The 115,343-nt window shown below is 43.8% G+C and carries 116 protein-coding genes and 10 pseudogenes (1 of these 126 cut by a window edge); 24 read left to right on the forward strand and 102 right to left on the reverse strand.

What is annotated here, in order from left to right:
• Positions 1-74, reverse strand: partial view of a segregation/condensation protein A gene (locus FOF60_RS16360; protein ID WP_192470761.1) — the start only. It extends 670 nt beyond the left edge of the window; 74 of the gene's 744 nt are visible here — the first part of the coding sequence; the start codon lies at positions 72-74; its stop codon lies beyond the left edge, outside the window.
• Between the two features lie 199 nt (positions 75-273).
• Between FOF60_RS16360 and FOF60_RS16365 the strand changes: the two genes are divergently transcribed.
• Complete coding sequence (locus FOF60_RS16365; protein WP_192470651.1) at positions 274-381, forward strand: YjcZ family sporulation protein; 108 nt, start codon at positions 274-276, stop codon at positions 379-381.
• A gap of 139 nt (positions 382-520) precedes the next feature.
• Positions 521-1,048: a DUF309 domain-containing protein gene (locus FOF60_RS16370; protein ID WP_192470652.1), complete on the forward strand. Its 528-nt coding sequence runs from the start codon at positions 521-523 to the stop codon at positions 1,046-1,048.
• 15 nt (positions 1,049-1,063) lie between these two features.
• Here FOF60_RS16370 and FOF60_RS16375 read toward each other — a convergent pair whose 3' ends face one another.
• The 19 genes and pseudogenes from FOF60_RS16375 to FOF60_RS16465 form a co-directional block, all read right to left on the reverse strand.
• Positions 1,064-1,441 (reverse strand): GNAT family N-acetyltransferase, encoded by a 378-nt coding sequence (locus tag FOF60_RS16375; RefSeq protein WP_192470653.1) that lies wholly within the window; start codon positions 1,439-1,441, stop codon positions 1,064-1,066.
• Positions 1,442-1,867: 426 nt separating this feature from the next.
• Positions 1,868-3,187 (reverse strand): diaminopimelate decarboxylase, encoded by a 1,320-nt coding sequence (gene lysA, locus FOF60_RS16380; protein ID WP_192470654.1) that lies wholly within the window; start codon positions 3,185-3,187, stop codon positions 1,868-1,870.
• Positions 3,188-3,412: 225 nt separating this feature from the next.
• On the reverse strand, positions 3,413-4,891 hold the full coding sequence (locus FOF60_RS16385; RefSeq protein ID WP_192470655.1) for a spore germination protein: 1,479 nt from the start codon (positions 4,889-4,891) through the stop codon (positions 3,413-3,415).
• A complete protein-coding gene (locus tag FOF60_RS16390) occupies positions 4,875-5,453 on the reverse strand; it encodes a stage V sporulation protein SpoVABEA (protein WP_192470656.1) in 579 nt (192 codons plus the stop codon). Before FOF60_RS16390 ends, FOF60_RS16385 begins: the two co-directional genes overlap by 17 nt.
• A 103-nt stretch (positions 5,454-5,556) precedes the next feature.
• Positions 5,557-5,979: a stage V sporulation protein AB gene (locus tag FOF60_RS16395; RefSeq protein ID WP_192470657.1), complete on the reverse strand. Its 423-nt coding sequence runs from the start codon at positions 5,977-5,979 to the stop codon at positions 5,557-5,559.
• Entirely contained in the window at positions 5,969-6,586 is a 618-nt protein-coding gene (locus FOF60_RS16400) for a stage V sporulation protein AA (protein ID WP_192470658.1), read from the reverse strand. The genes FOF60_RS16395 and FOF60_RS16400 overlap by 11 nt, the downstream gene beginning before the upstream one ends.
• A 323-nt stretch (positions 6,587-6,909) precedes the next feature.
• On the reverse strand, positions 6,910-7,668 hold the full coding sequence (gene sigF, locus FOF60_RS16405) for an RNA polymerase sporulation sigma factor SigF (protein ID WP_192470659.1): 759 nt from the start codon (positions 7,666-7,668) through the stop codon (positions 6,910-6,912).
• Between the two features lie 13 nt (positions 7,669-7,681).
• Positions 7,682-8,122, reverse strand: coding sequence for an anti-sigma F factor (gene spoIIAB, locus FOF60_RS16410; RefSeq protein WP_041965295.1), 441 nt, complete (start codon positions 8,120-8,122; stop codon positions 7,682-7,684).
• Between the two features lie 3 nt (positions 8,123-8,125).
• Positions 8,126-8,476 (reverse strand): anti-sigma F factor antagonist, encoded by a 351-nt coding sequence (gene spoIIAA, locus FOF60_RS16415; protein WP_041965294.1) that lies wholly within the window; start codon positions 8,474-8,476, stop codon positions 8,126-8,128.
• Between the two features lie 142 nt (positions 8,477-8,618).
• Positions 8,619-9,743 carry a D-alanyl-D-alanine carboxypeptidase family protein gene (locus FOF60_RS16420; RefSeq protein WP_319801588.1) on the reverse strand — a complete coding sequence of 375 codons (1,125 nt, stop codon included), beginning with the start codon at positions 9,741-9,743 and terminating at the stop codon, positions 8,619-8,621.
• Between the two features lie 193 nt (positions 9,744-9,936).
• Positions 9,937-11,241, reverse strand: coding sequence for a pyrimidine-nucleoside phosphorylase (locus FOF60_RS16425; protein WP_192470762.1), 1,305 nt, complete (start codon positions 11,239-11,241; stop codon positions 9,937-9,939).
• Positions 11,242-11,282: 41 nt separating this feature from the next.
• Positions 11,283-12,107, reverse strand: coding sequence for a purine-nucleoside phosphorylase (locus FOF60_RS16430; RefSeq protein ID WP_192470661.1), 825 nt, complete (start codon positions 12,105-12,107; stop codon positions 11,283-11,285).
• A gap of 12 nt (positions 12,108-12,119) precedes the next feature.
• The gene (gene deoB, locus FOF60_RS16435; protein ID WP_192470662.1) at positions 12,120-13,301 is read right to left on the reverse strand and encodes a phosphopentomutase; all 1,182 of its coding nucleotides are present in this window, start codon (positions 13,299-13,301) and stop codon (positions 12,120-12,122) included.
• Positions 13,302-13,561: 260 nt separating this feature from the next.
• Positions 13,562-14,455, reverse strand: a complete 894-nt coding sequence (gene xerD / locus FOF60_RS16440; RefSeq protein WP_192470663.1) for a site-specific tyrosine recombinase XerD — start codon at positions 14,453-14,455, stop codon at positions 13,562-13,564.
• A gap of 5 nt (positions 14,456-14,460) precedes the next feature.
• Complete coding sequence (locus FOF60_RS16445; RefSeq protein WP_192470664.1) at positions 14,461-14,688, reverse strand: YqzK family protein; 228 nt, start codon at positions 14,686-14,688, stop codon at positions 14,461-14,463.
• A gap of 182 nt (positions 14,689-14,870) precedes the next feature.
• A complete protein-coding gene (locus FOF60_RS16450) occupies positions 14,871-15,329 on the reverse strand; it encodes a ferric iron uptake transcriptional regulator (RefSeq protein WP_192470665.1) in 459 nt (152 codons plus the stop codon).
• Between the two features lie 114 nt (positions 15,330-15,443).
• A pseudogene (spoIIM, locus tag FOF60_RS16455) lies at positions 15,444-16,087 on the reverse strand (stage II sporulation protein M).
• A gap of 173 nt (positions 16,088-16,260) precedes the next feature.
• Positions 16,261-17,424, reverse strand: a complete 1,164-nt coding sequence (locus tag FOF60_RS16460; protein ID WP_192470667.1) for an endonuclease Q family protein — start codon at positions 17,422-17,424, stop codon at positions 16,261-16,263.
• Positions 17,425-17,976: an NUDIX hydrolase gene (locus tag FOF60_RS16465; protein ID WP_192470668.1), complete on the reverse strand. Its 552-nt coding sequence runs from the start codon at positions 17,974-17,976 to the stop codon at positions 17,425-17,427.
• A 75-nt stretch (positions 17,977-18,051) separates the two neighbouring features.
• On the opposite strand from FOF60_RS16465, the gene mciZ reads away from it, so the two are divergent.
• The gene (mciZ, locus tag FOF60_RS16470) at positions 18,052-18,198 is read left to right on the forward strand and encodes a Z-ring formation inhibitor MciZ (protein WP_192470669.1); all 147 of its coding nucleotides are present in this window, start codon (positions 18,052-18,054) and stop codon (positions 18,196-18,198) included.
• Positions 18,199-18,260: 62 nt separating this feature from the next.
• Positions 18,261-19,172: an aldo/keto reductase gene (locus FOF60_RS16475; protein WP_192470670.1), complete on the forward strand. Its 912-nt coding sequence runs from the start codon at positions 18,261-18,263 to the stop codon at positions 19,170-19,172.
• A gap of 75 nt (positions 19,173-19,247) precedes the next feature.
• Here the strand turns inward: FOF60_RS16475 and FOF60_RS16480 are convergent, their stop codons facing one another.
• The 6 genes and pseudogenes from FOF60_RS16480 to FOF60_RS16505 all read right to left on the reverse strand — a co-directional run bounded on the left by FOF60_RS16480 (position 19,248) and on the right by FOF60_RS16505 (position 23,630).
• Entirely contained in the window at positions 19,248-19,982 is a 735-nt protein-coding gene (locus FOF60_RS16480; RefSeq protein WP_192470671.1) for a hypothetical protein, read from the reverse strand.
• A gap of 57 nt (positions 19,983-20,039) precedes the next feature.
• Positions 20,040-20,567: a GrpB family protein gene (locus FOF60_RS16485; protein WP_192470672.1), complete on the reverse strand. Its 528-nt coding sequence runs from the start codon at positions 20,565-20,567 to the stop codon at positions 20,040-20,042.
• A complete protein-coding gene (locus FOF60_RS16490; RefSeq protein WP_192470673.1) occupies positions 20,564-20,812 on the reverse strand; it encodes a YqkE family protein in 249 nt (82 codons plus the stop codon). Before FOF60_RS16490 ends, FOF60_RS16485 begins: the two co-directional genes overlap by 4 nt.
• A gap of 153 nt (positions 20,813-20,965) precedes the next feature.
• A pseudogene (locus FOF60_RS16495) lies at positions 20,966-21,633 on the reverse strand (3-oxoacid CoA-transferase subunit B).
• Positions 21,634-21,662: 29 nt separating this feature from the next.
• On the reverse strand, positions 21,663-22,352 hold the full coding sequence (locus tag FOF60_RS16500; RefSeq protein WP_192470675.1) for a CoA transferase subunit A: 690 nt from the start codon (positions 22,350-22,352) through the stop codon (positions 21,663-21,665).
• 90 nt (positions 22,353-22,442) lie between these two features.
• Positions 22,443-23,630 carry an acetyl-CoA C-acetyltransferase gene (locus FOF60_RS16505; RefSeq protein ID WP_192470676.1) on the reverse strand — a complete coding sequence of 396 codons (1,188 nt, stop codon included), beginning with the start codon at positions 23,628-23,630 and terminating at the stop codon, positions 22,443-22,445.
• Between the two features lie 150 nt (positions 23,631-23,780).
• Here FOF60_RS16505 and FOF60_RS16510 point away from each other — a divergent pair, with 150 nt between their 5' ends.
• The 3 genes and pseudogenes from FOF60_RS16510 (at position 23,781) to FOF60_RS16520 (ending at position 26,196) form a co-directional block, all read left to right on the forward strand.
• Positions 23,781-24,683, forward strand: a complete 903-nt coding sequence (locus tag FOF60_RS16510; protein WP_192470677.1) for a hydroxymethylglutaryl-CoA lyase — start codon at positions 23,781-23,783, stop codon at positions 24,681-24,683.
• Between the two features lie 72 nt (positions 24,684-24,755).
• A complete protein-coding gene (locus tag FOF60_RS16515) occupies positions 24,756-24,887 on the forward strand; it encodes a hypothetical protein (RefSeq protein WP_264647580.1) in 132 nt (43 codons plus the stop codon).
• A 449-nt stretch (positions 24,888-25,336) separates the two neighbouring features.
• Positions 25,337-26,196: pseudogene (locus tag FOF60_RS16520) on the forward strand (alpha/beta hydrolase).
• Positions 26,197-26,647: 451 nt separating this feature from the next.
• Here FOF60_RS16520 and FOF60_RS16525 read toward each other — a convergent pair.
• Together FOF60_RS16525 and FOF60_RS16530 are read right to left on the reverse strand one after the other, a co-directional pair.
• The gene (locus FOF60_RS16525; RefSeq protein WP_192470679.1) at positions 26,648-27,193 is read right to left on the reverse strand and encodes a hypothetical protein; all 546 of its coding nucleotides are present in this window, start codon (positions 27,191-27,193) and stop codon (positions 26,648-26,650) included.
• Between the two features lie 87 nt (positions 27,194-27,280).
• Positions 27,281-27,610, reverse strand: a complete 330-nt coding sequence (locus FOF60_RS16530; protein ID WP_192470680.1) for an iron-sulfur cluster biosynthesis family protein — start codon at positions 27,608-27,610, stop codon at positions 27,281-27,283.
• A 112-nt stretch (positions 27,611-27,722) separates the two neighbouring features.
• Here FOF60_RS16530 and FOF60_RS16535 point away from each other — a divergent pair, with 112 nt between their 5' ends.
• Entirely contained in the window at positions 27,723-27,971 is a 249-nt protein-coding gene (locus tag FOF60_RS16535) for a CDGSH iron-sulfur domain-containing protein (RefSeq protein WP_319801589.1), read from the forward strand.
• Positions 27,972-28,070: 99 nt separating this feature from the next.
• Here the strand turns inward: FOF60_RS16535 and FOF60_RS16540 are convergent, their stop codons facing one another.
• Both FOF60_RS16540 and FOF60_RS16545 read right to left on the reverse strand, forming a co-directional pair.
• A complete protein-coding gene (locus FOF60_RS16540; protein WP_192470682.1) occupies positions 28,071-28,409 on the reverse strand; it encodes a YolD-like family protein in 339 nt (112 codons plus the stop codon).
• Between the two features lie 21 nt (positions 28,410-28,430).
• Positions 28,431-29,690 carry a Y-family DNA polymerase gene (locus FOF60_RS16545; protein ID WP_192470683.1) on the reverse strand — a complete coding sequence of 420 codons (1,260 nt, stop codon included), beginning with the start codon at positions 29,688-29,690 and terminating at the stop codon, positions 28,431-28,433.
• Between the two features lie 227 nt (positions 29,691-29,917).
• On the opposite strand from FOF60_RS16545, the gene FOF60_RS16550 reads away from it, so the two are divergent.
• On the forward strand, positions 29,918-30,109 hold the full coding sequence (locus FOF60_RS16550; protein WP_192470684.1) for a YqzH family protein: 192 nt from the start codon (positions 29,918-29,920) through the stop codon (positions 30,107-30,109).
• A gap of 38 nt (positions 30,110-30,147) precedes the next feature.
• On the opposite strand, the gene FOF60_RS16555 is transcribed toward FOF60_RS16550, so the two are convergent.
• The 4 genes and pseudogenes from FOF60_RS16555 to FOF60_RS16570 form a co-directional block, all read right to left on the reverse strand.
• Positions 30,148-31,494 carry a DUF4179 domain-containing protein gene (locus FOF60_RS16555; protein WP_192470685.1) on the reverse strand — a complete coding sequence of 449 codons (1,347 nt, stop codon included), beginning with the start codon at positions 31,492-31,494 and terminating at the stop codon, positions 30,148-30,150.
• A complete protein-coding gene (locus FOF60_RS16560; RefSeq protein ID WP_192470686.1) occupies positions 31,487-32,008 on the reverse strand; it encodes a sigma-70 family RNA polymerase sigma factor in 522 nt (173 codons plus the stop codon). Before FOF60_RS16560 ends, FOF60_RS16555 begins: the two co-directional genes overlap by 8 nt.
• A 133-nt stretch (positions 32,009-32,141) precedes the next feature.
• Positions 32,142-32,934, reverse strand: a pseudogene (locus FOF60_RS16565) (SDR family NAD(P)-dependent oxidoreductase).
• Between the two features lie 11 nt (positions 32,935-32,945).
• Entirely contained in the window at positions 32,946-33,911 is a 966-nt protein-coding gene (locus tag FOF60_RS16570; protein ID WP_192470688.1) for an MBL fold metallo-hydrolase, read from the reverse strand.
• Positions 33,912-34,462: 551 nt separating this feature from the next.
• On the opposite strand from FOF60_RS16570, the gene proC reads away from it, so the two are divergent.
• From proC to namA, 3 genes are all read left to right on the forward strand, one after another.
• Positions 34,463-35,308, forward strand: coding sequence for a pyrroline-5-carboxylate reductase (gene proC / locus FOF60_RS16575; protein ID WP_192470689.1), 846 nt, complete (start codon positions 34,463-34,465; stop codon positions 35,306-35,308).
• Between the two features lie 58 nt (positions 35,309-35,366).
• Positions 35,367-36,515, forward strand: coding sequence for a glycosyltransferase family 2 protein (locus FOF60_RS16580; RefSeq protein ID WP_225649925.1), 1,149 nt, complete (start codon positions 35,367-35,369; stop codon positions 36,513-36,515).
• Between the two features lie 79 nt (positions 36,516-36,594).
• Positions 36,595-37,617, forward strand: coding sequence for an NADPH dehydrogenase NamA (namA, locus tag FOF60_RS16585; protein WP_192470690.1), 1,023 nt, complete (start codon positions 36,595-36,597; stop codon positions 37,615-37,617).
• A gap of 502 nt (positions 37,618-38,119) precedes the next feature.
• On the opposite strand, the gene FOF60_RS16590 is transcribed toward namA, so the two are convergent.
• From FOF60_RS16590 to rnz, 7 genes are all read right to left on the reverse strand, one after another.
• Entirely contained in the window at positions 38,120-38,563 is a 444-nt protein-coding gene (locus FOF60_RS16590) for a class I SAM-dependent methyltransferase (RefSeq protein ID WP_319801536.1), read from the reverse strand.
• Positions 38,564-38,567: 4 nt separating this feature from the next.
• Positions 38,568-38,738, reverse strand: coding sequence for a hypothetical protein (locus FOF60_RS24450; RefSeq protein ID WP_319801537.1), 171 nt, complete (start codon positions 38,736-38,738; stop codon positions 38,568-38,570).
• Positions 38,739-38,774: 36 nt separating this feature from the next.
• Positions 38,775-40,910: a heavy metal translocating P-type ATPase gene (locus FOF60_RS16595; RefSeq protein WP_192470691.1), complete on the reverse strand. Its 2,136-nt coding sequence runs from the start codon at positions 40,908-40,910 to the stop codon at positions 38,775-38,777.
• Positions 40,903-41,271 (reverse strand): ArsR/SmtB family transcription factor, encoded by a 369-nt coding sequence (locus FOF60_RS16600; protein WP_225649926.1) that lies wholly within the window; start codon positions 41,269-41,271, stop codon positions 40,903-40,905. The genes FOF60_RS16595 and FOF60_RS16600 overlap by 8 nt, the downstream gene beginning before the upstream one ends.
• Before the next feature lie 107 nt (positions 41,272-41,378).
• Positions 41,379-41,663, reverse strand: coding sequence for a hypothetical protein (locus FOF60_RS16605; RefSeq protein ID WP_192470693.1), 285 nt, complete (start codon positions 41,661-41,663; stop codon positions 41,379-41,381).
• 92 nt (positions 41,664-41,755) lie between these two features.
• Positions 41,756-42,304 (reverse strand): histidine phosphatase family protein, encoded by a 549-nt coding sequence (locus FOF60_RS16610; RefSeq protein ID WP_192470694.1) that lies wholly within the window; start codon positions 42,302-42,304, stop codon positions 41,756-41,758.
• A 17-nt stretch (positions 42,305-42,321) separates the two neighbouring features.
• A complete protein-coding gene (gene rnz / locus FOF60_RS16615; protein WP_192470695.1) occupies positions 42,322-43,251 on the reverse strand; it encodes a ribonuclease Z in 930 nt (309 codons plus the stop codon).
• A gap of 258 nt (positions 43,252-43,509) precedes the next feature.
• On the opposite strand from rnz, the gene zwf reads away from it, so the two are divergent.
• A complete protein-coding gene (gene zwf, locus FOF60_RS16620) occupies positions 43,510-45,009 on the forward strand; it encodes a glucose-6-phosphate dehydrogenase (protein ID WP_192470696.1) in 1,500 nt (499 codons plus the stop codon).
• 93 nt (positions 45,010-45,102) lie between these two features.
• On the opposite strand, the gene FOF60_RS16625 is transcribed toward zwf, so the two are convergent.
• On the reverse strand, positions 45,103-45,309 hold the full coding sequence (locus FOF60_RS16625) for a zinc ribbon domain-containing protein (protein WP_192470697.1): 207 nt from the start codon (positions 45,307-45,309) through the stop codon (positions 45,103-45,105).
• Positions 45,310-45,510: 201 nt separating this feature from the next.
• Between FOF60_RS16625 and FOF60_RS16630 the strand changes: the two genes are divergently transcribed.
• The gene (locus FOF60_RS16630) at positions 45,511-46,245 is read left to right on the forward strand and encodes a YwaF family protein (protein ID WP_192470698.1); all 735 of its coding nucleotides are present in this window, start codon (positions 45,511-45,513) and stop codon (positions 46,243-46,245) included.
• Positions 46,246-46,328: 83 nt separating this feature from the next.
• Here the strand turns inward: FOF60_RS16630 and FOF60_RS16635 are convergent, their stop codons facing one another.
• The 3 genes from FOF60_RS16635 to FOF60_RS16645 all read right to left on the reverse strand — a co-directional run bounded on the left by FOF60_RS16635 (position 46,329) and on the right by FOF60_RS16645 (position 50,025).
• On the reverse strand, positions 46,329-47,072 hold the full coding sequence (locus FOF60_RS16635) for an alpha/beta hydrolase (protein ID WP_192470699.1): 744 nt from the start codon (positions 47,070-47,072) through the stop codon (positions 46,329-46,331).
• A 132-nt stretch (positions 47,073-47,204) separates the two neighbouring features.
• Positions 47,205-48,614: an NADP-dependent phosphogluconate dehydrogenase gene (gndA, locus tag FOF60_RS16640; RefSeq protein ID WP_192470700.1), complete on the reverse strand. Its 1,410-nt coding sequence runs from the start codon at positions 48,612-48,614 to the stop codon at positions 47,205-47,207.
• Positions 48,615-48,744: 130 nt separating this feature from the next.
• The gene (locus FOF60_RS16645; RefSeq protein WP_192470701.1) at positions 48,745-50,025 is read right to left on the reverse strand and encodes a DNA polymerase IV; all 1,281 of its coding nucleotides are present in this window, start codon (positions 50,023-50,025) and stop codon (positions 48,745-48,747) included.
• 189 nt (positions 50,026-50,214) lie between these two features.
• Here FOF60_RS16645 and FOF60_RS16650 point away from each other — a divergent pair, with 189 nt between their 5' ends.
• Positions 50,215-51,927 carry a methyl-accepting chemotaxis protein gene (locus FOF60_RS16650; protein ID WP_192470702.1) on the forward strand — a complete coding sequence of 571 codons (1,713 nt, stop codon included), beginning with the start codon at positions 50,215-50,217 and terminating at the stop codon, positions 51,925-51,927.
• Between the two features lie 71 nt (positions 51,928-51,998).
• On the opposite strand, the gene FOF60_RS16655 is transcribed toward FOF60_RS16650, so the two are convergent.
• The 4 genes from FOF60_RS16655 to mce all read right to left on the reverse strand — a co-directional run bounded on the left by FOF60_RS16655 (position 51,999) and on the right by mce (position 56,019).
• A complete protein-coding gene (locus FOF60_RS16655; protein ID WP_192470703.1) occupies positions 51,999-52,481 on the reverse strand; it encodes a chemotaxis protein CheW in 483 nt (160 codons plus the stop codon).
• 375 nt (positions 52,482-52,856) lie between these two features.
• Entirely contained in the window at positions 52,857-53,978 is a 1,122-nt protein-coding gene (locus tag FOF60_RS16660; RefSeq protein WP_192470704.1) for a tripeptidase T, read from the reverse strand.
• Between the two features lie 74 nt (positions 53,979-54,052).
• Positions 54,053-55,603: an acyl-CoA carboxylase subunit beta gene (locus tag FOF60_RS16665; RefSeq protein ID WP_192470705.1), complete on the reverse strand. Its 1,551-nt coding sequence runs from the start codon at positions 55,601-55,603 to the stop codon at positions 54,053-54,055.
• A gap of 2 nt (positions 55,604-55,605) precedes the next feature.
• Positions 55,606-56,019, reverse strand: a complete 414-nt coding sequence (gene mce / locus FOF60_RS16670; protein WP_192470706.1) for a methylmalonyl-CoA epimerase — start codon at positions 56,017-56,019, stop codon at positions 55,606-55,608.
• Positions 56,020-56,274: 255 nt separating this feature from the next.
• On the opposite strand from mce, the gene prli42 reads away from it, so the two are divergent.
• The gene (gene prli42 / locus FOF60_RS16675; RefSeq protein ID WP_023627413.1) at positions 56,275-56,370 is read left to right on the forward strand and encodes a stressosome-associated protein Prli42; all 96 of its coding nucleotides are present in this window, start codon (positions 56,275-56,277) and stop codon (positions 56,368-56,370) included.
• Between the two features lie 42 nt (positions 56,371-56,412).
• Here prli42 and FOF60_RS16680 read toward each other — a convergent pair whose 3' ends face one another.
• The 18 genes and pseudogenes from FOF60_RS16680 to FOF60_RS16760 form a co-directional block, all read right to left on the reverse strand.
• Positions 56,413-56,928: a L,D-transpeptidase gene (locus FOF60_RS16680; protein ID WP_192470707.1), complete on the reverse strand. Its 516-nt coding sequence runs from the start codon at positions 56,926-56,928 to the stop codon at positions 56,413-56,415.
• A gap of 26 nt (positions 56,929-56,954) precedes the next feature.
• Positions 56,955-57,530 (reverse strand): hypothetical protein, encoded by a 576-nt coding sequence (locus tag FOF60_RS24585; protein ID WP_413632901.1) that lies wholly within the window; start codon positions 57,528-57,530, stop codon positions 56,955-56,957.
• 45 nt (positions 57,531-57,575) lie between these two features.
• Positions 57,576-57,943 (reverse strand): annotated as a pseudogene (locus FOF60_RS24590) (aromatic acid exporter family protein); the annotation flags it as partial.
• Between the two features lie 513 nt (positions 57,944-58,456).
• Positions 58,457-59,179 (reverse strand): amino acid ABC transporter ATP-binding protein, encoded by a 723-nt coding sequence (locus FOF60_RS16690; protein WP_192470709.1) that lies wholly within the window; start codon positions 59,177-59,179, stop codon positions 58,457-58,459.
• Complete coding sequence (locus tag FOF60_RS16695; RefSeq protein WP_192470710.1) at positions 59,172-59,831, reverse strand: amino acid ABC transporter permease; 660 nt, start codon at positions 59,829-59,831, stop codon at positions 59,172-59,174. Before FOF60_RS16695 ends, FOF60_RS16690 begins: the two co-directional genes overlap by 8 nt.
• A gap of 83 nt (positions 59,832-59,914) precedes the next feature.
• Positions 59,915-60,706, reverse strand: a complete 792-nt coding sequence (locus FOF60_RS16700; protein ID WP_192470711.1) for a transporter substrate-binding domain-containing protein — start codon at positions 60,704-60,706, stop codon at positions 59,915-59,917.
• A 532-nt stretch (positions 60,707-61,238) separates the two neighbouring features.
• On the reverse strand, positions 61,239-61,676 hold the full coding sequence (locus tag FOF60_RS16705) for a BrxA/BrxB family bacilliredoxin (protein ID WP_192470712.1): 438 nt from the start codon (positions 61,674-61,676) through the stop codon (positions 61,239-61,241).
• 179 nt (positions 61,677-61,855) lie between these two features.
• Entirely contained in the window at positions 61,856-63,016 is a 1,161-nt protein-coding gene (gene meaB, locus FOF60_RS16710) for a methylmalonyl Co-A mutase-associated GTPase MeaB (RefSeq protein WP_192470713.1), read from the reverse strand.
• A complete protein-coding gene (scpA, locus tag FOF60_RS16715) occupies positions 63,016-65,196 on the reverse strand; it encodes a methylmalonyl-CoA mutase (protein WP_192470714.1) in 2,181 nt (726 codons plus the stop codon). Before scpA ends, meaB begins: the two co-directional genes overlap by 1 nt.
• Positions 65,183-67,138 (reverse strand): methylmalonyl-CoA mutase family protein, encoded by a 1,956-nt coding sequence (locus FOF60_RS16720; protein WP_192470715.1) that lies wholly within the window; start codon positions 67,136-67,138, stop codon positions 65,183-65,185. Before FOF60_RS16720 ends, scpA begins: the two co-directional genes overlap by 14 nt.
• Before the next feature lie 181 nt (positions 67,139-67,319).
• The gene (locus FOF60_RS16725; protein WP_192470716.1) at positions 67,320-68,654 is read right to left on the reverse strand and encodes a dihydrolipoamide acetyltransferase family protein; all 1,335 of its coding nucleotides are present in this window, start codon (positions 68,652-68,654) and stop codon (positions 67,320-67,322) included.
• A gap of 45 nt (positions 68,655-68,699) precedes the next feature.
• Positions 68,700-69,683: an alpha-ketoacid dehydrogenase subunit beta gene (locus FOF60_RS16730; RefSeq protein WP_144476445.1), complete on the reverse strand. Its 984-nt coding sequence runs from the start codon at positions 69,681-69,683 to the stop codon at positions 68,700-68,702.
• A 12-nt stretch (positions 69,684-69,695) separates the two neighbouring features.
• A complete protein-coding gene (locus FOF60_RS16735; protein WP_192470717.1) occupies positions 69,696-70,691 on the reverse strand; it encodes a thiamine pyrophosphate-dependent dehydrogenase E1 component subunit alpha in 996 nt (331 codons plus the stop codon).
• A 71-nt stretch (positions 70,692-70,762) separates the two neighbouring features.
• Positions 70,763-72,184, reverse strand: a complete 1,422-nt coding sequence (lpdA, locus tag FOF60_RS16740; RefSeq protein WP_192470718.1) for a dihydrolipoyl dehydrogenase — start codon at positions 72,182-72,184, stop codon at positions 70,763-70,765.
• A 77-nt stretch (positions 72,185-72,261) separates the two neighbouring features.
• Positions 72,262-73,347, reverse strand: coding sequence for a butyrate kinase (buk, locus tag FOF60_RS16745; protein ID WP_192470719.1), 1,086 nt, complete (start codon positions 73,345-73,347; stop codon positions 72,262-72,264).
• Positions 73,348-73,543: 196 nt separating this feature from the next.
• Positions 73,544-74,637 (reverse strand): annotated as a pseudogene (gene bcd, locus FOF60_RS16750) (branched-chain amino acid dehydrogenase).
• Positions 74,638-74,665: 28 nt separating this feature from the next.
• On the reverse strand, positions 74,666-75,571 hold the full coding sequence (yqiS, locus tag FOF60_RS16755; RefSeq protein WP_192470721.1) for a phosphate butyryltransferase: 906 nt from the start codon (positions 75,569-75,571) through the stop codon (positions 74,666-74,668).
• 133 nt (positions 75,572-75,704) lie between these two features.
• A pseudogene (locus FOF60_RS16760) lies at positions 75,705-77,764 on the reverse strand (sigma 54-interacting transcriptional regulator).
• Positions 77,765-77,977: 213 nt separating this feature from the next.
• Between FOF60_RS16760 and FOF60_RS16765 the strand changes: the two are divergent.
• Positions 77,978-78,241, forward strand: a complete 264-nt coding sequence (locus FOF60_RS16765; RefSeq protein ID WP_192470722.1) for a DUF2627 domain-containing protein — start codon at positions 77,978-77,980, stop codon at positions 78,239-78,241.
• A gap of 5 nt (positions 78,242-78,246) precedes the next feature.
• Here the strand turns inward: FOF60_RS16765 and FOF60_RS16770 are convergent, their stop codons facing one another.
• The gene (locus tag FOF60_RS16770) at positions 78,247-78,981 is read right to left on the reverse strand and encodes a glycerophosphodiester phosphodiesterase (protein WP_192470723.1); all 735 of its coding nucleotides are present in this window, start codon (positions 78,979-78,981) and stop codon (positions 78,247-78,249) included.
• 41 nt (positions 78,982-79,022) lie between these two features.
• On the opposite strand from FOF60_RS16770, the gene FOF60_RS16775 reads away from it, so the two are divergent.
• Positions 79,023-79,163, forward strand: coding sequence for a YycC family protein (locus FOF60_RS16775; protein WP_023627393.1), 141 nt, complete (start codon positions 79,023-79,025; stop codon positions 79,161-79,163).
• Positions 79,164-79,376: 213 nt separating this feature from the next.
• Here the strand turns inward: FOF60_RS16775 and spo0A are convergent, their stop codons facing one another.
• From spo0A to accB, 14 genes are all read right to left on the reverse strand, one after another.
• Positions 79,377-80,171, reverse strand: coding sequence for a sporulation transcription factor Spo0A (gene spo0A / locus FOF60_RS16780; RefSeq protein ID WP_192470724.1), 795 nt, complete (start codon positions 80,169-80,171; stop codon positions 79,377-79,379).
• Between the two features lie 560 nt (positions 80,172-80,731).
• Entirely contained in the window at positions 80,732-82,018 is a 1,287-nt protein-coding gene (spoIVB, locus tag FOF60_RS16785) for a SpoIVB peptidase (RefSeq protein WP_192470725.1), read from the reverse strand.
• A gap of 124 nt (positions 82,019-82,142) precedes the next feature.
• Positions 82,143-83,834 carry a DNA repair protein RecN gene (gene recN / locus FOF60_RS16790; protein WP_192470726.1) on the reverse strand — a complete coding sequence of 564 codons (1,692 nt, stop codon included), beginning with the start codon at positions 83,832-83,834 and terminating at the stop codon, positions 82,143-82,145.
• A 16-nt stretch (positions 83,835-83,850) separates the two neighbouring features.
• On the reverse strand, positions 83,851-84,300 hold the full coding sequence (gene ahrC / locus FOF60_RS16795) for a transcriptional regulator AhrC/ArgR (protein WP_041967930.1): 450 nt from the start codon (positions 84,298-84,300) through the stop codon (positions 83,851-83,853).
• A 220-nt stretch (positions 84,301-84,520) separates the two neighbouring features.
• Complete coding sequence (locus tag FOF60_RS16800) at positions 84,521-85,369, reverse strand: TlyA family RNA methyltransferase (RefSeq protein ID WP_192470727.1); 849 nt, start codon at positions 85,367-85,369, stop codon at positions 84,521-84,523.
• 3 nt (positions 85,370-85,372) lie between these two features.
• Positions 85,373-87,265 carry a 1-deoxy-D-xylulose-5-phosphate synthase gene (gene dxs, locus FOF60_RS16805; protein WP_192470728.1) on the reverse strand — a complete coding sequence of 631 codons (1,893 nt, stop codon included), beginning with the start codon at positions 87,263-87,265 and terminating at the stop codon, positions 85,373-85,375.
• A gap of 426 nt (positions 87,266-87,691) precedes the next feature.
• On the reverse strand, positions 87,692-88,516 hold the full coding sequence (locus FOF60_RS16810) for a polyprenyl synthetase family protein (RefSeq protein ID WP_319801538.1): 825 nt from the start codon (positions 88,514-88,516) through the stop codon (positions 87,692-87,694).
• 2 nt (positions 88,517-88,518) lie between these two features.
• Complete coding sequence (locus FOF60_RS16815; RefSeq protein ID WP_192470729.1) at positions 88,519-88,752, reverse strand: exodeoxyribonuclease VII small subunit; 234 nt, start codon at positions 88,750-88,752, stop codon at positions 88,519-88,521.
• Positions 88,742-90,100 carry an exodeoxyribonuclease VII large subunit gene (gene xseA / locus FOF60_RS16820; RefSeq protein WP_192470730.1) on the reverse strand — a complete coding sequence of 453 codons (1,359 nt, stop codon included), beginning with the start codon at positions 90,098-90,100 and terminating at the stop codon, positions 88,742-88,744. Before xseA ends, FOF60_RS16815 begins: the two co-directional genes overlap by 11 nt.
• Positions 90,101-90,238: 138 nt before the next feature.
• The gene (folD, locus tag FOF60_RS16825; protein WP_192470731.1) at positions 90,239-91,111 is read right to left on the reverse strand and encodes a bifunctional methylenetetrahydrofolate dehydrogenase/methenyltetrahydrofolate cyclohydrolase FolD; all 873 of its coding nucleotides are present in this window, start codon (positions 91,109-91,111) and stop codon (positions 90,239-90,241) included.
• 54 nt (positions 91,112-91,165) lie between these two features.
• Positions 91,166-91,558, reverse strand: a complete 393-nt coding sequence (gene nusB / locus FOF60_RS16830; protein WP_192470732.1) for a transcription antitermination factor NusB — start codon at positions 91,556-91,558, stop codon at positions 91,166-91,168.
• A 518-nt stretch (positions 91,559-92,076) separates the two neighbouring features.
• Positions 92,077-92,487 carry an Asp23/Gls24 family envelope stress response protein gene (locus tag FOF60_RS16835; RefSeq protein ID WP_192470733.1) on the reverse strand — a complete coding sequence of 137 codons (411 nt, stop codon included), beginning with the start codon at positions 92,485-92,487 and terminating at the stop codon, positions 92,077-92,079.
• Between the two features lie 15 nt (positions 92,488-92,502).
• Positions 92,503-93,858, reverse strand: a complete 1,356-nt coding sequence (gene accC / locus FOF60_RS16840; RefSeq protein WP_192470734.1) for an acetyl-CoA carboxylase biotin carboxylase subunit — start codon at positions 93,856-93,858, stop codon at positions 92,503-92,505.
• A gap of 12 nt (positions 93,859-93,870) precedes the next feature.
• Positions 93,871-94,377, reverse strand: a complete 507-nt coding sequence (accB, locus tag FOF60_RS16845; protein WP_192470735.1) for an acetyl-CoA carboxylase biotin carboxyl carrier protein — start codon at positions 94,375-94,377, stop codon at positions 93,871-93,873.
• Positions 94,378-94,583: 206 nt separating this feature from the next.
• On the opposite strand from accB, the gene FOF60_RS16850 reads away from it, so the two are divergent.
• Positions 94,584-96,065 carry a methyl-accepting chemotaxis protein gene (locus tag FOF60_RS16850; RefSeq protein WP_192470736.1) on the forward strand — a complete coding sequence of 494 codons (1,482 nt, stop codon included), beginning with the start codon at positions 94,584-94,586 and terminating at the stop codon, positions 96,063-96,065.
• A gap of 35 nt (positions 96,066-96,100) precedes the next feature.
• On the opposite strand, the gene FOF60_RS16855 is transcribed toward FOF60_RS16850, so the two are convergent.
• Genes FOF60_RS16855 through spoIIIAA form a run of 8 tightly spaced genes read right to left on the reverse strand, consistent with a single transcriptional unit; the run spans position 96,101 to position 101,242 of the window.
• Complete coding sequence (locus FOF60_RS16855) at positions 96,101-96,646, reverse strand: SpoIIIAH-like family protein (protein ID WP_192470737.1); 546 nt, start codon at positions 96,644-96,646, stop codon at positions 96,101-96,103.
• Positions 96,647-96,649: 3 nt separating this feature from the next.
• Positions 96,650-97,309, reverse strand: a complete 660-nt coding sequence (gene spoIIIAG / locus FOF60_RS16860; RefSeq protein WP_192470738.1) for a stage III sporulation protein AG — start codon at positions 97,307-97,309, stop codon at positions 96,650-96,652.
• Complete coding sequence (gene spoIIIAF / locus FOF60_RS16865) at positions 97,299-97,928, reverse strand: stage III sporulation protein AF (RefSeq protein WP_192470739.1); 630 nt, start codon at positions 97,926-97,928, stop codon at positions 97,299-97,301. Before spoIIIAF ends, spoIIIAG begins: the two co-directional genes overlap by 11 nt.
• Positions 97,929-97,940: 12 nt before the next feature.
• The gene (spoIIIAE, locus tag FOF60_RS16870; RefSeq protein WP_192470740.1) at positions 97,941-99,140 is read right to left on the reverse strand and encodes a stage III sporulation protein AE; all 1,200 of its coding nucleotides are present in this window, start codon (positions 99,138-99,140) and stop codon (positions 97,941-97,943) included.
• Positions 99,141-99,172: 32 nt separating this feature from the next.
• A complete protein-coding gene (gene spoIIIAD / locus FOF60_RS16875) occupies positions 99,173-99,562 on the reverse strand; it encodes a stage III sporulation protein AD (RefSeq protein ID WP_173401223.1) in 390 nt (129 codons plus the stop codon).
• 14 nt (positions 99,563-99,576) lie between these two features.
• Positions 99,577-99,783 carry a stage III sporulation protein AC gene (gene spoIIIAC / locus FOF60_RS16880; protein ID WP_009794945.1) on the reverse strand — a complete coding sequence of 69 codons (207 nt, stop codon included), beginning with the start codon at positions 99,781-99,783 and terminating at the stop codon, positions 99,577-99,579.
• 19 nt (positions 99,784-99,802) lie between these two features.
• A complete protein-coding gene (gene spoIIIAB, locus FOF60_RS16885; protein WP_192470741.1) occupies positions 99,803-100,318 on the reverse strand; it encodes a stage III sporulation protein SpoIIIAB in 516 nt (171 codons plus the stop codon).
• On the reverse strand, positions 100,319-101,242 hold the full coding sequence (spoIIIAA, locus tag FOF60_RS16890; RefSeq protein ID WP_192470764.1) for a stage III sporulation protein AA: 924 nt from the start codon (positions 101,240-101,242) through the stop codon (positions 100,319-100,321).
• 209 nt (positions 101,243-101,451) lie between these two features.
• On the opposite strand from spoIIIAA, the gene FOF60_RS16895 reads away from it, so the two are divergent.
• From FOF60_RS16895 to FOF60_RS16905, 3 genes are all read left to right on the forward strand, one after another.
• A complete protein-coding gene (locus FOF60_RS16895; RefSeq protein WP_192470742.1) occupies positions 101,452-101,604 on the forward strand; it encodes a hypothetical protein in 153 nt (50 codons plus the stop codon).
• Between the two features lie 109 nt (positions 101,605-101,713).
• Positions 101,714-102,382, forward strand: coding sequence for an SIMPL domain-containing protein (locus FOF60_RS16900; RefSeq protein WP_192470743.1), 669 nt, complete (start codon positions 101,714-101,716; stop codon positions 102,380-102,382).
• Positions 102,383-102,544: 162 nt separating this feature from the next.
• The gene (locus FOF60_RS16905; RefSeq protein WP_192470744.1) at positions 102,545-102,910 is read left to right on the forward strand and encodes a rhodanese-like domain-containing protein; all 366 of its coding nucleotides are present in this window, start codon (positions 102,545-102,547) and stop codon (positions 102,908-102,910) included.
• A gap of 85 nt (positions 102,911-102,995) precedes the next feature.
• Here the strand turns inward: FOF60_RS16905 and efp are convergent, their stop codons facing one another.
• The 4 genes from efp to FOF60_RS16925 form a co-directional block, all read right to left on the reverse strand.
• On the reverse strand, positions 102,996-103,553 hold the full coding sequence (gene efp / locus FOF60_RS16910; protein WP_192470745.1) for an elongation factor P: 558 nt from the start codon (positions 103,551-103,553) through the stop codon (positions 102,996-102,998).
• A gap of 21 nt (positions 103,554-103,574) precedes the next feature.
• Entirely contained in the window at positions 103,575-104,636 is a 1,062-nt protein-coding gene (locus FOF60_RS16915; protein ID WP_192470746.1) for a M24 family metallopeptidase, read from the reverse strand.
• A gap of 4 nt (positions 104,637-104,640) precedes the next feature.
• Positions 104,641-105,087 (reverse strand): type II 3-dehydroquinate dehydratase, encoded by a 447-nt coding sequence (aroQ, locus tag FOF60_RS16920; RefSeq protein WP_192470747.1) that lies wholly within the window; start codon positions 105,085-105,087, stop codon positions 104,641-104,643.
• Positions 105,088-105,165: 78 nt separating this feature from the next.
• Positions 105,166-105,681 carry a YqhR family membrane protein gene (locus FOF60_RS16925; protein ID WP_192470748.1) on the reverse strand — a complete coding sequence of 172 codons (516 nt, stop codon included), beginning with the start codon at positions 105,679-105,681 and terminating at the stop codon, positions 105,166-105,168.
• Positions 105,682-105,976: 295 nt separating this feature from the next.
• On the opposite strand from FOF60_RS16925, the gene FOF60_RS16930 reads away from it, so the two are divergent.
• Positions 105,977-106,345, forward strand: a complete 369-nt coding sequence (locus FOF60_RS16930; RefSeq protein ID WP_192470749.1) for an SA1362 family protein — start codon at positions 105,977-105,979, stop codon at positions 106,343-106,345.
• A 24-nt stretch (positions 106,346-106,369) separates the two neighbouring features.
• Here the strand turns inward: FOF60_RS16930 and FOF60_RS16935 are convergent, their stop codons facing one another.
• The 8 genes and pseudogenes from FOF60_RS16935 to FOF60_RS16970 form a co-directional block, all read right to left on the reverse strand.
• On the reverse strand, positions 106,370-107,254 hold the full coding sequence (locus FOF60_RS16935; protein ID WP_192470750.1) for a patatin-like phospholipase family protein: 885 nt from the start codon (positions 107,252-107,254) through the stop codon (positions 106,370-106,372).
• 91 nt (positions 107,255-107,345) lie between these two features.
• Positions 107,346-108,371 carry a spore photoproduct lyase gene (splB, locus tag FOF60_RS16940; protein ID WP_192470751.1) on the reverse strand — a complete coding sequence of 342 codons (1,026 nt, stop codon included), beginning with the start codon at positions 108,369-108,371 and terminating at the stop codon, positions 107,346-107,348.
• Between the two features lie 99 nt (positions 108,372-108,470).
• Positions 108,471-109,073 (reverse strand): annotated as a pseudogene (locus tag FOF60_RS16945) (ribonucleotide-diphosphate reductase subunit alpha); the annotation flags it as partial.
• A 171-nt stretch (positions 109,074-109,244) separates the two neighbouring features.
• On the reverse strand, positions 109,245-109,979 hold the full coding sequence (locus FOF60_RS16950) for an HNH endonuclease (protein ID WP_192470752.1): 735 nt from the start codon (positions 109,977-109,979) through the stop codon (positions 109,245-109,247).
• Positions 109,980-110,186: 207 nt separating this feature from the next.
• Positions 110,187-111,362: pseudogene (locus tag FOF60_RS16955) on the reverse strand (ribonucleotide-diphosphate reductase subunit alpha); the annotation flags it as partial.
• A 275-nt stretch (positions 111,363-111,637) separates the two neighbouring features.
• Complete coding sequence (locus tag FOF60_RS16960) at positions 111,638-112,420, reverse strand: HNH endonuclease (protein WP_192470753.1); 783 nt, start codon at positions 112,418-112,420, stop codon at positions 111,638-111,640.
• A 75-nt stretch (positions 112,421-112,495) separates the two neighbouring features.
• Positions 112,496-113,314, reverse strand: a pseudogene (locus FOF60_RS16965) (ribonucleotide reductase N-terminal alpha domain-containing protein); the annotation flags it as partial.
• A 356-nt stretch (positions 113,315-113,670) separates the two neighbouring features.
• On the reverse strand, positions 113,671-114,507 hold the full coding sequence (locus tag FOF60_RS16970) for a lipoate--protein ligase family protein (RefSeq protein ID WP_192470754.1): 837 nt from the start codon (positions 114,505-114,507) through the stop codon (positions 113,671-113,673).
• A gap of 237 nt (positions 114,508-114,744) precedes the next feature.
• Here FOF60_RS16970 and FOF60_RS16975 point away from each other — a divergent pair, with 237 nt between their 5' ends.
• Positions 114,745-115,065 carry a rhodanese-like domain-containing protein gene (locus FOF60_RS16975; RefSeq protein ID WP_192470765.1) on the forward strand — a complete coding sequence of 107 codons (321 nt, stop codon included), beginning with the start codon at positions 114,745-114,747 and terminating at the stop codon, positions 115,063-115,065.
• The last annotated feature ends 278 nt before the right edge of the window (positions 115,066-115,343 follow it).

The raw sequence follows: 115,343 nt of genomic DNA on the forward strand, positions 1-115,343 counted from the left end.
TCCAGACGATTGATCAAGTGCAGAAGTAAATCCAACGGACCTTCAAAGGCCTCGATTTTCACATTATATTGCATCATTTCCCACCAAAATTCCTTTAATGAACTACATCATTATATAAGTATAGTAGATTAACTTCATGTTATCCATTACTAATTTACATGGTGAAACTGAAGTCTTTATGCAAAATAGGCGCTGCGCCCAAACCTTTTTGTTTGTTCCTGCATAAGCTGAGATTGAATACTAGGCTATTTCATTATTAGGAGGTAATGCTAAATGTCAGATAAAAAAGGGCATGGACATGGTTACGGATACGGTGCAGGATTTGCTTTAATTGTCGTGCTTTTCATCTTGCTCATCATCGTTGGTGCAGCCTGGTTATAAGCTAAAGCTAAAGCCAAATCAAAGACGAAGATGCCCGGCACTAGCCGGGCGTTTTTATATTTAGCTGATTGGACCGGCTTCTTTTTATCATTTAATTAAATATATGCTAAGCTAGTAGTACTTGATAGGGGGTTATTTCATGACAAAATATCCAATATCCTATATACAATATCTCGCTCATTTCCACGGAGACAGGGATTACTTTGAATGTCACGAAATTCTGGAAGAATATTGGAAAGCGACAGATGCCGGCAATAAAAAATCCATCTGGGTTGCACTGATACTGTTGGCGGTATCAAATTACCATTATCGCCGCAAAAATTTCCCCGGAGCAATAAGGACTTTAATTAAAGCGATGGAGATCTTTGCTGATGACAAGGAAGCGACTAGCCGTTTGGGGATCGATCCTGAAATTTTATCAGGCACACTGAGTAAAAGAAAAGAAGACTTGTTAAACAGACTTCCATACACAAGCTTTAACCTGCCTGTATGTGATAGCGAGCTTAAAAAGCTTTGCCTTGAAGAGTGCAGGAAAAATGGTTTTACATGGGGAGCAGGCAGCGACCTGCAAAATCCCGATTTAATCCATCGACACTCAACACGTGACCGAACAGATGTCATTTCAGACCGGCGGATGGCTCTAGAAGAAAGGAAAAACAGAGAATAATAAAAGGCAGCTGGATTAACATCCACTGCCTTCTACACTATTGTCTTCCTCGATGCATTTTTCAAAAAAGGATGCTGTTTCAGCATTTGCAGCTGCTGTCCATTCAGGAAACATCTCCTGCAGAGAATTAACCATACGCCTTCCAATTCCCTGGTGGCGATGTGATGGATTCACTGAGATGTGAAGAAGCTGCATCATTTTCTCTTCAGTGAAGTTAACACCCAAGAGTCCGATGATATCTTCCCCTTCTTTCCATAAAAACAGTTGCCACGAATCATCCGCTTCATAATTCCTCATCGTCTGCTGAAGTTTTTTCAGATCCTTTTCATTTGGCATGAAAGATAATAACCCCATTGCAATCTTTTCAAATGCCTTTTTATATCGAATTAACATAAATATCCCTCATTGTGGTTTGACAATAATAATGGAATGAAAACAGCACTATTTTTCCCATATCCCATTTAATTTAAACCTTATCTTCCCTTAAAATGGAATCGACTTAAAATGCAAAAACACCATTTTGATACTATATGTTTTTCCTCAATTTATGGTTCTTCTTTTAATTGAATTGATAATATCATACATAATCTCTAACGATACTTCAAATTTTTTCAGAAATCTATTGACCTGGTACGATAAAAAACCAGTAATAAGCTCCCCAGCCAATAGACATTAAAAGTAATAATGCGAATAACAGCCAGTTGTTCTTTTTCAAACGGAATCCCTCCCAATCTGTAATTTTACAACAAGACCGGGTTTTTAGCCAACGAAGTAAATTTTCGTTTTTTATCCTGTAAAAAAAGCTGCGGGAGAGCAGCTTTAATTTTTCACCTTTTCTTTAAAAGGAAGATCTAATTTTAACATATCTTCAAATGTTTCACGGCGAACGACGAGGGTATCCTCTGAATCCTCCAGGAAAACCACCGCTGGCCTTGGAAGGCGATTATAATTATTCGCCATAGAATACCCATAGGCACCTGTGCAAAAAACAGCCAGAAGGTCATGGTCTCCAGCCTTTGGCAGCGGGAGGTCCCAAATCAGCATATCTCCAGATTCACAGCATTTCCCGGCAATCGATACAGTCTCTTCAGGTTTGTCCATGACTCTGTTTGCAAGCACTGCTTCATATTTAGCCTGGTACAAGGCTGGGCGAATATTATCGCTCATCCCTCCATCGACAGCTACGTACTGACGAATATTCGGTACATCCTTTCTCGAACCAACGCGGTAAAGGGTCGTACCAGCATCCCCAACAAGAGAACGACCTGGCTCTATCCAGATTTCCGGCATATTCATTGAATAGTGAGAAGCTTGCTTTTTCACTTCCGCAATGATTTCTTCAACATATTGAGCTGCCGGTATTGGGTCATCTTCGTCTGTATAGCGAATTCCAAATCCACCGCCAAGGTTGAGGACTGTGGATTCGAAAGACAGATCCGTTTTCCACTGATTAAGCTTTTCGAAAATTTTCTGTGCCGCCAGGATGAATCCTGTCGTTTCGAAAATTTGTGAACCAATATGGCAGTGCAGTCCGAGAACTTCAAGATTCTGGTTATCAAGACAAAGTTTCAAAGCCGCTTCAGCCTGTCCATTCTGTAAATCAAATCCAAACTTCGAATCTTCCTGTCCTGTTAAAATATAGTCATGTGTATGGGCTTCAATGCCAGGTGTCACTCGTAATAAAACTTTGATCACTGCGTTCTTTTCTTTGCAAATATCCTTAAGCATGTCCAATTCATAAAAGTTATCGACAACGATACAGCCAATATTGTGTTCTATGGCCATGATCAGTTCATCCCGGCTTTTGTTGTTGCCATGGAAATGAATTTTTTCTGTCGGGAAGCCAGCCGCAAGTGCCGTATAAAGCTCTCCGCCAGAAACGACGTCTAGTGAGAGATTTTCCTCAGCGGCCAATTGCACCATTGCCACTGTTGAGAAAGCTTTACTCGCATACGCTACTTGAGCAGTTATACCAGCATTCTCGAATGTTTTTTTAAACGCTCTTGCCCGTTCCCTGATCAAGGCAACGTCATAAACATATAGCGGGGTTCCATACTTTCCAGCCAATTGGATTGTATCAACACCGCCAATTTCCAAGTGCCCCAGTCGATTAACTTTTGCAGTTCCATGAAATTCCATGTTGTCCCCTCATCCCTTGCCATTTAAAATCATTGTTCAAATATAATTTTTCATTGTTCAGTTAATTTAGCCATAATTTGTCCTATGGCTGCGTGAAACCTGTCCCGAAAAGATAAATAAATAGACAGTTCATCTGATGAACTGTCTATTTATTTTTCGCTTTAAGTCTTTAGTAAATTAAAAACACTTTACCATAATTTGAGGGAACGTGCAATTGCAACCTTGTCACGATTTTGATGGCTGCTTGTAGCGGTTCCGTGCATGGACAATGCTTGGCCTGATTTTCGAACCTGGCACAGCCCTCCTGATCAATATCTGCATAAACGCAACAGGGTGAAAAGGAATGAATGGCCACAGATAAGGAGTGTTCAAGGACTTAATACTGGCAAGGAGCAGCAGCCAGGCCGTGGTTCCTGCCACAAATCCCGGAACATGGAATATAGCAGTCGAAATTAACAGAAATACCCTTCCTATTTTGTTCGCTATACTAAGTTCATAACTTGGTGTCGCATAAGTTCCGATTGCCGCCACAGCGACATAAAGAATGACTTCTGGCACGAACATTCCTACATCGATGGCGATTTGCCCGATCAGGACTGCAGCGATTAAACCCATTGCAGTGGAAAGCGGTGTCGGCGTATGGATGGCCGCCATCCTCAGGAACTCAATCCCTCCATCTGCAAGCATGATTTGCAAGAAAATCGGGATGTTGGAGTCTTCATTAGGCCCGATAAATGAAATTTTATCAGGCAGAAGATCCGGATTCTGAACAAATAAATACCATAACGGCAAAAGCAATAGTGACGCGAGCACCCCAAGGAATCGTATCCAGCGTACCATTGTCCCGACACCTGGTGATTGCCTGTACTCTTCAGCATGCTGAAGATGGTGGAAATAGGTCGTCGGTGTAATGATAACGCTTGGAGATGTATCAACATAAATAAGGACATGTCCTTCAAGCAGATGGGTCGCCGCTACATCGGCACGTTCCGTATACCTTACCAGTGGGTATGGGTTATAGCCTTGTTTCACCAGAAATTCTTCAATTGTTTTATCTGCCATCGTGATTCCATCGATTTTAATTGACTGCAGCTCTTTTTTAATGACTTTGATCAGATCAGGGTTAGCGATATCTTTTATATAGCCAATCGCAACGTCTGATTTCGACCTTTCGCCTACCTTCATCATTTCAAAGCGGAGATTCTCATCCCTGATCCGCCTTCTTGTCAACGCGGTATTGACGATGATATTTTCAACAAAGCCGTCGCGGGATCCTCGCACCACCTTTTCTGTATCAGGCTCCTGTGGCTGTCTCCCCGGGTAGCTTCTGACATCAACCACTAATCCTATTTGTTCACCCTCGACCAATATAACAATGAGTCCTGAAAGAACCTGATCGACAAGCTCATCCATCGTTTTGATTTTTTCTACAGACTGGTGGGTAATCCGGTTCTCCACAATCTCTTGTAGATGTGTAGAAAGTTTCTCGTTATCATTGATGTCCACCAGTTCTTCAACAATATGTACGATGAAGCTTGTATCGCACAGACCATTCACATAATAAAAATGGACATTCTTTTTAAGGATTTTCAGCTTCCTGACTCCAAGGTCAAAACTGGCTTCCAGGCCAACATGGTCTTTCATATATTTTTCAGCTTCGTCCAATGATTTCGGGATGGGCAGCTTGTCATTGTTCTTTGGCATAGAATCCGCTCCTTTCAAGGATGATTTCCACTGCTTTCTTCGTTATTGGCGAACCGATTTTATAGTGATCACGGCGTGCCATTTTACCGATATCCCCTATTCCGATTATTAACGGGACATCAAGCGTATCCAAACAGTACACTGTATCTCCGTTAATTCTCCCCATTTCAAGTTCTGGAATTCCATGTTTGTCCACTCCATAGGGGGTGAGTTCACCTTCCCGGTCTATGCAAAAATCCACGCGGCTCCATTCCGCCATATGAGTTTTCGAAGCGACAGCAATCGCTCCGAGCACCTCAATATCTTCATGCTCAGCCACGTATTTAAGAGCTTTCTCTCCTGCTCCCTCTCCCAGAAACCCACTATCGTCGAACATAACTAAAACAGGATCCTTTGCAGCTTTTTTGATTAATTTAACAAGGTGCGGCCCCGAAAGGACAGAAGGATTGCCATGTGAAAGAGAGATGCACCGCCCGCCTACTTCTGCAGCCACATGCTCAACTGCACGCCGGGCATAATCATCACCATCTGTAATTAAGATTACCTTCCTTTTTTCGGCCATTCTCTGCCGTCCTTTCTGCCATTCATTTTTACTGGATTATTTTCGCTGCAGGTGTGGGCAGGGCACTTACTCCAGTCAAACTACCTATAGCGGCATTCAATCATCAACGTCCTACGAAATAAATCCAATGGAATAATGAGCCGAAAATTTTACCCAGCACGATCGCCATCAACAATGTCTCCAGCTTGTCATCCACCCTGACTCTTCTAGCGAGAATTGGGAGTACATTCAGGACCTCTGTCAAAGCAGCAGCCAGCATACCGACAAATATGCCCCCCGCCAACCCAAGCGGGATTGTCACGTAAGGAGAGAAATTCATCACTGGATCTCTCAGGCTTCCTGCAGTTCCAAGCAGAGCTCCGAGTACCACTGCCCACTCATACCAGGAAATCAGTTTCATTGTCTTCGTCAGCTGTGTTAGTCTGGGAATCACTCCGAGAACCGATAAGAAAGCAACAAAACCAGACCCAACAGCAAGCCCGCTTGCCAGCCCAATAAGGACAATGAACAAGACACTAATCGTCATTTAGATGTTTCACGCTTTCCTTGTTTTCATGCAGGATGACATATTGATCAAGAGATTGCTGATAATTGAACATTTCTACTTCAAGCGGGCTCGGCTCTTCATTTAGCCTCTTTTTGAATACATGGTTAAAGAACAGGATCATACCCAAACCAATACCGATTGAGTAGGGAATCTGGAATAACAGCGGCTTCGCGACTTCCTTTCCTGTCATGATAAAATAAAGCCGCTGATGCACCGACTGCATGCTGACATCTTCATGGAAGTTCATGATGGTCAACGCTGCACCGAAAAATAACAGGAACCATACAAGGATAAAGAAGGGGATCGACATCCCTTTTTTCTTGTAAATTACCTCGATGATCGTTTGAGGAGGCCCCACAGTCTGGATTTCATGATCAGGATATATCCCAGCAATGAAACGAATGATCTTCATGACATCGATAATGTGAATATGGTCCTTCGGCATAATCTTTTTAACTTGAAGAGAGGCCAGTTCCTGAAATATATCTTCGCTGGCAATGATCTGCGCAATATCCTTCAACAAAAGTGATTGCTCAGGTTTGACCTGGACGCGATTTCGCATACGGATATAAATCGTTTTTTCCATCAGATTCACTTCCAACACAGTGTTTTCCTCGTATATTTAGTATGGATTCCTGCAGTTATTTCATGAAGTCCAATAATTGGTTAAGATGGGATGTTCATTAAGGAAGAAAGAAGATGAAAAGGTTATTGTGGAATGACTAGTTGGGTTTATTGGCGACCTGTTTTTCCAGATTCTTGATTTTTTGGTCACCAATACACCTTATTGGTAACCTATTTTTCCAGATTCTTGATATTTATCACGCCAATCTGGTTAATCGTTGTTAAACTCTTTTCCTAAGTATTATCGTGCACCAATAAGTGCAGAAAAAAAAAAGCCATATGGATTCAAAGATCCATACGGCCTTTCATTTGCTGCAATATTTTCTTTTCGAGACGTGAAACCTGGACTTGGGATATTCCCAGGCGGACTGCGACCTCGGATTGAGTCTGATCCTTATAGTATCTCAGATACACGATCAGTCTTTCCCGTTCGTCAAGCTCGTTAATTGCCTCTTTTAATGCAATTTTATCAAACCAGCGGCCTTCTTCCCCGTTGTCGATCTGGTCTAGCAGGGTAATTGGGTCGCCGTCGTTTTCGTACACGGTTTCATGGATGGATGCCGGACTGCGGCTAGCTTCCTGTGCCATGATCACATCTTCAGGTGAGAGTTCCAGAAACTCGGCTATTTCATTGACAGTTGGTACCCTGCCCAATGTTTTGGAAAGCTCATCCTTCGCTTTCCGTATCTTATTACCGGTTTCTTTTAATGACCTGCTCACCTTCACGGTGCCGTCATCCCTGATGAAACGCTGGATTTCACCAATGATCATGGGAACGGCATACGTCGAAAACTTTACATCATACGAGAGGTCAAATTTATCAACTGATTTCAAGAGGCCGATGCTGCCAATCTGGAACAGGTCGTCAGGTTCATACCCCCTGTTGAGGAAGCGCTGGACGACAGACCATACAAGTCGCATATTTTTCTGGACGATTAAGTCCCTGGCCCCCTGGTCACCCTGCTGGCTTCTCAAAATCAGTTCTTTGACTTCATGGTCCTTAAGATACGTTTGGCTATTATCCTTTTTTACCTCCACATCCATAGGCAGAACTCCCTTAATTGCACAGCGCTTTGCTCTTTGACAGGTGCTTTTTCAAACGAATCTCTGTCCCAAAGCCGGGCTCTGATCTCACTTGTACTTCGTCCATGAAATTTTCCATAATCGTAAAGCCCATACCGGACCTTTCAAGTTCAGGCTTGGATGTATACAGAGGCTGCATGGCTTCATCGATATCTGGAATCCCTATTCCTTCGTCCTTAATCAGCATTTCCACGGTTCCATCCTGAATCATCACAGAAATAAACACTTTCCCATCTGGATTACTTTCATATCCATGAATAATCGCGTTCGTTACCGCTTCCGATACTACCGTCTTTATTTCGGTGAGTTCATCCATCGTTGGGTCCAGCTGGGCGATGAATGCAGCAACCGTCACACGGGCAAAAGATTCATTTTGGCTTAGCGCGCTAAAATGAAGATTCATTTCATTCTTCATGTATCAAGCAACCCCCAATCTCTCTAATGCATATTCTTCTGACGGTTCAAGACGGATAATCTTGAATAAACCCGACATGTCAAATAACCTCTTGATTGGCGGAGAAATTGCGCAAACAACCATCTCTCCATGAAGCTGCTTGATTTGTTTATACCTTCCTAAAACTACCCCCAGACCTGAACTATCCATAAATGTGAGGTGTTCAAGGTTCAAGACAATGTGGCGGACTTCTTCGTTTTCAAGGGCTTTTGTTGCCTGCTCGCGAAGCTGGTCTGCAGTATGATGATCTAATTCACCGCTAACTCGAATCAATAAGACGTCATGCTTCACTTCAATATCAATGTTAAGACTCACTATCCAAAGCCTCCTTATCTGGTATAGTGAGTCAAATTCTCCATTAATTGAGACAAATCCTTCTTAGGAACAAAACTAGTGCCTATTCGCTAAAACTAGATGGAATGGCAGAGTTTTCGACAATTCTGGTTGGAAATTTGGATTATTGCTGGCTTCCAGCTCTTGTAAACATTCCAAATGAGCGTTTATACAGGATCCACCAGCTGGCTTTCTCCACCTTTGCATCGGCAACCAGTGGTGTTTCAGCAAGGGTTTTTCCATCTTTGACCAGCTTCAAGGTACCTACTCTGTCACCCTTTTCGACAGGGGCTTTAAGACTTTTATTCAAAGTGATCTTCTGCTTTACATCCTTTACGTCTGCTCCCTTTTTGGTCAATAGAGATACACTTTCAGATGTAACTGCGTTTATTGTCTTCTGGTCTCCTTTGCTGATGGCTGCTTTTCCAAGTGCATGTCCTTTCTTGAACATAGGATGCGTCTGGTACTGGCTGAATGCATAATCCAGCATTTTCGTTACCTGTGCATTCCTGGCCTTGGAAGTAGGCGCCCCAAACACGACTGCAATCGCACGCATGCCATCCTTTTGAGCTGTAGCCGTCAGGCAATATTTCGCTTCATTTGTGAAACCTGTTTTCAGCCCATCCACTCCTGGATAAAAACGAACGAGCTTATTTGTATTGACCAACCAGAATTTTTTATCAGAGTCCTCTCGGAGATAATCTTCATACGTTCCTGTGAATTTGGTGATCTTTTCGTATTTCAGCAATTCTTTCGCCATCATGGCCATGTCATAAGCCGAGCTGTAATGCCCGTCGACAGGCAATCCAGTTGTGTTCTTGAATACTGTATTCTTGAGGCCAAGCTCATTTACTTTCGCATTCATCATTTTGACGAAAGCTTCTTCAGAGCCGCCAATTCGCTCAGCCATCGCCACTGACGCATCATTGCCTGAGCCGATTGCAATTCCTTTCAGCAATTGCTCAACTGTCATTTCTTCTCCTGGCTCAAGGAAGATTTGGGAACCTCCCATTGAAGCAGCATATTCACTGGCACGGACTTTTTCGTCCATTTTCAGCCTTCCTTCATCGAGCGCTTCCATGATCAAAAGCATTGTCATGATTTTGGTCATACTCGCTGGCGGCAGCTTTTCATGGCTGTTCTTATCAAATAGAACCTGACCAGTATCACGTTCAATTAAAATAGCTGAACTGGCGTCGTCGGCCAGTCCCGAGTCTCCTTCATTTGCGTATCCTTTTGGGGAGATCATTGCAGCGCCCATCATAAAAACAAGCAGTAAACTCGTCAACTTCTTCAGATTCAGATTCATGGCCATAACCCTCCTATCTTTATAGGGTCTATTTTTTCCAACGAATCCATTTTTATACAATGAAGGTATATAAAACCGATATTTTCGCACACAAAAAAGCGAAGAGCTGCCTCTTCGCTTCCTTTAATCTTATTTACTCTGTGATTTCTTCGTGGATCAAAATCGGTGCATCAACATGTTCGCTTGTAACCTTAATATTTTCATACAGCATTTCTTTCACTTCATTTACATCCTCAAAGTTGCTGTAAATGGTTAGGAGTGATTCCCCTTTTTCTACCTTGTCACCAATTTTCTTGCGAAGCATTAGGCCGACTGCCAGGTCGATTACGGATTCCTTCGTAGCTCTTCCTGCACCTAGCAGCATAGCAGCTGTTCCTACTTCATCAGCGACGATTTCAGATACATAGCCTGCTTCTTTGGCTTCAAGCTCAAACGTGTATTTTGCCTGAGGAAGCCTGCTTGGATCATCGACAACGAATGCATCACCGCCCTGGGATGCCAGGAATACTTTGAATGTTTCAAGTGCAGTTCCGTTCTTGATCACTTCTTCCAGCTTGCTGCGTGCTTCTCCAAGGGACTCAGCTTTCCCAGCGAGGAATACCATATGGCTGCCAAGCGTCAAACAAAGTTCAGTCAGGTCTTCTGGACCTTCACCCTTCAGTGTATCAATCGCTTCCTTAACCTCTAACGCATTTCCGATCGCATATCCGAGCGGCTGGCTCATATCGGAAATGACAGCCATAGTCCTGCGGCCGACATTATTACCGATGCGCACCATTGCCTTAGCCAGTTCACGGGAATCGTCGAGGGTCTTCATGAATGCTCCAGCACCTGTTTTAACATCCAGGACGATTGCATCCGCGCCTGCGGCAATCTTCTTGCTCATGATGGAGCTTGCAATCAAGGGGATGCTGTCCACCGTTGCCGTTACATCACGTAACGAATAAAGCTTTTTATCAGCCGGAGTCAGGTTTCCACTCTGGCCGATGACCGCGATTTTATTTTTATTTACAAGATTGATGAATTCCTCATTGTCGATTTCAACATGGAATCCTTCAACAGCCTCCAGCTTGTCGATTGTTCCTCCTGTGTGGCCAAGTCCGCGCCCGGACATTTTTGCAACCGGGACACCTAAAGCTGCCACTAAAGGTCCTAGAACTAGAGTCGTTGTATCACCTACACCGCCTGTAGAGTGCTTATCAACTTTCACGCCTTCAATCGCAGATAGGTCAATCTGGTCACCAGACTTCACCATTGCCATTGTAAGGTCTGCACGTTCTTTTTCCGTCATACCCTGGAAGAAAATCGCCATCGTCAGCGCACTTACCTGGTAGTCAGGAATGGAGCCTTCTGTGTATCCATCCACAAAAAACTGGATTTCTTCAGTTGATAATTCATGTCCGTCTCGCTTTTTTTCGATAACGTCAACCATTCTCATCATTATCACCACTTATTATTATTTAGCCGGTAAGCTATTAATTATTTCTGTCCCAACGTTTTTACGATTTCATTTACAAGCAAAAGGAAGCTTGACTTCACCTTTTCAGTTGTTTCGATAACCTCATCATGGCTTAATGGCTGGTCAAGAATTCCCGCAGCCATATTAGAAATGCAAGAAATGCCCAGTACTTCCAAACCAGAATGTCTTGCTACCATGACTTCAGGAACGGTCGACATACCAACTGCGTCTCCGCCCATTGTACGAATCATCCGTACTTCAGCAGGTGTTTCGTAAACTGGACCGGGGTTGCCAAAATATACTCCCTCTTTCACTTGAAGGTTGTTCTTGTCAGCAACCTCTTTAGCGACTGCTCTTAATTTCTTTGAGTATGCTTCGCTCATATCAGGGAAACGCACACCGAAACGTGAATCATTTGGTCCAATCAGCGGATTTGTTCCCATATTGTTGATATGGTCTGTAATGATCACCAAATCGCCTGGCTCAAAGCTCTCGTTGACGCCTCCAGCTGCGTTCGTAACGATTAGTTTTTCAATTCCGAGTTCTTTCATGACGCGCACCGGAAAAGTAACCTTATCCATGCTATAGCCTTCGTAAAAATGGAAACGCCCCTGCATGGCGATTACTTCCACACCGCTAAGCTGTCCGCAAACAAGCTGGCCTGCGTGGCCTTCTACAGTCGAAACCGGGAAACCCGGGATCTCGTTGTAAGGAATCTTAACCGGGTTTTCAATATCATCAGCAAGAACACCAAGTCCAGAACCGAGAATCAACCCGATTTTCGGCTGCTGCTTAAGCTTATCATTTATAAAAGATGCTGCATTTTGAATTTGATTGTAATCCATGTAATCCACTCCTTATTTCAATTCATTTAGGAAGCTTGTTCCGTGGTCTGGCATTTTCACACTAAAGTTTTCTGCAACAGTTGCACCGATATCTGCAAATGTTTTACGGATAGGCAGTTCTTTTCCTTCATTCATTCCTTTTGAATAGACAAGGAGCGGCACATATTCACGTGTATGGTCTGTTCCGTAATGGACCGGATCATTTCCGTGGTCCGCAGTAATGATAAGAAGGTCATCTTCTTTCAATTTTTCGAATACCTCAGGAAGGCGGGCATCGTATTCCTCTAGTGCCTTGCCATACCCTTCAGGATCTCGGCGGTGTCCGAACAAAGCATCAAAATCTACAAGATTCAGGAAGCTCAAGCCTGTAAAATCCTGATCGAGGGTTTGCAGCAGCTTATCCATTCCATCCATATTGGACACCGTGCGAAGTGATTCAGTTACGCCTTCTCCGTCATAAATATCTGAGATTTTACCGATAGCCAACACGTCCAGACCTGAATCCTTCAGTTCATTCATCACTGTTCTGCCAAATGGCTTAAGCGCATAGTCATGGCGATTGGATGTACGTTTGAAGTCCCCTGGTTCACCGAGAAATGGTCTTGCGATGACCCTTCCGACCATGTATTTTTCATCTAGCGTCAATTCCCTGGCAATTTTACAAATATCATAAAGCTCTTCTATAGGAATGATTTCTTCGTGAGCAGCGATCTGCAGTACTGAATCAGCAGATGTATAGACGATCAGCGCCCCCGTCTTCATATGCTCTTCACCAAGCTCTACAAGGATTTCCGTGCCGCTCGCCGGCTTGTTTCCGATGACCTTTCTGCCGGTACGCGTTTCGAGCTCGGAAATCAATTCATCCGGGAATCCATCAGGGAATACCTGGAATGGGGTCTGGATATTCAGACCCATGATCTCCCAGTGGCCTGTCATTGTATCCTTGCCATTAGAGGCTTCTTCCATCTTTGTGTAGTAGGCCAGCGGCTTTTCAGCAGGTGCGATGCCTTGGATTTCCTCGATGTTGCTGAGGCCGAGTTTGCCCATGTTCGGCATTTTCAAGCCATTCATTCTTTCTCCGATATGGCCAAGTGTATGGGATCCTTTATCACCAAATTTTTCGGCATCTGGAGCTTCTCCGATTCCGACTGAATCCATGACGATTAAAAACACTCTTTTATATGTATTCGACATTCCTTCTCCTCCTTAAAAGTGTGAATGCGTTACTAACCTTTTTACTATTTTATGTTACCCTTTTTTGTTTCAGTTAATCGAATGCTTGCGTTTTCATTTGTCAGAAGTCTGACATCTCCATTGTACTAAATTAAATTAAAAACACAAGAAAAAAAGCCGGCTTTTGGCCGGTCTTTTATGACAATTCTATGAAACTATTATCCTGCGGAGTATAAATGGTGCTTCTAACATCCTTGCTGAATACATAAACCCAACCGCTCCTAGGCGCGTGGGTGAAATTTTGTGTAAACGTCCTTTAACCTTGTCTTTGTCACGTGTGTATATATTTGTGTTGTCGAGATGTCCGCATGGCCAAGCATTTCTTGCACGGCGCGAAGGTCGGCTCCATTTTCAAGCAGATGGGTGGCAAATGAATGGCGCATCGTGTGCGGAGTCAACTCTTTTTCAATCCCCGCTTCTGTCGCAAGCCGTTTGAGAATTTTCCAAAAACCCTGCCGTGACAAGCCTTTCCCATGGTGATTCAAGAATAAAGAGTCATCCTTATGTTTTTTCGATACAAGCTTTGGACGGCCCTTTTCAAGATATTGTTCAATGGCGTCAGAAGCCGTTTTGCCAATCGGTATGATTCTTTCCTTGCTCCCTTTCCCCATACAGCGGACAAATCCCATTGTCAGGTGGACATCAGATAATGTCAGTCCGATCAGCTCGCTCACACGGATTCCGGTTGCATACATCATTTCAAGCATCGCCTTATCACGATAGCCAAAATGGTCCGTCAGCTTTGGACTGTCGAGAAGTGTCTCTACCTCTTCCATACTCAAAACCTTAGGCAGGGATCGTTCATGCTGAGGACTCTCGATGTGGACAGTCGGATCATGGTCAACCGCCTTTTCCCGCAGCAGGAAATGGTGAAAAGCCCTAATTGAGGCAATATGTCTTGCCAGTGTTTTTGAAGATTTCCCTGTGTCTTTCAAATGCCCTAAAAAATGGACAATCTGCGGTCGCTGCACACCATTTAAGTCCCCAAGCAGTTCCACATTTTTAAGATATGTGATATAACTGTTCAAGTCACGTTTATAAGATACGATTGTGTTTTTAGAAAGTCCCTTTTCAACTACTAAAAAGTGAATAAAGTCGTCGAGCCTGTCTTCCATTTTTATTACTCCCCATTCAGATAAAACAGTATCAGCCTTTCAAACATACTTCCCTTTTCTTCATCAAAGGTTCCTGATACCTTTATAGCCGCTCCCTCTGGTGCGTCATAACGATGATAGCTTTCATACTCTTCGTTAATCCACATGATACCATAATAAAATAAGATTGTGCATCCAGTGAATAATATAAAGACCTTTAATGTATGCAGGATCAATCCGAACCACGATTTCATTTTTCTTGCCTCCAACTCGACACATAGAACAATCAGCGCAACTTTTGAATATTCGTCACATGTTCTATTCGACTTTACTTATTTACTAATCTGTATGCCAATTTGGACAAGAATTATACCTGAACCTAGTGCAATTTTAATAAAATAAAAAACCCTTTCTCCATTGGAAAAAGGGTTTTGGATCATTCGGTTTCAGCCGACTCTTTATCCTGGCATCTATGGCAAATGCCATGGAAAGTCAGGCGGTGGTCTTTGATTTTAAATTTCCAGTCTCTTTCAACGATTTCTTCCACATCTTCAAGAAGGTCGTCCTGGATTTCATCCACTGCTCCGCATTCGATGCAGACCAAATGGTGGTGGAAATGGGCAGCGCCTTCCTGGCGGAGATCGTAACGGGATACACCGTCGCCGAAGTTGATTTTATCGACAATTTTCAGTTCAGTCAGCAGTTCAAGTGTCCGGTATACTGTTGCAAGGCCGATCTCAGGAGATTTTTCTTTGACAAGCAAATACACATCTTCCGCACTTAAGTGGTCTTCTTCATGTTCAAGCAATACGCGAACGGTAGCTTCACGCTGCGGCGTTAATTTATAGCTGGACGAATGCAGCTGTTTCTTGATTCTCTCAATTCTGTTTTCCATTTCGATACTCTCACTCCCCCGCCACTATTCTTATATTATATCAGAAGGGAATTGAGATTCAAAATAAAATTATTACAAATAAGAAACAATAGTTATTATCATTTAAAAATAAATTTAATTTATTGAGTTGATGACGGCTTTCAACAGTGCCGGAGATAAATACGCCTCCACCCCTGCGGCCACAGCCAGGAATACAAGCGCGGCGACAAAATGAAAAGATATATACTAAAAAACTGCGGCATGATCGGCTGGTTGATTTTCTTCATGAACTGATTCCGAATCATTTTCAATGAAAAAGTCACCGCCATTGCCGCTGTGATAATGAATACCGGTATAATGATGAAGTTTTGCGGCAGGATGGAAACAAAGGATAAGAGGAATCCGTCCCATTGCATTTGGTTAACGAGAAAGCCTACCGTGAAACCAACAACCATCCCCTTCATGAAAAGCAGGATCAGAATGACGGGAAGCCCTATGATTGAAACCCCGAGAATCCAGATGAGTCCAATGAACTTTCCATTGTGCAGAAAGCTCTGCAAAAATAAATCCTTTCCGTCCGCCACTTTCCCGGATGCTGCCTGGCCAAAAAATTGTGATAAGTAATAAAATAAATCCTCTTTTTGAGTGAAGCTTAGACTGTTTACTATTATTGCCCCAAAAATGACTCCCATCAAAAACAGGACAATGACAAAAAGATAGATTGAGGAATATTCTCTTAAATGGGTTACTGCGACGTCCTGGTACCTTCGTTTCTTCATCTCTTTTCCTCCTGCATATTGGTTACTACCATCATATGCAAGGACAGAGAGTCTATGACTGCAAAGCTTCCAATTTGGTTTAATAGAGAACAAAAAGCGTAAGCGCCTTGATCAAACCAAGTTAATAATAATACTAGACGATAGCAAAAATCCGGCCTGAAGACCGGATTTTTTTAATCTGTTATTTTCCCGTACTTGCCTCCTCCGCCTGCGTGGAAGGCGAGCTGGCCTTTTCTTGCCTTGTCTATTGTTACGGCTGTCCTTTCAGGAATAACTTGTTTTAAAGAATCGAGAGGCACTGAGTGAAGGACGGCCATTTCTGTACCAAAATGATCCATCAGCTTTTCTAGCATTTTCGGTCCAAGGCCTGGAATGAATTCGAGCGGCACTTGGTGGATATAGGGCGGCCTCACATTTTGATTTCCCTCTGATGTTCTTAATTCCTGAATTCTGTCGGCGACACCTTTTATTTGTTTGACAGATCCGCATTCTGGACACGCTTCACCATATGCTGGATTGTAAGCCAGGCACTCTGCACAGACTGTCCGATGATACTTTCCAAGCTGCGGATCCAGACCATAATTCGCTCTGATACCCCGTCCTTCCGCTTGTTTTAACGCAAGTTCCAGTTCCCGGAAAGAAGGCTCAGCCATTTCTATTTTCTGATATTCTCTCGCGATTTTTGCCAGTGAATGGGCATCAGAATTCGTTACAAACGAATAGCGGTGAAGCTCAGCCAGCTGGTCAGCCATTTTCGTATCCGAGCTTAAGCCTAATTCAATCCCATCGATCAGGTCAGCATCAAAAACCTCCGAAAAAGAATTCTTGACTCCTTTGCCGTATAGGCTTTTGAAGGGTGTAAATACATGAGCAGGAATGAAAATACCACCCAGTTCCTTAACCTTCTTCTGTAAAACAAGTCCAGCAATATAGACTCTTTGGGAGCTTAGATGAATATTTTTCATGTGGTTTTCAAGCCATCTTGAAAAAGCTCTCATCGTCTGCAGGGTGGGCAGATAGCATAATACATGAATTGGCCCCTGGGTGCTTTCTTCATTGATCTCAAGCTCTGAACCAAGGATGATACTCATCCCGTCATAATGAAGTCCACCTTCTGGATGTTCCTGCAGCTCACCTGCTTCAAGCAAATCTTCCATTTCATCAAGCACTTCCGGTGAATGGCTGTCTATGACTCCGATCATATTCAAACCTTTATATTCCCTTGCGTGGCGGATGATGTTGCTGAACGTCAGCGATTTTGCTCCGGTTATTTTTACAGCTCGGCCCGATTTCGTCCTGCCAATATGAATGTGTAGATCAACGAAGTATTCCTGCATTTACTTTCTTAATGCCTCCTGCAATTGCAGATGCTGGACTGCAAATGCAGTTTTTGCGTCAAAGATTTTTTGTTCTTTCACAAGCTGGACCGCCTCTTCAAGAGTTATTTCCATCAAGTTGACAAATTCATCTTCATCGGCTGCTGCCGGATTGTCTTTTTTACTCAGCCCTGTTGCTTTATATACATGGATGATTTCATCTGCGAACCCTGGAGATGTGTAGAAGGAAATGAGCCATTCCATATTCGCACATTCATATCCAGTCTCTTCCTCAAGCTCACGGGCAGCACAAATTTCCGGCTTCTCGCCTGCCTCAAGCTTGCCTGCCGGAATCTCGACGATTGTCCGCTCAAGAGCCTTCCTATATTGTTCCACCATAATGATTTTTTGATCATCTGTAACAGGAATGACCGCGACAGCACCTGGATGCTTGACGATCTCCCTTTTTGAAGTTTTTCCATTCGGCAATTCTACATCGTCTACCTGCAGGCTAATGACCTTTCCTGTAAAGATCTGCTCTGTCTTCAATGTTTCTTCTTCGAGAGATTTCATTCATGTCCACTCCTGTTCTAATCCGATATCAAATGCTCATACATTTTACCATACTTATCCGAAAGGAGTAGACGGATGAAAATTTACGTCCATAGCCAGGGTATCACTTTAGCCGGTAAAGCTTGGGAAATCCAACGCACATTAAAAGAGTATGGCAAAAAGCATGAATTTGTAAAAGATTGGATTGAGACTGTCAATCAGCCGAATCGCCGTCCAGAATAGTTGATTGCACTCCTTTCCTTTCGTTAAAATAAAACCAACATTGGATCGGAGTGATATTTCTTATGAAGAGACGGAAACTGGGTTCATCTAATTTGTTTGTCAGTGAAATCGGCCTTGGCTGTATGTCGCTTGGAACGGATTACTCTAAGGCACAGCCGGTGATTGAAGCTGCGTTGGAAGAAGGGATCAACTATTTTGATACCGCTGACTTGTATGATTTTGGGGAGAATGAAAAGATTGTCGGGCAAGCCTTAAAGAATGTCAGGGAGCAGGTCATCATCGCTACGAAAGCCGGCAATCGTTGGACCGATGCTAAAGACAGCTGGACCTGGGATCCATCGAAGGCATACATTAAAGAAGCTGTGAAGCAGAGCCTGAAAAGACTCAATACCGATTATATCGACCTTTATCAACTGCACGGAGGGACTATCGAAGACAATATTAACGAAGCAATTGAGGCTTTTGAAGAATTGAAAGATGAAGGATATATTAAGTATTACGGCATTTCGTCCATTAGGCCGAATGTCATTCGTGAATATGCAAAAAAATCAAACATCATCTCCGTCATGATGCAGCTCAGCATACTTGACCGCCGGCCTGAAGAAGAAGCACTCCCGCTCCTTCATGACCACAACATCAGCGTCGTAACGAGAGGCACGGTCGCTAAAGGCATGCTGAGTGACAGAATGATCGAGAAGGCAGCTTCCAAAGGATATCTTGATTACAGCTATGAGGAATTGGAAGAAGTTCTTCCTTTATTGAAAGAGAAGCTGGCTTCAACCAGGTCCCTTGCCGAAGTCGCCATTCAGTATAACTTGTCACACCCGGCAGTAGCTTCTGTTGTCGCAGGAGCAAGCACCCCGGGACAAATTAAGGAAAATGCCAGGGCTGTGAGTTCTGCTTCGCTGTCTGCTGAAGAAATCAAGTTGATTAAGTCCATTACGAAGGCAAATAAATACGAGCAGCACAGATAAGAGAAAAAGGAACACTTTCGCCTTTTATCATGCGAAAGTGTTTCCTTTTTTGCAAGTCGATTCCACTTTAAAACCTTATCCCAGCATCAGTAAGAGTGTATAGCCGGCCAATCCAGCGGCAAAGGCCCAGAAGTTGCTCTCCCTTTCCTCCGGGAGCTCTTCTTTCATTACATTTAAGATGACTCCGCCTGCAAGAATGGCAAATAGCAAGGCTATTATGTTTTCATTCACCTTCCAGGTGATGCCGATTGCCCACCCAGCCAATATCGCGGCAGCAAGCAACCACCTCCCTACTCGATCATACATTTCCTTATGCGCTTCCCTCAGGGCATGGTCACTGGTGATGAAATGGACGGCAAGTGCTATAAAGTAAAAGACCAGTCCCGTTACCGTTTCCTGTTCTCCATGAAGCAATAAATATCCTATCAAACTATTATAAAGAAAAAACGAAACGATATGGATCCAAAATACACCTTTGGAAGCCCGGTCCAAATTGTTTTCCCTTTGCTGTTTTTTCTTTGAGGTCTTTACCATCCGTTCCAACCCATAAAAAATGGACAAACCAATCATAGCAACAATATATGTATGGTTTTCGAAGAACTTCCAGGCACCTGATTGAATACTCCTGTCAAGAACCTGATTATGCTTATTCAACTCTGGGAGCAGGTGGATGAATACATAGGCTACAGAAATGCCTCCTGCAGCTGAAAGTAGTCTGCTCCGAGGGACGTTTTCGAGGAAAGGTAAATATCTAGAAAATAAATGGATAAATATGAATCCGGCTGCGAGTAAAAATGTTATAAGTAACAACGCTTTGCTCCTTTGCTTTTTTTACCTAATTGCCCTTAAGCAAAGAAAGCAAAACATTTATTTCACTGGCCTCCATTGCATCGCCCTATGCTCCATTTCCTTCACGATCGGAGACTTTTCAGCAATGTAAGATTCAATGTCATATTCGTATTTTTGGGCAGCTGCTTCCTTTACTTCAGCATACCTGCTTGCTTCCGATGGATGAGCTCTTAAGTAATCGCGAAAAACAAGATGCCTGTATAATTGATGGCTCCCTTTTTCAAAAGAGTGCAAATGAACTTTACGGATTCCATTTTCGTCATGTTTTTGGAAATAGCGCCGCCCAGGAATCCCATTCTCCCCTTTCGCCTCATAGCCTGCCGCCTCTATGGCCGGTGTTGCCTTTTCAACTCGTTCAAGACTATCCGCTGCTAACATAATGTCTATGATTGGCTTGGCGCTTAGTCCGGGGACAGATGTACTGCCGATATGGTGTATTTCAATCTTTGCCGGTTCAAAGATGGATTCAAGAACCTGCTTCTCTTTTTCAAAAAGAGTTTTCCACTCAGGATTGTATGGAACTACTTCCACTCTTCTTCGGGTCATTTGAATTTCTTCCAATCCATGTCGCTTTCGGAAAGCAACTCTTCGAAAGATTTGTTCTTCTCCCTTAAACGCCTCTCTTCCTTTTTGCGCTCCAGCTCAGCCTGTTTTTTCTGTTCTTCCTCTGCCTTCATTTGCTGTTGCTGGTCTTTTAGCTTTTGCATGATATCCTGATTCAGGAGATCGCCCAGTGTTGCCGGCTTTTCCTCTTTCTTAACTTGCTGCTGGCGTTTTTGTTTCTTTTTCATTATTGATCCCTCATTTTTTTGTTCAGTTAAAACAGCTATTTTTTACTTTATTAACAAAGCCATTTTTTAAAAGATTATATCATGAAATCTTTCAAGTTTAATAAGTGGAGTTTTAAAGAAAAGGAACGCCCTTTAACAGGCGTTCCCGATTTATCAATATGCGTCTAAGACAACTGAGTCGTCTACCTGTAATTCAGGTTCTGTTGATTTGATAATATCGTCGACTGTGTAGCCAGATGCTACTTCAACAAGCTTCAGCCCGAATGGCGTTACGTCAATGACCGCCATATCAGTGATAATCCGGTTGACGACACCTTTTCCTGTCAATGGCAGACTGCATTCCTTAAGGATCTTCGGCTCTCCGTTCTTATTCACATGTTCCATGATGACGATGATTTTCTGGGCACCATGGACAAGGTCCATCGCTCCGCCCATTCCTTTGATCATCTTGCCTGGAATCATCCAGTTTGCGAGGTCACCAGATTCTGCGACCTCCATCCCGCCGAGGATTGCTATATTGATATGACCGCCGCGGATCATGGCAAAAGACTCTGCAGAATCGAAATAAGCTGCTCCAGGAATGGCCGTGACGGTTTCCTTTCCTGCATTGATCAAGTCCGGATCGACACCTTCTTCCGTTGGATACGGACCGATACCGAGCAGGCCATTTTCAGATTGGAGGACTACCTGCTTGTCATCTGATATGAAGTTTGCCACAAGTGTCGCATGCCGATTCCAAGGTTTACGTAAAAACCATTCTCGATTTCTTTTTCAGCCCGGCGCGCGATTTTCTCCCGGACATTCCCTTTGTTTTTAATCATATGCCTTCTCCTTTCATGTTCAGCCAGAGTTAACTTCTCACCGTCAGCCTTTCAATCCGCTTCTCCTGATTTCCCTCAATCAATGTCTGGACATAGATGCTTGGGGTATGGATACTGTTCGGGTCTAATTCGCCCACTTCATATAGATTTTCAACTTCGGCAATCGTGACCCTGCCGGCTGCGGCAATCATCGGATTGAAGTTCCTTGCCGTTTTATGATAGACAAGGTTGCCCATTTTATCGCCCTTCCACGCCCTGACAATGCTGAAATCCGCTGTCAGCGACTCTTCAAGGAGATACTCTTTGCCATTGAACATACGTGTTTCTTTGCCCTCTGCAATCGGCGTACCCACTCCTGCAGGTGTATAGAATGCCGGAATGCCAGCACCGCCTGCCCTGATTTTTTCCGCCAGCGTTCCTTGAGGTATCAATTCGACTTCGATTTCACCGGATAATACCTGTCTTTCGAACTCCTTGTTTTCCCCAACATAGGAACCTACCATTTTCTTGATTTGCTTATTTTTCAGCAACAGGCCAAGTCCCCAATCGTCAACACCGCAGTTATTTGAAATGACGGTCAGGTCTTTTACTCCTTTTTCGACAAGTGCGAGGATTACGTTTTCAGGAATCCCGCAGAGGCCGAAGCCGCCAACCATCAGGGTTGCGCCATCATGGATTTCCGCTACGGCATCTTGGAAGGATGTGCAAATTGTTTTCATCGTTATTCCCCCTTTGACTATGGATAGCACTGGCACAGCCGCCAAATGACAGCCTGCCAGAGTTATTAGAAGTTTTATAGATTAATAGCTTTATGCAAGTTCCACAACAGTGGCGACACCCTGTCCGCCTCCGATACAAAGTGTGGCGAGTCCTTTCTTCGCTTGCCTCCGCTTCATTTCATGGATCAGCGTAACAAGGATCCTCGCTCCGCTGGCTCCTATTGGATGGCCAAGCGCTATTGCCCCGCCATTCACATTCAAGATTTCCTTGTTGAATTTCAGCTCGCGGTCGACAGCCAGTGACTGTGCGGCAAAAGCTTCATTCGCCTCGATCAGCTCCATCTCTTCCATCGTCATTCCGGCTTTATTCAATGCTTTCTTAACTGCGTCAACTGGTCCTATGCCCATGATGCTCGGGTCTACACCAGCACTTGCGTTTGCCTTGATGACGACAAGTGGTTTCAGGCCAAGTTCCTCAGCCTTTTCCCGGCTCATGACAACGAGAGCGGCTGCTCCGTCATTTATGCCTGACGCGTTGCCTGCTGTTACGCTGCCATCCTTTTTGAATGCAGGGCGCAGTCCGCCAAGCTTTTCTGCAGTTGTGCCTTTTTTCGGATATTCATCAGTATCAAAAACGACCGGTTCACCTTTTCGCTGCGGGATTTCAATCGGCACGATTTCATCCTTGAACTTGCCTTCTTCAATTGCTTTTACAGCCTTTTCCTGGCTAGATGCTGCAAATTCATCTTGTTCTCCGCGGCCGATGTCATATTTCGAACAGAGGTTTTCTGCCGTCACACCCATATGGTAGTCATTGAAAGCACATGTTAGTCCGTCGGAAGTCATGCTGTCGACGAGCTTCTGGTCACCCATTTTGAAACCATCACGCGCGTTTTTTAATATATAAGGTGCCTGGCTCATATTTTCCATTCCGCCGGCAACGACAACCTCAGCATCTCCTGCGATAATCGCCTGGGCAGCCAGATGGACGGCTTTCAAGCCTGAACCACATACTTTATTGATCGTCATAGAGGAAGCGCTTTCAGGAATACCCGCCTTAATCGCTGCCTGTCTTGCAGGGTTCTGCCCTAGGCCTGCCTGGAGGACATTTCCCATAATGATTTCATCCACCTGATCAGGCTGTACACCTGCCTGCTTCAGGGCATCTTTAATTACTGCGGCACCTAAATCTGGTGCGGAAATATTTTTCAAGCTTCCATTAAAGCTGCCAATAGCCGTTCTTACTGCAGCTACGATTACTGCTTCAGTCTTGCTCAAACTTCTCACCCTTTCTCTAGTTCTCACCTTTTTATTACTTCTATTGCTTTTGATAAAATCCTTTTTATTTTATCAAAATTTTATTTATTCTTGCATTTTTAAAAATATTCTATTTACAATTAAGATATCTTAAGAGGAGGGGTATATCAAATGCTGCAGCTTCCCGAGAAGGTTGAAATAATTGAAGTTGGCCCGAGAGACGGGCTGCAAAATGAAAAGAGTTTTGTGCCTACAGAAGTGAAAAAAGAATTTATCCATTCATTGAAGGATGCCGGAATCAAAGAGATGGAGCTTACTTCATTCGTCTCCCCTAAATGGGTTCCGCAGATGGGAGATGCTGCCGAAATCGTTGCTGACTGTCTAGACAGCGACACGAGGAATATCGTCCTCGCTCCTAATAAAAAGGGGATTGAACGTGTCTATATGACGGATTGCAAAGCGGTCGCTGTCTTCGTTGGTGTCAGCAATACGTTCAACCAGAAAAATATTAATAAAACGACGGCCGAAAGCCTTGCCGAGGTTCTGCCCTTGATTGCGGAGCTTAAGTCGAAGGATTACTTTGTCCGTGCGTGCATCTCAACTGCTTTTTATTGCCCATATGAAGGCAAGGTTGACGAGGATGAAGTCCTTGCGCTATGTGGTGAATTCGTTGATGCCGGGGTCGATGAACTAAGTGTCGCCGATACAATTGGCATGGCTGCACCTCATGAGTCCTATTCCTTATTTTCGAAATTGAAGGATGCTTACCCGGATGTGCTGCTGACTGCGCATTTCCATGATACAAGAAAGTTGGCCCTGTCGAATATTTTGGCCTCACTACAGGCTGGTGTCACCCGCTTTGATACGTCAGCCGGCGGTCTTGGCGGCTGCCCATTCGCCCCTGGTGCTGCAGGTAACGCTGCTACCGAGGATGTCGTTTATATGCTTCACAGGATGGGAATTGACACTGGCGTCGATCTCGACAAGATGCTCATGGCCATTGAAGTGATCCAGCCTCATATCTCAAGGCAAATTGAAAGCACTTATTTTAAGCTAAATTCTGTTACAGTTTAACTTTTTGCATAAGCTCCTGAGTATAAATCCATCTTATTAGATGAGGTAATTTTGAAGAAGGGAGCATGTTGCATGAGCCAAAAACGTGACAAAGGCTACAGCCAGCAAGGCAAGCCAAACGCAGATACAGTAAAACAGCAGATTGCCGCCGAGGATCTTGAAAAAGCGCTTCACCCGACAAAGCGCCAAAACTCAGAGCAATAAAGAAAAGCGTAAGCGCCTTGGTCAGCCCCGACAAGCGCTGGAGGGCCGACCGGTGAAGTCGTTCTTTGACTTCATTGGGCGGACCGAACTCGAAAAGCGGAGGCGACTGCTCAACTCCGAAAAGCGCTGGAGGGCCTGACCGTGAAGTCGTTCTTTGACTTCATGGGCAGGACCGAAGCGTCTCGAGGAGTTAGGAGCCGCAGCTAGACAAGCGACTCGAGGGGCTAGGCGCTGGAGCTGGACACTCCTCAAAGTAATATAATTCCATCTCAAAATTTATGGTGGACCGCCTGATTCGGCGGTCTTTTTCATGTTTGTATTACTCAGACTAATGGTAAAATAAAGAAAACAGATTATCGGAGGGTTGAGCTTGAGAAGAGCGTTCCGCGTGCTATTTTCTTTTTTTGTTTGTCCTGACCTCGCTCGGGGTTTTTATATCCAATAAAGTCATGTTCTTAAAAAGGAAAGATGACGAAGAAATTTTCAACCGAGAAGCGAAAGCCGGCCACCTTGTGCCTGAAGAATATGATTCACTGCCAAAAACGGAAGTAACCATTCCTTCATCCTTTGGCTACTCATTGAAGGCTGTCCTCGTTGAACCTCACGACACAAACCGTTACATCATCATTGCCCATGGAGTTACGCAGAGCAAGACCAATTCGGTAAAATATATGAACCTATTCTTGAACCGGGGCTTCAATGCGGTTATCTACGACCACCGCCGCCACGGGGAGTCCGGCGGAAAGACCACCAGCTATGGATATTATGAGAAGTTTGACCTTAAATCAGTGGTAGACTGGCTAAGGAATGAAAAGGGTCCGGATTTGCTTCTTGGCATCCACGGAGAGTCAATGGGAGCCGCAACTCTGCTCCTTTATGCAGGCATGCTTGAGGATGGTGCGGACTTCTATGTGGCAGATTGCCCTTTCTCTGACTTCAGTGAACAGCTCGCTTACCGCATCAAGGAAGAGGTCAAGTTTTGCCGCCAAAACTATTGCTGCCTGTCGCCAGCATGTTCGTCCGCATCCGTGATAAATATTCTTTGAGTCAGGTATCCCCGATTGCGGTTATCGAAAATATTAAAAACCCTATCCTGTTCATCCATAGCCGCAAGGACGACTTCATCCTGCCATCGATGACCGAGGCTTTGTTCGAACAGAAACAAGGGCCAAAGAAGCTATACATGGCAGAAAATGGGTTACATGCTCAATCGTACAGCGAGAACCGGGAGCAATACGAGAAGGTGCTCGATGAATTCCTTGAGGAATATATCTTTGCCGATCATGGAATTACGGATGCGGACCATTAAGGCTTTTCTATCGGACACTTTTCTCTTGTTCCAGCTTCTGTTTGGCCGATAGGGACCTTCTATTGGACACTTTTCTCTTCTTCCGGCTTCTGTTTGTCCGATAAACCCTTTCTATCGGACACTTTTCTCTCGTTGCAGATTCTGTTTGTCCGATAGAGCCCTTCTATCGGACATTATTCTCTTCTTCCGGCTTCTGTTTGTCCGATAGACCCTTTCTATCGGACACTTTTCTCTCGTTGCAGATTCTTTTTGGCCGATAGAGCCCTTCTATTGGACACTTTTCTCTTGTTTCGGCTTCTGTTTGTCCGATAGACCCTTTCTATCGGACACTTTTCTCTCGTTGCAGATTCTTTTTGGCCGATAGAGCCCTTCTATCGGCTTCGTATCACGTATGGCCGTGAGGATTGAGCCTCTCAATAAAAAAAGATCGACTCATCCCTGAGCCAATCCTTTACTGTTTTTCTCCCTGGCGATCGATTTCTTTGCCAGCGGCGTCCAGTGCCCTGACTTCCTTGTAATCGCCAATTGCGTAATAATAGCGCTCGTTTTCTTTTTCAAAGATTTCTATTTTGGTAAACTTGCCATCCGGTCCTGCAGCTTCTATTGTTTTGATGTCCGGATTCACGACTTTCCCGAAAATCACGGGAATTTTCGTATCCAATGTTCCGTCTTCTTTAAAGGTTGTGAAAGTGTCGGCATACAGGAGCATGAAATCATTCTTATAATAAGTCCAGTGGTTATGCCCCGCATTTTCCCAGCCTTCTTTTTCGCTGCCTTTGATATAGGCGACCGCCAGCGCGTCGAATGTGCCTGAGCCTTCTTTTTGCTCTGTTGTGTAAAAGATGAGATATCCATCCTCCACCTTTTCCTTGTGGACGATTTGTTTGATGTTGAACGGAATATCGTTTTGGATTGCTTCTCCCGCAGTCTTATAAGCACATGCCGATAGCACAAGCACGCATAAAATGATTATGGCTGACCTCCACAATTTTCCCATCTTTCTCCCCCTGACTTCGCGTCAAACTTCTATGTATTTTCCACATTACTCTTTTTTATTTAACTCTTTTTCCAGTTTTTTGTAAACTCATAACCCTCTTTTGTCATAGAAGCTCATTCTTGGATTAAGATATTCATTCGGGCTCTTTAACTGGAAACATCCATTGCTATCTTTATAATCCAGCGTCATTTCCTCATCAAAAAAGACCTCTTTGGCTTTTTCAATATAAATCGGAATTCCGCCTGTTTCCAGTTGATGCTCTTCCACATTTTTTTCGCTTTCAAACCAGAGGGCTGCAACTCCATTTACTGCACAGCCGCAGCCATCTATATCGTATTTCAATTTTATATAGCCTTGCTTGCCTGATATTTTTTCGTTCAGTTTATTTGATGCTGCTTCGGTGATTTTCAACTTCATGATCGCTCTCCCCTTCCGATGCTTCATTTTACCATACAGAGGAATTTTTTACGTTTTAGAACCCTTTGGCGAAATGTCTTGCAATTTTTCTGTTTAACTCTTACTATCAAAGATAATTCTGACAATTTGGAAAGGGGTGCTTTTTTTGTCAAAAGTAACGATTAAAGTGAATGATAATGGTTCATTAAGGATTACGGGTGATGTTGAATTGCTGGATGGTGCCGGCAATAAGTATGAGTCAAAGCCTGTTTTCTCGCTTTGCCGCTGTGGCATGAGCAAGAACATGCCGTTCTGCGATGCTTCCCATAAAGGGAACTTCGAATCGGTTGTCCGTGCTCCGCAAGCTGATGAAACGGAATAACTATTGAGGGCAATGGGGAATCCATTGCTCTTTTTTTACTTTCATCTTTCCAGTGACCTTCATTAAACAGGGTGGCTGGGATTTTTCCGGTGCATCAAACTACCATTCATCCGTTAGCCTGACGTCAGCAATATGAGAAATCCCGATCCGATGGATTTCCTCGAATCTGTCAACGATATGGAGCTTCTGCCCGAGTTCATTCCAATAATGGATTTTTCCAATCACCAATTCATATTTTCTTTGCCTGTAATAAGTGATGCTGAGCGGGCGGTTATACTCCATCGCTTCGAGGATCGTTTCATTCAGTTGTTCAAGCTGCTGTTCGTCCAGCTGCTTTTCCTTTTCATATTCGTCCTCCTGTGACCAGTCACGCAGCATCTTGACATGCTCAGGAAGCATCATTGATGTCCATTTAATTCTTCCGCGGTCGCGAATCATCTTGCTCTCCTCCTCCTTTCATCAACCCTTATGCCCGCCAACGAGTGCGGCACGATGTCTTGCTGTTCCGGCTGCCGTATATGATACAGCTCTTAGGAGCGCTGTCGAGCCGTAACGGCTGCGGATCCGGTCCATTGCGTAGCCAAGCTCTTTCTTTTTCCAGCCGTTTTTTTCAAACAAATTCAATTGGAATTCACTGTCGGTGACGAGGTTCCCGAGCGAAATCGAGATGCTTCGCACCGTCTTTCCCATGTAGTTCTCAGCGAAAAGCTCGAGGCAGACGCGATACAGATCCATCGTGATATTGGTCGGCTCTTCAATTGTCCTTGAGCGATGGAAGCCTCCGCCGAATTCATCCTGGCTGTAGCCAACTCCGAAGCTGATGGTCCGGCCTGCCTTCCCATGGCTTCTTGCCCTGCGCGCGACTTCCTCACACATTTCGAGGATGACATGCTTGATTTCCTCTTCTTCTTTATAGTCGCGTAGCAGGATCTGGCTTTTTCCAAAGCTGACCTGCCCTTCCATGATTGGGGCGCCGATATCCGAAAAGTCGATCCCCCATGCATGCCAGTACAGCTGATTCCCCATGATGCCGAATTTTTTCTCCAATTTCTCTAGGTCATAGCGGGCCAGCTGGCCGACTGTAAAAATGCCCATGCTGTTCAGTGTTTTCTCGACGCGGCGGCCAATTCCCCACATTTCCCTTAGCGGTGAGACGTTCCACAGCTTCGTCTGAACATCATCATAGGTCCATTCTGCAATACCCTTCTTTTTTGCATCGAGGTCAAGGCAAAGCTTCGACATCAGCATATTCGGCCCGATTCCGATTGCACAGGGGAGCTGGAATTCGCGCTCAATATCGTCTTTGATTTTTTTGGCGATGGAAGCAGCGTCTCCCCAAAGCTTTGAAGCTCCGTCAACCTTTATGAAGCTTTCGTCGACGCTGTAGGTGTGAATCGCTTCCTTCGGGACATAGCGATTGAATACACGGGAGATTTCTGTGGAGATTCGCAGGTAGGTGGACATCTGCGGATCAACGACCACAATCCGCGGATCATCGGGAATTTCAAATTTCCGTGATCCAGTCTTGATGCCAAACTCCTTTTTCAAACGCGGTGAGGCTGCGAGGACCACGCTTCCCGGGCGGTCAAGATTCCCGACGACGGCCAGGTAGCAGTCAAGAGGATCAAGGCCGAGCATCACGGCGGAACAACTCGCATAAAAGCTCTTCATATCCACACATAAAATTTTATTTTGCGGCATTTCGCTGTAATCGACCATCTTTCTCTCTCCTTTCTGCATGATATCTGCCAACAACAAGAACATCTGTTCCGTTTCATTATACCCATTATATTAAGCGAATATGCGTTCGGTTTCAATGGTAATTTTCCGGGTGACTGACTTAATTAAGGTGTAAATGGTGAGTGATGCCAGGACTGGAGATTTTTACGGAAGGGTGTTTTCGAAGCGAGCTTCGGAGTATAATCAGCTGGAGAGGTGCTATCTATATGGATAAAGAACTGATTCGCAAAATGGTCCAGAAATGCTTCGTCCAGTACCGCCATGATGGTACACTGCCGTTCGGCGAGGCGGAATTCGATGAAATATACATAAAGATTGTGGAACAGAAAAATGCAGAGCCTGATGCTGATTTGCATGATCTTATCAATGACGCGGTTTATGAATTTTTGGCTACCTAAAAATAATCGAAAAGGCTGCCCTGCAGGACAGCCTTTAATTATTTCAATCTGATATTTGCTTCGCCTTTGATTGTTGCGGGATAATCATTCAACTTTAAGGTAATCGGGCCAGGTGCTGCTCCTTCGCCGAAATAGGGGATTAAAATATCAACCGGCAGTGCATCCGTGCTCCATCTGAAAGAAGCAGAGCCGTCACCAATTTCATCTCCATTCGAATCGACTGCCTGATCAAATGAAATGTTTGTATGTCCTTCCTTCGAATCCCTTTGAAAAGTGAGCATCAATAGATTTTCCTCCCTGTCGATCTTTAGCAATCTGCCATCACTTGGAGCCTTCAGCACTTTCATTTTCTCAGGATCGACAATGATTTCTACCTCGTTTTTATCAACGGCACGCAAGGAATTGAAGCGAAGATACAGTTCTTTTGGTTTTTTGAAATAATTGCTTTGCAGAAAAAATTCCTTTGTTGACTCATCTTTATGGCTGGCGACGGTCCCATTGTTAATTGCCGCCCATTCTTCACCAGTTTCATCCACAATTCTCAAATCATTGAAACCGAAAATATGCCTGGTATTCTCCATATCAAAATGAGCAGTAATCCCGATTCTCGTCGGATAGATCGACACTTTTTCAACAGTGATTTTCTGGCCTTCGAACTCAACTGTTTCGTTAACTTCGTATATTTCTTTTTTATCCTTAAAGGCATCCTTATCTATTGAGAACGGAAGCACCCAGGTATGATCAAGCTTATTTGAAGGTTCACTATCATCTATTCTCCCTTCCGCCAGTTCAATGCTTAGCTCGAGATCTTCAGGGAGATTATCATTATAGAATTCATATGTGGCCGTAAACATCTGTTCCTGATTGTGTGCATCGAACGAGTCGTAATAAGAAAAAACAGTTTCTTCAATATTTTGCCCTTCACTGTCGGTCAGCAAAAACTTTTCAATTGTAAGATCTTTTTTTGCTCCAGAAGATTCTAGCTTATAAAACAGCACCATCATCTGCTCATCGACAATCACCGAGTCAAGCGTGACCTTGATGCCGTCATGTTCATCAGATACACCAATTTTTTGCGCAAAGTCATTTTCAACTGCTGCTGTCAGTCCTTTATCGAACCGGACAAGCTCAACAATTTTCTCCATGCCAGGTACCAACGTCACATATGAAGCAAAAGTTTCTGACGTCCTGAGCATCGCTGTAAAAGCAAAAATCAAGATTGCTGCTGACGCAAAGGTCCTCATATATAAAAGGTTCTTCTTCGCTTTCCTTTTTCCTTTGCTGATCCCCGCAGCAATCGCCTCGTCCAGCTGAAGTTCTGGAACTTCGATATTTTCAAGCGCGGCCTGTGCCTTGCTCAGCTTTTTCTCCTCGGCATTAAGCATAGCCCAATCCCCCCTTATCTTCGAGCTGTCCGCGAAGTTCCTTCAGGCCTTTATTCAGCCACGTCTTCACGGTACCTTCGGGACATTCGAGAATCTCGGCAATTTCCTTGATTTTAAAATCGTGCACGTATTTCAATTCAATAACCTGTCTTGTTTTAGAATCAAGCTTGCCGATGACCTCCTCAACCTCAAGCCAGCTGGTCTGGTGCTCAGCGCCCATCAAGCTGATGAGATCATCGCTGATGAGAATTCTCTTCCTCTTTTTTAATTCATCGTTGCAGTAGTTTATCAGAATCCTTGTCAGCCACGTCGTAAAATATTGCGGGTCCTTCACCTTCCGTATGGAACGGAACGCCCTGTAGGTTACCTCCTGCAGTGCTTCGACCGCATCCTCGCTATTTTTCAGATAGCTGAGGGCAATCCGGTACAGGCGCACCTTATGAAGCTGCATCAATTCGTAAAATGCTGCTTCGTCGCCTTTCTTAGCTTTCTGTACGAGTTCTTGAAGCTCCAAAATGTCTCCCCCTGACTTTGTCTCTATCTATTAGACATCGAACACGGAAAAAAGTTTTAAAGAATTGAAAAAACCGCCATTTTTTTACAAGGCGGTCATGAAAGGTATTCATTTTGAACAGATAATCGACGGCTTATTTCTGGTTGAAAACTCTTTTGCCAAAAAGTTCAAAGGTACGGGGGAACAGCGAGTAGACAATGCTGCCAGGACTCATCCAGCGCGGCAGGTTGATTTCACGTGTTCTCGTCATCATGCGGTTGACCACTTGTTTCGCCACGTATTCAGGCTGCAGCATAAAACGTTTTACATTTTTAACATAGGTTCCCTGTTTATCCGCGACGTCAAAAAAGTTCGTAGCAATTGGACCCGGATTGACTGAAGTGACATAGATATTATCATCAGCAACCTCCATCCGCAGGCTGTTCGTATACCCAAGCACGGCATGCTTTGTTGCCGAATAAACACTTGACTTAGGTGTGGCAATCTTGCCAGCCTGGGAAGCAATATTGATAATATGGCCGCTTCGCCTCTGCTTCATGGCAGGCAGAACCATCGAAGTGCAGGCCATCAAGCCGACGACATTGACATCAAACATCGTTTTGATATCTTCAATTTTCGCTTCATGAGCATAATCAAAAATACCGAAGCCGGCATTGTTGACCAATATATCAACGTAGCGGATATCCGTAAGCACTTCTGAGAAAACCCGCTTGATTGCTTCAGGGTCAGACACATCCAACTGCTGGGCATGGACATTGATGGCATACTTTGATTGTAGTTCTTTTTTTTAAACTCTCAAGTTTATCGATACTCCGGGCCAGAAGGACGAGATTCGCTCCGCGCGCAGCGCAAAGCCTGGCAATCTCAGCACCAATCCCCCCAGAGGCACCAGTAATAATAATATTTTTTCCTTTCAAGGATGACATCGTCTTTCACCTCATTTTGCTGTATAAACGAAGGATGTACCTTCTTCCCTGAATGAAATTGCGTCCAGGGCTTGTAAATAATCAAGCTGGCCGACTGTTTCCGAAATGGTCAGATTCAGTTCGCGCTCGTACACAGTCGGGAAGAGCAATTTGCAAATCCCAAAAACAGTGAGTTCCCTGCCTTCAAGCATCCCCCTTACTTGCAACGCCCTGTCATGCTGGCGAGCCAGCCTTTTTTCGATCAGGCTATGTAATTCTGTTATCTCCGTCCCATGTCCGGTGTATACTAGCCCAATTGGGTACTCCTGCAGCTTTTTTAGTGTTGCATTATATTGGACCAGCGGCTTTGGTCTTTCACTTTCGCCTGGCAGCGGCGGCTCAAGCAATGGATTCGGCGAGATCCCTGCAAGGACCGTATCCCCTGCAATCATTGTCCCATCTTTTTCACGCAAGAGCACAATATGGCTCTGGGCATGTCCCGGTGTCTCGATCACCCTCCATCCTGGCAGTGCCGGAGGAACATCATTTTCCTGGATAGTCCCTGTCAATGAACGATCGCAAGAAAATACTAATGTCTTTTTCATCACTTTCATCGAAGGCACAAAATATGGCTCTGGTATGGCTGATTGCAAAAAGAATTTCTCATAGAATTCTTTATGCTCCTTTTCAAATTCCGAAGTCCTGTTAATCCACCTTTCATTCAGGTGATGGCCATGTACAGCAAGATCTGGTGAAAAGTAATCCAGCATTCCCACATGATCTGGATGGTCATGAGTCAAGATAACCTGCTCGATATCGTCGGGCTTCAATTTTAAATCGGACAGCTGGGACTTGAACGACTCCCAGGAATCCTCTGTTTTCGTTCCCGCGTCAACAAGTGTCAATCGGTCCCCTTTTATTAAATATGCGTTCACATCACCAACCGGGAAAGGCGTCGGCAAAGTCAGTTTGGCAATTCCATCTTTCCATTCAGCCATATTATCTATACACCCCAAAACATTATTTTTCTATAAGGTAAAGTGATTGTTTGTTCAATAAATCATTCAACTTTATTGGTCCTGGTATTTTTTCAATATAAAATTAAGTTTACCTTTAAAGCGGAAAAATGTCATTATTTTCGGATTGTATTTTCAGAAAAAACTAAAAATTATTCAAATACTACTTGACATAAGGGTTGTCTTTCTTGCATAATCACTATTAAAATTTCGTAAAATCTTAAAAAGCATTCGAGCAAGATCAGTAGACAGGAATGGTGTCAGAGAGTGGAGTCCACCGGCTGAAAGGCTCCGCCGCCCTCTTCATGTTGAACCCTACCTTGCGAGCTGCCAGGCAAACCTGGACGTATACCGGCGTTAACGGATGTTGAGCTGCACTTTTTCGGCACTGGCTGAAGAAGTGAATGAAGGTGGTACCACGGAAGCATGGCCTTTCGTCCTTTTTGGGATGAAGGGCCTTTTTGTTTTTCCGATGTAAGCACTGGCTCTTTCAGTGGCAAAACAGAACATCAAATTTTATGGAGGCGATCTTGATGAAGAAGCTTGTTTTTGTTGGGGCAGGTTCGATGGCAGAAGCGATGATTTCCGGAATAGGGGCAAGCGGGCTTCTTCCGGGAGAGCAGATCTGGGCCACGAATAAACAGGATACTGACAGATTAAAATCACTGGAGCAGAAATATGGAATAAAGGCGACATATGATTTGGAAATGCTTTTTAAAGATGCGGATGCAATCGTCCTGGCAATGAAACCGAAGGACGCAGCCGCAGCGGTTGGGGAAATCAAATCCTATTTACCTGAAGGGATGCTGATCATTTCGGTCCTCGCTGGCGTCTCGATTGCCGCAATTGAAACAGCTGCAGAGAAGTCCCTGGCAGTGGCAAGGGCAATGCCAAACACCTCGGCTGCGATTGGCAAATCGGCAACTGCGCTGGCAGTGAACTCCAATGTGAGTGAAGCGCAAAAGATGCTGATACAGGAGCTTTTTAACACAATCGGCCTGACAACAATCGTTGAGGAATATCAGCTTGATGCCGTCACAGGCCTATCAGGAAGCGGTCCTGCCTATATATATTACCTTGTCGAAGCGATGGAACAAAGTGCCGCTGAAATCGGTCTGGATAAGCAAACAGCAAAGCAGCTGATTATCCAGACGCTGCTGGGGGCCGCCGAAATGCTGACGAAGTCGGATAAGGAGCCTGCCCAGCTCCGCTTTGAAGTGACCAGCCCGGGAGGTACGACTGAAGCAGGAATCAGCATTCTTGAGCAGCATGGCGTCCAATCTGCTTTCGTATCCTGCATCAAGGAAGCCACAGCTCAATCAAGAAGGCTGGGCCATCTGCTGGGAAATGAACTTGCAGCAGCAAACCGTCCGCTTTAAAAATTGCAAATGCCCTCCCTGTTTCTCTACAATGGAGAAAAACAACAGGGACGTGTAGATGTTGCTTCTAACCTTACTGTCTTTAACTTTAATCATCTGGATTTTGGCGACAATCGATGCCTTGATTGGTTTTAGGAAAATGGATTCCCTCGAAAAGGCTGAGGTTGCCGGCCATGGACAAAAGCTTAGCGTCATCGTGGCTGCCAGGAATGAAGAAGAACATATTTCCCAAAGCATTCGCACCCAGCTGAACCAAACCTACAAAAATACCGAGTGGATCCTGGTCAATGACCGTTCCGAGGATGATACTGGCAAAATGATGGAACACCTGAAAAGCTCTGATTCGAGAATTAGAGTGATCCATATCGAAAGTTTGCCAGAAGGGTGGCTCGGCAAGAACTACGCACTCTATAAAGGCTGCCAGCGCGCGACAGGGAACCTGCTCTTATTTACAGATGCTGATGTTTTGTACCATCCCGAGGCTTTTGCAAAAGCGGTTGGCTATTTTGAGAAACATGACCTTGATCATTTAACCGCAGCACCGAACCTTAGTGCAAAGCCGTTCTGGCTGAAGGCCTTTGTTGCTTTCTTCTTATTCGGCTTTTCCTATTACAAGAGACCCTGGCTCGGCAATAATCCACGCTCAAAAACCGGAGTCGGCATCGGAGCATTCAATATGATCACCCGGTCGGCCTATGAAAAAGTCGGCACACATGAATATATAAGGATGCGGCCCGATGATGACTTGCAGCTGGGAATGATGATTAAGCGAATAGGTCTCAAGCAGCGGATTGTCACGGCTATGACACTCATTGAAGTGGAATGGTACCAAAGCCTGAAGGAAGCTTTAGCAGGACTGGAGAAGAACACCTTTGCCGGCCTCCACTATCGGATCAGCATGGTGCTATTTTCGGTGTTCGGCGTCTTTGTATCCCAGGTCGTGCCGTTCTTCACTCTTTTTTCAAATAATCAGGCAGTCGCCATTTTAAGTGCTGTCAATCTTATATTCCTGGCTTTCCTTTATGTGATGGTAACAAAGAAGATGACCCGCTTTTCACCATGGATGTTCTTTGTCCTTCCCTTCACTGCCCTGATATTCATTTTCTCCATCCTGAGAGCCAGCTACCTTACATTTAGAAGAGGCGGCATTATCTGGCGCGGAACGAAATATACGCTTGCGGAATTAAGAAAAAACACATTGCGGTGAGTACAATTTTTCCTTTCCTCAGGAAGCCCTGTTATACTAAAAATATATTTTGGATTTCGAAATAAAAGGAGGCTTCCCGATGGAAAAGAAATTATTTTCCCCTTATAAAATTAAAGATTTAACTCTAAAAAACAGAATCGTCATGGCACCGATGTGTATGTACTCATGTGAAAAAGAAGATGGGATTGTTACAGACTTTCATATGACACACTATGTAAGCCGTGCTGTCGGCCAGGTGGGCCTGGTCATTCTTGAGGCAACGGCGGTTACTCCTCAAGGTCGGATTTCCCATCAGGACCTGGGAATCTGGAGCGATGAGCATGTGCCCGGCCTGACAGCTTTGACGGAACAAATCAAGCAGAGTGGTGCGGCCGCTGGTATCCAGCTGGCACATGCCGGCCGAAAAGCAGCATTGCGTGATGAAATCATCGCCCCTTCTGCTTTAGCTTTTGACGAGAAGTATAAAGAACCGAAGGCTATGACGGTTGAGGAAATCAAGGAAACGGTCGAGGCGTTCAGGCTGGCTGCCGAGAGGTCTAAGCGCGCTGGCTTTGATGTCATCGAAATCCACGCTGCACATGGATATTTGATCAACCAGTTCCTCTCTCCGCTAACAAATAAACGGGATGACGAATACGGCGGCACTGCCGAGAACCGCTTCCGCTTCCTTCGGGCAATCCTTGAAGAGGTAAAAACCGTATGGGATGGACCTCTGTTTGTCCGGGTTTCCGCATCCGACTATCATGAAGAAGGCCTGACTGTCGATGATTACGTAACCATTGGTGCATCGCTAAAGGAATTGGGCGTTGACTTGATTGATGTCAGCTCAGGTGCTGTTGTACCAGCCAGAATCCATGCTTACCCAGGCTACCAGGTTAAATTCGCTGAAAAAATCAAGCATGAAGCCGATATAGCTACCGGCGCGGTTGGATTGATCACGACCGGAATACAGGCAGAAGAAATCCTGCAAAATGATCGCGCTGAGCTGATTTTCATCGCCCGCGAACTCTTGCGCGATCCATACTGGCCAAGAACAGCAGCCAAGGAGCTTGGTACAAGCATCGAATCACCTAAGCAATATGAACGAGGATGGATTTTTTAAGCTAAAACCAATATTATTCCTAAAGAGGCTTTTCCAGAGTATTACTTTGGGAGGCCTCTTTTCTTGCTCTTTATCCTTCAATCTAATTCAATGTCATGACCTTTTATGACGGACATTTTCTTTCGTTTTTCAAGTACTTCTGTCCGTCATGACCTGGATGACGGACACTTTCTTGCGTTTTTCATGAATTTCTGTCCATCATGACCTGGATGACGGACACTTTCTTGTGCTTTTCATGAATTTCTGTCCATCATAGCCTGGATGACGGACACTTTCTTGCGTTTTTCATGAATTTCTGTCCGTCATGACCTGGATGACGGACAATTTCTTGTGCTTTTCATGAATTTCTGTCCGTCATGACCTGGATGACGGACACTTCCTGTCGCTTTTCATGAATTTCTGTCCGTCATACATTTAAAATGATTTTACTAATGCAATGGACACCACAGAAAAAGAGGCTGTCATCCAAACAGCCTCTTCTCCATACGGGTTAATCACTTTATTAGACTTTTTTCAGTAAAATTCTCCGGTACGTATTGCCGAACATAACTCCTTCATCTGAAATCAGCCTAACTCTCGCACTTTCCGTTTGGCTGATTTCCTCAAAGGATACGCCGATGTCCGTTCCAAGCAGTTTGATTACATGCCTGAAAGCTTTTTTGACAAAAGACAGCCCTTTGCCTGGCTGTGCAAATTTATCGAAAACGACCACCAGACCTTCCTTGCGGCAAACTCTGATCATTTCGCCAAATGCTTTTGTGCTGTCAGGTACTACTGATAAGATCAAGCTTCCGATAACATAATCGAACGATCCATCGTTAAACTCAAGCTGTTGGGCATCCATTTTTAAAAAGGTGATCGACGAGCCTTCGAATTTCTCCTTCGCTTTTTGCAGCATATCCTCCGAGTAATCAATTGCCGTAATCTCCAATTGGTCATAAGGCAATCGATCAGATATCTGCCCCAGTGCCTGCGCCTACGAACAGTACCCTGTCCCCGGAACGGAAGTGAATCTCGTTGAACAGTATATCTCTCACTTTCGAAAATGGACCAGAATTGAAAATTTTATCATAAATCGGGGCCCAGCCCTTGTAAATGAGCTTATTCCAGGAATTGTTCATGATATCCTCTCCGCATGAATCAGTTATGTGTAACCTCTATTTATCCTTGACTCTCAAAAGCCTCAAGCCATTCAGTGTGACAATCAGAGTCGCACCCATATCGGCGAAAATCGCGATCCACAGGGTGAGCCATCCAGGAATGACCAGCAGCAGTGCCAGCAATTTCACGCCGATTGAGAAGGCGATGTTCTGCTTGATGATTGCCAGTGTTTTACGGCTCAATTTAATCGTGAACGGCAGCTTTTTCAAGTCATCTGCCATCAGGGCGATATCGGCGGTTTCGAGTGCGGTATCAGTGCCCGCTCCTCCCATCGCGACTCCGACCGTCGCAGCGGCGAGTGCAGGTGCATCATTAATGCCATCGCCGACCATCGCGACTTTTCCATGGTTTGTCTGCAAGTCTTTTACGAAATTAAGCTTATCTTCAGGAAGTAAATCGGATTCTATATCCGTCACACCAGCCTGGCTGCCAATCGCAGCTGCGGTGCCTTTGTTGTCACCGGTCAGCATGATGGTCTTTTCAATGCCAAGCTCATGCAGACGGGAAACCACTTCCCTGCTCGACTCTCTTACTTCATCTGCTACCGCGATTAATGCAAGCACTTCGGAATCGTTGCCTGCAACAATGACTGTTTTACCTTCAGACTGCAGGCGTGAAATTTCTTCAGCAGCCTCCGCAGGAATTCCACCTTCGACGTGTTCTTCAAGGTATTTAGGACTGCCGATATAATAGACAATCCCGTCAACAGTTCCTTTTAATCCTTTACCGGTTACCGATGTGAAATCTTCAATCACTTTATCCATGTACGGTACTGTGTCTGTGTCTGCCTTTCGGACAATAGCAGAAGCAAGTGGATGCTGTGATTTATTTTCAAGGGCGGCGATTACTGCAAAAAGAGCGCTTGAATTTTCTCCAGCTGAAAATTTGATATCAGTAACAGCCGGCACTCCTTTTGTCAGCGTCCCAGTCTTATCAAAGGCAACGGCTTTCAGCATGCCCATTTCCTCAAGGTGGACACCACCCTTTACAAGCACCCCATGTTTAGCGGCATTGCCAATCGCTGTCACAATTGAAACTGGCGTTGAAATGACCAGGGCGCACGGACAGCCGACAACCAGGACGGCCAGGCCTTGATAAATCCACTCACTCCATCCTGCACCGAAGAAAAGTGGCGGTACAATAGCAACCAAAAATGCGACAAGGATAATAATTGGCGTGTAATACTTGGCAAAGCGATCAACAAACGCCTGCGAAGGAGCTTTTTCCGCCTGTGCCTCTTCGACAAGGTGAATGATTTTCGCGATTGTGGTATCATCGACCAGTTTAGTGATTTTAACGTCGATGAGACCTTCCCCATTCAGCGTGCCGGCAAACACTTCATCTCCTGCGCTCTTGTCAGCTGGAACAGATTCCCCTGTAATCGCCGCCTGGTTGACAGATGAGAATCCGGAAACTACTTCCCCATCCATGGCAATTTTCTCGCCTGGTTTTACAATCATGATATCGCCGACTTCTATTTCATTTACATGGATGCTGTATTCCCTGCCATTCCGGCGGACAAGAGCTTCTTTTGGCGCGATATCCATTAACGAACGAATCGAAGCTCTTGCCTTATCCATTGAATATCTTTCAAGGACCTCACTAATCGCAAACAATATGACAACGACGGCACCTTCGCTCCACTCGCCAATGATGGCAGCCCCGATGATTGCAACAGTCATCAGTGCCCTCATGTCAAAATCGAGCTTTAGAAGATTCTTTATTCCACTTTTAAAAAGGGAGTAGCCACCTATCATAATCGCGCCCAGAAATAATAGGATGGCGAGCAAACTATCTTCACCAAAATTAACCTGAAAAAAATACGCGGCAATGATCATCACTAAGCTGATCAATACCGTAGCATTTTCCTGCCAGAACGGCTTCTTTTTTTCAGGGATCATCTCTGCTTTATCCGGGTAAAGGCGCAGGTTCTCAAATGCTCCAGCTTGCTCCAGTTCCTCAATCGAGGCTTTACCGAAAACAGTCAGCTTGGAAGCGCCAAAATTTACTTTTGCATCAAAAACACCATCCAGGTGTTTTACGTTCTCTTCGAACTTTCCGGCACAGCTTGCTCAGGTGAAGCCCTGTACCCGATAAACTGTTTTATCGCCCGATTGCGCTGCTTCAGTCATTCATATCCAACTCCTTTTGATGTTCAAACGCCAGGTGAATCAATTGCTTCACATGGTCATCCACCAGTGAATAATACACAAGCTTCCCTTCTTTGCGGTATTTAGCCAGACCAAGATTCTTCAACAGCCTTAAATGGTGGGAAGCAGTAGCAGTGGACGAATTGACGACCGCAGCTACATCACAAACACAAAGCTCTTTGCCTACATATAGTGAGTATGCGATTTTAATCCTTGTTTCATCTGATAAAGCCTTGAAAATTTTTGCGGCTTCAAATGTATTTTGTTCTTTCAGTTCAGCGGACACCTGTTCCACTTTTTCGTCATGGACGCAATTGACCTGGCAGACATCCTGCTCCTTCAATTTGCTCACCCCATTCATTCAAATGATCTTTTGATTATATCTTATTCAAATGACCTTTTGATTGTCAAACAAAAATAAAAAACCAGGAAATCTCCTGGTTTTAAAGGTTATGCTGTTTTCTCACCCTGCCGGTCGGCAACCTTCTTGAAGTAGAAACCTAGTTTGACGAGGCCAACTGCCGTCAAGGAAAGAATCATATTGAAGAATACTGCAAATATCACAAGATCAATGACTTCAAAGAAAAATGCATATAGAAATCCAACTGCCCCAAATATTGATATTGTGATGAGAAAATGCATCCTCGGAAAAAGAAAGGTTATGATTCCGCTAAACAACATAACTAGTGAACCCATGATAAATAGATGAAAACCGAATAAAAGTAAAAACTCCAAAACAATTCCCCCAGTATTCGTGTTGTTGGTTTGATGGAACTGATTCCACCACTTTCCAATTCCCTCTGGGTTACTTGTCTAAACTAAATGTCCTAAATTCGGTCATCCCATATTCTATTAAGCATCGTTTCTTCGTTGGAAACGACCAGTTCGAATACATCGGGATTCGTCATTTCCATCAGGCAGTCGTAACCGAAGCTTTCATTGAAATACCTCATTAGCAATGTCGTCATGTTACCATGGCTGACCAGTAAAATATGTTCATGTTCTGAACATAATAAATCCTCAATCAATGATTTGGCTCGATTCATCGCAGCAGAATGAGATTCTCCGCCTTCAAATACAAGCTCAAAATCCTCAAAGCTTTGCTTTAGCTTATCTCGCCAGTCCTCAAGGTTGACTGTACTAAGCACTCTTTCTCCAAGTCTGTCATCCTCCTGAACTCTTATCCCTCTTGAATCAGAAAGAGGTTTAATTGTATCGACCGCTCTTTTAAAAGGGCTACAATAGATGGTATCTATTTCTTTTCGTTTGAAAAAGTCCACTAGTGCCAGCGCCTGCTTCCTGCCCTGTTCGGTCAGCGGTGAGTCTACAGGCTGACCAGCCGCACTTGCATGACGTACAAGATAGATTGTTTTCAATCAAAACACCCCTTTATTCAATCATTGTCATAAGGAACGGAGATTTCCATAAAATCTTCTGAAACAACCGTATTGGCAAACACTGTTTGTGCTTCCGCTCCAAGCTCCTTCCAGTCATTTTGGTCATACCTGGAGCTAATATGGGTCAGGCACAGCTTTTTTACATCTGCATTCAAGGCTATTTCAGCAGCCTGCAGAGTGGTCGAATGAAAATATTCAAATGCAAGTGAACCTTCATCTGCTGAAAAAGTAGCTTCATGAACGAGAAGATCTGCATTTTTGGCAAGAACTGCAGCATTTTCACAAACCCTTGTGTCACCCAAGATCGTAACAACCCTTCCTTTTTGCGGCGGACCGACAAACTCAGCAGGATCGATGACCGTTCCGTCGTCCAATATGACTTCTTCCCCATTCTTGATTTTTCTGTAGTCTGGACCGGGCTTTACACCTGCAGCTTGAAGCTTATCGGCAAGAAGAGTGCCGGGACGGTCCTTCTCCTTTACTCTGTACCCATACGAAGGAATTCCATGCTCCAACAGTCTTGCTTCTACGATGAATTGCTCATCTTCAAAAATAACACCTTCCTCAAGCTCAATGATTTCAATCGGATATTTCAAGTAAGATTTACTGATTTTTAAAGATATTTCAATATACTCCTTGATCCCGGGGGGACCATACACGGTAACCAATGACTCCCCTCCCTGGAAGGAACGGCTAGACAGCAGTCCCGGCAAACCATATATATGGTCTCCGTGCAGGTGAGTAATGAAAATCTTTTCAATTCTGCGGGGCTTTATGTTTGTATGTAAAATTTGGTGTTGAGTTGCTTCGCCGCAGTCGAACAGCCAAACGGCTCCGCGCTCCTCCAGCAATTTCAATGCGATTGAGGTCACATTCCTCAGTTTGGCCGGGATACCTGCACCTGTTCCAAGAAAAAAAACATCCATAATCCTGACATCCTCCCATACAAAACACCTGCCATTCTACAGGCAGGATCATTTTTCCTTTCAATATATCACAACAGGCATTATTCATCTAAACCTAAAGCAGGATTTAACCCAGAAGGGGATAGTTCCAGCCAATTGGAACAAAACTAATTACAGTTCAAACAGTTGCTAATTGTTCTTGAAAGGGATAAAATTTTGTATTTGTAGAGTGTTTTTTATACATACTTTTAAATTCACATAAAAGAGAGGTTCTATATTGTGGCACAAACCGAAAAACCAACAGCCTTAATCATGATCTTCGGAGCTACGGGAGACCTGGCAAACCGTAAATTGTTTCCTTCCCTCTATAACTTGTTTAAAAAAGGAAAGCTGGACAAGTTCGCGGTCGTAGGCGTAGCCCGCCGCTCACTTTCAAATGAAGAATTCCAGCTGAGGGTAAAAGAATCTGTTAAGGTGATTGGGGAGACAGACGCTGATATCGACGAGTTCGTATCCAAGTTTTATTATCATTCCCATGATGTAACTGATTCAAGTTCTTATCTTGCGCTTGGAAAGCTTTCGGAAGATCTGGACAGCCACTATGGACTGAATGGCAATAGAATTTTCTACCTGGCAATGGCACCTGAATTCTTTGGAACAATTGCTGAGCACTTAAAGAAAGATAAACTTACCGATGTATCCGGGTTTAAGCGCCTGGTCATTGAAAAGCCCTTCGGACATGACCTTGAGTCGGCAAAAGTATTGAACAAGCAAATCCGAACCGCTTTTACAGAGGATGAAATCTACCGAATTGACCACTACCTTGGAAAAGAAATGGTCCAGAATATCGAAGTAATCCGTTTCGCCAATGCGCTGTTTGAACCACTCTGGAATAACCGGTACATTTCCAATATCCAGGTTACATCAAGCGAAACGCTTGGAGTGGAAGAACGCGGCCGTTATTACGAGAAAAGCGGCGCTCTAAGGGATATGGTCCAGAACCATATGCTGCAAATGGTTTCATTGCTGGCGATGGAACCGCCGATCAAATTGACGACTGATGAGGTCCGCTCGGAAAAAGTGAGAGTGTTCCGTGCCCTCCGCCCTATTAAAGGCGAGGAAGTCAATGAATATTTTGTTCGGGGCCAATATGATAAAGGCGTAATGAACGAAACAAACGTACCTGCATACCGACAGGAGGAAATGGTCGATCCTGAATCCAATACAGAAACATTTGTAGCTGGAAAATTGATGATTGATAACTTCCGCTGGGCTGGAGTTCCATTCTACATCCGTACTGGAAAAAGAATGAAGGCAAAGTCAACTAAAATCGTGATCCAATTCAAAGATATCCCAATGGATTTATATTATCAGCCAGAAAAAACGGTAAATCCAAACCTTCTTGTCATTCATATCCAGCCAGAAGAAGGAATCACCCTCCACTTGAATGCCAAGAAATCTGGCCAGGGTACGAAAGCTACACCTGTCAAGCTGAATTACTCAAATAAAGGGATTGACGGACTGAATACTCCAGAAGCATATGAAAAACTTCTTTATGATTCATTGCGCGGAGACGCAACCAACTTTACACATTGGGATGAAGTCGCATTATCCTGGAGCTTCGTTGATAATATATCAGCTGTATGGGAAAATACGAAAGAGCCTGGCTTCCCTAACTATCCATCAGGTTCCATGGGGCCGGACGCAGCAGACAAGCTGCTAGAGAAGGATGGATTCTTCTGGTGGCCAATCACTGAAATCGATGTAGAAAATTGTTAATAGAACAAAAATCCCGCCCTGGTTACAGGCGGGATTTTTTGCAATGTCCAATTAAGTTTCAAGTTAACGCTATTTCTCTGCCTTAATCCAAAATCAGCCTCCGAAAAAGAAATCCAGTAGATTAGATCCTGCAGATGCTTCTTTGTTGTAAAACTCCGAGTATCCGCAATCACTGCAGTAAACGACAGTGAACTGGTTATTCTGGATATCAAACATTTTGGACAAGCCCGTTCCCGTCATTGCCACATCCTTCTGACCTGCATCTGTGCTTCCGCATTTAATACAACCATTTCCCTTCATGTATTCCAACTCCCTTTTTTAAGCTATATCACATTTACGTATCAGGTAAAGTTTAGTTTCACTTTTTCACCCTATCGAGGGGCTTCTGGTTTCGCCACACTTTTGTTTGCCAAGATGCAAACTTTCCGAAAAGAGCCAACATAAAAGAAGCCTAAAAGGGATAACTTATGCTTATCCTATTTTCAAACTAGAGGTGGATACATGGAGTGGTTTGGTCACAGCAATGAAGTTTTCAATTTTGATATGTTCTCTGCGAGTCATTATGCGATCATCACTATCTTTGTGTTAGTTAGTACCTTTATTTTCACGAACCGAAAGAAACTAAGGGGTGAAAGGTGGAGGAAAGCAGAGCTGGGAACAGCCCTGTCATTAATCTTGATTGAGATAACTAACCATCTATGGATGTACAAACATGCTGTCTGGAAATTAGGGCGGTCCATGCCCCTTGAATTATGCAATATTGGGCTGCTGCTCGCAATTGGTTTATTACTGACCAGGAAGAAAATATTTTTCGAGCTTTTGTTTTTCATTGCTTTATTAGGGGCAACACAAGCCATCATTACACCTGCATTAACCTATGATTTTCCCCATTTCCGCTTTTTTCACTTTTTCTATGCCCATATGATGATTGTGTGGGTGACCCTTTACTTCCTATGGGCTAAAGGTTATTACCCAACCTTCAGTTCTGTCATAAAAGTTGTTCTCTTTATCAACCTGCTCCTGCCAGCGATCCTGTTTATTAATAAGGCAGCTGACGGAAATTACTGGTTTTTACGCCATAAACCAAAAAGTCCAAGCTTTATGGATTTACTCGGCCCGTACCCGTGGTACATTTTTTCATTAGAGAGTTTACTTGTGTTATTGAGTTTAATTGCCTGGCTCTGCATGCGGAGCTGGCTAAAAGGAGAGAAAAAAACTTCTTATTCAGAGTCATGAATGTTTTTTACTGTTTGTACAAAAACTGGATCCAGAACAAAAAGGCTTGCGTCAGAACCCGCAAGCCAAGTAGACATTCACTTCTAAAGATGATTTTTAATGAAATCGAGCGTTTTATCTATGATCACTTGCTGGTCATTATCCAGTGTAGCAACATGGTAACTTTCTTTCAGGTGGTGGATCTCTTTTGTTTCTGAGGTGATATGATCATAGATGGTTTGCGAATTATCAGGCGGGACAACATGGTCTTCGTCCGAAACAAAGATTAATGCTGGACAAGAAACCTTTGATAAATCTTCTTTTACGGCTTTCATAAATGGCAATATTTCTTTAATAGATTGAACCGGGGTTTTTTCGTAAGCAAGCTCCGTTACCCCCGGCTTCTTGATGTCGGATCCAATGGCATCCAGGAATCTTGTTCCTTCCAGCTGGAGGACTGGCTCCATTGCCGGTATCTCAATAGCAGCATTGATGAGGACAATCCCTCTGATTTCTGGATATTTTTCAGCCATACATAAAGTAAGTGTTCCGCCCATTGACAGGCCCGTTACAAAAATCGTATCACAACGCTCTTTTAACCACTGAAACCCTTCTTCAACAGATGCAATCCAATCCTGATAGGTTGTTTGCTCCATGTCCTCATAGTGTGTGCCGTGTCCCTTCAAACGCGGTCCGCAAACGGTATATCCTGCAGCCGCATATGCCTCGCCAAGCGGCCGCATACTCTGTGTTGAACCCGTAAATCCGTGAGATACCAATATACCTACTGAATTCCCTTCAAAATAAAACGGTTCTGCCCCTTGCAGAACTGGATAGTTTCCTGCCATACTCAATCCCTCCAATCATAAATACCATCCATTAAAGGTTTCGACTGGAGCTTTTGAAAACCCTTCCTGCATTTAAAAAACTTCCATTTCTGAAAAAACACAGCGAACACGAGGTCCGCTGTGCTAACTTTCTTATTCCATCCACTCAGTGTGGAAGATTCCTTCTTTATCAATGCGCTGATAGGTGTGGGCACCGAAATAATCGCGCTGGGCCTGAATGAGGTTGGCCGGCAATGTTTCTGTTCTGTAGCTGTCAAAGTATGAAAGTGCAGCCGAGAAGCTTGGCACTGGGATACCGTTCATAACAGCGGCTGAGATAATTTCGCGTAAAGACTGCTGGTAGCTCTCTGCGATTTCCTTGAAATATGGATCAAGCAGCAGGTTTTTTAGTGCTGGGTCGCGATCGTAAGCTTCCTTGTTTTTTTGGAGGAACTGAGCTCTGATAATGCACCCGCCACGGAAGATCATTGCGATATCTCCGTAGCTTAAATCCCAGCCATATTCTTCGGAAGCCGCTCTCATTTGCGCGAAGCCTTGTGCGTAAGAACAAATTTTGCTCAAGTAAAGCGCCTTGCGAATGGATTCAATGAAAGCCTCACGGTCGCCGTCGAACGGCTTCGTTTCAGGGCCTGAGAGGACTTTGCTTGCTTCCACACGCTCTTGTTTCATGGCGGAGATAAAGCGGGCGAAAACAGATTCTGTGATGATTGGCAGCGGTACTCCAAGGTCAAGAGCACTCTGGCTTGTCCATTTACCAGTTCCCTTTTGGCCAGCGGTATCAAGAATCACATCAACAAGCGGTTTTCCCGTTTCGTCATCTTTCTTCGTAAAAATATCAGCCGTTATTTCGATCAAGTAGCTGTCAAGCTCACCTTTATTCCATTCCGCAAACACTTTATGCAGCTCTTCTGCATTTAAGCCAAGAACATGCTTCAACATAAAATAGGATTCGGAAATGAGCTGCATGTCTCCGTATTCGATTCCGTTGTGTACCATTTTTACATAATGTCCTGCTCCATCTGGACCAATATAAGTTGTGCAAGCTTCACCATTCACCTTTGCGGCGATATCCTGGAAGATTGGCGCAACCAGGTCATACGCTTCTTTTTGGCCGCCTGGCATGATGGAAGGTCCATGAAGTGCACCCTCCTCCCCACCGGAAACTCCAGTACCGATGAAGTGAAGCCCAAGCTCGCTCAATTCCTGGTTTCGACGCTGAGTATCAGCAAAATATGTATTGCCGCCGTCAATGATGATATCTCCCTTGTCCAGATGCGGTTTTAATTGCTCGATTGTCGCATCCGTCGCTGCCCCAGCTTTAACCATCAGCAGAATCTTTCGCGGCGTTTCTAGTGATTGAACAAACTCCTCAATGGAAAAAGTTCCGACGATTTTCTTGCCTTTCGTTTCTTCAAGCATTTCAACTGTCTTTTCCCGGGAGCGATTATAGACTGACACAGAATAGCCTCTGCTTTCGATATTCATGGCGAGGTTTTTCCCCATGACAGCAAGGCCAATGACTCCAATTTGCTGTTTTGACATATGTTAACTTCCCTTCTATCTAGAATTAAGTATTTAAATCATACAAACTAATTTAACAATGAACCCCTACTTGTGCAAACAATCTGGTTTGTCCATTTTTATTTTGACTTAAGATGGTCTTGCTAAACCATTAAAAATCTTTTTTATCATTCCTGCGATCCTGGAGGAAATCCTTATTAAAGCTCGTCCCAGCACCGGCATTCTCCCTGGTTGGGAGCTTTTTCACCTGGGAGCCGGCACTTTCAATGATACTTTTACCATATTTCTCACGCAGCTGGCTCATCGTATTGATCAGCGGCTCCTTTTTGGCATCCTGCTCATAAGAAAATAAATCGAGCTGCTTCACTGCTTTGTCCGCTTCGAGCAGATCGGTGCCTGTGATCCCCAGCAGCCTGATAGGGTCTCCATTCCAATGCTTCAGAAAAAGCGTTTTGGCGGCCGCGGCTATTTCGTCCTGCTTTGAAACAGGGTTCTGCAGCTTCTGGCTCCTGGTAATCGTCTTCCTGTCCTTAAAGCGGATCATCACACTAATGCTTGTGGCGACCGCCTCCTTCCTCTTCATCCTTGCTGCTACTTGCTCTGACAATCGATCAAGAACCTTCAGAAGTTCATGCTGATTCGAAATATCACGAGGCAGCGTAGTCGAATTGCCGATGCTTTTAAAATCGTAGACAGAATCCGGATCTACCTGGCGGTTGTCTTGGCCATTAGCTCTTTCTCTCAATCTTATTCCGTTGATGCCCAGCAGCCCTTTCAGCTGGATTTCATTTGCTGCCGCTAAGTCGCCAATTGTATTGATTCCAATACTTTTTAGTTTGTCCGCTGTTTTTGTTCCTACTCCATGCATTTCCCCGACCTCTAGCGGCCAGATTACCCTTGGGATGTCACGCTTTCTTAAGACGGTGATTCCCATTGGCTTTTTCATATCGGAAGCTGTTTTAGCCAGGAACTTATTTGGCGCTACTCCTATGCTGCACGGCAAGTCAAGCTGCTCAAGAATTCTTTTTTGAATGCTATCTGCGATTTCCAGAGGCGCCCCAAGGTCTGAGCAATCCGTTATATCCACATATCCTTCATCAATGGAAACAGGTTCGACAACCTCTGTGTATTGGCGCAAAATATCAAACATAGCAGCAGATGCTGTGCGGTATCTGTCAAAGTTCGGTTTTTTTATGATTAAGTCCGGGCAAAGTTTTTTGGCTTCCCATAACGGCATTGTGGTCTTGACGCCGAATTTCCTCGCTTCATAGCTGCAGGTAACAATTATTCCCCGTCTTTCTTCCGGATTGCCGGCAATCGCCAGTGCCCGGCCTTTCAATTCAGGGTCGTAAGCCATTTCTACTGACGCATAGAAGCTATTCATATCAACATGCAAAATGACTTTGCCCTTTTTTGGATACATTTCTTTCATGATCCCACTTCCCAAATATACGTTCCCTTCTAGTTTATCAAAAAAACTCCACCATTACTTATATAGAGATTATTTTTACGGGTTCTCGACTTTTGAACATTATGTGAAGAAAAGCGCCAAAACATTAAATATCTTTACCGAAAAACCGATAAGAATATATAAGGATTTAGAAAAATGGGGGATATTTTTATGCAGCATTGGTCTATTGGCAGAAAGTATGCAAGCGTTTTCGCATTCATAATGGTCATTTTTTTGGGCAGCTTCATCTATTTGACGACTGTTTTATCCAACCTTCAGAATGCGATCGATCTTGCCGAGGAAAAAAGTGATTATGCAATCATGATTAGTGAAATGGGGGCTACATTCCGCCAGAAGTATATCATTATCACAGACTACATAACTGAACCGAAACCGGAGCTTTTGACACTCTATAAAACAGAAAGTGATCAATTTAACAATTCAGCTGACAAGCTTAAAAACAACGTAAAAACAGAGGAAGCCCAAACTTTGTTCAATTCAATTGTCAAAACAGATAAGCATATGGATAAAATCTGGGAAGATGAGATTTTAAAAACTGTAGAAGATTTCAAGAAAAACGGCGAACAGGTTGATATTTTTACCCAGATCAGTCTTGCCAACAAGGCTGAAACAATCCGCGATATGAACATTGATAAGCTGAATGCACTAAGGACAACGATTCTTGATGACCGGACAAGAATCATGAAGGAAACCCATTCATCAATCGCGTCGATGATTCGGAATACATTCATCATTATCATCATCGCGTTCATCATTTCCTCAGTGGCGATGTACTTTGTCTCACGCAATATCAGCAAAAACCTTAAAGATGTGGTTGCTTACTGCAAAAAACTCGCAGCCGGTGAGCTGAATGCTAAGGCATTGCAGGCCAAGAGCAAGGACGAGGTCGGCCAGATTATCTTGGCAATGAATCAATTATCCGGGAATCTTAAAGCCTCCATTTCAAGCATCCTTGCGTCATCTGACCAGGTAAATGAAATGTCAAGGAACCTGAAGCTAAATGCTGAAGCGACAACAGAAGCGAACAATGAAATCACGACATCAATCATGCAAGTTGCTTCTGCCTCTGATGAGCAGGTGAAGATTTCCGAACGCACGAACGAAGCAGTCGAAAGTGTCTCTTCACAATTGGTTGAAGTGACTGGTTCGCTTAAAGAGACGATCCATACGACAACAAGCACGAAGGAAAAAATCGAGCAAGGTAAGCTGTATGCTTTCAATGTCACCGAACAGATGGATGAAATCAATGGAAAGGTCACTGAATTAGCCAAAGTGATTCATTCCCTTAAAAATAATTCTCAGGAAATCCATCGAATCATTGAAATCATTACTGATATTTCAAATCAAACGAACTTACTGGCATTGAATGCCGCGATTGAAGCAGCAAGAGCTGGTGAGCATGGCAAAGGCTTCGGTGTCGTCGCTCAGGAAGTCCGCAAGCTCGCTGAGCAATCAGCTGGTGCTGCAGAGAGTATCCGAACCATCCTTGAGCAGACCGGAAAAGAGACGAACCTTGCAGTGAATGTTATGGATGAAAGTCAGACAACCGTACAAAAAGGCAATGAACTGGTCGAAAAAGTAGCCGAAATTTTCACCGATATCGCCCGATCGATCGAGGAAGTCAGCCTAAAAGGAAATACCGCAAGCAGTGCCGTCATGAATGCTAACGATAGGATGGAGTTCATGGCACATGCTGCAACCGAAGTAATCACCGCCTCTTCCAAGTCGGCACAATTCCTCGAACAGGTAGCTGCCACAACAGAAGAACAAAATGCCACAATGCAGGAGCTGTTGGAATCATCTAGCAAGCTGTCAAACATGGCTGAAGACCTGAGGAAATCATTCTCCAGCTTTAAACTGTAGCTGCAAAAAAACAAGCTGACCAATTTATCAATCGGTCAGCTTGTTTTTATTCAAACGAACTAGGTAAAGCTTTAGTTATGTAATTCTTGTTTTTGGTTTTTCATATATTCCTTTATTTCTTTGATACCTTCAAGTGATTGAATCAATGTTTCCGGGTCTATTAACATGATCATGCGTTTATCGAAATTGGCCACACCGGTAATGAACCTTGTCTTCTGATAAGCAACAAGGCCTGGCTGCTTAATGTTTTCCGCAGGAATTTCAAGAATTTCCTTTGCATCCCTCACCAGGGCCCCTACTGAAATTTCCGATGTTTCTATCACGATCAGCCTGGTTTTGTCCTCAACTTGAATATCCCGATTATAAAGCACCTTTTCCAAGTCAATGACCGGAATCAAGTCTCCCCTTACTTTTGTTAAGCCTGTTACATAATCAGGCATATGCGGAATCGCTGTCATCCCTTCCATTTTTTCAATCGAAATGACATAAAGAATTGGAAAAGCATATTCTTCATTCCCTGCCTGGAATACAACCGTCTTATTGCTATCAGCCATTGGAGTACACTCCTTTATTTTATATTCCTTCTATCACTCTAATTAATTCGGGGTGAATACTAGTGAAACATTCCAAGTATTATATCGGATTCTTTAGAGTCATCTTTAGGACAATTGAAGGGTTAGTGTATTTAAGTTTCATGGACATTTTGACGGCCTGCTCTCTCCGAAATGTCTATTAAAACGTAGTTCTTGGACATTTTGACGGCTTGCTCCACCCCAAATGTCTATTAAAACAAGTTTCATGAACTTTAGACACCCTACTCTCTGAAATGTCTTCCAAAGTCATAATCCACACAGATTCTTGAAGATGCGAAATATATTTCTGCCCCCATGAAAAAAAGGGCTCTCCCAGCAGGGAAGCCCTTCCTCGTATTATTGTGCTGCTACTTCTTCAATCAATGCGATGACCATCTCGGCAAGCTTGTTGAGCTCTTCGATTGGCATTCTTTCATTCGTTGTGTGGATTTCTTCATATCCTACAGCAAGGTTGACGGTTGGTACGCCAAAGCCGGCAATGACGTTTGCATCGCTTCCGCCGCCGCTGTGCAGCAGTTCTGAGCTTCTGCCGATTTTGGCGGCTGCTTTTTTAGCAAGCTCAACGACAAGGTCACCTTCGCCAAATTTGAAGCCAGGGTACATGACCTGTACATCGACATCTGCCTTGCCGCCCATTTCCTGTGCAGCTGATTCAAATGCTTCCTTCATTTTTGCCACTTGCGCTTCCATTTTTTCAGGAATTAGAGAACGTGCTTCTGCAAGAATTTCTACATGGTCGCAGACGATATTTGTCTGTGTACCGCCCTGGAAACGTCCGATATTCGCAGTAGTTTCCTCATCAATACGGCCAAGCGGCATTCTTGCGACTGCTTTTGCCGCAATTGTAATGGCTGATACACCTTTTTCTGGGGCAACACCAGCATGAGCTGTTTTACCATGGATGACAGCTGCTACTTTTGCCTGTGTAGGTGCTGCAACAATAATGTTCCCTACTTTGCCGTCACTGTCCAGCGCATATCCGTATTTCGCTTTTACCAGTGAAGAATCCAATGCCTTAGCACCAACCAGGCCTGATTCTTCCCCAACAGTAATGATGAACTGGATTGTACCATGCGGAATCGATTGTTCCTTTAAAACGCGCACTGTTTCAAGCATGACAGCCAGCCCAGTCTTATCATCAGCACCAAGGATCGTTGTTCCATCAGTTACGACATATCCATCTTTAATGGATGGCTTTACGCCATTTGCAGGAACGACAGTGTCCATGTGGGAAGTAAAGTAGATTGTATCTACTCCTTCTTTTGTACCTTGTAAAGTACAGATCAGGTTTCCGGCTCCGTGGCCAGTTTGCGCCGTCGTATCGTCCTCGAAAACCTCTACGCCGAGGTCCTCGAATTTTTTCTTTAGGACACGTGCAATTTCAGTTTCATACTTTGTTTCAGAGTCAATTTGGACAAGCTCTAAAAACTCATTCAATAAACGTTCGTGATTAATCATCCTAGCCGACCTCCAATTATGTATATACTACTAGAGTATAACGCTAATTGAATCTCAACACCAAACACAAAATCCTACAGCGGGATATTGCCGTGCTTCTTGCCTGGTCTGTCTTCCTTTTTCGTGCGGAGCATTTCCAGTGACTGAATTAGTTTGATTCGTGTTTCTCGCGGATCGATGACATCATCGACCATTCCCTGGCTTGCCGCGACATATGGATTCGCAAATTTTTCACGATACTCATCGATTTTCTGCTGCCTTGTCTGTTCAGGATTATCGCTGTTCTGGATTTCCTTCGCAAAAATTATATTCGCAGCTCCCTGTGGTCCCATGACGGCAATTTCAGCATTCGGCCATGCAAATACCAAATCCGCCCCAATGGATTTACTGTTCAGGGCCACATATGCGCCACCGTAAGCTTTTCGCAAAATCACGGTGAGCTTAGGAACGGTTGCTTCTGAATAAGCATAAAGAATCTTTGCGCCATGGCGGATGATGCCGCCGTGCTCCTGCTTGATCCCTGGGAAGAATCCTGTGACATCTTCAAAAGTGATGATTGGAATATTGAAAGAATCACAGAATCTGATGAAACGGGATGCTTTATCAGAAGAGTCGATATCAAGCCCGCCTGCCATCACCTTCGGCTGGTTGCAGACAAGACCGACGACCTCCCCTTTAATTCTTGCCAGACCAATGACAATATTTTTCGCAAAGTCCTTCTGTATTTCCAGGAATGAGTCGGCATCGACTACCTGCTCAATCACTTTACGCACGTCATATGGCCTTATTGCATCGAATGGAATGGCATCCGTTAAATCTGGCCTGTAGTCATCTTCTGCATCCGCCTCTAACCTCGGCGGCTTCTCTTCATAGCTTTGCGGCAGATAGCTTAAAAGAAGTCTGACCTGCTCTAGTGTTTCTTCTTCAGACTGGCCATGGAAATGAGCATTGCCGCTGATCGTGTTATGTACAATCGCACCGCCAAGGTCCTCTGCAGAGATTTTCTCACCTGTCACCGTTTCAATTACTTTAGGGCCGGTGATGAACATCTGGCTCGTTTTTTCGACCATGAAAACAAAATCCGTAATAGCTGGAGAGTAAACTGCCCCGCCGGCACACGGACCCATGATTACGGAAATTTGCGGGATTACCCCGGAATAAATGGAGTTGCGGTAAAAAATATGCCCATATCCATCGAGTGATACGACACCCTCCTGGATTCTCGCTCCGCCGGAATCGTTCAAACCAACGAATGGAGCACCGTTTTTAGCTGCCAGATCCATTACATTGGCGATTTTCTTTGCATGCATTTCCCCCAAAGCTCCGCCAAACACGGTGAAATCCTGTGAAAACAAGTAAATCGGCCTGCCATTCACCTTACCGTAACCGGTTACAACGCCATCCCCAGGTCCTTTCTGGTTCTCAAGTCCAAAGTCCGTGCTGCGGTGCTGGATGAATGGGTTCAGCTCCACAAAGCTGCCTGGATCAACTAATAGATCGATTCGTTCTCGAGCAGTCAGCTTCCCTTTTTCATGCTGCTTTTCGATTCTTTCGTCACCACCGCCCAGTTCAATTTCCCTGCGTTTATCGTATAGTTCATTGATTTTTTCATAGATGTCTGGCATTTCTATTCAGCCTCCCCGTTTTTCTCGCAAAGTTCGTATAGAACGCTTCCTGTCGATTTTGGATGCATGAAAGCGACCATTGCTCCCCCTGCACCTTTCTTAGGAACATCCTGAATCATTCTGATTCCATTTTCCTTCATATCATTGATTCTTTCCTGGATCGAATCCACACCCAGGGCAACATGGTGGATGCCTTCCCCACGTTTTTCGATAAAGCCTGCAATGGCGCTTTCCTCAGATAAAGGTTCAAGGAGCTCAAGCTTCGTTTCTCCCGCTTTCAGGAAAGCCACTTTGACCTTCTCACTGTCTACTTCCTCGATTCCCAATAATGGCAGCTTCAGCACATCTGTATAAAATGGGAGGGCATGCTCAATAGATTTGACAGCAATGCCGATATGGTCGACCTTTTTAATCATGTAATCCCCTCCAAATATTATTTAAATATATTTAACTGTTTTAATATTCGACAAAAATGTCACAATTCCTTCTTATTTAAATAGAGAGTAGGGTAGTTTAGGAAATTAGGATTGACAGTCACTTTATTTTTAAAATAACATAAATTTTATTTAAGGTTGGTATAAATGCATCTCTTAAAAGGGTTGTTGAATTCATCAGATGATTGTAAAATAGTAGTGATAGACAGCGTAAGCTTTGGAAGGGGGATTTATTTTATGCGTAAGCCAAATATCAGGAAGGTCGTAGTATACATCATGCTTTTTACTATGCTTGCTTCAACCCTTCTTATGGGATTATCAACATTCCTATAATAACTATAAATAAATCAAAGGGCTGTCATCTGACAGCCCTTTTTATTCGTTGATTGCTCCATATTCTTTACCTAATTCTATAAAATCTTTAGAAGTAGAAGTAATTAGTATCTTTGTTCCTAATGGTATGTAATCGTACAATGATTCGACTGCCTCATTTTGAAGTCGGATGCAGCCCTGGGATATTTTCTTCCCGATGCTCGAGGGGTCATTTGTTCCATGGATTCCGTATGTTCGGCCATCCGTATCATCTGCATCGAACCCGATCCATCTGCTGCCAAGAGGATTGTTGGGATCACCGCCAGGAATATCCTTTTTACGGTAATAAGGATCGGGAGCTTTGACAGTGACGGTAAATAAACCTTCAGGTGTCAGTTCTTCTGATTTACCAGTTGCTGCGCTGACCACCGTCTGGACTCTGTTCTCATTGATCAGTGCGACTTCATTCGTCTTTTTATTCACAATCACAAATGGATCTCCAGGCAGCGGATTTGTTCCAAGCGGCCAAATAGGTGAAAATATGAACGCTGCTAGAAGTACAGAAATAAACACTGGCATGTTAATACCTCCATGGTCTATTTCCGTTAGTTTGTCACGGCTGCTTCTTTTTTATCCTCACTTGTCTTAAGTCCTTTGAATGACCGTTTCAACAAAAGGAATTGTTCCATTTCATTAACAAAATGAAGAAGTGCGGCCCGCGCTTCAAACTCTTCCCTTGTTTTAGGAAGCTCCATATTCTCAAACTCCGCTTTCATCCTCATTAATTTTTCCAGGTAAATAAGAACTGTATTACCAGGGTGAATCCCTCTCGATAGCGACTCGACAAACTCAGCAACAATATTAGCCTGTTCAACATGCTGCGGAATAGAAGTGATGGAAGGAAGAACTCTTTCAATGATTTCGAATTGCTTTTCCCTGATTTTAAAATATTGATAATATAAATTTTCATCTCTTAAAAAATGATTTTCTACGTCCTGGATGGCAAGTGCCTTTGCCTTTTCGATCAGCGTCGCAGTCTCAGTCAGCTCCCGGCCATCCCAGCTTGAATCCTGGTTTTTAAGATATTGGGTGATTTCACGGAAAATCTTCTTAAAATTTGCTTCTATTCCTATTTGGTATTCCTCGAGCTTATTATCAACACTCGGCATATACAAATTCATGACCAATGCCACACCTATTCCAATCGTAATAATTCCTAGCTCGTTTAACAATAGTTGTCCAGTAAACTTTTCCGCAGAGTAAATATGCATGATGATGACACTGCTTGTGACTACGCCTTCCTTTGCTTTAAACATAACCACGGTCGGGATGAAAAACAGCAGTAACAACCCGATGACAATCGATGGTAAGCAATTCCCTCAAAAAACACCGCTGAGAATGCCATCGCAATAATACAGGCCAGGAACCGATGCCATGAAGCCTGGAGTGAACGCTTCTTTGTCACCTGTATACAAAGAATCGTCAGGATCCCCGCAGACACATAATTCTCCAAGCCAAGGTACTGGGCAATGATGATGGAAATCGCTGTACCCAGCGCTGTTTTTAAAGTCCGATAACCAATTCTGAATTTCACAATGTATTCTCCTATCAGAAAAACTTAAACGTTTATAATTTGCAACCTAACTGTTCCCTCATCCAATATCAATATTGAATGCTCCTTTAACCGGAATCAATCGCGTTTCCTATTACCGAAAATCAATCCAAAAATGAAAAACAGGCAATGCAGCACGTTTCCTTTTACCGAAAATCAATCCAAAATTGAAAAACGGGCAATGCAGCACGTTTCCTTTTACCGTAAATCAGTCCACAATCTAAAAACGGGTAATGCAGCGCGTTTCCTTTTACCGAAAATCAGTCCAAAATTGAAAAACGGGCAATGCAGCGCGTTTCCTTTTACCGTAAATCAGTCCAAAATTGAAAAACGGGCAATGCAGCGCGTTTCTTTGAACGAAAACCTTTCCACAATGAAAATTGGGAAATGCAGCACATATGTATTAATAAAAAATGAAAAGATGACCACATCAAAGATATGATCATCCATTAGTTTATCAGATTCGTCATCCATTATAAAAGCAAGGCTAGTGTCTTACAGCATTTTTTCAAGAAACTCTTTTGCCCTGCTGCTCTTCGGGCTGCTGAAGAATTCTGCTGGCGGGGCATCTTCGACTAATACTCCGCCATCGAGGAAAAGTACTCGATCGGCGACTTCACGGGCAAAGCCCATTTCATGGGTCACAATCGCCATCGTCATTCCGGTATGGGCCAGTGACTTCATAACCTCAAGCACCTCTTTGACCATTTCCGGATCCAATGCAGAAGTTGGTTCATCAAACAGCATGACTTCAGGGTTCATTCCAAGGGCCCTGGCAATTGCTACCCGCTGCTTCTGGCCTCCAGACAGCCTGTTCGGATATTCATTTGCCTTTTCAGAGAGTCCTACTTTTTTAAGAAGCTCCAGTCCATGTTTATCAGCTTCAGCCTTCCCCGTCCCTCTAACCTTTATCGGTGCATAGGTAATGTTTTGCAGCACGGTCATATGCGGGAAAAGGTGAAAGTGCTGGAACACCATTCCTACATTTTCACGGACTTTCATAATGTTCGTTTTCTTGTCGGTAATATCATCTGAGCCAATCATGATCTGGCCGCTTGTCGGCTGTTCAAGTAAATTAAGGCAACGGAGGAAAGTCGATTTCCCTGAGCCTGATGGCCCGATGATGGCAACAACTTCACCATTTTCGATTGTGGTTGATATTCCTTTTAAAACTTCCAGCTTGCCAAATGATTTATGAAGGTTTTGTACTTTAATCACTTTGTCTCATTCTCCTTTCAACCAGCTTGCCAATGAATGTCAAGGAGATGACCATGAGATAATAGATCAGGCCGGCAAAGATCAGCGGCTCAAAAAATCTATACTGCTCACCGCCAACAATATACGCTCTCCGCATAATATCATTTGCTGCAATAACCGTTACAATCGCCGATTCCTTCGTCAGGGTGATAAATTCATTCATCAAGGCAGGCAGGATATTCTTTAAAGCCTGAGGCAGGATGATGTCCCGCATCATACGATTGCCGGGAACACCAAGAGCCATCGCTGCTTCTTTCTGGCCTTTATCCACCGCTAAAATTCCAGCGCGAATGATTTCCGATATATAGGCTGCCGAATTTAAAGAAAAAGAAGCTACAGCAGCTGTGTAGGAGGAAATTTCAAAACCGATAATCTGCGGAGCTCCGTAGTAAATAATCATCAATTGCAAAATAAGCGGTGTGCCGCGAAAGATGGATGTATAAACATCTGCGAACCAATGGAGCGCCTTGTATTTGCTAATTTTTAAGATTGCAAGGATGATCCCAAATGCAAAGCCCAGAAGCCCTGCTACTAATACTATTTTCAGTGTGACGCCAATTCCCTTCAGAATATATGGCAACGAAGGAAGGATGGCGGTAAAATCAAGATCCATATTCTTAACAGCCCTCTCTGTCTATTTCATGAAGGAGAAAGGCGCCCAGAAGACATTAGCATTCTGAACGCCTGTTTTGATTCTTACTTTTCTCCGCCAAACCATTTAACGATCAATTTGTCTACTTCACCGTTTTCCATTTTTTCTTTCAGAACCTTGTTGAATTCCTCTGTCAGCTTGCTTCCTTTAGGGAACGCGATTGCTGAACCGGCTTCTTCCTCACTGCCATCTTCAATCGTGAATCCTTCCAGGTCAGGGTTGTTGTCGAAATACCCTTCCGCTACTGTATCTTCAATAATCGCTGCATCAATACGTCCAGCTTTAATTTCCTGCACCAATTCAGGGATTCTTGTGCGTTTCTCAATTTTGATATCTACTGTCTCAGCAATTTTTTCAGCTTCTTCTTCCTGAATGGATGATAGCTGGACACCAACTGTCTTTCCTTTTAAATCTTCGATTGATTTGATGTTGCTGTCTTTAGAAGAAACAATCATATGCTTCGCTGTATAGTAAACATCAGTGAAATCAACGTTTTCTTTACGCTCAGGTGTTGGAGTCATGCCTGCCATGACAAAATCAACGCGGTCTGCCTGGATTGCACCGATAAGGCCGTTAAAATCCATATCCTTAATTTCTACTTCATACCCCAATTCACTTGCAATCAGATTGGCTAAGTCTACGTCAAAACCGATGATTTCATCACTTGTAGCTGTTTCCACGTATTCAAATGGAGGATAGTCTGCTGAAGTCCCCATAGTTAGGACTTTCTTTTCCTCACTGCCGGCACCGGAAGTTTTTTCAGTGCTTGTCCCGCATGCAGCGAGAAGTCCCATTAATAACACACTCATCGTAAAAATTGAAATTACTTTTTTCATTTGTTTGTTTTCCCCCTATAATGTTCATTCTGTAATTTTTATACAAGTTTATTAATATATCAGCTATTAAACTTATAGTTTCCTGTATAACAACTAATAATTATTAACTAAAATGTATTTTAACACATATTAATAAATATGCAATAATATTTTTAAATATAAAAAAATACATTTTAGTCATAGGCTCTGTCACACTTGCCTGTTGATTTTCGTTCCAGGCGCTTCGCTTTCCGCGGGAAGAATTTTGTAAAAGCCAACTGCCGGCTTTTTCAAAGATCAAATTCTTCCTGGCAGTCGGGGAGCCTCCTCGGCGATTTATGCGCCTGCGGGGTCTACCCATGACTTGCTCATCCCGCAGGACATTGATTTAGCTTCCTCGAACCTGCCCGCGCACGATGGAAATGCGTTAGCATTTTCGGAGGAGTCTTCGCGCCTTCCACTACAATCAACAGGAGTTATGAAAAATATTTTGCCATAACAGAGCCTAACCATAAAAAAAAGAACCCCGGCAAAACCGGAGTTCTTCAAAAACTTATATTTCTTCGCAATATTCTTCGAATGCATTTTGCAGTTTGTTCACTACTTGCATTGGGTCATGACCTTCGATTTCGTGGCGTTCGACCATTGTGCAAAGCTTGCCGTCCTTCAACAATGCGAAAGATGGAGATGATGGCGGGTAGCCAGTAAAATAGCTTCGTGCTTTTTCTGTTGCCTCTTTATCCTGGCCGGCGAAAACAGTCACAAGATTGTCTGGGCGCTTATCATAATGAACAGCATGTGCTGCTGCAGGACGGGCAATGCCTCCGGCGCAACCGCAAACCGAGTTTACCATGACAAGTGTTGTGCCTTCTTTAGCCAATGCTTGTTCTACTTCCTCACTCGTTGTTAATTCTGTATATCCAGCTGCCACGATTTCCTGGCGTGCCTGGCGGACTACATCATTCATGAAAAAATTGAAATCCATGCTCATCGTTCGATCTCTCCTCTGCTGAAAAATAACTGGTACATAAATACATGATACCAATTAAAATAAATTTTTCAAAGTATGTTTAACTACCAGGAATTCCGGGAAAGGTAACAATACAGCTAGATCCATACCCCTAAACTCCCTAGATGAAGGACAACGGAACATTCCGTTGTCCGCTTTTTTTATAATAACGAAAAGCTGTCCAAATCGGACAGCTTATTTTTTGCCTCAAAAAAGGCTTTGAATAACTCATCGACTCCTGATGCAACTGGCCTGTTTCCCGAAATAACTTCATTTTCCACCTTTGGAAGCAGGTTCTTTATTGCTGGATTATTAAAGAAATTCATCTGAAGCTGATCGATGATCATATCATTCAGCCACTCTTTTGTCTGGAGTCTTCTTCTTTCACCAAAGATCCCGCTTTTTTTCGTGAATTGTTCAAAGGCAGTGATTGTTTCCCAAATCTCATCAATACCACTATTCTGAATCGCTGAACTGGTCATGGCAGCTGTCTGCCAGCCTTTTGTCGCAGGCTGCAGGAAATGCAGGATCCGGTTGTACTCTTCTTTGGTCTTTTTCGCTGATTGTTCATTTGGGCCATCTGCCTTATTCACAATCACCGCATCCGCAAGCTCCATGATTCCTTTTTTCATTCCCTGAAGTTCATCGCCTGCACCTGTCAGGACGAGGAGCATGAAGAAATCGACCATATCCCTGACAATAACCTCACTTTGGCCTACACCCACCGTTTCAACCAGGATGACATCGAATCCGGCCGCTTCACATAACAGCATCGTTTCTCGTGTTTTACGGTGGACACCCCCAAGCTTTCCTCCTGAAGGTGATGGCCGGATGAATGCCCGTGGATTTCGCGCCAGCTTTTCCATCCTCGTTTTATCGCCAAGAATGCTCCCTCCGGTCAGGCTGGAGGTCGGATCAACCGCAAGAACCGCAACCTTATGCCCTCTATCGCATAAATAGCTGCCAAAGCTCTCAATAAACGTGCTCTTGCCAGCTCCAGGAACTCCTGTGATTCCAATCCTGATAGAGCGTCCCGATTCAGGCAAAAGCTTATGCAGGAGGGTTTGGGCCGTATGAAAGTCATGCTCAGCATTGCTTTCAATCAATGTAATCCCTTTTGCCAGTGCTGTCCTGCCCCCGGTCTTGATTTCATCCGCAAGTGTCGCCGGATCCAAGCTGGGAGTATTCCTTTTCTTAACAAAACGTCCCGCTTTCGCTGCCGGTCTATCTGCATTTACACCCGACACTCCAGGCTTCACAACACTTGAAAACGAATCAGCCTTTTCTGGTTCGAACCATTCCGGCTTTTTTTCATCTGTCATTAACTCGACACTTCCTCATAGCCCAGGCGCTCATAAATGGTCCTTAAAACCTTCTGCGCTGCAACAGGGATGACCGTTCCAGGTCCAAAAATCGCGCTTGCTCCGTTATCGTAAAGGAATTGATAATCCTGGGCAGGAATCACGCCCCCGACTATGACGACAATATCCTCGCGGCCTAATTTTTTCAGTTCCTTCACCAGCTGCGGCAATAATGTTTTATGTCCTGCTGCCAAAGAGCTGATTCCGATCGCATGGACATCATTTTCAACTGCCTGGATCGCTGTTTCTTCAGGTGTTTGGAAGAGCGGGCCAATATCCACGTCGAAACCTAAATCAGCGAATGCGGTAGAAATGACCTTTGCTCCGCGGTCATGTCCATCCTGTCCCATTTTCGCAATCATGATGCGCGGCCTGCGTCCTTCGTTTTCAAGGAACTCCTCAGTCATTTGCTGCACCTCGGCAATTTCCTCCCCATTTGTGAACGCTGTGCTATATACCCCGCTGACGGATCGGATGATGGCTTTATGTCGTCCAGCCGCCTTTTCGATTGCATCTGAAATTTCTCCAAGTGTCGCCCTTTCGCGAGCAGCCCTTACCGCATATTCCAAAAGGTTGCCTTCGCCTGTTTCTGCCACTCTTGCTAATTCATTCAGAGCTTCCTGGGCTTTTTCATCATCACGGTTTTCTTTAAGCTGTTTAAGCCTTTCAAGCTGTTTCGCCCGGACGGCTGTATTATCGATATCCAGGATTTCCAGTGGATCCTCCTGGTCGAGTTTAAATTTATTCACGCCGATGATCGTTTCTTTTCCAGAGTCGATCTGGGCCTGGCGCCTTGCGGCTGCTTCTTCAATCCTCATTTTAGGTAGTCCGGTCTCGATTGCTTTCGCCATCCCGCCAAGACTTTCGATTTCTTCGATATGCTCCCAGGCACGCTGTATCAATGCATTTGTCAGACTCTCAACATAGTAACTGCCTGCCCATGGATCAATGACCTTCGTAATCCCCGTTTCTTCCTGAAGAAATAGCTGCGTATTACGGGCAATGCGTGCGGAAAAATCGGTCGGCAGCGCAATTGCTTCATCCAGTGCATTGGTATGCAATGATTGAGTGTGGCCCATTGCCGCTGCATGTGCCTCTACCAATGTTCGAATAACATTATTATATGGATCCTGCTCGGTCAAACTCCATCCGGACGTTTGCGAATGAGTCCTCAAGGCCATCGACTTTTCATTTTTCGGATTGAATGTCTTGATCATTTTTGCCCAAATAAAGCGTGCAGCCCTCATCTTGGCTACTTCCATGAAATAATTCATCCCGATCGCCCAGAAAAAGCTTAGCCGTGGTGCGAATGAGTCAATATCGATTCCAGCCTTAAGGCCAGTTCTCACATATTCAAGACCATCCGCGAGCGTGTACGCCAATTCGATATCCGCTGGAGCACCCGCTTCCTGCATATGATAGCCTGAAATACTGATTGAGTTGAATTTTGGCATATATTTTGATGTGTACTCAAAAATACCAGCAATGATCTTCATCGACATTTCCGGCGGGTAAATGTACGTGTTTCGGACCATATACTCCTTCAGGATGTCGTTTTGAATCGTCCCAGATAATTGATCCTGTGTTACGCCCTGTTCCTCGGCCGTCACGATGAAGAACGCCATGATGGGCAGCACAGCACCATTCATTGTCATGGATACAGACATCTGGTCAAGCGGAATTCCGTCGAACAGAATTTTCATATCTAAAATGGAGTCAATCGCTACTCCTGCTTTTCCGACGTCACCCTCAACCCGGGGATGGTCAGAATCATATCCCCTGTGCGTGGCCAGGTCAAAGGCAACAGACAAACCTTTTTGCCCCATTGCAAGGTTTCGCCTGTAAAATGCGTTGCTTTCTTCCGCAGTCGAAAATCCAGCATACTGCCTTACCGTCCAAGGCCGGTTTACATACATTGCTGGATATGGTCCCCTCGTATAAGGAGGGATGCCAGGCATGCCTTCCATATGTTCTGATGACTTTACATCTTCTTTTGTATACACTGGTTTCACCTTGATCTGCTCATTCGTTTCAAATAACAGATCATCGATGTTCTGCTGTATATGCTGATTCACTTGTTCCTTGCTGACTTCCTTCTCCTCAGCAAACAAACGGACTTTTCTAAAATCAGGCTTTTGCATTTGCTCCCACCTCCAATTCATGAAGCATAGATGATAGAGTCTGCAACGCATTGCTTCTTACATGCAGGAACTCCTGTATACCGGCAATTTTCCATTCGCTTTGTTTTTCATCCGGGATGCCTGCCAGGTAAAGCTTAACATCGTGTTCACTGGTAATCTCCTGTGCCAGATTTGGCCCAAAAGAATTGTAGGACTGCTGATCTCCGCAAATAACAAACTGTTTCGCTTCAGACGAGTTAATAAAATCAATGGCTGCAGAATTGGAGTCCACTTCCCCGCTTCTTTCAGCAATGATTCCTCCGGCCGACAACAATCCGGAAATAAAATCTGCCCTTGCCTTATGCTTCTTCAACTCACCCAGGCAAATCAAGCCGACCTTTGGCAATGAACCTTTTTCCTGTAGCTTCTTTGCCCTGAACCTCAATTCTTCATATGGCTCAGCTAATCTTTTTAAATTCAATGGAGCAAAACTTGGCTCCACTTCTTTGAAACTCTCTAACAGAGAGCTGTCAGACGAAATTTTGCCGATGGCAGCATCAAGTGAGTCGCTCATGTGATGGCTTTTGATCTCCTGGACTGCAGGTTTACTGATATTATCTGAAAGGTTGGCATAAACGTTCGTTCCAATCATGCTCTTTTTACGAGTAGCAATGTCCTGTTCACGGGCTTCAGCTGTCTGGGCTATCTGCTCCTGGAGCCAGCCTGATTTCAACGTTGCATAGATACCACCCTTTTGGTCCATATCAAGGAATAATTCCCATGCCTTTTCAGCCAGTTCCTTTGTCAATGACTCTACATACCAGGAACCACCTGCTGGATCGGCTACTTTTTCAAGATGGGCTTCAGATTTGAGCACCAGCTGCGTATTTCTGGCAACTCTTTCGGAAAAAGAATTCACAGTTCCTGCCGGTTCATCAAAGCTTCCACTATGCAGGTACTGAATTCCTCCTAAAACTGCAGCAAATGCTTCATTGCCAACCCTAAGCATATTCACGTAGGGATCGAAAATTGTTTTTGTAAACTTCGAGGTTTCAGCTGATATGATCATTTTACGATCTTCAGGCTCTGCTCCAAAAGCTTCAGCTGTTTTACTCCATAAGAGTCTGGCAGCTCTAAGCTTCGCAGTTTCCATAAAAAAGTTTGAGCCAATCGCAAAATGGAATACAAACTTTGATAACGCTTTCTTTAATTCCCAACCATTGTCGATCAGCTTTTGAAGGAGGTAAGCCCCGGTAGATATGGCAATTGCCAGTTCCTGCACGGCATTAGCACCGCTATTATGGTATGGGGCACTATTGACTAGTACAGTCTTAACTTCTGGTAATTGCTGTGCTGCTTCTTCAAGTACCTTTGCCCATTTCATAAAAAATTCATCTTCCCCGGCTGGGAGCCCGCCAAGCAAACCTGCTTCGGCAATTGGATCAGCTGCGACGAAACCTGAAAGTCCTTCATCACTGCCTGATTCCTTTTCGGCAACAGCCAAAGCCGCAAGCAATGGCGTCTGTAACAATCCAGCATCCAGAGCTAATGGATACTTATTTTTATAGGAAGAAATGAAGGAAATCAATGCACGGTTATCGGAAAACAACTCCTGTTTTACGTCAAAGGCAATAGCGGTTTGTCCCTTTGATAGCGCGTTGTCGAGTTTCTCTTTCAGTTCACCGACACTGGTGTAAAAAAGGCGGTTTGCAATCTGCCAGGGCTCAGAGTGATATCCTAGAGAATGGATGCCTCTTCTATAATCCAGCTGACCAGGCAGTTCTCCTGCCAATTCATCCGAAAATTCCCCTTTTGTATAAAGCGGCTTCAGAGTAATATTCTCATATGTATTCGTATAAAGAGAATCAATCGGTTTGCCTTTTAATGAGGCTGCAGCTTTTCCCTGCCAATCTTCAAATGTTGCATCTTTGAACGAGGTAGCTTTCATATTATCAATCGTCATAAACCTTACTGTCCATAGTTCAGACAGCTTTCCCCCCTTCACAAAAATTGTAGTAAAATTCTAATTTTTATACTCTACTTTATTTTAGTATACGAATCCTTTTCTAGCAACGAAGGACATTTTTATACGGCAGAGCCAAAAATTAAAACGCCCAGGTTCTCCTGGGCGTTCTGCATATTTATTAATATATAGATGTTGTCTCTTTTGATGTATTCTCAAGGATTTCCTTAACCCTTGCAAGGAAGCGGCCGCAAACCAGGCCATCCAGTACACGGTGATCAAGGGACAGACAGAGGTTCACCATATCACGGACAGCAATCATGCCGTTGTTCATGACAACAGGGCGCTTAACGATCGATTCTACCTGGAGAATCGCTGCCTGCGGATAGTTGATGATTCCCATTGATTGAACGGATCCGAAAGAACCTGTGTTATTGACTGTGAATGTTCCGCCTTGCATATCCTCGGAACGAAGCTTGCCTGTGCGTACCTTTTGAGCAAGTTCATTGATTTCACGGCCAATGCCTTTGATTGTTTTTTCGTCTGCATTCTTGATGACAGGAACGAAAAGGGCATCATCAGTAGCGACTGCAATGGAAATATTGATGTCCTTTTTCTGGATGATCTTATCTCCAGCCCACATGGAATTAATCTGCGGGAACTCTTTCAATGCCTGGGCAACTGCCTTCACGAAGAAAGCAAAGAATGTAAGGTTGAAGCCTTCTTTCTTTTTAAAGTCATCCTTAAGGCCATTCCTGTACTCTACAAGATTCGTAACATCCACTTCTACCATCGTCCACGCATGCGGAGCTTCGTGCTTGCTGCGAAGCATGTTAGCGGCAATCGCCTTGCGGATTCCAGTCACAGGAATCTCAATGTCACCGGCAGTCACAGGTACTGAAGGTGCTGGTGCTGCAGACTGGGCAGCCGCAGGCTGTGATGGCGCTGCAGTTTGAGTTTGTGTTGCTGGCTGTGAAACAGCAGGCTGTGTTTGTGAGCTTTCTTTTACTTCTTCTTTCTGTGTTGAAGCTTGTGGAATATTGCCAGAGTCAATGATTTGCTTTAGATCTTTGCGCGTAATCCTTCCGCCAGCTCCACTTCCTTTAACCTGGGTTAAATCTATGTTATTCTCCTGAGCGAGCTTCAATACAGCAGGTGAATATCTAGCTTTGCTTCCTTCATCCGCTGCCTTTGCTGGGGCTGGAGCGGCACTTGCTGAAGTTGCGGAATTTGAATCAGCTGCATCCGCTGCTGGTGCTTCATCAGAAGTTCCGCCTTCGATTTCAATTGTGCAGATGATTTCCCCAACTGCCAATGTATCCCCTTCACCCGCAATCAATTCTTTGATTGTACCGGAAAATGAAGATGGTACCTCAGCATTTACTTTGTCGGTCATGACTTCTGCAAGTGGATCGTATTTATTTACTTTGTCACCAACGGAAACCAGCCACTTGCTGATTGTCCCCTCAGTTACACTCTCACCTAATTGAGGCATTTTAATTTGTTCGATTGCCACAGATTGACCCTCCTTCTCCATCATTCTATATCCAATGTGACTATGTTAAAATTCAGCAAGCTCTCTCATTGCTTTTTCGACTTTATCAGGATTGATCATAAAATATTTCTCCATTGTTGGAGCGTACGGCATAGCTGGTACATCCGGGCCAGCAAGTCTCTTGATTGGTGCATCCAATTCAAATAGACAGTGCTCAGCAATAATCGCAGAAACTTCACTCATGATGCTGCCTTCTTTATTGTCTTCTGTCACAAGAAGGACTTTACCAGTCTTCGAAGCAGCCTCGATGATTGCTTCTTTATCCAATGGATATACAGTTCGAAGGTCAAGAATATGGGCAGAAATCCCGTCTTTTGCAAGCCTTTCAGCTGCCTGCAATGCAAAGTGTACTGCCAGGCCGTAAGTAATGACAGTGATATCCTCGCCTTCACGCTTAACATCAGCTTTGCCTATTGGAAGAACATAATCGTCTTCAGGAACTTCGCCTTTGATCAAGCGGTAAGCACGCTTATGTTCGAAGAATAATACAGGATCTTCATCACGGATCGCAGCTTTCAACAATCCTTTTACATCATAAGGAGTCGAAGGCATTACAATCTTCAAGCCAGGCTGGTTCGCAAAAACTGCCTCTACAGACTGTGAATGGTAAAGAGCTCCGTGGACACCACCGCCATATGGAGCACGGATAACCATCGGACAGCTCCAGTCATTGTTTGAGCGGTAACGGATTCTTGCCGCTTCTGAAATGATCTGGTTTACAGCAGGCATGATGAAATCTGCGAATTGCATTTCAGCGATTGGTCGCATACCGTACATCGCGGCACCGATTCCGACACCTGCAATAGCAGACTCTGCCAGAGGTGCATCGATTACCCGGTCTTCACCGAACTTTTCGTATAGGCCCTGTGTAGCTTTGAACACCCCGCCTTTTTTACCAACGTCTTCACCGAGGACAAAAACTCTCGGGTCTCTTTCCATCTCTTCTTTGATTGCCAATGTAACTGCATCTATATAAGAAATTACCGCCATTTTCGTTCCCCCTTACTCTTCAGCATATACGTATTTCAAAGCATGTTCTGGCTCTGCATACGGTGCATTTTCAGCATAATCAGTTGCTTCATTGACTAGCTTCATGATTCGATCGTTGATTTCCTTTTCACTTTCATCATTCATGATGCCATTTTCTTTTAAATATGCGCCGAAGGTAATGATCGGGTCCTTCGTCTTAGCCTGTGCAACCTCATCTGGCGCGCGGTAGCTTCTGTCGTCATCATCTGATGAGTGCGGAGTCAGGCGGTAGGATACAGCCTCGACAAGAGTCGGCCCTTCACCACGGCGTCCGCGGTCAGCAGCTTCCTTGACCACTTTATAGACCTCTAAAGGATCGTTTCCATCGACAGTAACGCCTGGCATACCATAACCAATTGCACGGTCTGAAACCTTTTCAGCTGCGACCTGTCTCTCATAAGGGATCGAAATTGCATATTTATTGTTTTCTACCATGAAAATGACCGGAAGCTTATGAACGCCGGCAAAGTTAGCTCCCTCGTGGAAGTCCCCCTGGTTTGATGAACCTTCTCCAAACGTAACGAATGTTACCAGGTCCTTCTTCTCCATTTTGCCTGCAAGAGCGATACCGACTGCGTGAGGAACTTGAGTCGTAACAGGTGAAGATCCTGTCACGATCCGGTTCTTCTTTTGACCGAAGTGACCAGGCATCTGGCGTCCCCCGGAGTTCGGGTCTTCCGCTTTGGCAAAACCGGAAAGCATGAGGTCTTTTGCAGTCATGCCAAAAGTTAAGACCACTCCCATATCACGGTAGTACGGAAGCACATAATCCTTTTCGCGATCCAGGGCAAAAGCAGCCCCTACCTGTGCCGCTTCCTGTCCCTGACAGGAAATAACAAACGGAATTTTCCCGGCACGGTTCAACAGCCACATCCGCTCATCCAGCCGGCGGGCCAACAGCATTGTTTCATACATTTCCAAAACTTTTTCATCACTTAAGCCAAGTGCAGCGTGACGATTTTCTGCCATCTTTATACCTCCCAAATGTTCGTACAAGGCTCTTTTACCTGAGGTAAAAGAGCTCTTGTTCAAAATATATATTAAGAATGGATTGCTTTGCCATCCACAGCCAGGGCTGCTTCACCGATGGCCTCTGACAATGTCGGATGCGGATGGATGGTATGGGCAACTTCCCATGGTGTAGCGTCTAAAACTTTTGCAAGTCCAGCTTCTGAAATCATATCTGTTACATGCGGGCCGATCATATGGACACCCAGAATATCATTGGTTTCCTTGTCAGCTACGATTTTCACAAAACCATCGGATTCACCATATACAAGCGCTTTTCCAATTGCCTTGAAAGAGAATTTGCCTATCTTCACATCGTGACCTTTTTCTTTTGCTTCGTCTTCAGTCAGTCCTACGCTGGCGGCCTCTGGAGAGCTGTAAATACATTTTGAGACGAGCGAATAATCGATTGGGTGTGGATTTTGATTGGCAATGTGCTCAACAGCCACTATACCCTCATGTGAAGCCACGTGCGCTAGCTGCAACCCGCCAATTACATCGCCAATTCCATAGATGTGGGATTCCTTTGTCTGGAAATATTCGTTCGTCTGGATGAAACCTCTTTCCAGCTGAATATCTGTATTCTCAAGGCCAATTCCTTCAACATTCGCCTGGCGCCCAACAGAAACAAGCAATTTTTCAGCAGTGAATTCTTTCGTTTCACCTTTAACCTCAGCGCTGATCGTGACACCATCGCCTTTTTGCAGGGTCTCTGATATGACCTTGGCGTTCGTTATGATTTTTACGCCTTTTTTCTTCATTGCGCGCTGCATTTCTCTTGAAACATCCTTGTCCTCAGTTGGAACGATACGGTCCGCGTATTCAATGACTGTAACCTGTGACCCAAAATCTGCAAGCATGGATGCCCATTCAATTCCTATTACGCCTCCGCCGACGATGATGATCGACTTAGGCAGATCCTCCATAACAAGCGCTTCATCAGAAGTCATCACGTATTGGCCATCTGCTTCAAGCCCTGGCAGAGTTCTTGGTCTTGAACCTGTCGCAACGATGACATTCTTTGGGATCAACATCTCGTTTTCCTCGCCATTGTTCATCTCAACAGAAATGGTTCCTGGCATCGGTGAAAATATGGATGGACCTAAAATCCTTCCCAAACCTTCATAGACATCGATCTTGCCTTGTTTCATCAGGTGTTGTACACCACGGTGCAGCTGCTCGACGATTTTTTCTTTTCTTTCCTGTACCTTTGTAAAATTGACGCCAACTTCACCTGTCGTCACGCCAAAGTCTTCACTTTTCTTTGCTGTCGCATATACTTCCGCACTGCGGAGCAATGCCTTACTGGGGATACAGCCCTTATGCAGGCATGTTCCGCCAAGCTTTCCTTTTTCAACGATGGCAGTTTTCAAGCCAAGCTGAGAAGCTCTGATTGCTGCAACGTATCCGCCTGTACCGCCCCCGAGAATGACCAAATCATATTCTTGAGCCATCTAAATCCCTCCTCTATATATAGTTTATATCGTTTATTTGTTTACTAAGTTCTGACTGGTACTTAAAGCCAGCCATTCTACCTGCCCGGATATTCTTTTACTTTTTCTTCACCGCGCAAAATACGAAGAGCTCCTTCAGCAAGGGCTTGCAATTCATTTTCTCCAGGGTGGACAATGACGTCCGCAATCCAGTTGATCCGTTCTGAGATTTCCTGGACGAACTCTTTGCCATATGCAAGACCTCCTGTCAGGACAATCGCATCTACTTTCCCGGCAAGGACAGCACTGGCAGAACCGATTTCCTTTGCTACCTGGTAAGCCATCGCTTCGTATACCAGCTTTGCCCTAGAGTTTCCTTGCTTGATCATCTTTTCAACCTTAATCGCATCATTTGTTCCAAGGTATCCTACTAGACCACCCTGGCCGACAAGTTTCTTCATGATTTCTTCTCTGAAGTAATCTCCAGAAAAACATAACTCCACAAGGTCGCCTGCCGGTACTGTACCTGCACGCTCGGGACTGAAAGGACCATCGCCATGCAAACCGTTATTCACATCGACAACCCTTCCCATTTTATGGGCGCCTACGGTGATCCCCCCGCCAAGGTGAGTAATAATCAAGTTTAAATCTTCGTACTTTTTCCCTAGCTCTTTCGAGACCCTGCGTGCGACTGCCTTTTGATTCAAGGCATGGAAGATGCTTTTTCGTTCAATAAGGGAGAATCCTGACACTCGAGCTACCGGGTCAAGTTCATCGACCACGACCGGATCGACGATAAAGGAAGGGATATTCAAACCAGATGCGATTTCATAGGCAAGAATACCTCCAAGATTTGAAGCATGCTGGCCAGAATAGCCGGCTCGCAGGTCTTCGAGCATCTTATTATTCACTGCATATGTTCCGCCTTCGATTGGCCGTAAAAGCCCGCCGCGCCCACAAACAGCACTTAATTTTGAAATGTTGATTCCTTCCGTATCAAGCGTTTCAAGTATCGTATTCTTCCTGAATTCGTATTGGTCGATGATGGTTTCATAGGAGTTGATGACAGTTGAGTCATGCCGGATTGTTTTTTCAAATACGGATACCTCATTATCATATACTCCAATTTTCGTTGATGTAGATCCTGGATTGATGACTAGAATCCGATGTTCTGTTTGTTGCACAGTTAAACCTCCAATTAGCTTGCGGATACCCTAAAATCCGCAATACGTCAGTAGCATTTAGGAAACAGCAGAGGCGCCGAAAAGAATATTCAGCGCTCTCTGCGGAACCTTTCATTAAGGCTGTTTTCGAATGTTGCTTATTGCATAAATTCCTCTTCACACAAGACAGCAACAAAGGTGACGAAAAAAGTCTTAATTAACGGCGGCTTAGGATATGATGGCCGTTTTGCAGGAATTGGCTGCGGGAGTTGCGCATTCTCTCAATACGCTCTTCTGCCATACGGTCAGCCGCTTTATAAGTAGGAAGTCCATCCCTCTTAGCAATTTCGATTACTTTTTCGATGTTGTTGTAAATCGTTTCAACCTTTTTCATTGCTCTCTCAGCGTTATAGCCGTAAAGCTCATCTGCAACGTTGATTACACCGCCAGCATTGATAACATAATCCGGAGCATAAACAATTCCCATTTCATGGATGATATCTCCGTGCTTTGTATCCTTGAGCTGGTTGTTGGCAGCGCCAGCAATAACCTTTGCCTTTAACTGAGGAATTGTTTCGTCATTGATAACCGCGCCTAATGCACATGGTGCGTAAATGTCACAGTCGACACTGTAGATTTCATCCGGTTCTACTGCTTTTGCACCGAATTCTTCAACAGCTCTTTGTACAGCTTCCTTGTTAATATCCGTAACAATCAGCTGGGCACCTTCCTCATGCAGGTGGCGGCAAAGATTAAATGCCACGTTGCCTACACCCTGAACAGCGATTGTTTTTCCTTCAAGCGAATCCGTTCCGAACGCTTCTTTAGCAGCTGCCTTCATCCCTCTGTACACGCCGTATGCTGTTACCGGGGAAGGATTTCCTGATGAACCGAATGCTGGTGAAATACCAGTGACATAGTCCGTTTCCTCATGGATTAAGTCCATATCTGCAACAGTTGTACCTACATCTTCAGCAGTAATATATCTTCCGTTCAAGCCCTGGATATAACGGCCGAACGCACGGAACATTTCTTCGTTCTTATCCTTGCGTGGATCTCCGATAATAACCGTCTTTCCGCCGCCAAGGTTCAGGCCAGCAGCAGCATTCTTGTATGTCATGCCTTTAGCAAGGCGAAGTGCATCCTCGATTGCCGCTTCTTCTGATGCATAAGTCCACATACGAGTTCCGCCCAATGCTGGGCCAAGAGTCGTATCATGAATCGCGATGATAGCTTTCAATCCTGATTGTTTATCCTGGCAAATACAACCTGCTCATAATCGTACTGTTCTAGATACTTGAAAATTTCCATACCTAATTCCTCCCCTGGTTTATGTAAATTATTTAGTAGCAGAGCATAACGCTAATGCAAGTGAGTATAATTTGCTTTCAGCTGTGTCCGCCCTGGATGTTAACACTATTGGAGCTTTAGCTCCGGCAATGACAGCGCCAACCTTTGCGTTGGCAAAGTACATTAATGATTTATATAGAACATTTCCTACCTCGATTGCAGGGACTAAGAGTATATCCGCCTGGCCCGCAACCTCACTTTTGATTCCCTTATGCTCTGCAGCGAGCTGTGACACCGCATTATCAAGGGCAAGCGGACCATCCACAATGCAACCGGGGATTTGTCCTCTTTTGTTCATCATCGTTAATGATGCAGCATCTATTGTCGCCTGCATCGCGGGATTCACCACTTCCACAGCTGCCAACGGTGCTACTTTCGGCATATCAATACCGATAGAATGTGCTACCTTCACTGCATTCTTGATGATTTGTGCTTTTTGCTCAACGTCCGGTGAAATATTCATCGCTGCATCGGTTACGATTGTGAATCGATCGTAGCCTGGCACTTCGAACACCGCCACATGTGAAAGTACCGTCCCGCTCCTCAGACCATATTCTTTATTCAGGACAGCTTTTAAAATCACAGCAGTAGGTATATTGCCTTTCATTAAGACATTGGCTTCTTTGTTTTTGACTGCTTTCACAGCCATTTCTCCAGCAGTATTATTATTTGGCGCGGCAATGATTTCAATCCCCTTGCTGCCTGCAAGGTCTGGATGCTTCGCTGCGATTATCTGCTCTATTTCTTCCTTGTTTCCGAAAAGAAGAAAATGGGCAAGCTCCAGTTCGACAGCTTTGGCAACCGCTTCTAAAACCTCAGAGTCCTCTGCGGCTGCAACAGCCACTGTTTTCCTGCCACCCTGGGATGCCATGCTGATAAGTGAGTCTAGTTTCATGACTGTTTCAACCCTTTCTGTTCTTCTCGCATCACCACTAATTTATATATGCAAGAACTGTGCCAACTTAAAATGTTGAAAACGCTTTACTTTTGAAGAAAAACATTATGCAATAAATTGCATGGTATGAAAATTATTGCATGCCATTTGCTTCAATGTTATATTTTTCGAGCTTATAATATAAATTTCTGACCGATACCCCTAAAGCTCTTGCCGCAGCCGTCTTATTTCCATTCACAGCCTTGAGAGTTGACTTAATTACCTTAGCCTCATACTTTTCTAACTGGACTGCAAGAGTTTCAGCGGGAACAGTTTCGCCAGTGTGATCATCCTTTTCTTTCACCTGGCTGTTCTGCAAATCAGGTAAATGCTCCATTCGGATGATTGTTTCGCTGTAGCTCAAAAATATGATGGCACGCCCAAGGACATTTTCAAGTTCCCTGACATTCCCGGGCCAATCATACGCCATCAGCCTCTTAATCGCTTCCTCAGAAACTCCTTCAACGTTACGCCCATAATCTTGATTGATTTTTTGAATCAATCTTTCGCAGAGAAGCGGTATATCTTCCTTCCTTCTTTTTAGAGGAGGTATATGAATCGGCATCCTGTTCAGGCGATAATATAAGTCTTCTCTAAAACTGCCATTCGCAATCGCCTTTTCGAGGTTCATATTCGTTGCAGCTATGACCCTGACATTGATTGGTACAGGCTTCGTTCCTCCAACCCGGACAATCTCTCTCTCCTGCAAAACCCTGAGAAGTTTAGCCTGGGTATTGGCAGGCAATTCACCTATTTCATCAAGGAAGATACTGCCGTTATTGGCTTCCTCGAAGAACCCTCGTTTCCCGCCCCGTTTGGCACCTGAAAATGCTCCTTCTTCATAGCCGAAGAGTTCGCTTTCGAGCAGCGATTCAGATATTGCTGCGCAGTTTACCCGTATGAACTTGTTGAACTTACGGTCGCTGGCATTGTGAATCGCATGGGCAAATAATTCCTTGCCTGTTCCCGACTCTCCGCGAAGGAGGACAGTCGCAGGAGTTTTTGCACCTAGCTTTGCCTGCTCAATCGGAATCGTCATTTCCTCTGATTGGCCGATAATATCCTCGAATGAATATTTCGCTTCAAGCGTCCTAATAATCTGCCTTGCTCGTGTCAGCTCCCGGTTCAAGCTTTGGATCTCCGACATATCATGGATAACCCCGACGCTACCCTTTAGCTTCCCGTCTACTATGATGGGTGCAACATTGACAACAACCTCTTTTTTATTGGGCCAACCCGCATCGCTGTACCCCGGACCGGTCTTCTCGTCTTAAGCACCTTCATATGCATGCTCTCGCCTTCAGATATATCAGCAGTGGCCGGCTGCCCGATTACTTCTTCTTCCTGAAGTCCGGTTATCCTGGTATAAGCAGGATTGATCATGATTCCCCGGCCATCCTCATCCACTACAGAAATGGCTTCATCGCTGGAGTTTATGATGGCCTGAAGCATTGTTTGGATTTCTTTTAAGTTCGTTATCTCTTCCGCAAGGTTCACAACTTCAGTAATATCCTTAAAAACAGAGAATGCTCCAATCAGTTGGTCATTTTCATCAATAATCGGTATCCTTGTCGTGATGATTTTAGATCCATTCGGAAGCAATAATTCCTGATTCGCCTCTATCTTCCTTGTGTTCAGTACTCTTGGAAGCTTGCTGGCTGGTATGATTTCGGAGACATGCTTGCCTTCTGCATGTTCACTTGTTGTTCCTGTTATTTTTTCTGCGCTTTTATTGAACAAGGTTACGATTCCTTCTGTATTGATGACAACCATGCCATCACCAGAAGAATTAAATATCAAATTATGTTCATATGTAATTTTCCTGAGAGTTTTTATCAGTTCTTCTTTTTCTTCTAAAAGGGTGGCCAGGAGGAATGCGACACTGCCTGGTATCAGCACAGTGTTTTTACCTCGAGCATCTCTTAATTCCTTAAAGACCTCATCCTCACCGGTCACTTCAATGATAATATCCAACTGGTCAGACATATACTCATGCCAGTCTGTACCAGTTTGAATGCCTTCATTTTGCGCTGTGATAATTCCTGGAGCATTTGGATTGATATCTACCACTGCAACCACATCTGCAGTCTGCTTGAAAATGTCAAGAATGGCTGTGCCACCCTTACCTGCGCCTACAATCATTACTCTTTGCATAATATCCACCACATATCTGGAAAAATATTTCATGGAACAAATCTTTAGTCTGCAAAATCTTTCACTATTATTGTAATTCTTTTTGTATGCGCTGACAAATTTCTTTGTTTTCAAACTCTTCTGCAGATAATTCCTTATGAGCATCTTATATTGCGGAAAAACACGGGGTTGAGTATACTTTTTAGATGAGGACACATTACGAGAGGAAACAAAATGATCAGGATCATAGCATTAATCATTATGTTGATACCAGGCGCCATTGCTGCTTTAGGGGTAAAACTGATGCGCGACATGGTGTTTGGAATTTTGCATGCACCTATCCCATTCTTATGGCTCCAATTCCTGTTGGGACTTCTTTTTTTTCTGGCTGGACTGGGCTTCATCGCTGGTTTTATCCTGCATCGTGATCGAAAAAGAAATAAAGTCCAGGCATTTTTCCGAATTCCTGATAGCAATAAAAAGCAAAACAGGCCTTGAGATTATCAGGCCTGTTTTATTTTCTCTCTAATTCTTTTTGCCTTTGCTGGATCGTCTGTTATGAGTGCACTGCAATTAACCTTAAACAATCTTTCCAGCTCAGTCTCTTTATTCACCGTGTATGGCCTTACTTCTATCCCACTCTCAAGTGAAGCCTTAACGATTTGGTCAGGTGCAGCACGCCAGTGAGGATGGAAGCCTTTCGCCTTGATTGACTGTGCATAAATCCAAGGCATATATAAGCCTTCAGAAAGCAAGGGTGCGATTTCAATCTCAGGAGCCAGTATATGGCTTTGAACAATGCTGTAATGGTTGAAGGAGGAAATGATAATCCTGTCCGATAAATCATACGCCCTGACCATATTGATGACCTTTTCTTCCATACCTTCATAAGGAATGATGCTGTTTTTCAATTCGATATTGCATACCATCGAGGTACCCGATAACCATTCCAGGACTTCGGACAAAGAAGGAATCTGTTCTTTCCTTGGTAATTCCTTGAATTTGAAACGGGCATCCAGCTTTCTTAAATCCTCAAAATTATATTCCATTACCAGTCCAGTTCCATCGGTAGTTCGATCAACCTTTTCATCATGAATCACGACCAGCTCACCGTCTCTAGTCATTTGGACATCGAGCTCAAAGCCATTTGCACCCGCTTTTTCAGCTTCCTTAAAAGCAAGCAGAGTGTTTTCTGGAAATTCTGCTGCATAGCCGCGATGTGCTAAAATAAGAGTCATAAACCATCACACCTATCTTTCTAAATTTGGAGGTAAAAAAAATGAGACCACTGCATATCTCTGCAGAAACCGCTGTTAAGCTTTCCGAAAAACTCGGTGTACCAATTGAACAAATCATGCATATGCCTCAGCATATACTTATTCAAAAGTTAACGGAACTTGAAAAAGAGAAAGAAAAGTAATTCTCAGGACGCCTTTATGGCGTTTTTTTAATGGACGTAACCTTGTGTTATAGCAGAGCATCCTTTGTACATATACATGATAATATGCATACACAGGTTTCACCAAATTTCAAGCATATAAAAACATCTTACTTTAGTACGGCAAAACCGTGAAAAAGTAAGATGTTTATCCTAAAATGTTATAAATAAATAGCTAAATAATGCCTAACTCTTTCAAGAAGCTTTGTGTTCAAGACGCAGCTTGTCAGCGACCATCGCGATGAATTCCGAATTTGTCGGCTTTGCCTTCGACATTGAAACAGTATATCCAAACAATGAGGAAATGGAATCGATATTTCCTCTGCTCCACGCAACCTCAATCGCATGGCGGATGGCACGTTCTACACGGCTTGCCGTTGTATTGAATTTCTTGGCGATGTCAGGATAGAGGACTTTTGTGATCGAGCCAAGAAGTTCAATATCGTTATAAACCATGGAAATAGCCTCACGCAAATACATATAGCCTTTAATATGGGCAGGGACGCCAATTTCATGAATGATGCTTGTAATGCTTGCATCAAGGTTTTTAGGCTTCTGATCATTTGACCTGCCATAATTGATTGATGAAGATGGTTTTCGGGCTACTGACTTTGCCTTGCCGCTTACCTGGCGGATATGACCTGCCAGATGCTCCATATCAAAAGGCTTTAAAATGAAATAGGATGCCCCTAACTCTACAGCCTTCTTGGTTACATCTTCCTGGCCAAATGCTGTCAGCATGATAACATTCGGAATGATTCCCTTCTTCATATCACGAAGTCTTTCCAGGACCGCTAGTCCGTCAAGGTGCGGCATAATAATATCTAAAAGCAATACATCTGGATCTGTATCTTCCAGCATTTCTAAGCATTCCTGGCCATTATGGGCAACCCCTACAATCTCCATATCATCCTGTGAAGAAATATACTCTTCAAGAAGACCTACTAATTCTCTGTTGTCATCAACGACGCATACTTTTATTTTGTTCACTACTTGGTTCCTCCTCAATCCAATTATGATCACAAATATTATCTTCTCTAAATTCTATTCTAAATGACTAATTCGACAATGCAACAGAAATTCCTCTTATTTTTAATTTTTTCTTAAAAAAGTAATATTTTCTTATAAATGCTTCATTTTCCTTTATTTTTCGACTTATTTCGCCAGTTGACAAAAAAGGTTTGGTGAATTTGTCGAATAATCTTTATATTTAAGAATTATTCTTGTTTTTTGCTGATTTCCGTTTCTGGGATTCTCTTTCAGCACTGCTGGCGTGAGTCCACCTCGTCGTAAGCTGACACTTGCGTGATGAAATTATGATTCAGATTGATTTTAGATCTCATGGCAAAGTTGATGGACACTTTTTCATGATTCTCTTCGGTTTCTGGCCGTCATACCTCCGATGATGGACACTTTTTTCCGTTTCTCTTCGAGTTCTGGCCGTCATGTCCCCGATGAAGGACACTTTTTCATGATTCTCATCGGTTTCTGTCCGTCATTCCCCGAAAAACAAAGAAAAGGCGGCTATTTGCCGCCGCCGAATTCCTGTATTAACTTGCCTGCTCTCTTGGTTTTTCGTATATGTCGATGCCCGCTTCATTAAGCATCCATTCTATATGAACTCCATATCCACTTGTAGGGTCATTTACGAAGACGTGAGTTACAGCACCCACTAGCTTGTCACCCTGGATAATTGGACTTCCGCTCATCCCCTGGACAATTCCACCTGTCTTTTCCAATAACTCAGGGTCGGTTACCTTTATCACCATACCCTTTGTTGCTGGGAACTTTTGAGGGATGGTGCTGACGATCTCTATATCAAAAAGGTTCACTTCGTCATTATTCACAACCGTCAGGATTTTCGCCGGACCTTCTTTTACTTGATGAGAAAGAGCTATAGGCAGAGGTTTATCAAATACGCCATTTGAAATATCCTTGTTCAGTTCACCAAAGATCCCAAAAGGACTGTTTCTTTTGATATTCCCAATAACTTCCCGGTCTGATGAAAAGCGAGCCAGCTTTTCCCCTGGGTTGCCTTTCCCGCCTTTTTCGATCGAAGTAACAGTTGATCTCACAATTTGGCCATCCCCAACGACGATCGGTTTTTTCGTGTCCATATCAGAAATGACATGTCCGAGTGCTCCATATTTTTTGGACTGCGGGTGATAAAATGTCATCGTTCCGATACCTGCTGCTGAATCGCGTATATACAACCCTAACTTATATGTGTTTTCATTTACATCTTTTTCTGGCTGGAGTTTAGTTTTGACTTTTTCATTTTCCCTTTTGATTACAACATCCAACGGCTTGCCGTCTTCTCCCGCTTGCTTTACAAACGGGCCAACATCTGCCATTTTTTCAATCTGCTGTCCATTGATTTCAGTGATAATATCACCTTTTTTTATGCCAGCTTTTTCACCTGGCGATACTCTTCCTTCATTAGCCTGCACCTGGTGATGTCCGACCACAAGGACACCTACTGTATTTAATTTTACTCCTATAGATTGACCGCCTGGCCTGACCTTGAAATCCTTCAGGACATTGACATCGACTTTTTTAACAGGGAAGCCTGCTAATTCAAGGACCATTTCATCCTTCCCATGCCTTTTCGCTTCAAGCGTCAAGGTTTCCCCTTGTTGGTTCACTTCGATGCTTGAGTCTTTTACTGGAGCAGTAACCTGTATTGCATTTGCCTGAAAATCAAGTTTTTGCCCCTCGAATATCGTTATATCTCCTGGAATAGACAAATATTCTTGTACTGGTTTTGCAAATCCTAAAGCAATTAATGAAACAAGGAGAATTCCACCAATAAATTTTCTGAGAAAATCTTTCTTCAATTCATTTCACTCTCCTCGCTTCTAGTCCACACACATCGAAATGGCTACATCTTTAATTTTGCCTCGACTCCCCGCATTTATAACCTGTATAAAAATAAAAAAGCTACCCTTTATGGATAGCTTTTCATGTTACAGCCTTCATATTCTGTGCAAGCCTCAGCAATTCTTCAGCATGCTGTTTCGTCAGATCTGTAACTTCAACCCCGGAAATCATCCTGACGATCTCCTTTACTTTCTCAGATGGAGACAGCGGAGTGACGGATGTTTTGGTCCTTCCACTCTTTATCACCTTTGCGATATACAGATGAGTATCTGCCATCGCGGCAACTTGAGGCAAATGAGAAATACAAAGAACCTGTGATCCAGTCGATACATTGTAGATTTTTTCCGCAATTGATTGAGCCACGCGGCCGCTGACTCCTGTGTCAACTTCATCGAAAATGATGGAGGTGACACCCTGATGTTTAGAGAAGATACTTTTCAGCGCGAGCATGATCCGGGAAAGTTCTCCGCCAGAAGCAATCTTTGACAAAGGCTTCAAAGGTTCTCCCGGATTTGTTGAGATATAAAATTCAACTTTATCTGCGCCGCTTTTATGGAAATGGTCTGTATCGGAGTCAATTCTCAGGTCGAATACTGTCTTCTCCATATACAGCTCTTTTAATTCTTTATGGATTAATTTCGTAAGTTTTTTAGCATATTTTCTGCGAGTTTGAGTCAAGTTATTGGCCTCGATGCGCAAATCTTTCTTAAGTGATGCAAGTTCCTTTTCCATCTGGCCAATATGTACTTCCTTATTTTGAAGCGTCTCGATTTCTTCCTCGATTTTTGAAGAGTACTCCAGGATTTCTTCTATCGTACTTCCGTATTTCCGTTTCAACTGATTAATTTCGTTCAGCCTGTCTTCAATTTCATTCAACCGCTGAGGGTCATATTCAAGAGAATCCAGTTCATTCCTGATTGTCCTTGCAGCATCTTCAAGCATATAAAAACTGTTCGCTACTGTGTCAGCAACATTTTTATAGTCAGGATCCAAGTCTGCTGCATTCTGAAGGTTGTCCATGACCAAGCTGACCCAATCCAGGCCCTTTTGCTCACCCTGTAATGCAGTATAACTGGTCTGAATACTCTCATAAATTTTTTCGAAGTTGCTAAGTTTACGCTTCTCTTCGGAAAGCTCCTCATCCTCGTTGATTTTCAGGTCGGCTGTAAGGATTTCATCATGCTGGAATTGAATCAAATCAAGTCTGTGGGCCATTTGCTGTTCATTTTCACTTAAGTTCTTCAGTTTTTTTTGTGTCTGTTCAAATGAACGGAAAACGTGCTGATATTCCTGCAGGGCAGGAAGGATTTCATCTGCTCCGAATTGGTCAAGAAGATTGATATGCTTAGACTCATCCATCAATTCCTGGTGCTCATGCTGACCATGAATATCGATCAAAGTCGAGCCTACTTCACGCAAGACAGCAATTGTGACGAGCTTGCCGTTGATCCGGCAAACACTTTTTCCACTCGCGGAAATATCCCTTCTTAAGACAATCATGGCATCTTCAATCTCAATGCCAAATTCAGCTGCCTTTGCATAACTTGGATGATTTTCTCCTTCAAGGTGGAACAAACCTTCAATTTCAGCCTTATCTTCGCCATGGCGGACGAATTCGGCCGAGCCTCTTCCACCCACTAGAAGGTGGATGGCATCGATGATAATGGATTTTCCTGCACCTGTCTCTCCAGTGAGTACGGTTAGTCCTTTATTAAAAGAAACGGATAATGACTCAATAATGGCAAAGTTTCGAATCGATAATTCATTTAACAAGCAAACGTCACCTCATTTACAACATTTCGAGAAAACGATTTGTGACTTGCTCAGTATCCTCTGGAGTACGGCAAATAATCAAGATGGTATCGTCTCCACAAATCGTGCCAAGAATATCTTCCCAATCGAGATTATCAATCAATGCCCCAATCGCATTCGCATTGCCAGGCAAGGTTTTCATCACTAGAAGGTGGCCTGCCTGATCAATCCGGATAAAAGCATCCATTAATGATCTTTTAAGTTTTTGCAATGGATTGAAACGCTGGTCTGCCGGAAGGCTGTATTTGTATCTGCCATCGATCAAAGGAACCTTCACAAGATGGAGCTCTTTGATGTCACGGGAAACTGTTGCCTGTGTAACATTAAAGCCGGCAGCTTTTAGCCTGTCCACCAGTTCATCCTGTGTCTCGATATCCTTGCTCGCGATCAGTTCGCGGATTTTTATATGTCGCTGTCCTTTATTCATTAATATCACCCCTGGATATATCCGAAACATTCATATACTCATATGTTAGCCGATTTCAACAGAATGTACAATCATTCGTGGACTTTCGGCAAAAGTTATCCGAGGAATTGACGAAGTGGTGAACTGTTTTAAGGAGAAATTTATTTATCTCAAGATTAAACATTTGCCCCTCGGGCCGGAAAATGTTTAAATCACACAAAAAAGAACAGGCTGGTCGAGCCTATTCTTCTTCGCTAGTTTGCTTTGATTTTAGTTCATTATGCGCTGCGGTAACGACTGCTTCAGGCTGCGTCTTCAGCAGCAGTTTTCCTTTTTCCTCTGCTGTTCCGTTCCACTGCAGATGTAGCAGGAATTCAATATTGCCGTCTCCGCCAGTGATTGGCGAAAAGCTCAAATCAATCACATCATAGCCCTCTTCTATCGAAAAAGAAATGATCCTGTCCAGTACTTGTTCATGAACTTTCCTGTCACGAACAATTCCTTTTTTGCCGACCTGTTCTCTTCCTGCCTCAAATTGCGGTTTGACAAGAGCAACGATATCGCTGCCTGCTGCCAGCAGTGTTTTAAGCACAGGCAAAATAAGACGAAGGGATATGAAAGATACATCAATGCTTGCGAAATTCGGCATCCCTTTAATGAGGTCCTCTGGTTTCACATAACGGAAATTTGTTCGCTCCATCACGACGACACGTTCATCCTGACGCAGCTTCCATGCAAGCTGATTGTAGCCAACATCCAAAGCATAGGACATTTTAGCTCCGTTTTGAAGAGCACAATCGGTAAACCCGCCGGTCGAAGCCCCGATATCCAGCAGTGTTTTCCCTTGAACATCAAGGTCAAATATCTTTAATGCCTTTTCAAGCTTCAGTCCTCCACGGCTAACATATGGAAGGACATTTCCTTTTACAGTCAGGGGAATGTCACTGTTAACCTTTTCTCCCGGTTTGTCCAGCCGATTTTCATTCGTGTAGACGAGCCCTGCCATGATTGTCCGTTTGGCTTTCTCCCTTGTCTCCGCAAGGCCGCGTTCAACAAGCAGTACATCTAATCTTTCCTTTTTGATTTTCATTTGCTACGCCCTTTTTTGTTTCTGTCTCGCAAGCTTTTGCATCCGCAAGACGACATCTTCTGTTGTCATTCCAATTTCCTCAAGAAGCTTATCGACACTGCCATGCTCAATGAATTGATCCGGTATTCCCATCCTGTCTATCTCTACATGCTGGTAGCCCAGGTCATGAGACGTCTCGAGCACGAAGCTTCCAAATCCACCCTGCAGGACAGCTTCCTCGATGGTCAGGATCGGCATGTTATTATTCAGGATGCCCACCAGCATCTCTTCGTCAAGAGGCTTGATAAAGCGGGTATTGACTACTTTTACGGATACGCCCTGCCTTGCAAGTATTTCTGCTGCTTCCATAGCCATCGGAATCGTTGTGCCGAATGTCAGGATGGCTGCATCTTCACCTTCACGAAGCACTTCCCAGGTACCAATCGGAATTTCCTTCAACTCTTCATCCATCGGTACACCCAGTCCATTGCCTCGAGGATAACGCATGGCAATCGGGCCCTCATCGTATTTTATTGCAGTGTATACCATATGCTGTCCTTCATTTTCATCCTTTGGCATCATCAATACCATATTAGGCAAGTGCCTTAAAAAGGCAATGTCAAACACGCCCTGGTGTGTTTCTCCGTCAGCGCCTACGAGCCCGGCACGGTCAATACCAATGAACACATTTAAGTTCTGGCGGCAAATATCGTGGACCACCTGGTCATATGCCCGCTGCAGGAAGGTTGAATAAATCGCCAGGAATGGCTTCATATTTTGCGTCGCCAGACCGGCTGCAAAAGTCGCTGCATGCTGTTCTGCAATCCCGACATCAATCATCCGGTCAGGGAATTCGCTGGCAAAGCCTTCAAGCTTCGAACCGACAGGCATGGCCGGTGTCACAGCAACAATCCGTTCATCGGTCCTCGCGATTTTCCTTACTGTCTCACTGACCAGCTTACTCCAGGCTGGCGGTGCGGATTCAGGTTTGACAAAATCACCAGTTTCCATCTTATAAGGTCCGGTTCCATGCCATGTGCCAATTTTATCGTTTTCAGCCGGGTTATACCCTTTGCCCTTTTTCGTAATGACATGCAATAAAACAGGTCCTTCCTGCTTTTTTGCATATGCAAGGTTTTCAAACAGATCTTCATAATCATGTCCATCTACTGGCCCAAGATAAGTAAAGCCTAATTCCTCGAAAAAGATTCCTGATACAAAGAGATACTTTAAGCTATCCTTTATTCTTTCAGCAGTCGCCGCGAGCTGACCGCCAATAGCAGGCACCTTTTTTAACAAATATTCGAGTTCATCTTTTACCCAATGGTACTTACCGGCAGTCCTAAGGCGGCCGAGCACACTATGCAACGCGCCCACATTTGGAGCAATCGACATTTCATTATCATTCAAAATGACAATAAGCTTCTTTTTTTCATGGCCGATATGATTTAACGCCTCTAAAGCCATGCCTCCTGTTAGGGCGCCATCACCGATAATCGGAACGATGTGGGAGTTTTCCCCCTTCAGGTCCCTGGCAATGGCCATCCCCATTGCAGCTGAAAGTGAAGTCGAACTATGTCCCGTTTCCCAGACATCATGCTCACTTTCAACCATTTTCGGAAAACCGCACAGTCCTTTATGCTGCCTTAACGTGTCAAACTGACACGCTCTTCCAGTCAGGATCTTATGTACGTATGATTGGTGCCCAACGTCCCAAAGAAACTTATCCTTCGGGCTGTCAAAACACTTATGGAGAGCAATCGTCAATTCGACAACACCCAGATTAGGTCCGATGTGCCCGCCCGTAACTGATAACTTTTCAATCAAAAACTGCCGAATCTCCCCGCTTAACTCTTCCAATTCCTTAGTCGAAAGATTTTTCAAGAAGGAAGGGTCTTTTATTGATAAAAGATCCATTTCGGACCACTCACTTTCATTTCTGACTTATTATTCCGCACTTTTTATCCCATAACTAAAAAAGTTGTTAGTAATAACATATATTAAGTAAAGAATGGTTTTCAAGCTATACATGGAAATATCGCTTATTTATGTAGTGTTCTATTCGTAATCGCTTATGAACTTTGAATGGATAGGATCAACACTCCAGTTCAGAACTGTCCACATAAGGAGTCACGATACCCCTTTGAAAAACGGGTAAATGTATATGCTCGAAAAGCAGGCTCAATTCGGTTACAGCCCTATGTAAAAAAGCTGCCAACACTACCGTGCTAACAGCCAATTATAGCACACTATCGAACTATTCTCAATGACTGCTCTAATGATTACGCAGTCCGATTAAATCTGTGATCTGTTCAAGAATCCCCACCTCAAGACCGCTTTTGCTCAGGGATTCTTTCGCACTCCGCAATGGTAATCAAGTGCTTCTTTTGCCCCAGCCAATCCAAGCAAAGCAGGGTAAGTGCTCTTTTCGTTAGCTGTATCGCTTCCAACAGGCTTGCCGATCATTTCCTCGCTCCCTTCAAGGTCGAGAATATCATCACGTATTTGGAATGCAAGGCCAATATGGTAGGCAAATTTGGACAGTACTTGCTTTTGACCAGCAGTTGCTCCGGCTATTTCTGCTCCGGCAATGATACTGTATTCCAGTAGCCTTCCTGTTTTATTAATATGGATATATTCAAGCTGCTCAAGTGAGAGCCTCTTATTTTCTCCTTCCATATCTGCAACTTGTCCGCCAACCATACCGGGTGCACCAGCAGCAGCTGACAGCCCCTTGATCAACGCCAGTTTAACATGGGCTGGTGCCGATTCCTCAGGGATGTCTGCCAGCATGTTGAAACTTAATGTCAAAAGAGCATCTCCTGCAAGGATGGCAGTCGCTTCACCGAATACTTTATGGTTTGTAGGCTTGCCCCTTCTTAAATCATCATCGTCCATGCTCGGCAGGTCATCATGAATCAACGAATACGTATGGACCATTTCAATCGCCGCGGCAGCATCGACTCCATTTTGCGGATCTTTTCCAAATGAATCAATTACAGCGAATACCAGCAGCGGTCGAATCCTTTTTCCTCCAGCCTCCAGCGAATAAAGCATCGCCTTCGCAAGATTCTCCGGGGTCTCAAGGGCACCAACCGCCTCCCTTAACCGTTCCTCGAGGAGAGTTTTATATTTTATGGTAAAAGAGTCAAGTGAAACAGGATGCAATACTATTCCTCCTCATTTATGGAGAAACCTTCAGTCCGTCCATCTTCTGTAATGATCTGGGCTAGCTGTTCTTCCACATTCTTTAGCTTATCATGGCAAAGCTTGGATAATTCCATTCCTTCTTTATAAAAAGAGATCGCTTCTTCTAAAGGCACATCGCCCTCTTCCAGCTTCTCAACAATGTTTTCCAGTTGGTCCATTGCCTGTTCAAAACTTAGTTTTTTTTCATCTGCCATTGTTATCACTCTCCTCGATATCTGTCACAATACATTGAATGCTTCCATCAGAAAGCTTTACATTTATTTTCCGTTCAGGTTTCACCTGGGTGACTGTCTTAATGAGTTCCCCTTCGTCTGTATATGCTAGGCTATAGCCACGGTCCATTATTTTCAGCGGGCTTAATGCTTCAAGTGTAGAAACGATACCGTTGAACTCTTTTCGTTTTTCAGACAAGACGGACGTCATTGCCCGGTTTAAAGCTCTAGTTGTCCTTATGTGTCTTTCAGCGGACAGCTTTCGCAGCTCTTCTGGGTGACTACGTTCCAATCTCCTCTTCAGTTGAACAAGAGCATCATTTTTTGAAGCATATAGTTTCCTGGCTCCCCGGGTCAGCGATTCTGTCAGCTTGTCGACTTGTTCAAGCTTTTGCTCATACAGCTTCCTTGGATAGCGGAAAGCGTAAGACCTGATCAGACGCTGGTAGCGCTCCTGCTGGAAGAACACTTTCTCCCTCATAGCCCTCATTAGTCTAGTTTCCCTGTTCATTACCCTTTCGATCAGTTCCTGGATATGAGGGACAGCCAATTCAGCCGCACCAGTTGGCGTCGGAGCTCTCATATCTGCAACGAAATCAGCGATGGTGAAGTCTGTTTCATGGCCCACAGCAGATATAATCGGGATTTTCGAGGCAAAAATCGCTCTTGCAACGGTTTCCTCATTGAAGTTCCAGAGTTCCTCAATCGATCCGCCTCCGCGTCCGATGATCAGAACATCAATATCTGCCCTTTCATTCGCCTTCTCGATTGCCTTCACGATGGAAGGCCCTCCCTGGTCTCCCTGTACCAGAGCAGGAAAAATAAGCACCTTGGTAATAGGATATCTTCTCTTGATTGTCGTTAATATATCCCGGATTGCTGCCCCCGTTGGCGAAGTAACAATGCCGACGGCTTTTGGATATTTCGGAATAGGCTGCTTGTATTTCGGTAAAAAAAGGCCTTCCTGCTCAAGCTTCTTCTTCAGCTGCTCATAAGCGACAAATAAGTCACCCACTCCATCGGTTTTCATTTCTTTTATGTAAACCTGGTATTGGCCGCTGCCTTCGTAAACTGAGATATCTCCCCTGACCAGGACCTTCATGCCATTTTCAGGCTTGAATTTCATGGATCGGGCAGCACCAGCGAACATGACAGCAAGGATTCTGGCTTTCTCATCCTTGAGAGTAAAATACATATGGCCGCTTGAATGCCTCTTAAAGTTGGAGATTTCTCCTTTAATATAAACGCCCTGAAGATGCGGGTCGGCATCGAATTTTCTCTTTATGTATTTGGTTAACGCGTTGACGGTTAGATAACGCTGATTATCCATTGGTAAACTCCTTTTGTGGAACATGTCAGTATCAAAAAAACTGCCCATATCCATTATAAGTTTAGAATCCCGATTCGTCACTTAAGATAAGTGGATTTTCAGTTTCTAACTTATAACAAATATGGACAGAATCACGCCTTATAAATTTGAATTTTGAAGTCTGTTCATATGATTCTTTGCAGACTTCAGGGTGTTGTACATCAACATGGCAATGGTCATTGGGCCAACACCGCCAGGCACAGGAGTGATATACCCGGCTTTTTCTTTGACTTCATCATAGGCTACATCACCGCAAAGCTTTCCAAGGTCATTGCGGTTCATGCCAACATCGATGACCACAGCGCCTGGCCTGATATGGTCAGCTGTAATCAAGTCGGCTTTCCCGACTGCGGCTACAATGACATCTGCCTGTTTCGTGTGTTCCTTTAAGTCTTTTGTCCTCGAGTGACAATATGTAACGGTTGCGTTTTCGTTCAGGAAAAGTTGACCTGCCGGTTTGCCGACAATATTGCTCCTGCCAACAACGACCACATGCTTCCCGGAAAGATCCATCTCGATCTCCTTCATCATGACCATTACACCATATGGCGTGCATGGTAAAAAAGCATCCTGGCCAGTCATCATCCTGCCGATATTGATTGGATGGAAGCCATCAACATCTTTTTCAGGGGAAATAGCTTCAATCAGGTTCTTTTCACTGATATGCTCTGGAAGCGGAAGCTGCACTAAAATACCGTGAATATCCTCATCCTTGTTGAGTTCGTCTATTTTTGCCAGCAACTCTTGCTCGGTAATGGAGACAGGGTACTCTATCAGGACATTATGCATACCAAGTTCTCTTGCCGTTTTTTGCTTACTGTTAACATACGTTCTCGATGCCTGGTTATCACCGACAAGAATCACTGCCAGGCCTGGAGTTACTCCCTGCTTTTTTAGCTCCTGGACCTGGTCGGCGATTTCGAGTTTTTTCTTTTTGGCAATTTCTTTTCCATCAATAATAATAGCAGCCATACTTTCTCCCCCTATATGATCAGGGAAGGTCCAACCTGCCTGCTTCCAATGGTTTTAGGAAATACTCTGCTTTACTTTAGACAGAACACCATTAATAAATCGGCTTGATTGGTCATCCCCATATAATTTAGCAATTTCGATCGCTTCATCAAGAACGACATTCATCGGTACCTCTTCGTTGCAATACTTCAATTCGTATACAGCCAGTCGAAGAAGATTCCGGTCAACAGCTGCTAGTCGGTCGAGGGACCACTTTTCCAGGTATACCTTGATCTCCTCATCAATTTCCTGCTGGTGCTGGACAGTGCCGTTCACAAGCTTGTTCAGATAATCATCCCCGGCTTCTTCTTCAAGCACATGCTCAATCGCGTCAGAAACTTCCACCTTGCTTATATCAATCTGGAATAAGGCTTGTAATGCCTTTTCTCGTGCTGTTCTTCTTTTCATTTAATTCCTTAGCTCCTTTACGGCTTGTCTGATTCTAACAAAATAATAGCATATCATATCTATTTACGCATGATTTCCTATTATTTTTCACTTTTTAGAAAAAAGTTAATCAAAACAAAAGAAAATATCTCATATAAGCTAAGAATTTCAGATATCAGAATTGGTGCAGGAAGTGTTTTTGACAGCTTTTGCAGGAGAACTCAAGATTTTGTCCGAACTTGAATCTACTACGGACAACTTTTCCTCTCCAGCACGAGTTTTTGTCCGAACTTGGGACTACTTCGGACAACTTTTCCCCTTCTGCGCGAGATTTTGTCCGAACCTGGGTCATCTTCGGACAACTTTTCCTCTCCAGCACGAGATTTTGTCCGAACCCGGGGCGTACTAAGGCAATCTTCTTCTTAAAACCATGAAACTTTGTCCGAACCCGTAGCTACTTAGAACTACACCATATTCACTTAAGAAAAACAGTACAAAAAAAACCAAAGGCATGTATATTTATGCCTTTGGTTTGATAATTAAACTTCTTGTTCGATTTCTGGTTCCACTTTTTGATTTTCGAACTGGACGCCGACTACGTGGATATTTACTTCTGTTGCATCAAGTGCCGTCATGTTCAATAATGCCTGGCGGATATTGTCCTGGATTTTTTGTGCAACCACTGGAATCGATACGCCAAACTTCATGACACAATACACGTCAACCTTGATTCCTTCTTCTGCAAGCTCGACTTTGACACCTTTGCCGTGGTTCTTCTTGCCAAGTCTTTCGACTACTCCTGCTGCAAAGCTGCCGCGCATTTGCGTGACACCTTCTACTTCGGATGCAGCGATGCTGGCAATGACTTCAATTACTTCAGGTGCGATTTCAACTTTTCCCAGACCATTCTCATCATGGCTCATTTCAAGTAAATGTTGCTGTTCGCTCATGGCTAGATCCTCCTATTATTCTTCTGACATTACATCATACATTTCCAGGAATTTCGTATTGAACTGCCCTTCCACGAATTTCTCATGGTTCAGCAGCTTAAGGTGGAACGGGATGGTGGTGTGGATTCCTTCAACCACAAACTCACCAAGCGCTCTCTTCATGCGGTCAATCGCTTCTTCCCGGCTGCTTCCATAAGTAATGACCTTCGCGATCATTGAATCATAGTAAGGCGGGATTGTATAACCAGGATATGCCGCTGAATCTATTCTAACACCAAAACCGCCTGGAGGGAGATACATTTTGATTTTGCCTGCCGATGGCATGAAATTTTTCGCTGGATTTTCTGCGTTAATCCGGCATTCGATCGCCCAGCCGTTGAACTGCACATCTTCCTGCTTAAGGCTAAGCCTTTCGCCGGAAGCAACCTTGATCTGTTCCTTAATCAAATCGACGCCGGTAACCATTTCAGTTACAGGATGTTCAACCTGGATGCGGGTATTCATCTCCATAAAATAAAATTTGCGATTGCGGTAGTCATATATAAATTCTACCGTGCCCGCACCGGTATAATCAACTGCTTTCGCAGCCTTGACCGCAGCTTCTCCCATTTCTGCCCTGATTTCCCCGTCAAGCGCCGGAGAAGGTGTTTCTTCAAGCAGCTTTTGCAGGCGCCTTTGGATGGAGCAATCACGCTCTCCAAGATGGATTGTGTGGCCGTAACTGTCAGCAAGCACCTGAATTTCAACATGGCGGAAATCTTCAATATATTTTTCAATATAAACGCCCGGGTTGCCGAACGCTGTCATCGCTTCCTGCTGGGTGATATTGATTCCTTTGACCAGTTCCTGCTCGGTCCTTGCCACCCGGATACCTTTACCGCCTCCGCCAGCTGTCGCCTTGATGATGACAGGGTAACCGATATCATTCGCCAGACTGACAGCATCTTCCGTGCTCTCAACGATTCCCTGTGAACCCGGTACTATCGGTACATTCGCCTGCTTCATCGTTTCCCTGGCAACATCCTTTGTCCCCATCTTCTGGATCGCTTCAGGAGATGGACCGACAAACGTGATATTGCACTCCCTGCAAAGCTCCGCAAAATCGGCATTCTCTGCAAGGAAGCCGTAACCTGGATGGATGGCGTCACACCCGGTCAGCTTGGCTACGCTGATAATGTTGGTGAAATTCAAATAGCTGTCCTTTGAAGCCTTTGGTCCGATGCAATATGCCTCATCCGCAAGCTGAACATGCAATGATTCCTTGTCCGCTTCTGAATAAACTGCGACGGATTCAACACCCAATTCCCTGCAGGCACGGATGACCCGGACTGCTATTTCTCCTCTGTTGGCTATCAGTAATTTTTTTATCATCGATATCGCTCCTTATTCGGGCTTAACCAGGAATAAAGGCTGGCCGTATTCTACAAGCTGTCCATCTTTAACAAGAACTTCAACGATTTCCCCATTGACTTCTGCCTCAATTTCGTTGAAGAGCTTCATTGCTTCGACGATACATACAATTGAATCCTTGCTTACCTTCGAACCTGTCTTGACATATGCATCCGCTTCAGGTGAAGAAGATTGATAGAAAGTCCCGACCATCGGAGAGACAATCTTATGTAAGTTTGATGTATCCTGTACTTCCTCCTGCTTCACTTCCTGGACCGCTGCTGCCTCCATCTTTGGCTCAGGTTTCGGAGCTTCCTGTACGACTGGCGCTGGCTGCGGAGCTGGTGCAGATGCTGCTGCCTGAACATTCTCAACTACAGATTTAACTGCTCCGTGCTTTTTCATTTTGATCTTTGATCCTTCATACTCATATGAAAATTCGTCAATGCTTGATTGATCTACTAGTTTGATTAACTCTCTGATTTCTTGTACTTTTAACATCTTTGGGCACCCCTTGTCCATTTCGATTATTAAGACTAGATACTAATACTATACGATAATACCATGTAAAACTTCAATATGTAACAGTGTTTCTTGTCTTCACTCTCTATTTTAATATTTTCTGAAAAAAAAGTGAATTCATACGACAGGAATCCCAAAATTTCTAGCGAATATTACATTAGCTGAATATGAGGAGAATACATTTCATGAAAAATATTGAAGAAATAAAAAAAGAGGATTTGGAAAGGAAAAATTCCCTAATCGTCAAAGCCACTCTTGTATCTGTCGTTCTGGCTGCGGTAGTTGGTATTGCCATGCAAAAGGAACTTGCCGTAATTCTTTCAATCATCGTCGGCGGAGGTGTTGGCGTTGCTGCTGTCGCATTGCTTCACTATACCAAAAGGTTAACAACTTTCATTCCTTACCTTTCCGTTATCATTGTATCTGCTGTTCTGTTCTTGATTATGGAAACAAGCGTTTCGCCGACTGCCTATACCCTTCTTTATTTTATCCTTGCTGCTGCAGCAATCTACATGGACAGGAGATTGCTTTTCATGGCATCCGGCCTTGGATTCATGCTTATTTCACTGTTCACATGGCTGCATCATGATGCACTGCCGCTGGAAACAAAAAACTATGTAACAATCTATCTATTGTACATGCTGGTCACAGTCATGCTTGGTTTCCAGTTTTCTATTGCCAAAAAACTGGCTCAGACAATTGAGTCAGCAAAGCAGGAAACAGAGGAACTCTTAATCAAGGATTTAGAGACAAGGAAAGTCATTGAAAGTAATACAAGGAGCATCGCAAATCTGATTGATGAGGTGAAATTCAAGAGTAAGGAAAATTATCAATTTTCGAAGGAAATGACCCAGTCTGTGGCAGAGATATCTGCAGGAATCAATATCCAGTCAGATTCTGTCGTAGATATTTCTCAATCTCTTGAAAAAACCAATCAGGTCATCACCCGGACATCTTCCCTTGTCGAAAAACTGAATCAGAACGCAATGGCCGCTGAAAAAGTCTCAGATAAAGGCGATGAGCTGATGTCCAGTCTAATTTCAGAATTGACAGCTTCCTATGAAAATATGCAGAATGTCAATTCACATATCTTATCTCTTTCCGCGCTGATCAAGGAAACAGCCAGGTTTGCATCAGATATCCAGGGAATTGCTTCCCAGACTAATTTGCTGGCATTGAACGCATCCATCGAGGCAGCCCGTGCTGGAGACAGCGGCAAGGGGTTCGCTGTCGTTGCGGAAGAAGTAAGAAAGCTTGCTGACATCACCAGTCATACAGCGACACAGATTACCGAAAACTTAACAAGCGTTATGAGTGATACTTCCAAAACAAAAAAAGGAGTCAACCTGACAGCTGAAAAACTTACAGAAAACCTCGAATTAGCAGCAGAAACAATGGAAGCATTCGAAACGATCCATCAAACTTTCAGAGTTTTAAAGAGTGACATATCAGAGCAAGATGAATTAACAAGGACAATCCTGGAATCGTCCATGGCAATCGAAAGTTCCATTACCGGATTCAGCTCCGTCATCCAGCAGGCAAGCGCTGCACTGGAGGAAATATCATCTGCTGCAATTTCACAAAGTGAACATCATGAGCAATTATTTAAATCTGTGGAAGCGGCGCATCATTCCTTAGATAACTTAATCAAGCCGCAGCAAAAATAAAGGGAAGGCCACCGCCTTCCCTTTTGTCTTCCCTCTTATTTTACAGGCTCGAATTGTACTGCTACATGCTGCATTGAGCCTAGCTCTGTACGGACCATCTGGATGATTTCGTTTGCGGCAGATGCTGAATGTTCCTTAGCTTTTACTGTGATTCTGACATTCTCTCCGTCCGCACGGACAAGTGCGTCTTCATAACCCATTGACTTGATCAATGTTTCAAGAGTGAATTCCTTTTGAGTTACTTCATCCAGCTCGTTCATCTTTTCAATTGCATCGCTGCGGTCTTGAGCAGGCAGGTCTGTAGATGCAACAATCGCCTGAAGGTCTTCCTTCATTTTAGTGCGCTGTTCTTCCAGCTTCATGCGAAGTGCCTCGAACTTTTCATCGCTTGCGACGCCAGAGATAACTGTTTTGCCATCTTCGGATTCAGTTGCTGCTGTTTCTTTTTCTTCAGCCTTCTGCTCCTCAACTCCTGCCAGATCCGCTTTTTGCTGTTCAGGTGAAGTGATATAGTAAACCGATAGCACCACTACAAGACTTAACATCGTTAACAACCACACTGTTTGCTTTTTCAATAACATCCATTATTCCCCCTTAGATTTTTTAGGCATGACTGCCACCCTATGGTTTGGTACATCCAAAGCCCTGGTGACGGCCTCGATAATCCATTTTTTCACTTGTATATTTTCGGCTCCCTTTGCCACAACGAGGACACCCCTGATTTCTGGCTTCTTTGTCTCGAGAACGATAGGAACCTCTTTTTCACCGTTGCGGATGATGACCAGCTGCTCATCCTGTGAAGCCTCCTGGACCTTGCGTTTGCCGCCTTCCCGGTCGGTTTCATCCGTCGTTTGTGACTGGATGACCGTGTTCTTCTCAAGAACCTTTCTCTCAGTGGCATCCACGTTTACGAAGACTGTGACATTCCCGACGCCATTTATTCCTTCTAGCATTTCAGTCAGCTGAGCTTCATAAGCCTCTTCATACTCGGAAATGACGTCATTACCCGCCGATTTCTTTTGCCCAAATACGGCTGCATCCTCTTGAGTTTCTGCCTCCTTAGTGGCTGTAACAGCCATATCAGGATTTTGGTCTCCCAGGATATTGCCTATGAGCATGATTGCGGCCCCGAACAGAACGACAATCATTAAGTATTGGTATTTTCCCGATTTCTTCTCTGGCGGCCCGTCTTTGCCGCTTAATTGCTTTTTAAGCCAGCTAAGTGGACCTTTCTCATTGTCCATGCTCGTCACTCCCCCCTTCTATCATGATTTGAATTGATTTTTCAGGAACATTCCATTTCTCTGACAGAAGAGAAGATATTTGATCTGTATTCTGAGAGGTTTGTTTTGATGGAAGGGGTGCGTTCGTATCAATTTCTACTTCTCTTACTACTGCCACAGTCTCTCCCTCATCTTCGGCTTTTTTCAGGTGCACGATGACATACTCCAGGTTTTCAGGGAAAGGCCGCTGATCCTGATCATTTACTTCAAGCTCGATATTAGCAATCTCCATTCCTTGCTGCTCCATCAACTCCTCCTCTGCGGCTGTTTTCAGTTGGACAGCCATTGTTTCTAAAATATATGCATGCTGGGATGCTTGTATTTCTTTTTTCTGAAATTCTATTGAATTTTTTATCTTTTCATCCTCAAAACTACTGAATTGCCCCATCGATGCGATCGCTGTTTCAAAATCTGATGTAAATAATTTCAATACTGGAGACAGAATGATGGCAATCAAAATCAAACCTGTGACGATTTTTGTGTACTTCTGGAAGCTCGAATTTGGCAGGAGCATATCCAGGACAGTTGCCAGGAGTATGAAAATAATAATATTGGTAATCCATTCTTTTAGAAAATCCATTTCATCTCCCCCTTACCTCACCATCATCGTTAGATTTCCAGCGGCAATAATAACCGTGATTGTCAGGAAAAACATCAAGGAAACAATACCAAGTGCAGCAAAAACATAGATGATGCTTTTGCTGATGATATCGAGACAATTTATGACGGGTCCGCCACCAAGCGGCTGGAGAATCGCTGCTGCAAATTTATAGATAAATGCAACCATCAGGATTTTCACTGCCGGAAAAGCTGCGATGATCAGCAGAATCGCAACTCCCGCTATACCGACCGTGTTCTTAAGCAGCATCGAGGCGCTGATGACCGTGTCCGTCGCATCCGTGAACACCCGGCCAATGACCGGGACAAAGTTTCCAGTGATGAATTTAGCAGTCTTGACAGTGACTCCATCTGTCACCGCTGACGATGCCCCCTGAACCGAAATGACACCAAGGAATACGGTCAGCAAAATCCCAAGCAGTCCGACACTCCAGTTTCGGAGCATACTGGCCAGCTGTGTGACCTTGTATTGCTCTGACAATATGCTAACGATGCTCAAGAGGGTGGAAAGGAATAAGAGCGGCAGCACGACATATTGAATGAACATTCCGCTTGTGTTCATCATGAAAATGATGACTGGATGGAAAAAAGCTGCCGATATCAGGCCGCCGGATGTTGCCATCAGTGCCAGCAGCAGCGGGATCAAGGCAAGAATAAATTGAATCATTGTTCCAATTGCATCATTTGTGTAATCAACGACCACATGAAAGCTATTGAGCGCAATAATAATGAGGACCATGAACACAATGGAATAGGCTACCTTGCTGATGGTGCTTTTTTCAAAAGAATTTTGCAGGGCCTGAAGAAACATGCTGAAAACGGTAAGCAAAATCAAGGAACCTAGTAATTTTCCATTGACGATAAACTCGTGAAAAGCAAAATTCAGAATCCCTTTAAACCATTCCTTCAACGAAAACTTTTTTTCACCACTGATGAAATCATATAAACTGCCTTTCTGGCTTTCTGGTAAATAACCATCATATTTGTTGATAATGTCCTCCCAGAAACCTTTGAGTTCATCAATATTCAAGTCCTCAAGCTGGGCTGAGGCAATTTTATCCGGATTGATCATTGTGTTGGTTTGCTCTTCATCACCAACAGCTTGTACAACCGGAATGAAAAAAAATAACTGGATTAGTATAATGCCAAGTATGAACTGCAAACGCTGCTTCAACTATATTCACCTCTTTAAGAAAAGGCCCTCGATCAGCCCGGAATCAAGCGAATGATTGTTTCGATCATGACAGTGAGAATCGGAATGGCCATGGCAAGAATAAGAATTTTTCCGCCTAATTCAATTTTTGAAGCAATCGCCCCCTGACCTGCATCTTTGGTGATTTGGGCAGCGAATTCAGCAATGTAGGCAATTCCGATGATTTTCAGGATCGTTTCTACATAGACGAGATTAACCTTGGCATTTGCTGCCAGCTTCTGGATCATTGAAATGATTTGATATATTTGGTCAACCAGAAATAAAAAGATAGCTGAACCTGTGAACACGATCAGCAAGAAAGCAAAGTTTGGCTTTTGTTCCTTGACAATAAGGGCCAGGAAAGTCGCGATCAGTGCTACACCTGTTATTTGAAGGATCTCAATGGCAAAGCCCTCCCCTACCCTTGAAATAGGAATACTGATTTAATTTTTTGAAAGAGGTCATCGACAATGGAGGCTACCATGAAAAGGATGTATATGAACCCAAATAAGGTTACCCACTGTGCATATTCCTTCTTTCCCACCTGATCGAGAATGGTGTGTAAAAATGCAACGACGATGCCTACCCCTGCGATTTTAAAAATAATATCCACTTCAAGACCCATCTTGTCCTCCTCCTAAACGCTACATCAGTAAGATGATTAATAATAAGCCTGATAAAAAGCCGATACTTTTCACCATTTTTTCGTATTTCATTTGTTTTTCGCAGGCATCTGCTTCTTCTCTTTCCAGATGGGAGATTGTCAGCAGGATTTGTTTTTGCTGGGAATGACGGTCATGCCTGCCGAGCGTCTCACCAAATTGTTTCATGATCTCAAACTCTCCCTGTTTGAAGGCAGTCATTTTCCAGACCTCTTTCAGGCTGTCTTCCCAAGCCGCCTTTACCGTTGTATCTGTTTCTGTCAGCTTTTTGGAAAAAGCTTCGAAAAACCAGGATAAAGGCTTGGGCATCTGGGCAGCAAGTTTTCTTGAGGCATCATGAAGCGGTGTGTGGCCGTACATGATTTCGGCCTCCAATGATTGCAAGGCGGACTTCAGCAGCCGAAGCTGCCTCGGTCGCTCACTAAGATGTCTTGAGGCTTCGAAACCTGTCCAAGTCGTCGCCAGAATAATCAATATAGCACCGATTATTTTGATCATTTATGTCACTCTCACTTTTTGGCGAACTTCTTTGCCGTTTGCTTCCCTTATTGAGGTGATGGTTCCCGGGCCAGAACTTCTTCCAAGCTCCACAAATCGATCGAAAATCCCCATCTCCAAAATTGGTTTTAAAGTTGGCCTTTTTTGAATATCTTCCAGCGAATCTCCATGTGTAGTCATAATTAATTTAATGCCTGCGTTAACTGCTTCAAGAATCGCTTCCCCGTCTTCTTTTCGGCCTATTTCATCTACAACCAGGACATCCGGGCTCATCGAGCGGATCATCATCATCATCCCCTCGGCCTTCGGGCAAGAATCCAGGATATCTACTCTAGGTCCAAATGTAAGCTGTGGAACCCCCTTCACGCACCCTGCTATTTCTGACCTCTCATCCACAATGCCAGCTTTAAGAGGGGGCAGTTTTTTTTCAGGGACCCCGCTGGATATCATCCTTGCTATATCCCTGAGCAAAGTGGTTTTTCCAGTCTGTGGCGGACCAATAATTATCGTATGTTTCCAGCCATTCTCGTAAATATATGGAAGCAACGGTTCGGCAATCCCGATTTTTTCCCTTGCAATCCGGAAATTAAAGGAAGATATGTCCCTGATTGCTTTTACAAAGCCATTTTCCAGGATCACCTTGCCTGCCAGTCCGACTCGATGACCTCCGGCAATGGTGATATAGCCACGCTTTAATTCTTCCTCCAACGTATACATTGAAAAATGCCCAAGCTTGTTCAACAGCTGGACAGCATCCTCAGGCGGAATGATATACGGCAGGAATTGTGGCTTTCCTCTTACCGTTATTTCAAGCGGCCTGTTAATCCGTATCCGCACTTCTTCCATCCCATCTTGTTCATTAGGAGGCACTGCATCCAGCAATTCGGCAATTCGTTTCGGCAAAAAAGATAAGATATCCTCCATCATTAATCCTCCTGACAATACGCTTACTTAATATGTATGCCTGCTTGGACACTTTATGACCTGCAGATTCGCGAATGGGTGATAGACAGAATTTGTTTTGTGTTTGTTTACGGATGCATCTCAGATTTATGAAATGTCAGGAACTGAAATCGCGAGGAAATAATATCGCTTTTAAACGAAAAGAATAGTAATGAAAGGAGTTGATAAAAATGAATAATGATCACCAGAAGTTCCAGAAAGCACAGAAAGCTGACCGAGCTTCCTATCTTGGGGGCGGAAGAAGTCCTAAAGAATCACCGACTAATGACACAAAATACAACAATAAGAATGACACTGACAAAGCACCGGGAGCTGGCGAATAATCTCTAGTAATCCTTATATCCATTCTTTGCTTTTTTCTATGACCGTTATTTGTTCTTCAATACCAACATAGTTATAGGTAATAGAAAAAGCAGTGTGGAGGGATTTTGGATGGTTAATGGATTGTATACAGGGTACCGTGGCAATGGAACCGGGAATGGAAGGAAAATTACCGTTAGTGGAGAAGGTTCTGTGTTCGCTGCGCCAAATCGGGCGACAGCAACGATTGGCGTGCGCACCGAAAATCAAAACCTGCAAAGCGCACAGTCTGAAAATGCAGAAAAATCTAATGCGATGTTAGCAGCCTTAAGTAGTCTTGGGATTGCAAAGGATGATATTAAAACAGCAGATTTCCGGATTGATCCCATTTATACCTATGAAGACGGCAAGCAGTTATTCCAGGGATATCGTGTTACACACCTGTACAATATCACGATCAGGAATATTGCCCAAGCAGGATTGATCATCGACACCGCTGTTGAAAATGGCGCAAACGAAATCATGAACATACAATTTTCAGTTGCAGAGCCCCAGGAGTTGTACAATAGGGCACTTTCAATGGCAGTGGTCGATTCCTACAACAAAGCTCAAACAGTAGCCCGGACTTTAGGAATCCAAACCTCCATTTCTCCTCTCTCGATTACAGAAGAAACCCAGAAAGGTTCACCCGGCCCATTCCTGGTGGCATCTTTAGATACTAGCAGCGGGAGCGGGACGCCGATAGAACCGGGTCAACTGGAAATCAAGGCGACTGTCACAGGAACATATATTAGTTCTTAAATTTTCAAAAGTCAGGCGGATAGCCTGGCTTTTTTCTGGTATAAAGAAGAAGAGTGGTTGTAAAAAATGGTTATGTAAACTTCTCCTGACACAATTTGTCTATATCCACTTTAGTTTTTTTGAGTTAAAATACCTCTATAAGTATTTTAAGGAGAGATCACCATGAAGAAAATATTCGCGGCACTCATGTTTATTTTGTTGATTACCGGCTGTTCAGGCGGAGGTTCTTATACGGATGTTTCAGTCGATGAAGCAAAAGAATTGATAGATAATGGAGAAGTTCAGGTTTTGGATGTACGTACCCCTGATGAATTCGCAGCTGGACACATTCCAGGAGCGAAATTAGTACCATTGCAGGTCATTGAGAGCATGCTTTCCGAGCTTGATCAAGACCAAAAATATCTAGTGGTCTGCCGCAGCGGCAACCGCTCCACCCAGGCAAGCGGAATCCTTGTGGAAAATGGATTCAAGAATATTTACAATATGACCGGCGGAATGAATGAGTGGAAGTTTGATATTGAGCAATAAGCAAATTATTTAAGCATCTCGGTCATCGAGATGCTTTTTTTCCATAAAAAAAACCTGCTTTTCAGCAGGTTTTTTTGATTATCGATTAAGCACGAGATACATAAGATGCATCTGTTGTGTTGATAACGAGTTTGTCGCCCTGGTTTATGAAGAAAGGAACCTGTACTGTAAGGCCAGTTTCCAATGTCGCTGACTTAGTACCGCCAGAAGAAGTGTCACCTTTAATACCTGGCTCTGTTTCTGTCACTTCAAGTTCAACAGAGTTTGGAAGCTCGACACCAAGAGTTTCGTGGCCGAATTGCATGATGTAGACTTCCATGTTTTCTTTAAGGAATTTCAATTCATATTCAATAGAAGATCCTGGCAATTCAATTTGCTCGTAAGACTCATTGTCCATGAATACGTGCTGGTCGCCGCTTGCATATAAGTACTGCATTTTGCGGTTCTCGATTTGTGCTTTTGCTACTTTTTCACCGGCGCGGAACGTTTTTTCCTGGATCGCCCCAGTACGAAGGTTGCGAAGCTTTGAGCGTACAAACGCAGCTCCTTTTCCTGGCTTAACGTGTTGGAAATCAAGTACACGCCAGATGCCATTGTCCACTTCAATCGTTAAACCTGTACGGAAATCGTTAACTGAAATCATTATTTGTCCTCCTAATGTGTCCTATAATATGATGAGTTCCTTAGTAGAATGTGTCAGTGACTCATTATGGTCTTTTGTTATAACAGTATCGTCCTCTATTCTTACTCCGCCAAGGCCAGCTATGTAGATCCCCGGCTCGACAGTCACAACCATACCAGTTTCAAGTACGGTATCAGAACGGAAAGACAGACCAGGTCCTTCATGTACTTCGAGTCCGATTCCATGGCCTGTGGAGTGGCCAAAATACTCTCCGTAGCCTTTTTCAGTGATAAAGTTGCGGGTTAGCGCATCAGCTTCCCTTCCTGTCATGCCTGGCTTAATGCCTGCCATTCCACGGAGCTGGGCTTCTAAGACGATATCATAGATTTCCCTAAGCTTGTCTGAAGGGCTGCCTACAGCTAATGTACGGGTAATATCCGATACATACCCATTATAATAGGCACCATAATCAAGGGTGACGAAGTCTCCTGTTTCGATCACCTTGTCACTTGCTACTCCGTGCGGAAGTGCTGAACGATAGCCTGAAGCTACAATAATATCGAATGAAGAAGATGTTGCTCCCTGTTTTCTCATGAAGAATTCCAGTTCATTAGATACTTCCAGCTCTGTCCTGCCCGGACGGATAAACTCAATTATATGTGTAAACGCAGCATCTGCGATGGCTGCTGCTTCCTTTAATATCTTAATCTCTGAATCAGTCTTAATCAAGCGTAACTTTTCAATTTCGCCTGATACGGGCACTAGTTCTGCTTCCACGCCCTTATCAAAGGTTTTATAAGCAGAATATGTAACATGATTTTCTTCAAAGCCAAGTTTTTTGATCCCCAACTTTTTAGCCTGCTCTGCAACCTCGTCCTGAATCAGCCCTTTATGCAGGACGACTTCATAGCCTTCGCATTGTTTCGCAGCCTGCTCAGTATACCTGAAATCCGTAATGAATAATGCTTTTTCGGCACTGATCAGCACCATGCCTGCAGAACCAGTGAACCCTGTCATATATCTGCGGTTGTAATCACTGGTGACCAGCATTCCATCGATTCCGAGTCTTTGAAAGCTCTCACGTAATTTTTGAATTTTCTCCATAAACCTATTCCTCCCCTTCTGCACCTCTTTTGAATGCTTCAAGCGCCAATTCATAGCCAAGAAAGCCTAGACCGGCAATCTGCCCAGCAGACACTGGAGCAATCACCGACTTGTGCCTGAAGTCCTCTCTTTGATAAACATTGGAAATATGTACTTCGATAACGGGACAATCAATTCCTGCAATCGCATCCCTGATACCATAACTATAATGCGTGAAAGCCCCAGGGTTAAAAATAATGCCATCTATATCAGTGTCTTCTGCCTCATGGAGTTTGTCAATCAGTTCTCCTTCATGATTCGATTGAAAGCAAATAACCTCAACCTGGCTTTCCGCACCAAGCTGGATCATTCGTTCTTCCAGATCCTTCAAAGTTCTGGCACCGTAAATCCCTGGCTCTCTTTTTCCCAAACGATTCAAATTTGGACCGTTGAGCATAAGTATTTTTTTCATGGCAGGCTCCCGTAAAAAAAGAATGTTCAATAAGAACATTCTATCATAATTGATTTCCTTAAAACTACCGTGAGAGCCTTAAGAGGTAACTTCCTCCTGATTTTTTTCACTGTTGCGATTTTCATTTTCCTCATATGATATTGAATAACCAACAAACACACCATACAGAACATAAAAGCAAATTGATGTAATTAACGTGTTCCTTGACAGGTCCCAGAAGGGTTTAATTCCAGGAAAAAGCGGATTGAGAACATAAAAAACAAGGAAGAACAGCGCCAGCCCAAATGCTGCACCAGCCCAAATGGATTTTAGCTTTCTCATTGCTGCATAGTACACAAGTGCCGCACCAGTTGAAAAAAGACCAATCGCGATAATGGAAATGACTGTACCCAGCCATTGCTCCTTCCAATCTCCCAATGCCCATGGCTCAAGAATGACATTTGGACGGATTTCTGTAAAGTTGAAGATATAAGCTAAATAGGCAAGCGCACTCCAAAAAATCCCTCCAAATAACCCGGTGACTATGCTCATCGTGATAAAAGACATTGGTTTTTCTCTTTGATTTTGTTCAAGGTTTTCATGATTTTCTGCCATTAGTTGCACCTCCACCGTTAGTATGTCCCGGACTGACCAATCAATTGCACATCAGGAAAAATTGTTCAGGAAGCAACCTTCATATAGAGGTTTGTGCAAATTTTTAGTAAAATGAAACTAACAGAACAAATCGACCGAATAATCTTGAAAATGCAAATCACTCGTTTAAAGCACTTTTAAAAAGGAAAAAGTAGCAGGAGAAGAGTATAAAATCGGAGAATTTGTATAAAGTAATCGTTGGCAAGTTTAAAAGCGGGAATAATTGCTCATGATGCTAGTAGGGAGGTGGCTTTCAATGAATCGTGCTTCTAAATATATTGTTTCAGGACTGATCGTTCTTGCAATCTTTGGTTTTGCCTTTCAGTTATTTACCGATCCTTTAAGTATCCTTACCATGCTTGCAACAATCGCCCTGGTTGGTGCCTTAATTTATTTCCTCGTGACTCGCTTGACAAGTTCAAGCTCAGGACGGCAACAGCAGCGTGCATTTCAAAAAGCAGCAAAGCGGTCTAAAAAGCGGTTCCAGACAAAAGATACTAATGTCTCCTCTAAACGTTCAAAAATAAGGTCGCTCGCATCCGCTCGCAACAAAAAGAAGGATGCGTCACATTTAACGGTCATAGACGGTAAAAAGGGCAGAAAAAAAAATCGGGCTTCGTTTTAAGCTCGATTTTTGTGTTTTATAAAGTTAATAACACCAAGATTTAAAAAACTTCTCCGCGCTCTTTTGGCCCAGGTCGATCAATTCTTGTTTCTTTTCATCCGAAAGCTGGAATTCAGTAGTCAAGTTCCCTTCCGTCGGAATGAAAATGATATTCTTTTCATGTTTCCTTGAGATATACCGGGAGTCATGGGCATCCTTCATCGTTTCAAACAAAGCTTCGAACATTTGAAGTGCATTCTTGATTTTGTTGGTAGGCTGCTGGATCAAATTCTGGCTGAGCTTGACACCAAGTACAGGACGGACTTTTTTTACATTATCCTTATCAAATAACCACATTGGAAAATTACTTAGCACTCCTCCATCTACTACAATATTCATGCCGACTCGATCACGCAGCTTTACCGGTTCGAAGAAGAATGGGAGACTGCAGCTCATCCTGATTGCTCTCGCTACTGGGAAAGTCCTTGGATCAACACCATATTTCGGAAGATCATCTGGCAGAATCAGCAGCCTGCCATTGGTGAGGTCTGACGCGATAATTCTTAATGCATCAGGGGCAAGGTCACCAAAAGTGCGCAAACCTCTGGCAGCAAGCTTTTCACCTATCCAGCACTCCAATTCGTCCCCTTTATAGAGTCCCAGCCGCCAGTATACAAAAAGCCATTTCGTCAAAGCTGATGGGATGATCGTTTTCCTTGAGTCGAGAAATTTTTTCAGGTCAAGATCATCCAAGATGCCGGCCATTTCAGTGCTGGTATATCCAGCTGCAAGCAGGCCGGCAATCAATGAACCCGCACTGGTCCCTGCGACCCTCTTAAAACGGAATCCCCGCTCTTCTATTGCCGCACAGGCACCAACCAATGCCAATCCTTTGATTCCTCCGCCGGAAAAAACGCCGTCAATATACATATGAGCCACTCCCGTCGATGTAATCCCATCTTTACATCTTTAAGCGCTTCATTTGTAAAATAGTACGGCGTACAAGTTAAAAAATTTGTGCTTATGTGAAATATTGAATCTCTGCTTCTGGAAAAAACGAATGAATATATCCTCGAATTGTTTCTTCAAGATCCTTCGCTTCATCCTTCTGGTAGACGTACTTACCAATACCGTAACGTCCCCACTTATACTTTCGCTTCTCTTCATCCATTTCAAGCTTGGATTTAGGATATCTTTTTTGGATCACATTTTTAGCCGGCTTTGTGAAACGGTGCTGGATGAGCTCAAAGCTAAGGCCTGTCAGGTCGATTCCTTCTAGGGAATGGCTGAGTCTCTCAAATAACTCATGATAACCCTCCCTCCATCCTTCATGGATATAGATTGGCGCAACAATGAAGCCAAGCGGGTATCCGGCGTTCGCCACCTTTCTTGCCGCCTCCAGTCTTTCATCAAAGGATGATGTCCCAGGTTCAAAGTTCTTGATCACATAGCGGGCATTGACGCTGAATCGAAATCTTGTTTTGCCGTTATGCTTTGCATCGAGCAGGTGATCGACATGATGGTACTTTGTTACAAATCTTAATTGCCCATATTCCGACTCCCCGAAAAATTCGATTGTTTTCTTTAATGCATGGGTTAAATGGTCAATCCCAACAATATCCGAAGTACATGCGGCTTCAAATCTGGTGATTTCCGGTTTTCTTTCATCCATGTACTTTTGTGCCTGCTCGAAAATTTCATCGAGATTCACATAAGTGCGGATATAAGGTTTACTGCCAAGTGTGGTCTGCAGGTAACAATAATGGCAATGGCCCATGCAGCCAGTAGCAAGCGGAATCGCATATTCTGCGGACGGCTTCGAGGTATCAAATTTCAAAGTTTTCCTGATACCGACAACGAGAGTTGATTTAGCATTCCGGTATTGCTGCAGTTCATTGTCGCCTGGGATGCCGCGCACCTGGTTATGCGAGGTCGTTTCCCTGATCTCCAGCCCCATCTTTTCGAATTTCTCCTTTAGCTCCCGCCCAAGCGGGTATTCCAAAGCCCTTGGCTCAATATATACAAGCTGTGGTACAAAAGCTTTCATAAGTCATTTCCTCATTTCATTCCATTAGTCAGTATTGTTAGTATGGGCAGAAATGAAAAAAGAGGATGGAAAAAATATTTCCATCCTCTTTGAGGTTTATTATAATCCACACTTTAGCTGTGCGTTACAGTTTGTGCATGTGTTGCAGCCGCCGATTTCTTTTACTTCACCTTTGCGGCAGACAGGGCATGTATTGCCGACTTCAGAGCCGATCGTTACGTTGGTAGAACGTAATTCATTAATCGTGTCGACAAGGACAACATGCTGTTTTTGCTTTTCTTTCTTGTCGATTTCCTCTTCCATCGTGTTTTCTTCCGCTTTGAGCGTCAATACTTGAGAATCGCGGGAGCCGTCTACATAAACTGTTCCGCCCTTCGCTCCGCCTTTATAAAGGCGCTCATATACCTTTTCAACCTGCTCTACGCTGTAGCCCTTCGGCGCGTTGACCGTCTTGCTGATCGAACTGTCAATCCAGCGCTGGATGACACATTGTACATCAGCATGAGCTTCAGGCGCCAATTCCATCGCTGAAACAAACCAATTCGGCAGGTTCTCAGGATCAGCATCCGGATTGCGGTCAAGATATTCCTGAACGATGTCCGCCTTCACTTCAATGAACTTGCCAAGACGGCCGCTGCGGAAATAGGAGAAGCTGAAGTAAGGCTCAAGTCCTGTTGAGACGCCAACCATTGTACCAGTGCTCACTTTTGTTACTCTCTATTCTAAAATAGAGGGCGGGATTATCAGTACCCGCTCCATATGTCGCCATATGGGTCAGACTATATCATCAACCACATGATTTTTTGAGTGTCTCTTACGGTGACATGGATATTCACAAAGTGTAACCAAATTCGATAATTGGTTTGCTTGTTTTCAGTCCCCATTAAAATCGCGAAAAAGCCTTATATGATGAACAGAAAGCTCTTGACCGTATTGTTCCTCTGTAATACCACAATCTTGACAGGTATAATGATCTCGTTTTCTAGCTTTTCTTCGTTGACTTAACCAGTTCGGACCATAATAGTTTATTTCTCCACCCATCCAAGTTCCACTATTTTCACCTGCGAACATCTTACTCTCTGCATAAAACTGCCCCATACAATTTACCGAACAAAAATTAAAAGTAGTTATTTCCGAAGGTTTTTTCTCAATTCCTTGTCCACAATTAGCACAATTTGTTTTAACCCTTCGTCGATAATCTTTCTTACCTCTAATTCCATTCGCTTTACCTAAACAGCTTTTGGAACAATATTTAGCTGATATTTCTCTATTCTTGGGTACAGTAAATGTTTTTTCACAGATTGGGCAGGTAAGAGTCACCTGTTTTTTTAAATGTTGGTTAATCTTATGTCCATTTTTTAATTGGAAAGTTGTTTTGCACTCACGATCACAAAAAGTCCTTTTGTGTATTTCACTTGGTTTTCTGAGTAGCTCCTTCCCACAGTTAGAGCAGCAAACCCTTTTTTTACGTGAGAATTCTTTCCAAAACGCAGGTGGGTTTTTAAGTTGGTATTGGGTTTTACATGAACGAGAACAATATTTTTTTCGGTCAAAATGACTAGGCTTAACAATAATGTCGTTTCCGCAATTTAAACACTGCTTTATCATCTTGAGCACCCCCTCTTATTATATCACACAATAAGAACAGGTGTTCGATTGGTTGCTCGGCATGTAGTCGTTGAGGGGTCAGCCACGACTTCCCTGCGGATTGTCTGGTAGGTATTCATCCAACACTCCTGCATTTTTACCAGTTACATGGACTGGCTAAGTCCTGGTAGCAAGAGATACGCCAGAGTTTCCCGCATATAGCCAAGTTTACGCTACATTCTTACGAATATAGGGGGCAAGCAATTTACCCGTTGGAGCAACAGTCAGCAAGTGCGAGTTACGAATCCCGTTTTCAAGGATCGATTCGCGAATATCTTCAGGCATTTTCTTCATGAAACCAGTGTTCGTGAATGCCTGGCGAAGTCTGTTTGTTTCTTTTTCTGAATCTGCTTTTAGGAATGGGAAGCTGCCTTTTTCCTTTCCAAGTTCAACAGATGCACGGTAAGCCGAAGTCGCAATTGTTTCAAATACTTTATCAACAAGCTGGTTTCCTTCTTCAGAACCGTATTCTGTTTCACAGTAGATCAGAAGGTCGTGAAGTCCCATGACACCAAGACCAACACGGCGTTCACCTAAAGCTTGTCTCTTATTATCTTCAAGGAAGTAAGGAGTCGCATCGATAACATTGTCTTGCATGCGCACCCCTACTTCTACAGTACGCTTCAATTTTTCAAAGTTAACTGTCTTTGTATCCTTGTCCGCCATTTCCGCAAGGTTCACGGCAGCGAGGTTACAGACAGAATTTGGTGCGAGAGGCTGTTCCCCACATGGGTTAGTAGCTACAACCTTCTGTCCATATGCCTGTGCGTTTGTCATGTCGTTGGCATTGTCGATGAAGAAGATGCCTGGTTCAGCTGAGTATGTCGCACAGATATTGATCAGGTTCCATAATTCTTTCGCTTTAATTTTTCTATAGGTACGCACTTTGTATCCGAGCTTTTCCCACTCGCGAACGTCACCGATTTTATGCCATTCTTCGTTATAAACCTTCATTGTCTCAGCATCATAGCTTTCAACATCAGGGAAGCGAAGGTCATAATCAGCATCGTTATCAACTGCGTCCATGAAATCCTTTGTCAGAGTGACTGAAATATTTGCGCCTGTAAGGAACTCTGAGTTGTGGACGGTATAAGTTCCTCCTGTTGCAAGCTTTTCTTCAGCTGCTTTGATAATATCAGCGCTGAACCCACCGTAACCCGGGATGCTCTTGTAATTAACGATACCCTGGTACATAGCTTCTTCCTGCAAAGTCAGCGGTGTAAATTTCAGCTTTTCCTTCGCCATTTTCTTGATTGACTCATCGTTTGTGTTTTCAATCAGGAAGCGAAGGATCCTTGGGTTCTGCATTTTTGAAATGATGAATTCTACAATGTCAGGATGCCACGTACATACCGTTCCTTTCGGAATATTTCGCTGCAATGCAGCCGGACTAGACTATATCATCACCCTCAGCATAATCTGTTAGGGGCCGGGCGCTTGTGAGAGTTTATTGTTGGGACTCACTCTCTAGTCGTTGAACCTTCGCCATTACCTTTGCCCAATGACGCTTGGCTGCAGATTGTCCAATGCAAGCAATTTTTAGGCCCTCACGCTCACCGTTTCCAGTCACGTTGTGGCTTGCCTGCCTCTAAGGAGTTCCCTGCAATTCACCCGATTTTCTAGCCGTTCATTTTCTGAACGACGCGGACTAGTGCATCTATAAAGTTACTTTCTTTACCATAAGTTTTTTCATGACAGTTTCTACAGAGTGTAATTCCATTGTTTAAAAGAAATTGCTTTTCAGGGAAAAGCTTTTTGGGATAAATATGGTGAGCAGCAATATCTCTAGAGTTTGAGTTGCAACCAGGCATCTTACACCTAAAGTTATCACGAGTATATACTTTTTTACGCCATTCCTTATAGAGTGCAGAATCAGTTATATCAATTGTTTCCACTCTATTTTCTTTAAGGTAATTCTTATAACAGGTATAAGTACAAAACCTTTTACCTGAACGAGAATATCCTGAGCGCACCCTTTCAGTAGTTTTTCCACATTGAAAGCATTCAAAGTATACACGTTTCTTTATCCTAGTCGCCTTTATTTTCTCTAGGGAAACTGGAGTATGTTTTGTTCCTCTCCTTGGAGCACCTTTATCAATTTCATTATGGCCCCTAAGCTCCCATCCAAAGAAAAGAATCCGATCTAAAATTGTTGAATAACTTACCCCTAATTCATTAGCAAGTACAGTATATCCCTTTCTTTTAACAATGTATTCTTCATAAAGCCAATCACGATTATCGTATATCTCATTGCCTAGTTTGATTGGTTTTTTCCTAATACCCAACCTTCTAAGCCTTGATTTGATTGTCGTACTTGGCAGCCCTGTTTCTTCAGCTATCTCTTTTAAGCTCATTTTGTCATGAATATACTTTTGATAAAGATATTCTCTGGTCAGATTCATGAAACGCCCTCCTATAAACGAACGTTTGTTCTCATGCTAATCTTACCAGTTATAACTTAGAATGTCATTTAGTTAATCCGCCAGCATAATCATTTGTGCACCACGTCTTGACCCGCCCTGCTCTACTAAATGTGTCAGCTTGGCAATGTCATCAAGCCATGAGACCGATCCGGATGATTTTCCGTTTACACCTCTTGCCAGTGTGTTGCGCGGTCTTAGTGTCGAACCGTTCGTTCCAACCCCTCCGCCGCGGCTCATGATTTCCATGACCTGTTTGCGGTGCTCAGAAATCCCTTCGCGTGAATCTTTTACAAAAGGCATTACATAGCAGTTGAAGTAGGTAACGTCTGTTTCTGCGCCTGCTCCGTATAGGACACGGCCTGCCGGGATGAAGTTCATCGATACTAGCTCTTGGTAGAACTTCTCGAACCACTCCTGGCGCTTTTCTTCGGTTTTTTCAACAGCTGCAAGCCCTGTTGCATTTCGTTTCGCGATTTGCTCGTAGAATACTTCCAGCGGCTTTTCAATTACGTCCAGTGAACGTTTGATCACGCCGGTCGCAGCTTCTTCAGGATCATCAAGCACCCCGCGGAATTCCTCATCTACAAGCACTTTAGCTGTTTTGTTCTCCCAATCAATATCTAGTATGAATCCAAGTCCACGGGCAGGGAACTTTGGATCCTCTTTGATGGTGAGAACCACGAAATCACCATTTGATAGAGTAATTTTTTCAGTGTCTTTAAAAGTATAGCGGTCCAGCATGACTAATCGGGAGACGCCTTTGTGTGTTAGTTTCATGTCAGATGTAATCGGGTGAACCTGCGGGAACAGCTTAATATCTTTGTTCAGGCTTTCTACATCCAGGCTCATTTTTTGTCCAATAGTTACAGACATTTCTACAACTCCTTCTAAGGTTTTAAATCTTATCTCTAATGTATTACTAGAAGTATGTAATTCTAGCTGCATTTTTGAATTACCCTTACGTTATCATATTGAAACATCAAAAATCAATATATAGTGTATTTTAAATTTTCGACAACACTATATATGGTGTTTAGGTCATGTGATAAAGATTTTGTCAAACATGAAAACTATTAAAAAATCGAGTTATTTAGAGAGAACGATAGAATATCTTCAGTAAATGATAAAAAACAACAAATTTCGAGGGTTGCACTTTTTCTAAATCTCAAAAGCCTAGAAAATACTGGATAAAAACAAAAAAAGCGGGTAATCCGCTTTTAAAAAATTTTTTATCTTTTAAAATTCCACTCATCAGATTCGTACTTATTTTTGGCCAATTCATTTACATAATTCAGCTCTTCATCACTTAAAGTGTATGGCTCCAAAATAATTCCCAGGCCATCCTCAAAACCTTCCTTAAATGCTTTTTTCGCTTCTTCAAGATTAATTTTGCGGCTGCTGATCTCATTGATCGCTACTGCCTTAGTCTTGAAGGCTCGCTGCATTCTTTCTTTGACTCTGTCATTCGGATACTTGAATAAGCTGAAAAGTTTATCCTCATCCAAATCGAGCAAAATGGAACCATGCTGAAGGATAACCCCTTTTTGCCGGGTCTGGGCGCTGCCGGCCACTTTACGTCCTTCAACAACAAGCTCATACCAGCTTGGTGCATCGAAACAAACTGCAGACCGCGGGTTTTTTAACGCTTCTTTATCAGCAGAAGTTTTTGGTACGGCAAAATAAGCTTCGAGACCTAACTTCTGGAATCCCTGTAATATGCCTTCAGATATAACCCTGTAAGCTTCTGTTACTGTCTTTGGCATTTCTGGGTGTTGTTCAGTAACGATTACGCTGTATGTAAGTTCATGTTCATGTAGAACGCCCCGGCCGCCAGTAGGTCTCCTTACAAAACCAAGACCGTGCTGCTTCACAGCCTCCATATCAATTTCTCTTTCAATCTTTTGGAAATAGCCAACAGAAAGTGTCGCCGGGTTCCATCCATAAAAACGGACCACTGGAGGAATTTTTCTTGCACCATGCCAATCAAGCAAGGCCTCATCAAGTGCCATATTGAACGAAGGTGAACAGTCTCCTGAATCAATAAATCCCCATACCTCTTTATTCATACAAGTTTAACCCCATTTAAAAAATAGTTTAAAGCTAAGATTTTTTTAGTCTAACAAAATAAATTTCAAAAGCAAAGCAAGTTGATTTAAAGAAATTTACTAATTTCCTTTGCTCTCTGACATGAAGGCTTATATAATTATAAGTGGCTCAGCTAAGCTTGAAAGGAGAAATATGTTTTGGATACACTTATCTTTTTAATCGTCCTGACAGTTGCGGTAATTCTATACTCTGTGTTTATGTATTTCCGCCAGAAGAAAATCCTCAAGACCCTGACAGAGGAAGAATTCAAAGCTGGTTATCGTAAAGCGCAATTGATTGATGTCCGTGAACCGAATGAATTCGCCGGTGGACACATTTTAGGCGCCAGAAATATCCCGCTTACCCAACTTAAGACTCGCCTGAAGGAAATCAGGCCGGACAAGCCGGTCTACCTTTATTGCCAGAGCGGTTCCCGCAGCGGACGTGCTGCACAGCTGCTATACAAAAAAGGCTATAAAGACCTTAATCATCTTCAAGGCGGCTTCAAAAAATGGGGCGGCAAAGTCAAAGCTAAGTAAGCTATATTCCCATAAAATTACCCCTCAGCATAACTGCTGGGGGGTTTAGCTTTTTAAAATCGCAGCATTCTTTTCGGTTGGCATATTTTTTTTAAATGTCTGATACCCTTCAGGTTCGGACAGCTTTTCGCTGTTTCCCTTCAAACCTGTCTGAAGTTGCACCAAGTTAGGACAGCTTTCCTCTGTTTCCCTTCAAACCTGTCTGAAGTTGCACCAAGTTCGGACAGCTTTCCTCTGTTTCCCTCTAAACCTGTCTGAAGTCACGCCAGGTTCGGACA

This window comes from Mesobacillus jeotgali, from assembly GCF_014856545.2.
Taxonomy (GTDB): Bacteria; Bacillota; Bacilli; order Bacillales; family Cytobacillaceae; genus Mesobacillus.

Excerpts from the sequence above, each read along its gene's own strand:
- FOF60_RS16530 (WP_192470680.1), bottom strand. The coding sequence starts at position 27,610 with ATGAAGTTGAAAATCACCGAAGCAGCATCAAATAAACTGAACGAAAAA.
- FOF60_RS16975 (WP_192470765.1), top strand. The coding sequence starts at position 114,745 with ATGTATTTCCGCCAGAAGAAAATCCTCAAGACCCTGACAGAGGAAGAA.
- FOF60_RS16365 (WP_192470651.1), top strand. The coding sequence starts at position 274 with ATGTCAGATAAAAAAGGGCATGGACATGGTTACGGATACGGTGCAGGA.
- FOF60_RS16650 (WP_192470702.1), top strand. The coding sequence starts at position 50,215 with ATGCAGCATTGGTCTATTGGCAGAAAGTATGCAAGCGTTTTCGCATTC.
- aroQ (WP_192470747.1), bottom strand. The coding sequence starts at position 105,087 with ATGAAAAAAATACTTATGCTCAACGGTCCAAATTTGAATCGTTTGGGA.
- dxs (WP_192470728.1), bottom strand. The coding sequence starts at position 87,265 with ATGGATCTTTTATCAATAAAAGACCCTTCCTTCTTGAAAAATCTTTCG.
- mciZ (WP_192470669.1), top strand. The coding sequence starts at position 18,052 with ATGAAAATTTACGTCCATAGCCAGGGTATCACTTTAGCCGGTAAAGCT.
- FOF60_RS16735 (WP_192470717.1), bottom strand. The coding sequence starts at position 70,691 with ATGGCAGAAAATCGTCACGCTGCACTTGGCTTAAGTGATGAAAAAGTT.
- FOF60_RS16695 (WP_192470710.1), bottom strand. The coding sequence starts at position 59,831 with ATGGATCTTGATTTTACCGCCATCCTTCCTTCGTTGCCATATATTCTG.
- FOF60_RS16855 (WP_192470737.1), bottom strand. The coding sequence starts at position 96,646 with ATGTTATTGAAAAAGCAAACAGTGTGGTTGTTAACGATGTTAAGTCTT.
- FOF60_RS16465 (WP_192470668.1), bottom strand. The coding sequence starts at position 17,976 with ATGAAATCTCTCGAAGAAGAAACATTGAAGACAGAGCAGATCTTTACA.
- FOF60_RS16835 (WP_192470733.1), bottom strand. The coding sequence starts at position 92,487 with ATGAGCGAACAGCAACATTTACTTGAAATGAGCCATGATGAGAATGGT.
- rnz (WP_192470695.1), bottom strand. The coding sequence starts at position 43,251 with ATGGATGTTTTTTTTCTTGGAACAGGTGCAGGTATCCCGGCCAAACTG.
- FOF60_RS16775 (WP_023627393.1), top strand. The coding sequence starts at position 79,023 with ATGAGACCACTGCATATCTCTGCAGAAACCGCTGTTAAGCTTTCCGAA.
- efp (WP_192470745.1), bottom strand. The coding sequence starts at position 103,553 with ATGATTTCAGTTAACGATTTCCGTACAGGTTTAACGATTGAAGTGGAC.
- FOF60_RS16490 (WP_192470673.1), bottom strand. The coding sequence starts at position 20,812 with ATGAAAAAGAAACAAAAACGCCAGCAGCAAGTTAAGAAAGAGGAAAAG.
- mce (WP_192470706.1), bottom strand. The coding sequence starts at position 56,019 with ATGATTAAAAAGGTCGACCATATCGGCATTGCTGTCAAATCTATTGAG.
- FOF60_RS16460 (WP_192470667.1), bottom strand. The coding sequence starts at position 17,424 with ATGCAGGAATACTTCGTTGATCTACACATTCATATTGGCAGGACGAAA.
- FOF60_RS16545 (WP_192470683.1), bottom strand. The coding sequence starts at position 29,690 with ATGGTCGATTACAGCGAAATGCCGCAAAATAAAATTTTATGTGTGGAT.
- xseA (WP_192470730.1), bottom strand. The coding sequence starts at position 90,100 with ATGGATAATCAGCGTTATCTAACCGTCAACGCGTTAACCAAATACATA.
- FOF60_RS16370 (WP_192470652.1), top strand. The coding sequence starts at position 521 with ATGACAAAATATCCAATATCCTATATACAATATCTCGCTCATTTCCAC.
- FOF60_RS24585 (WP_413632901.1), bottom strand. The coding sequence starts at position 57,530 with ATGAATTTGTATATGCCGAGTGTTGATAATAAGCTCGAGGAATACCAA.
- spoIIIAA (WP_192470764.1), bottom strand. The coding sequence starts at position 101,242 with ATGGAGGATATCTTATCTTTTTTGCCGAAACGAATTGCCGAATTGCTG.
- namA (WP_192470690.1), top strand. The coding sequence starts at position 36,595 with ATGGAAAAGAAATTATTTTCCCCTTATAAAATTAAAGATTTAACTCTA.
- lpdA (WP_192470718.1), bottom strand. The coding sequence starts at position 72,184 with ATGGCTCAAGAATATGATTTGGTCATTCTCGGGGGCGGTACAGGCGGA.
- FOF60_RS16915 (WP_192470746.1), bottom strand. The coding sequence starts at position 104,636 with ATGGAGAAAATTCAAAAATTACGTGAGAGCTTTCAAAGACTCGGAATC.
- lysA (WP_192470654.1), bottom strand. The coding sequence starts at position 3,187 with ATGGAATTTCATGGAACTGCAAAAGTTAATCGACTGGGGCACTTGGAA.
- FOF60_RS16390 (WP_192470656.1), bottom strand. The coding sequence starts at position 5,453 with ATGGCCGAAAAAAGGAAGGTAATCTTAATTACAGATGGTGATGATTAT.
- nusB (WP_192470732.1), bottom strand. The coding sequence starts at position 91,558 with ATGAAAAGAAGAACAGCACGAGAAAAGGCATTACAAGCCTTATTCCAG.
- FOF60_RS16765 (WP_192470722.1), top strand. The coding sequence starts at position 77,978 with ATGATCAGGATCATAGCATTAATCATTATGTTGATACCAGGCGCCATT.
- spoIIIAC (WP_009794945.1), bottom strand. The coding sequence starts at position 99,783 with ATGGGTCTTGAAGTGGATATTATTTTTAAAATCGCAGGGGTAGGCATC.
- FOF60_RS16700 (WP_192470711.1), bottom strand. The coding sequence starts at position 60,706 with ATGAAAAAAGTAATTTCAATTTTTACGATGAGTGTGTTATTAATGGGA.
- FOF60_RS16815 (WP_192470729.1), bottom strand. The coding sequence starts at position 88,752 with ATGGCAGATGAAAAAAAACTAAGTTTTGAACAGGCAATGGACCAACTG.
- FOF60_RS16485 (WP_192470672.1), bottom strand. The coding sequence starts at position 20,567 with ATGACCCGAAGAAGAGTGGAAGTAGTTCCATACAATCCTGAGTGGAAA.
- FOF60_RS16925 (WP_192470748.1), bottom strand. The coding sequence starts at position 105,681 with ATGGCAGAAAATCATGAAAACCTTGAACAAAATCAAAGAGAAAAACCA.
- FOF60_RS16450 (WP_192470665.1), bottom strand. The coding sequence starts at position 15,329 with ATGGAAAACAGAATTGAGAGAATCAAGAAACAGCTGCATTCGTCCAGC.
- splB (WP_192470751.1), bottom strand. The coding sequence starts at position 108,371 with ATGAAAGCTTTTGTACCACAGCTTGTATATATTGAGCCAAGGGCTTTG.
- FOF60_RS16900 (WP_192470743.1), top strand. The coding sequence starts at position 101,714 with ATGGTTAATGGATTGTATACAGGGTACCGTGGCAATGGAACCGGGAAT.
- FOF60_RS16905 (WP_192470744.1), top strand. The coding sequence starts at position 102,545 with ATGAAGAAAATATTCGCGGCACTCATGTTTATTTTGTTGATTACCGGC.
- FOF60_RS16385 (WP_192470655.1), bottom strand. The coding sequence starts at position 4,891 with ATGCCAAAGAACAATGACAAGCTGCCCATCCCGAAATCATTGGACGAA.
- FOF60_RS16895 (WP_192470742.1), top strand. The coding sequence starts at position 101,452 with ATGAATAATGATCACCAGAAGTTCCAGAAAGCACAGAAAGCTGACCGA.
- FOF60_RS16950 (WP_192470752.1), bottom strand. The coding sequence starts at position 109,979 with ATGATAAAGCAGTGTTTAAATTGCGGAAACGACATTATTGTTAAGCCT.
- accB (WP_192470735.1), bottom strand. The coding sequence starts at position 94,377 with ATGTTAAAAGTACAAGAAATCAGAGAGTTAATCAAACTAGTAGATCAA.
- FOF60_RS16425 (WP_192470762.1), bottom strand. The coding sequence starts at position 11,241 with ATGAGAATGGTTGACGTTATCGAAAAAAAGCGAGACGGACATGAATTA.
- meaB (WP_192470713.1), bottom strand. The coding sequence starts at position 63,016 with ATGACAGATGAAAAAAAGCCGGAATGGTTCGAACCAGAAAAGGCTGAT.
- FOF60_RS24450 (WP_319801537.1), bottom strand. The coding sequence starts at position 38,738 with ATGAACAATTCCTGGAATAAGCTCATTTACAAGGGCTGGGCCCCGATT.
- FOF60_RS16770 (WP_192470723.1), bottom strand. The coding sequence starts at position 78,981 with ATGACTCTTATTTTAGCACATCGCGGCTATGCAGCAGAATTTCCAGAA.
- FOF60_RS16525 (WP_192470679.1), bottom strand. The coding sequence starts at position 27,193 with ATGGGAAAATTGTGGAGGTCAGCCATAATCATTTTATGCGTGCTTGTG.
- prli42 (WP_023627413.1), top strand. The coding sequence starts at position 56,275 with ATGCGTAAGCCAAATATCAGGAAGGTCGTAGTATACATCATGCTTTTT.
- deoB (WP_192470662.1), bottom strand. The coding sequence starts at position 13,301 with ATGTCGAATACATATAAAAGAGTGTTTTTAATCGTCATGGATTCAGTC.
- spoIIIAB (WP_192470741.1), bottom strand. The coding sequence starts at position 100,318 with ATGATCAAAATAATCGGTGCTATATTGATTATTCTGGCGACGACTTGG.
- FOF60_RS16475 (WP_192470670.1), top strand. The coding sequence starts at position 18,261 with ATGAAGAGACGGAAACTGGGTTCATCTAATTTGTTTGTCAGTGAAATC.
- spoIIIAF (WP_192470739.1), bottom strand. The coding sequence starts at position 97,928 with ATGGATTTTCTAAAAGAATGGATTACCAATATTATTATTTTCATACTC.
- FOF60_RS16630 (WP_192470698.1), top strand. The coding sequence starts at position 45,511 with ATGGAGTGGTTTGGTCACAGCAATGAAGTTTTCAATTTTGATATGTTC.
- gndA (WP_192470700.1), bottom strand. The coding sequence starts at position 48,614 with ATGTCAAAACAGCAAATTGGAGTCATTGGCCTTGCTGTCATGGGGAAA.
- ahrC (WP_041967930.1), bottom strand. The coding sequence starts at position 84,300 with ATGAATAAAGGACAGCGACATATAAAAATCCGCGAACTGATCGCGAGC.
- FOF60_RS16580 (WP_225649925.1), top strand. The coding sequence starts at position 35,367 with ATGTTGCTTCTAACCTTACTGTCTTTAACTTTAATCATCTGGATTTTG.
- FOF60_RS16850 (WP_192470736.1), top strand. The coding sequence starts at position 94,584 with ATGAAAAATATTGAAGAAATAAAAAAAGAGGATTTGGAAAGGAAAAAT.
- accC (WP_192470734.1), bottom strand. The coding sequence starts at position 93,858 with ATGATAAAAAAATTACTGATAGCCAACAGAGGAGAAATAGCAGTCCGG.
- FOF60_RS16625 (WP_192470697.1), bottom strand. The coding sequence starts at position 45,309 with ATGAAGGGAAATGGTTGTATTAAATGCGGAAGCACAGATGCAGGTCAG.
- FOF60_RS16645 (WP_192470701.1), bottom strand. The coding sequence starts at position 50,025 with ATGAAAGAAATGTATCCAAAAAAGGGCAAAGTCATTTTGCATGTTGAT.
- sigF (WP_192470659.1), bottom strand. The coding sequence starts at position 7,668 with ATGGATGTGGAGGTAAAAAAGGATAATAGCCAAACGTATCTTAAGGAC.
- FOF60_RS16655 (WP_192470703.1), bottom strand. The coding sequence starts at position 52,481 with ATGGCTGATAGCAATAAGACGGTTGTATTCCAGGCAGGGAATGAAGAA.
- FOF60_RS16420 (WP_319801588.1), bottom strand. The coding sequence starts at position 9,743 with ATGATCTCCCCAAAAGGATACGCAAATGAAGGAGACTCGGGACTGGCC.
- FOF60_RS16680 (WP_192470707.1), bottom strand. The coding sequence starts at position 56,928 with ATGCCAGTGTTTATTTCTGTACTTCTAGCAGCGTTCATATTTTCACCT.
- FOF60_RS16960 (WP_192470753.1), bottom strand. The coding sequence starts at position 112,420 with ATGAATCTGACCAGAGAATATCTTTATCAAAAGTATATTCATGACAAA.
- FOF60_RS16730 (WP_144476445.1), bottom strand. The coding sequence starts at position 69,683 with ATGGCGGTAATTTCTTATATAGATGCAGTTACATTGGCAATCAAAGAA.
- FOF60_RS16665 (WP_192470705.1), bottom strand. The coding sequence starts at position 55,603 with ATGCCAGACATCTATGAAAAAATCAATGAACTATACGATAAACGCAGG.
- FOF60_RS16540 (WP_192470682.1), bottom strand. The coding sequence starts at position 28,409 with ATGATTCGCGACCGCGGAAGAATTAAATGGACATCAATGATGCTTCCT.
- spoIIAB (WP_041965295.1), bottom strand. The coding sequence starts at position 8,122 with ATGAAGAATGAAATGAATCTTCATTTTAGCGCGCTAAGCCAAAATGAA.
- FOF60_RS16570 (WP_192470688.1), bottom strand. The coding sequence starts at position 33,911 with ATGGCTGAATGGAAAGATGGAATTGCCAAACTGACTTTGCCGACGCCT.
- folD (WP_192470731.1), bottom strand. The coding sequence starts at position 91,111 with ATGGCTGCTATTATTATTGATGGAAAAGAAATTGCCAAAAAGAAAAAA.
- FOF60_RS16720 (WP_192470715.1), bottom strand. The coding sequence starts at position 67,138 with ATGACGATTGATAATATGAAAGCTACCTCGTTCAAAGATGCAACATTT.
- FOF60_RS16800 (WP_192470727.1), bottom strand. The coding sequence starts at position 85,369 with ATGAAAATCAAAAAGGAAAGATTAGATGTACTGCTTGTTGAACGCGGC.
- xerD (WP_192470663.1), bottom strand. The coding sequence starts at position 14,455 with ATGGAAGACAGGCTCGACGACTTTATTCACTTTTTAGTAGTTGAAAAG.
- FOF60_RS16705 (WP_192470712.1), bottom strand. The coding sequence starts at position 61,676 with ATGAGCATGGATTTCAATTTTTTCATGAATGATGTAGTCCGCCAGGCA.
- yqiS (WP_192470721.1), bottom strand. The coding sequence starts at position 75,571 with ATGAAACTAGACTCACTTATCAGCATGGCATCCCAGGGTGGCAGGAAA.
- FOF60_RS16445 (WP_192470664.1), bottom strand. The coding sequence starts at position 14,688 with ATGAAATCGTGGTTCGGATTGATCCTGCATACATTAAAGGTCTTTATA.
- FOF60_RS16550 (WP_192470684.1), top strand. The coding sequence starts at position 29,918 with ATGGATAAAGAACTGATTCGCAAAATGGTCCAGAAATGCTTCGTCCAG.
- FOF60_RS16935 (WP_192470750.1), bottom strand. The coding sequence starts at position 107,254 with ATGTATATTGACGGCGTTTTTTCCGGCGGAGGAATCAAAGGATTGGCA.
- FOF60_RS16510 (WP_192470677.1), top strand. The coding sequence starts at position 23,781 with ATGCTGCAGCTTCCCGAGAAGGTTGAAATAATTGAAGTTGGCCCGAGA.
- spoIIIAG (WP_192470738.1), bottom strand. The coding sequence starts at position 97,309 with ATGGACAATGAGAAAGGTCCACTTAGCTGGCTTAAAAAGCAATTAAGC.
- FOF60_RS16660 (WP_192470704.1), bottom strand. The coding sequence starts at position 53,978 with ATGATTAATCACGAACGTTTATTGAATGAGTTTTTAGAGCTTGTCCAA.
- FOF60_RS16430 (WP_192470661.1), bottom strand. The coding sequence starts at position 12,107 with ATGGATTACAATCAAATTCAAAATGCAGCATCTTTTATAAATGATAAG.
- FOF60_RS16500 (WP_192470675.1), bottom strand. The coding sequence starts at position 22,352 with ATGAAAACAATTTGCACATCCTTCCAAGATGCCGTAGCGGAAATCCAT.
- scpA (WP_192470714.1), bottom strand. The coding sequence starts at position 65,196 with ATGCAAAAGCCTGATTTTAGAAAAGTCCGTTTGTTTGCTGAGGAGAAG.
- FOF60_RS16375 (WP_192470653.1), bottom strand. The coding sequence starts at position 1,441 with ATGTTAATTCGATATAAAAAGGCATTTGAAAAGATTGCAATGGGGTTA.
- FOF60_RS16400 (WP_192470658.1), bottom strand. The coding sequence starts at position 6,586 with ATGGAAAAAACGATTTATATCCGTATGCGAAATCGCGTCCAGGTCAAA.
- proC (WP_192470689.1), top strand. The coding sequence starts at position 34,463 with ATGAAGAAGCTTGTTTTTGTTGGGGCAGGTTCGATGGCAGAAGCGATG.
- FOF60_RS16395 (WP_192470657.1), bottom strand. The coding sequence starts at position 5,979 with ATGACGATTAGTGTCTTGTTCATTGTCCTTATTGGGCTGGCAAGCGGG.
- FOF60_RS16970 (WP_192470754.1), bottom strand. The coding sequence starts at position 114,507 with ATGAATAAAGAGGTATGGGGATTTATTGATTCAGGAGACTGTTCACCT.
- FOF60_RS16555 (WP_192470685.1), bottom strand. The coding sequence starts at position 31,494 with ATGCTTAATGCCGAGGAGAAAAAGCTGAGCAAGGCACAGGCCGCGCTT.
- FOF60_RS16635 (WP_192470699.1), bottom strand. The coding sequence starts at position 47,072 with ATGGCAGGAAACTATCCAGTTCTGCAAGGGGCAGAACCGTTTTATTTT.
- FOF60_RS16515 (WP_264647580.1), top strand. The coding sequence starts at position 24,756 with ATGAGCCAAAAACGTGACAAAGGCTACAGCCAGCAAGGCAAGCCAAAC.
- FOF60_RS16930 (WP_192470749.1), top strand. The coding sequence starts at position 105,977 with ATGAATCGTGCTTCTAAATATATTGTTTCAGGACTGATCGTTCTTGCA.